At 64.5% G+C, this 113,979-nt stretch carries 102 protein-coding genes (2 of these 102 only partly in view); 54 read left to right on the top strand and 48 right to left on the bottom strand.

The window, feature by feature from the left end; translation table 11 throughout:
- Window positions 1-85, bottom strand: the beginning of a protein-coding gene (locus AU175_RS13320) for a TetR/AcrR family transcriptional regulator (RefSeq protein WP_066289665.1). 524 nt of this gene lie to the left of the window's left edge; 85 of the gene's 609 nt are visible here — the first part of the coding sequence; the start codon lies at window positions 83-85; its stop codon lies beyond the left edge, outside the window.
- Window positions 86-340: 255 nt separating this feature from the next.
- On the opposite strand from AU175_RS13320, the gene AU175_RS13315 reads away from it, so the two are divergent.
- The 3 genes from AU175_RS13315 to AU175_RS13305 are packed head-to-tail and all read left to right on the top strand — an operon-like array spanning window position 341 to window position 4,056.
- On the top strand, window positions 341-1,759 hold the full coding sequence (locus AU175_RS13315) for an APC family permease (protein ID WP_231938559.1): 1,419 nt from the start codon (window positions 341-343) through the stop codon (window positions 1,757-1,759).
- A 56-nt stretch (window positions 1,760-1,815) separates the two neighbouring features.
- Complete coding sequence (locus tag AU175_RS13310) at window positions 1,816-2,619, top strand: MoaF C-terminal domain-containing protein (RefSeq protein WP_066289656.1); 804 nt, start codon at window positions 1,816-1,818, stop codon at window positions 2,617-2,619.
- Window positions 2,620-2,646: 27 nt separating this feature from the next.
- Window positions 2,647-4,056: an aldehyde dehydrogenase family protein gene (locus tag AU175_RS13305; protein ID WP_066289653.1), complete on the top strand. Its 1,410-nt coding sequence runs from the start codon at window positions 2,647-2,649 to the stop codon at window positions 4,054-4,056.
- Window positions 4,057-4,427: 371 nt separating this feature from the next.
- Here AU175_RS13305 and dtd read toward each other — a convergent pair whose 3' ends face one another.
- The 4 genes from dtd to AU175_RS13285 form a co-directional block, all read right to left on the bottom strand.
- Window positions 4,428-4,880, bottom strand: coding sequence for a D-aminoacyl-tRNA deacylase (dtd, locus tag AU175_RS13300; RefSeq protein WP_066289649.1), 453 nt, complete (start codon window positions 4,878-4,880; stop codon window positions 4,428-4,430).
- Window positions 4,881-5,040: 160 nt separating this feature from the next.
- On the bottom strand, window positions 5,041-6,420 hold the full coding sequence (locus AU175_RS13295) for an MFS transporter (RefSeq protein ID WP_156642302.1): 1,380 nt from the start codon (window positions 6,418-6,420) through the stop codon (window positions 5,041-5,043).
- A 64-nt stretch (window positions 6,421-6,484) separates the two neighbouring features.
- Window positions 6,485-8,431, bottom strand: coding sequence for an FAD-binding monooxygenase (locus tag AU175_RS13290; protein WP_066289643.1), 1,947 nt, complete (start codon window positions 8,429-8,431; stop codon window positions 6,485-6,487).
- Window positions 8,432-8,517: 86 nt separating this feature from the next.
- Entirely contained in the window at window positions 8,518-9,045 is a 528-nt protein-coding gene (locus AU175_RS13285; protein WP_066289640.1) for a MarR family winged helix-turn-helix transcriptional regulator, read from the bottom strand.
- 434 nt (window positions 9,046-9,479) lie between these two features.
- Between AU175_RS13285 and AU175_RS13280 the strand changes: the two genes are divergently transcribed.
- Together AU175_RS13280 and AU175_RS13275 are read left to right on the top strand one after the other, a co-directional pair.
- Window positions 9,480-10,529, top strand: a complete 1,050-nt coding sequence (locus AU175_RS13280) for an MBL fold metallo-hydrolase (protein WP_231938558.1) — start codon at window positions 9,480-9,482, stop codon at window positions 10,527-10,529.
- 80 nt (window positions 10,530-10,609) lie between these two features.
- Window positions 10,610-11,887, top strand: coding sequence for an MFS transporter (locus tag AU175_RS13275; RefSeq protein ID WP_231938557.1), 1,278 nt, complete (start codon window positions 10,610-10,612; stop codon window positions 11,885-11,887).
- Between the two features lie 25 nt (window positions 11,888-11,912).
- On the opposite strand, the gene AU175_RS13270 is transcribed toward AU175_RS13275, so the two are convergent.
- A complete protein-coding gene (locus AU175_RS13270) occupies window positions 11,913-12,842 on the bottom strand; it encodes a LysR substrate-binding domain-containing protein (protein WP_066291093.1) in 930 nt (309 codons plus the stop codon).
- A gap of 568 nt (window positions 12,843-13,410) precedes the next feature.
- Between AU175_RS13270 and AU175_RS13265 the strand changes: the two genes are divergently transcribed.
- A complete protein-coding gene (locus tag AU175_RS13265) occupies window positions 13,411-14,178 on the top strand; it encodes a hypothetical protein (RefSeq protein WP_231938556.1) in 768 nt (255 codons plus the stop codon).
- Window positions 14,179-14,523: 345 nt separating this feature from the next.
- Here AU175_RS13265 and AU175_RS13260 read toward each other — a convergent pair whose 3' ends face one another.
- Window positions 14,524-15,849 (bottom strand): MFS transporter, encoded by a 1,326-nt coding sequence (locus AU175_RS13260; protein ID WP_066289633.1) that lies wholly within the window; start codon window positions 15,847-15,849, stop codon window positions 14,524-14,526.
- 135 nt (window positions 15,850-15,984) lie between these two features.
- Between AU175_RS13260 and AU175_RS21395 the strand changes: the two genes are divergently transcribed.
- A complete protein-coding gene (locus AU175_RS21395) occupies window positions 15,985-16,242 on the top strand; it encodes a DMT family transporter (RefSeq protein ID WP_231938555.1) in 258 nt (85 codons plus the stop codon).
- 97 nt (window positions 16,243-16,339) lie between these two features.
- The gene (katG, locus tag AU175_RS13255; protein ID WP_066289631.1) at window positions 16,340-18,634 is read left to right on the top strand and encodes a catalase/peroxidase HPI; all 2,295 of its coding nucleotides are present in this window, start codon (window positions 16,340-16,342) and stop codon (window positions 18,632-18,634) included.
- A gap of 215 nt (window positions 18,635-18,849) precedes the next feature.
- Here the strand turns inward: katG and AU175_RS22410 are convergent, their stop codons facing one another.
- Window positions 18,850-19,230, bottom strand: coding sequence for a hypothetical protein (locus tag AU175_RS22410; protein WP_231938554.1), 381 nt, complete (start codon window positions 19,228-19,230; stop codon window positions 18,850-18,852).
- A gap of 426 nt (window positions 19,231-19,656) precedes the next feature.
- Between AU175_RS22410 and AU175_RS13245 the strand changes: the two genes are divergently transcribed.
- From AU175_RS13245 to AU175_RS13225, 5 genes are read left to right on the top strand one after another with little or no spacing between them, the layout of a single operon-like run.
- Window positions 19,657-21,093 (top strand): GH32 C-terminal domain-containing protein, encoded by a 1,437-nt coding sequence (locus tag AU175_RS13245; RefSeq protein WP_066289629.1) that lies wholly within the window; start codon window positions 19,657-19,659, stop codon window positions 21,091-21,093.
- Window positions 21,094-21,139: 46 nt separating this feature from the next.
- The gene (locus tag AU175_RS13240; RefSeq protein WP_066289627.1) at window positions 21,140-22,477 is read left to right on the top strand and encodes an ABC transporter substrate-binding protein; all 1,338 of its coding nucleotides are present in this window, start codon (window positions 21,140-21,142) and stop codon (window positions 22,475-22,477) included.
- A gap of 42 nt (window positions 22,478-22,519) precedes the next feature.
- Window positions 22,520-23,401, top strand: a complete 882-nt coding sequence (locus AU175_RS13235; protein ID WP_066289625.1) for a carbohydrate ABC transporter permease — start codon at window positions 22,520-22,522, stop codon at window positions 23,399-23,401.
- Window positions 23,398-24,303: a carbohydrate ABC transporter permease gene (locus AU175_RS13230; protein ID WP_066289622.1), complete on the top strand. Its 906-nt coding sequence runs from the start codon at window positions 23,398-23,400 to the stop codon at window positions 24,301-24,303. The genes AU175_RS13235 and AU175_RS13230 overlap by 4 nt, the downstream gene beginning before the upstream one ends.
- 38 nt (window positions 24,304-24,341) lie before the next feature.
- On the top strand, window positions 24,342-25,421 hold the full coding sequence (locus AU175_RS13225) for a LacI family DNA-binding transcriptional regulator (protein ID WP_066289621.1): 1,080 nt from the start codon (window positions 24,342-24,344) through the stop codon (window positions 25,419-25,421).
- Between the two features lie 33 nt (window positions 25,422-25,454).
- Here AU175_RS13225 and AU175_RS13220 read toward each other — a convergent pair whose 3' ends face one another.
- The 4 genes from AU175_RS13220 to AU175_RS13205 form a co-directional block, all read right to left on the bottom strand.
- The gene (locus AU175_RS13220) at window positions 25,455-26,282 is read right to left on the bottom strand and encodes an IclR family transcriptional regulator (protein WP_231938553.1); all 828 of its coding nucleotides are present in this window, start codon (window positions 26,280-26,282) and stop codon (window positions 25,455-25,457) included.
- Window positions 26,283-26,365: 83 nt separating this feature from the next.
- The gene (locus AU175_RS13215; protein WP_066289614.1) at window positions 26,366-27,619 is read right to left on the bottom strand and encodes an aminopeptidase P family protein; all 1,254 of its coding nucleotides are present in this window, start codon (window positions 27,617-27,619) and stop codon (window positions 26,366-26,368) included.
- 60 nt (window positions 27,620-27,679) lie between these two features.
- The gene (locus AU175_RS13210; protein WP_066289612.1) at window positions 27,680-29,017 is read right to left on the bottom strand and encodes an MFS transporter; all 1,338 of its coding nucleotides are present in this window, start codon (window positions 29,015-29,017) and stop codon (window positions 27,680-27,682) included.
- 357 nt (window positions 29,018-29,374) lie between these two features.
- Window positions 29,375-30,910 (bottom strand): helix-turn-helix domain-containing protein, encoded by a 1,536-nt coding sequence (locus AU175_RS13205; protein ID WP_066289606.1) that lies wholly within the window; start codon window positions 30,908-30,910, stop codon window positions 29,375-29,377.
- Between the two features lie 109 nt (window positions 30,911-31,019).
- On the opposite strand from AU175_RS13205, the gene AU175_RS13200 reads away from it, so the two are divergent.
- The 3 genes from AU175_RS13200 (at window position 31,020) to AU175_RS13190 (ending at window position 34,616) form a co-directional block, all read left to right on the top strand.
- Entirely contained in the window at window positions 31,020-32,552 is a 1,533-nt protein-coding gene (locus AU175_RS13200) for a purine-cytosine permease family protein (protein ID WP_066289603.1), read from the top strand.
- Window positions 32,553-32,609: 57 nt separating this feature from the next.
- On the top strand, window positions 32,610-33,569 hold the full coding sequence (locus AU175_RS13195; protein ID WP_066289602.1) for a polysaccharide deacetylase family protein: 960 nt from the start codon (window positions 32,610-32,612) through the stop codon (window positions 33,567-33,569).
- Between the two features lie 162 nt (window positions 33,570-33,731).
- Entirely contained in the window at window positions 33,732-34,616 is an 885-nt protein-coding gene (locus AU175_RS13190; protein WP_082979142.1) for an NmrA/HSCARG family protein, read from the top strand.
- 39 nt (window positions 34,617-34,655) lie between these two features.
- Here AU175_RS13190 and AU175_RS13185 read toward each other — a convergent pair whose 3' ends face one another.
- Both AU175_RS13185 and AU175_RS13180 read right to left on the bottom strand, forming a co-directional pair.
- Complete coding sequence (locus tag AU175_RS13185; RefSeq protein ID WP_066291085.1) at window positions 34,656-35,060, bottom strand: class F sortase; 405 nt, start codon at window positions 35,058-35,060, stop codon at window positions 34,656-34,658.
- A gap of 371 nt (window positions 35,061-35,431) precedes the next feature.
- On the bottom strand, window positions 35,432-36,574 hold the full coding sequence (locus tag AU175_RS13180) for an ice-binding family protein (protein ID WP_066289597.1): 1,143 nt from the start codon (window positions 36,572-36,574) through the stop codon (window positions 35,432-35,434).
- Window positions 36,575-37,589: 1,015 nt separating this feature from the next.
- Here AU175_RS13180 and AU175_RS13175 point away from each other — a divergent pair.
- Window positions 37,590-38,744 carry a serine hydrolase domain-containing protein gene (locus AU175_RS13175; RefSeq protein WP_231938552.1) on the top strand — a complete coding sequence of 385 codons (1,155 nt, stop codon included), beginning with the start codon at window positions 37,590-37,592 and terminating at the stop codon, window positions 38,742-38,744.
- Between the two features lie 62 nt (window positions 38,745-38,806).
- Here the strand turns inward: AU175_RS13175 and AU175_RS13170 are convergent, their stop codons facing one another.
- The 4 genes from AU175_RS13170 to AU175_RS13155 all read right to left on the bottom strand — a co-directional run bounded on the left by AU175_RS13170 (window position 38,807) and on the right by AU175_RS13155 (window position 44,347).
- Window positions 38,807-40,555: a thiamine pyrophosphate-dependent enzyme gene (locus AU175_RS13170; RefSeq protein WP_066289592.1), complete on the bottom strand. Its 1,749-nt coding sequence runs from the start codon at window positions 40,553-40,555 to the stop codon at window positions 38,807-38,809.
- A 72-nt stretch (window positions 40,556-40,627) separates the two neighbouring features.
- A complete protein-coding gene (locus AU175_RS13165; protein WP_066289590.1) occupies window positions 40,628-41,560 on the bottom strand; it encodes a glutaminase in 933 nt (310 codons plus the stop codon).
- Complete coding sequence (locus AU175_RS13160) at window positions 41,557-43,155, bottom strand: PucR family transcriptional regulator (RefSeq protein ID WP_066289586.1); 1,599 nt, start codon at window positions 43,153-43,155, stop codon at window positions 41,557-41,559. Before AU175_RS13160 ends, AU175_RS13165 begins: the two co-directional genes overlap by 4 nt.
- Window positions 43,156-43,594: 439 nt before the next feature.
- A complete protein-coding gene (locus tag AU175_RS13155; protein ID WP_066289582.1) occupies window positions 43,595-44,347 on the bottom strand; it encodes a hypothetical protein in 753 nt (250 codons plus the stop codon).
- A gap of 625 nt (window positions 44,348-44,972) precedes the next feature.
- On the opposite strand from AU175_RS13155, the gene AU175_RS13150 reads away from it, so the two are divergent.
- On the top strand, window positions 44,973-46,190 hold the full coding sequence (locus AU175_RS13150) for an aminotransferase class I/II-fold pyridoxal phosphate-dependent enzyme (RefSeq protein ID WP_066291083.1): 1,218 nt from the start codon (window positions 44,973-44,975) through the stop codon (window positions 46,188-46,190).
- Between the two features lie 146 nt (window positions 46,191-46,336).
- Here the strand turns inward: AU175_RS13150 and AU175_RS13145 are convergent, their stop codons facing one another.
- The gene (locus AU175_RS13145) at window positions 46,337-46,516 is read right to left on the bottom strand and encodes a hypothetical protein (protein ID WP_066289576.1); all 180 of its coding nucleotides are present in this window, start codon (window positions 46,514-46,516) and stop codon (window positions 46,337-46,339) included.
- Between the two features lie 118 nt (window positions 46,517-46,634).
- On the opposite strand from AU175_RS13145, the gene AU175_RS13140 reads away from it, so the two are divergent.
- Complete coding sequence (locus AU175_RS13140) at window positions 46,635-47,561, top strand: aldo/keto reductase (RefSeq protein WP_066289575.1); 927 nt, start codon at window positions 46,635-46,637, stop codon at window positions 47,559-47,561.
- 30 nt (window positions 47,562-47,591) lie between these two features.
- Here the strand turns inward: AU175_RS13140 and AU175_RS13135 are convergent, their stop codons facing one another.
- Complete coding sequence (locus AU175_RS13135) at window positions 47,592-48,416, bottom strand: response regulator transcription factor (RefSeq protein ID WP_066289572.1); 825 nt, start codon at window positions 48,414-48,416, stop codon at window positions 47,592-47,594.
- Between the two features lie 439 nt (window positions 48,417-48,855).
- On the opposite strand from AU175_RS13135, the gene AU175_RS13130 reads away from it, so the two are divergent.
- Window positions 48,856-49,848: a hypothetical protein gene (locus AU175_RS13130; RefSeq protein WP_231938551.1), complete on the top strand. Its 993-nt coding sequence runs from the start codon at window positions 48,856-48,858 to the stop codon at window positions 49,846-49,848.
- Between the two features lie 61 nt (window positions 49,849-49,909).
- On the opposite strand, the gene AU175_RS13125 is transcribed toward AU175_RS13130, so the two are convergent.
- From AU175_RS13125 to AU175_RS13110, 4 genes are read right to left on the bottom strand one after another with little or no spacing between them, the layout of a single operon-like run.
- On the bottom strand, window positions 49,910-50,155 hold the full coding sequence (locus AU175_RS13125; protein ID WP_066289567.1) for a hypothetical protein: 246 nt from the start codon (window positions 50,153-50,155) through the stop codon (window positions 49,910-49,912).
- Entirely contained in the window at window positions 50,145-50,579 is a 435-nt protein-coding gene (locus AU175_RS13120; RefSeq protein ID WP_066289564.1) for an Asp23/Gls24 family envelope stress response protein, read from the bottom strand. The genes AU175_RS13125 and AU175_RS13120 overlap by 11 nt, the downstream gene beginning before the upstream one ends.
- Window positions 50,572-51,054, bottom strand: coding sequence for an Asp23/Gls24 family envelope stress response protein (locus AU175_RS13115; protein WP_066289560.1), 483 nt, complete (start codon window positions 51,052-51,054; stop codon window positions 50,572-50,574). The genes AU175_RS13120 and AU175_RS13115 overlap by 8 nt, the downstream gene beginning before the upstream one ends.
- Window positions 51,045-51,647, bottom strand: a complete 603-nt coding sequence (locus AU175_RS13110; protein ID WP_066289558.1) for an RNA polymerase sigma factor — start codon at window positions 51,645-51,647, stop codon at window positions 51,045-51,047. The genes AU175_RS13115 and AU175_RS13110 overlap by 10 nt, the downstream gene beginning before the upstream one ends.
- Window positions 51,648-51,847: 200 nt before the next feature.
- On the opposite strand from AU175_RS13110, the gene AU175_RS13105 reads away from it, so the two are divergent.
- The 4 genes from AU175_RS13105 (at window position 51,848) to AU175_RS13085 (ending at window position 54,218) form a co-directional block, all read left to right on the top strand.
- Window positions 51,848-52,357 carry an Asp23/Gls24 family envelope stress response protein gene (locus AU175_RS13105; RefSeq protein WP_442855317.1) on the top strand — a complete coding sequence of 170 codons (510 nt, stop codon included), beginning with the start codon at window positions 51,848-51,850 and terminating at the stop codon, window positions 52,355-52,357.
- Between the two features lie 235 nt (window positions 52,358-52,592).
- Window positions 52,593-52,988: an Asp23/Gls24 family envelope stress response protein gene (locus AU175_RS13095; RefSeq protein ID WP_066289554.1), complete on the top strand. Its 396-nt coding sequence runs from the start codon at window positions 52,593-52,595 to the stop codon at window positions 52,986-52,988.
- Window positions 52,985-53,566: a DUF6286 domain-containing protein gene (locus AU175_RS13090; protein WP_066289553.1), complete on the top strand. Its 582-nt coding sequence runs from the start codon at window positions 52,985-52,987 to the stop codon at window positions 53,564-53,566. Before AU175_RS13095 ends, AU175_RS13090 begins: the two co-directional genes overlap by 4 nt.
- Window positions 53,567-53,597: 31 nt before the next feature.
- Window positions 53,598-54,218 (top strand): hypothetical protein, encoded by a 621-nt coding sequence (locus tag AU175_RS13085; RefSeq protein ID WP_066289549.1) that lies wholly within the window; start codon window positions 53,598-53,600, stop codon window positions 54,216-54,218.
- A 102-nt stretch (window positions 54,219-54,320) separates the two neighbouring features.
- Here AU175_RS13085 and AU175_RS22025 read toward each other — a convergent pair whose 3' ends face one another.
- Together AU175_RS22025 and AU175_RS13080 are read right to left on the bottom strand one after the other, a co-directional pair.
- Window positions 54,321-54,485, bottom strand: a complete 165-nt coding sequence (locus AU175_RS22025; RefSeq protein WP_197497101.1) for a hypothetical protein — start codon at window positions 54,483-54,485, stop codon at window positions 54,321-54,323.
- A 5-nt stretch (window positions 54,486-54,490) separates the two neighbouring features.
- Window positions 54,491-55,540 carry a glycosyltransferase family 2 protein gene (locus tag AU175_RS13080; protein WP_082979141.1) on the bottom strand — a complete coding sequence of 350 codons (1,050 nt, stop codon included), beginning with the start codon at window positions 55,538-55,540 and terminating at the stop codon, window positions 54,491-54,493.
- Between the two features lie 564 nt (window positions 55,541-56,104).
- Between AU175_RS13080 and AU175_RS13075 the strand changes: the two genes are divergently transcribed.
- Window positions 56,105-56,578, top strand: a complete 474-nt coding sequence (locus AU175_RS13075; protein ID WP_066289541.1) for a sensor histidine kinase — start codon at window positions 56,105-56,107, stop codon at window positions 56,576-56,578.
- 138 nt (window positions 56,579-56,716) lie between these two features.
- Here AU175_RS13075 and AU175_RS13070 read toward each other — a convergent pair whose 3' ends face one another.
- Window positions 56,717-57,328, bottom strand: coding sequence for an NADPH-dependent FMN reductase (locus AU175_RS13070; RefSeq protein ID WP_066289538.1), 612 nt, complete (start codon window positions 57,326-57,328; stop codon window positions 56,717-56,719).
- Window positions 57,329-57,546: 218 nt separating this feature from the next.
- On the opposite strand from AU175_RS13070, the gene AU175_RS22020 reads away from it, so the two are divergent.
- From AU175_RS22020 to AU175_RS13055, 4 genes are all read left to right on the top strand, one after another.
- Window positions 57,547-57,690, top strand: a complete 144-nt coding sequence (locus tag AU175_RS22020; RefSeq protein WP_197497100.1) for a hypothetical protein — start codon at window positions 57,547-57,549, stop codon at window positions 57,688-57,690.
- A 264-nt stretch (window positions 57,691-57,954) separates the two neighbouring features.
- Window positions 57,955-60,588, top strand: coding sequence for an exo-rhamnogalacturonan lyase family protein (locus tag AU175_RS13065; protein ID WP_066291076.1), 2,634 nt, complete (start codon window positions 57,955-57,957; stop codon window positions 60,586-60,588).
- A gap of 206 nt (window positions 60,589-60,794) precedes the next feature.
- Window positions 60,795-61,709, top strand: a complete 915-nt coding sequence (locus AU175_RS13060; protein ID WP_066289534.1) for an SRPBCC family protein — start codon at window positions 60,795-60,797, stop codon at window positions 61,707-61,709.
- A 120-nt stretch (window positions 61,710-61,829) separates the two neighbouring features.
- A complete protein-coding gene (locus AU175_RS13055; RefSeq protein WP_066289532.1) occupies window positions 61,830-62,576 on the top strand; it encodes an SRPBCC family protein in 747 nt (248 codons plus the stop codon).
- A gap of 127 nt (window positions 62,577-62,703) precedes the next feature.
- Here the strand turns inward: AU175_RS13055 and AU175_RS13050 are convergent, their stop codons facing one another.
- Both AU175_RS13050 and AU175_RS13045 read right to left on the bottom strand, forming a co-directional pair.
- Complete coding sequence (locus AU175_RS13050; protein ID WP_066289529.1) at window positions 62,704-64,695, bottom strand: rhamnogalacturonan lyase; 1,992 nt, start codon at window positions 64,693-64,695, stop codon at window positions 62,704-62,706.
- Window positions 64,696-64,869: 174 nt separating this feature from the next.
- Entirely contained in the window at window positions 64,870-65,322 is a 453-nt protein-coding gene (locus tag AU175_RS13045; RefSeq protein WP_066289526.1) for a winged helix-turn-helix transcriptional regulator, read from the bottom strand.
- A 168-nt stretch (window positions 65,323-65,490) separates the two neighbouring features.
- Here AU175_RS13045 and AU175_RS13040 point away from each other — a divergent pair, with 168 nt between their 5' ends.
- The 3 genes from AU175_RS13040 to AU175_RS13030 all read left to right on the top strand — a co-directional run bounded on the left by AU175_RS13040 (window position 65,491) and on the right by AU175_RS13030 (window position 67,300).
- Window positions 65,491-66,168, top strand: a complete 678-nt coding sequence (locus AU175_RS13040) for an FMN-dependent NADH-azoreductase (RefSeq protein WP_066289522.1) — start codon at window positions 65,491-65,493, stop codon at window positions 66,166-66,168.
- A gap of 158 nt (window positions 66,169-66,326) precedes the next feature.
- Complete coding sequence (locus AU175_RS13035) at window positions 66,327-66,584, top strand: hypothetical protein (protein WP_066289520.1); 258 nt, start codon at window positions 66,327-66,329, stop codon at window positions 66,582-66,584.
- A 74-nt stretch (window positions 66,585-66,658) separates the two neighbouring features.
- Window positions 66,659-67,300, top strand: coding sequence for an NADPH-dependent F420 reductase (locus tag AU175_RS13030; protein ID WP_066289513.1), 642 nt, complete (start codon window positions 66,659-66,661; stop codon window positions 67,298-67,300).
- 83 nt (window positions 67,301-67,383) lie between these two features.
- Here the strand turns inward: AU175_RS13030 and AU175_RS13025 are convergent, their stop codons facing one another.
- The 3 genes from AU175_RS13025 to AU175_RS13015 all read right to left on the bottom strand — a co-directional run bounded on the left by AU175_RS13025 (window position 67,384) and on the right by AU175_RS13015 (window position 72,801).
- Window positions 67,384-68,346: a hypothetical protein gene (locus tag AU175_RS13025; RefSeq protein WP_066289511.1), complete on the bottom strand. Its 963-nt coding sequence runs from the start codon at window positions 68,344-68,346 to the stop codon at window positions 67,384-67,386.
- Window positions 68,347-68,521: 175 nt separating this feature from the next.
- Window positions 68,522-70,699 carry an alpha-xylosidase gene (yicI, locus tag AU175_RS13020; RefSeq protein ID WP_082979140.1) on the bottom strand — a complete coding sequence of 726 codons (2,178 nt, stop codon included), beginning with the start codon at window positions 70,697-70,699 and terminating at the stop codon, window positions 68,522-68,524.
- Window positions 70,696-72,801 (bottom strand): beta-galactosidase, encoded by a 2,106-nt coding sequence (locus tag AU175_RS13015; RefSeq protein ID WP_066289509.1) that lies wholly within the window; start codon window positions 72,799-72,801, stop codon window positions 70,696-70,698. Before AU175_RS13015 ends, yicI begins: the two co-directional genes overlap by 4 nt.
- 25 nt (window positions 72,802-72,826) lie before the next feature.
- Here AU175_RS13015 and AU175_RS13010 point away from each other — a divergent pair, with 25 nt between their 5' ends.
- A complete protein-coding gene (locus AU175_RS13010) occupies window positions 72,827-73,894 on the top strand; it encodes a LacI family DNA-binding transcriptional regulator (RefSeq protein WP_066291074.1) in 1,068 nt (355 codons plus the stop codon).
- An 11-nt stretch (window positions 73,895-73,905) separates the two neighbouring features.
- Here the strand turns inward: AU175_RS13010 and AU175_RS13005 are convergent, their stop codons facing one another.
- The 3 genes from AU175_RS13005 to AU175_RS12995 are packed head-to-tail and all read right to left on the bottom strand — an operon-like array spanning window position 73,906 to window position 77,617.
- Complete coding sequence (locus tag AU175_RS13005) at window positions 73,906-74,841, bottom strand: carbohydrate ABC transporter permease (protein ID WP_066289506.1); 936 nt, start codon at window positions 74,839-74,841, stop codon at window positions 73,906-73,908.
- On the bottom strand, window positions 74,838-75,899 hold the full coding sequence (locus AU175_RS13000) for an ABC transporter permease (protein ID WP_082979233.1): 1,062 nt from the start codon (window positions 75,897-75,899) through the stop codon (window positions 74,838-74,840). The genes AU175_RS13005 and AU175_RS13000 overlap by 4 nt, the downstream gene beginning before the upstream one ends.
- A gap of 14 nt (window positions 75,900-75,913) precedes the next feature.
- Window positions 75,914-77,617, bottom strand: coding sequence for an extracellular solute-binding protein (locus AU175_RS12995; RefSeq protein ID WP_082979139.1), 1,704 nt, complete (start codon window positions 77,615-77,617; stop codon window positions 75,914-75,916).
- 197 nt (window positions 77,618-77,814) lie between these two features.
- On the opposite strand from AU175_RS12995, the gene AU175_RS12990 reads away from it, so the two are divergent.
- Window positions 77,815-80,634 carry a glycoside hydrolase family 3 protein gene (locus tag AU175_RS12990; RefSeq protein WP_066289504.1) on the top strand — a complete coding sequence of 940 codons (2,820 nt, stop codon included), beginning with the start codon at window positions 77,815-77,817 and terminating at the stop codon, window positions 80,632-80,634.
- Between the two features lie 85 nt (window positions 80,635-80,719).
- Here the strand turns inward: AU175_RS12990 and AU175_RS12985 are convergent, their stop codons facing one another.
- The 3 genes from AU175_RS12985 to AU175_RS12975 form a co-directional block, all read right to left on the bottom strand.
- On the bottom strand, window positions 80,720-81,652 hold the full coding sequence (locus AU175_RS12985) for a threonine/serine dehydratase (protein ID WP_066289502.1): 933 nt from the start codon (window positions 81,650-81,652) through the stop codon (window positions 80,720-80,722).
- Between the two features lie 114 nt (window positions 81,653-81,766).
- Complete coding sequence (locus tag AU175_RS12980) at window positions 81,767-82,024, bottom strand: hypothetical protein (RefSeq protein ID WP_066289499.1); 258 nt, start codon at window positions 82,022-82,024, stop codon at window positions 81,767-81,769.
- Window positions 82,025-82,112: 88 nt separating this feature from the next.
- The gene (locus AU175_RS12975) at window positions 82,113-82,499 is read right to left on the bottom strand and encodes a hypothetical protein (protein WP_066289497.1); all 387 of its coding nucleotides are present in this window, start codon (window positions 82,497-82,499) and stop codon (window positions 82,113-82,115) included.
- A gap of 132 nt (window positions 82,500-82,631) precedes the next feature.
- Here AU175_RS12975 and AU175_RS12970 point away from each other — a divergent pair, with 132 nt between their 5' ends.
- Window positions 82,632-83,231, top strand: coding sequence for an AAA family ATPase (locus tag AU175_RS12970; protein ID WP_066289495.1), 600 nt, complete (start codon window positions 82,632-82,634; stop codon window positions 83,229-83,231).
- An 8-nt stretch (window positions 83,232-83,239) separates the two neighbouring features.
- Here the strand turns inward: AU175_RS12970 and AU175_RS12965 are convergent, their stop codons facing one another.
- From AU175_RS12965 to AU175_RS12955, 3 genes are all read right to left on the bottom strand, one after another.
- Window positions 83,240-83,638, bottom strand: a complete 399-nt coding sequence (locus AU175_RS12965; protein ID WP_066289493.1) for a cupin domain-containing protein — start codon at window positions 83,636-83,638, stop codon at window positions 83,240-83,242.
- Window positions 83,639-83,894: 256 nt separating this feature from the next.
- A complete protein-coding gene (locus AU175_RS12960; RefSeq protein WP_066289491.1) occupies window positions 83,895-84,272 on the bottom strand; it encodes an ArsR/SmtB family transcription factor in 378 nt (125 codons plus the stop codon).
- Window positions 84,229-85,515, bottom strand: a complete 1,287-nt coding sequence (locus tag AU175_RS12955; protein WP_066289489.1) for an MFS transporter — start codon at window positions 85,513-85,515, stop codon at window positions 84,229-84,231. The genes AU175_RS12960 and AU175_RS12955 overlap by 44 nt, the downstream gene beginning before the upstream one ends.
- 214 nt (window positions 85,516-85,729) lie before the next feature.
- Between AU175_RS12955 and AU175_RS12950 the strand changes: the two genes are divergently transcribed.
- The 7 genes from AU175_RS12950 to bcp all read left to right on the top strand — a co-directional run bounded on the left by AU175_RS12950 (window position 85,730) and on the right by bcp (window position 93,272).
- The gene (locus tag AU175_RS12950) at window positions 85,730-86,530 is read left to right on the top strand and encodes a hydroxypyruvate isomerase family protein (protein ID WP_066289488.1); all 801 of its coding nucleotides are present in this window, start codon (window positions 85,730-85,732) and stop codon (window positions 86,528-86,530) included.
- A 112-nt stretch (window positions 86,531-86,642) separates the two neighbouring features.
- Complete coding sequence (locus AU175_RS12945) at window positions 86,643-87,527, top strand: 2-hydroxy-3-oxopropionate reductase (protein ID WP_442855316.1); 885 nt, start codon at window positions 86,643-86,645, stop codon at window positions 87,525-87,527.
- 151 nt (window positions 87,528-87,678) lie between these two features.
- Window positions 87,679-89,457, top strand: a complete 1,779-nt coding sequence (gcl, locus tag AU175_RS12940; protein WP_066289480.1) for a glyoxylate carboligase — start codon at window positions 87,679-87,681, stop codon at window positions 89,455-89,457.
- Window position 89,458: 1 nt separating this feature from the next.
- Window positions 89,459-90,667: a glycerate kinase gene (locus AU175_RS12935; RefSeq protein WP_066289479.1), complete on the top strand. Its 1,209-nt coding sequence runs from the start codon at window positions 89,459-89,461 to the stop codon at window positions 90,665-90,667.
- Window positions 90,660-92,000, top strand: coding sequence for an allantoinase AllB (gene allB / locus AU175_RS12930; protein WP_066289477.1), 1,341 nt, complete (start codon window positions 90,660-90,662; stop codon window positions 91,998-92,000). Before AU175_RS12935 ends, allB begins: the two co-directional genes overlap by 8 nt.
- Before the next feature lie 9 nt (window positions 92,001-92,009).
- Complete coding sequence (locus AU175_RS12925) at window positions 92,010-92,711, top strand: winged helix-turn-helix domain-containing protein (RefSeq protein WP_066289474.1); 702 nt, start codon at window positions 92,010-92,012, stop codon at window positions 92,709-92,711.
- Window positions 92,712-92,792: 81 nt separating this feature from the next.
- Window positions 92,793-93,272, top strand: a complete 480-nt coding sequence (bcp, locus tag AU175_RS12920; RefSeq protein WP_066289472.1) for a thioredoxin-dependent thiol peroxidase — start codon at window positions 92,793-92,795, stop codon at window positions 93,270-93,272.
- Window positions 93,273-93,378: 106 nt separating this feature from the next.
- On the opposite strand, the gene AU175_RS12915 is transcribed toward bcp, so the two are convergent.
- The 7 genes from AU175_RS12915 to AU175_RS12885 all read right to left on the bottom strand — a co-directional run bounded on the left by AU175_RS12915 (window position 93,379) and on the right by AU175_RS12885 (window position 100,810).
- Window positions 93,379-94,875: an MFS transporter gene (locus AU175_RS12915; RefSeq protein WP_231938549.1), complete on the bottom strand. Its 1,497-nt coding sequence runs from the start codon at window positions 94,873-94,875 to the stop codon at window positions 93,379-93,381.
- Window positions 94,876-94,955: 80 nt separating this feature from the next.
- Entirely contained in the window at window positions 94,956-95,180 is a 225-nt protein-coding gene (locus tag AU175_RS12910) for a hypothetical protein (RefSeq protein ID WP_066289469.1), read from the bottom strand.
- A gap of 41 nt (window positions 95,181-95,221) precedes the next feature.
- Entirely contained in the window at window positions 95,222-96,208 is a 987-nt protein-coding gene (locus AU175_RS12905; protein ID WP_066289467.1) for a D-2-hydroxyacid dehydrogenase, read from the bottom strand.
- Entirely contained in the window at window positions 96,205-97,275 is a 1,071-nt protein-coding gene (locus AU175_RS12900; RefSeq protein ID WP_066289463.1) for a tartrate dehydrogenase, read from the bottom strand. The genes AU175_RS12905 and AU175_RS12900 overlap by 4 nt, the downstream gene beginning before the upstream one ends.
- Window positions 97,272-98,744, bottom strand: a complete 1,473-nt coding sequence (locus tag AU175_RS12895) for an aldehyde dehydrogenase family protein (protein ID WP_231938548.1) — start codon at window positions 98,742-98,744, stop codon at window positions 97,272-97,274. The genes AU175_RS12900 and AU175_RS12895 overlap by 4 nt, the downstream gene beginning before the upstream one ends.
- Window positions 98,745-98,833: 89 nt before the next feature.
- Complete coding sequence (locus AU175_RS12890) at window positions 98,834-100,111, bottom strand: NAD(P)/FAD-dependent oxidoreductase (protein WP_066289455.1); 1,278 nt, start codon at window positions 100,109-100,111, stop codon at window positions 98,834-98,836.
- Window positions 100,112-100,138: 27 nt separating this feature from the next.
- On the bottom strand, window positions 100,139-100,810 hold the full coding sequence (locus AU175_RS12885; RefSeq protein ID WP_066289454.1) for a haloacid dehalogenase type II: 672 nt from the start codon (window positions 100,808-100,810) through the stop codon (window positions 100,139-100,141).
- A gap of 358 nt (window positions 100,811-101,168) precedes the next feature.
- On the opposite strand from AU175_RS12885, the gene AU175_RS12880 reads away from it, so the two are divergent.
- From AU175_RS12880 to AU175_RS12820, 12 genes are all read left to right on the top strand, one after another.
- On the top strand, window positions 101,169-102,098 hold the full coding sequence (locus tag AU175_RS12880; protein WP_066289452.1) for an ABC transporter substrate-binding protein: 930 nt from the start codon (window positions 101,169-101,171) through the stop codon (window positions 102,096-102,098).
- Window positions 102,099-102,146: 48 nt separating this feature from the next.
- The gene (locus tag AU175_RS12875; RefSeq protein ID WP_066289450.1) at window positions 102,147-103,049 is read left to right on the top strand and encodes an amino acid ABC transporter permease; all 903 of its coding nucleotides are present in this window, start codon (window positions 102,147-102,149) and stop codon (window positions 103,047-103,049) included.
- On the top strand, window positions 103,046-103,813 hold the full coding sequence (locus AU175_RS12870; protein ID WP_066289448.1) for an amino acid ABC transporter ATP-binding protein: 768 nt from the start codon (window positions 103,046-103,048) through the stop codon (window positions 103,811-103,813). The genes AU175_RS12875 and AU175_RS12870 overlap by 4 nt, the downstream gene beginning before the upstream one ends.
- Before the next feature lie 3 nt (window positions 103,814-103,816).
- Window positions 103,817-104,950, top strand: coding sequence for an FAD-dependent oxidoreductase (locus AU175_RS12865; RefSeq protein ID WP_066289446.1), 1,134 nt, complete (start codon window positions 103,817-103,819; stop codon window positions 104,948-104,950).
- A 77-nt stretch (window positions 104,951-105,027) separates the two neighbouring features.
- Window positions 105,028-106,281 (top strand): aspartate aminotransferase family protein, encoded by a 1,254-nt coding sequence (locus tag AU175_RS12860; RefSeq protein ID WP_066289443.1) that lies wholly within the window; start codon window positions 105,028-105,030, stop codon window positions 106,279-106,281.
- A 28-nt stretch (window positions 106,282-106,309) separates the two neighbouring features.
- A complete protein-coding gene (locus AU175_RS12855; RefSeq protein WP_066289441.1) occupies window positions 106,310-107,764 on the top strand; it encodes an NAD-dependent succinate-semialdehyde dehydrogenase in 1,455 nt (484 codons plus the stop codon).
- Window positions 107,765-107,806: 42 nt separating this feature from the next.
- On the top strand, window positions 107,807-108,499 hold the full coding sequence (locus AU175_RS12850) for a GntR family transcriptional regulator (protein WP_066289439.1): 693 nt from the start codon (window positions 107,807-107,809) through the stop codon (window positions 108,497-108,499).
- 166 nt (window positions 108,500-108,665) lie between these two features.
- Window positions 108,666-109,583: an ABC transporter substrate-binding protein gene (locus AU175_RS12845; RefSeq protein ID WP_066289433.1), complete on the top strand. Its 918-nt coding sequence runs from the start codon at window positions 108,666-108,668 to the stop codon at window positions 109,581-109,583.
- 45 nt (window positions 109,584-109,628) lie between these two features.
- On the top strand, window positions 109,629-110,525 hold the full coding sequence (locus tag AU175_RS12840; RefSeq protein ID WP_066289430.1) for an amino acid ABC transporter permease: 897 nt from the start codon (window positions 109,629-109,631) through the stop codon (window positions 110,523-110,525).
- 101 nt (window positions 110,526-110,626) lie between these two features.
- Window positions 110,627-111,760 (top strand): FAD-dependent oxidoreductase, encoded by a 1,134-nt coding sequence (locus AU175_RS12835; RefSeq protein ID WP_066289428.1) that lies wholly within the window; start codon window positions 110,627-110,629, stop codon window positions 111,758-111,760.
- Between the two features lie 120 nt (window positions 111,761-111,880).
- Window positions 111,881-112,573 (top strand): GntR family transcriptional regulator, encoded by a 693-nt coding sequence (locus AU175_RS12830; protein ID WP_066289426.1) that lies wholly within the window; start codon window positions 111,881-111,883, stop codon window positions 112,571-112,573.
- A gap of 543 nt (window positions 112,574-113,116) precedes the next feature.
- A protein-coding gene (locus AU175_RS12820) for an amylo-alpha-1,6-glucosidase (RefSeq protein WP_066289416.1) crosses the window boundary here: on the top strand, window positions 113,117-113,979 show its 5' end (the start). 1,342 nt of this gene lie beyond the right edge of the window; the window shows 863 of its 2,205 coding nt (coding positions 1-863); its start codon is at window positions 113,117-113,119; its stop codon lies beyond the right edge, outside the window.

Raw genomic sequence — 113,979 nt, 5'->3', positions numbered from 1 at the left:
CCTTTTCTCCGACGACGTCGATCACCGCGGACAGCAAGGCATCGCGCCCGTCCCCATAGGGCAAGCGGCTTGACGGCTGGTTCATGCACCGAGTCTAGCCCTCCTGGGTGGCTCCGGAAAAAGCATTGACAGCCCGAACTAAACAAATGTATAGTTCTGGAATGTGGCTGATATCACGCAGTGTGTACAGCCAGCTCGAGCAGATTTCCTTTCCCATGGGGCCGCAGTGTCGCGTGCCAGCAGGGACCTTCCAACACTTCTGCGCAGGCCTTGCGCCGTGCACTTTTCCTGAAAGAGCCAACGGATGACCCAAGAACCAGTCGGAATCTCTACACGCCCAGTGCAAGAGGATCATGCGTATGCCTCCTCCTCCCCACGGCTGAGGCCGAACAAGCTCGGCGTCATCGCCATTGCCTTCTTTGCCATTGCCGCAGCAGCTCCCATGGCTGCGGTGGTGGGAGCCAGCCCGGTACTGTTTTCGGCCAGCGGCCCGGGAACGCCCGTTATCTACGTGATTGCTGCGCTGCTGGTTGCTCTCTTCTCCGTCGGATACCTGCGGATGAGCCAGCACATCACCAACGCGGGCGGCTTCGTCGCCTACATGGCCAAGGGACTGGGCAACAAGTGGGCCACCGGCGGGGCCGGGATCGCCATCCTGACATACCTGAGCCTTCAAGTTGGACTCTGGTCCCAGTTCGGTGTCTTTGCGCAGTTGCTGATCGAAGGCCTCACTGGTATCAGCCTGCCGGTCTACTTCTGGATCGCTGTATTGCTCGCTGTGGTGACGGGCCTGACGATGCGGGGCGTCGATGCGAGCCTGAAGGTGCTGGGAGTTCTCATCCTCGGCGAAGCCTTTGCAGTGGCGGCCCTCGTGGTGTCGCTCATTGCCCAGAAAGGGCTCGGGATCTTCACGTTTGAAGGCTTCACCCCATCCAGTGTCTTCGGTCCCGGACTGGGCATCTCCCTGCTGTTTGCCTTCGCCTGCTTCACCAGCTTCGAAGCAACCGTCGTCTTCGCGGAGGAGGCAAAGAACCCGCGGCGCACCATTCCCCGGGCTGCTTACTTTGTCATCGCCTTCATTGGCATCTTTTACACCATATCCACCTGGGCCATCAGCGGAGCCATCGGCATCGACAATATCCAAACCGTCGCCGCCGAAAACCCTGCAGGAATGGTGTTCGATCTCGCCGAATCCAGCGCAGGCTACTGGCTGAACCTGACCATGCAGATCCTCGTTGTCACGAGCTTCCTGGCGATGCTCCTGGGCCTGGCCAACATGTTCTCCCGATACCTGTTTTCCCTCGGCCGTGCCGGAGCCCTGCCGGCCAAGCTGTCCTCCGTCTCCAAGACCGGCGCCCCGCATTTCGCAGGGCTCATCAACGGCCTCGTTCTCCTGGCGATCATCAGCATCTTCCTGCTCGCAGGCGCCGACCCCATCACCACCGTCTTTGCCTGGTTCGTGGCCCTTGGCACGGCAGGCTTCATCACCATCCTGCTGGTGACATCAGCGGCAATCGTCGTCTTCTTCGCCAGAAACCACATCCGGGACAACCTCTGGGTCACCGTCATTGCACCGTCCCTGTCTTTCCTGGCCTTCATCGTCATCGGATACCTGACGCTGGACAACTACGACGCATTGCTCGGCGGAGCGGGCGGACTGGCCCGGTGGCTCCTGCTCGGCATTCCCCTCTTCTTCGTGGCCGGGATGGCCCGCGGCGCACGAAAGCCGTCCATCAATTTCGCGGCAGTCATCGGCTGACCCAAACCTCCACCTGACCAGTACAAACCAGCAGCAAAAGAACAAGGAACAAGAACATGACTTCAGCTGACATCCAGGACTACATCCCCGAAGATCAGTGGCCCCCCGTCTCCACCATGCTGGAAGGTTTCGGCGACCAGACCCTGCCCGCCTCCCCCGCCCTGGCCGGCACCTCATTGAGCCTCCTGGATGAGGACGGCTCCAAGGCCGAGTACATTTTTGACAACGAATCTTCGCTGACTTGGACACTTAGCCGTGATGGGGACAAGACGGGTGGAACAGCCGATTACAAGGCGATCGAAGCCCGGCCCGGCATCTTCATCATCGACTTCATCCGAGGCGAAGGTTCCGCCACAGAAAACGTCACCATCATCGCGGACCGCAACACGGGGGCCACAACAACCGGTGTTTCCCGGTTTGTCACCGTGGACGGCAGGACGCGGAGCACCACCGATTTCAGCCAGGCCAACACCGAGGGGTCTTCCGTGCGCCACCAGCGCTCCACGGCCCTGGTCGGCAAGCGGATCTACTACCGCTACAGCGACGTCGAAACGTACGAACACATCTACCTGAACCCGGGCACCTTCACGTGGAACTGCATCCGCGGCGGCGAAGCAGGGCTCGCCGACACCGACCGTTGCATGACCTGGGAAGTAGCAGAAGACCTGTTCATCTTCTTCTGGACCGAAAAGGTCATGTGCGTCGAAGCCGTGCTGCTGGTGGACCTGCGCGAGCAGCGCTCCATCGGCCGGATGTTCGGTTGGGACGATCCTGCAGCCGAACCTGTCGTCCTGCCCTTCAACTCCAGGCTCAGTGTCCTGAACACCACCGAATATCCGCAGGACTTTCACAAGCATTAGTCACCATTGCTCGAAGAGGAGTAACGAATGAAAACGTACGAACCATTGCTCGATGAGGTCACCGCATTCTCGGGTAAGACCCGCACCATCCTGGACCCCGCTACCGGTGAGATCGTGGGTGAGGCGCCCGTTCACGACCTTGAGTACCTCGAGCAGGCAGTCGCCGGCGCGCAGAATGCCCAGCCGGCATGGGCGGCCTTGGGCCACGACGCCCGGTCCGCCGCGCTCCTCAAGGCGGCCGACGCCGTCGAGCGTTCCGCTGAGGAACTCGCCCGGCTGCTCTCCCGCGAGCAGGGCAAGCCGCTGAACGGCCCGAACGCCCGCTTCGAGGTGGGTGCCTGCGCGGCATGGTTACGCGCCGCGGCTACCATTCGCCTGGAGCCTGAAATGGTTGTTGACGACGGCGAGACCCGGGCGGAGCTGCACTACAAGCCCATCGGCATCGTGGGCGCTATCGGTCCCTGGAACTGGCCCATGATGATCACCATCTGGCAGATCGCCCCCGCCCTGCGCATGGGCAACGCGGTCGTCGTCAAACCCTCCGGCAACACCCCGCTCTCCGTCCTGGCGCTGGTGAAAGTCATGAACGATGAACTTCCCGAAGGCATCCTGTCAGTCGTTTCCTGTGGCCGCGAGGTGGGCGCACGGCTGACCGACCACCCGGCGATCGGCAAGATCATGTTCACGGGCTCCACCGCCGCCGGCCGCGCCATCATCAAATCCTCCGCGGACACCGTCAAGCGGCTCACCCTGGAGCTCGGCGGGAACGACGCCGGCATCGTCCTGCCTGACGCCGACCCCAAGGCCATCGCCGAAGACCTCTTCTGGGGCGCCTTCATCAACACCGGCCAAACCTGCGCAGCGCTGAAGCGCCTCTACGTCCACGAGGACATCTACGACGCCGTCTGCGAAGAACTCACCGCAGTGGCCAAGGCCATGCCCATGGGCAACGGCCTGGATGAGAACAACGTCCTGGGCCCCCTGCAGAACAAGGCACAGTACGACGTCGTGGCCAACCTCGTGCAGGCAGCGAAGGACTCCGGCGCCCGCATCCTGCTGGGCGGAAACCCGGATACCAGCCAGCCCGGCTACTTCTACCCCACCACACTGGTAGCGGACATCGACAACGGCAACCCGCTTGTGGCCGAGGAACAGTTCGGCCCCGCCCTGCCCATCATCCGCTACAGCACCATCGATGAAGCGGTGGAAAAGGCGAACGCCTTGGACGTCGGCCTCGGTGCCTCCGTTTGGTCCTCCGACCTCGCCGCCGCCCGGGAAGTCGCGGGCCGCATCCAGGCGGGTACCGTCTGGATCAACAAGCACGGCGCCGTGGACCCCCGCATCCCCTTCGGCGGCGCGAAACAGTCCGGCTATGGCCTGGAGTTCGGCGTCGAAGGCCTCAAAGCCCTCGGCGTACCGCAGGTCATCAACGGCTAAGGAGTTTCACCTTCCGTGGCCACGAGGCCGCCGCTGCTGTTCCCATACCGGGACAGCAGCGGCAGTCGTGAGCGTCGGCGTCTTCAACTCCGGCATCCTCGCCAAGGCGGAGTCGCCTTCCAAAGCGAACTACAGCTTTTCACGCCGCCAGCGAAGGGGTCCTAAACGGGCATTTCAGCTGACGGGAGAGTCTGCGCCAGCTGGAAACCACAACGGCGTCCAGCAGCTGCCGGTGCGGCCGCAGGTATTCAACAACCAGTTTCCAGAGCAACTGCGGCTCGTGGTCCAGGGCAGACCTGCTCGTCGGTGGTTTCAGCGCAGCTTGCTAGGAGCTTCCCGACGTCACGGCGAATCGGTCCGGTCCACCGCTCTCAGCCGCGGCGGGGAGCTGAAAAATCGGCGGTGTCGAGGCTGATCGTGAACGGTCCGTCGTTGACCAGGGACAACTGCATCATGGCCCCGAACCGCCCGGTGGAAACCTCCGCCCCAAGGCCGCGCAGGGAAGCGATCAGGTGTTCAATCAAGGGCTCGCTGGTGTTCGCCGGCGCCGCGTCCGACCAGGAGGGGCGCCTTCCCCGCCGTGTGTCGGCGTACAGCGTGAACTGGCTGACCACCAGCAGGGGCCCGTTCTGGTCGGCACACGACTTCTCGCCGTCAAGGATCCGCAAGGTCCAGATCTTGGCGGCGAGGGCCGCCGCATCGTCCAAAGTGTCCGTGTGGGTGGCGCCGGCCAGGACAACGAGTCCCGGCCGGTCAATGAAACCCACCGTTGCGCCGTCGACGGTGACCTCGGCTCGGGTGACCCGCTGAAGGATGGCTCGCACGCATCAACCCTAACGGAGCCGGCAGCCGACGTTCATTCCGGGTCGTATGCCCCACAACCAGACGGGGCGTTCAATCCTATGACTCGTCGCGTCTCCGGTAGGGGACTTGGTACTTATAGGGGTCCGGGGCTTCGGCCCGGGCCCCCATAGGTATGTGTGATCAGCTGGTGCGCACCGGCTCATCTGAGGCGGGGGCGGTCCGCTTATCAAAAACGAACGATCCGATTTCCTGTTCGGCCTGGTTGCGGATGGAAAGGTCAATGCCGGAGCGGTCCCGCACCAGTGCAACGGCCACGAGGGAGATGAGCGTCATCCCCACGAGGTACAGGGAGACGGCGTCTGTTCCACCGGTGGCCTGGACGAGGGCTGTGGCGATGGTGGGGGCAAAGGCGCCGCCGAGGATCGCACCCAGGGCGTAGGAGATGGAGACGCCGGAGAAGCGTACCGAGGCGGGGAACATTTCCGAGTACAGGGCTGCCTGCGGGCCGTATGCCAGGCCCAGGCCTACGGCGAAGATGGTCATGGCCAGGTAGAGCATCGGCAGGGACCCGGTGTTGATCATCCAGAAGAGCGGGAAACACGCCAGGAGCTGGGCACCGAAGCCCAGGAAGTAGGTGTTCTTGCGGCCAATCCTGTCCGAGAGGTAGCCGGCGAGGTAGGTGAAGGCAAGCCAAATCCCGGCGCCGTAAGTGACGGCGAGGAGCACGTCGGTGCGTTCGTGACCGACGGCGGGGCCGGAGGCGTAGCTGGGGATGAAGCCGCCGGTTGCCATGTAGCCTGCGGCGTTGTTGCCTGCGAAGATCAGGGCAGCGACGATCACGAGCAGTCCGTGGCGGCGGAACAGTTCCACGATGGGTGTTTTGGGCTGCTTTTTGGCTGCGGCGATTTCCTGGAAGACCGGGGATTCATCCACCGCGCGGCGGACGAAGTAGCCGACGACGATGAGGACGATGCTCAGCAGGAATGGTACGCGCCATCCCCATTCGAGGAAGGCCGCCCCCGGGGAGATGACGCCGGTCATGAGCGCTGTGACGCCGGTGGCCAGCAGCAGTCCCAGCGGGACGCCGATTTGGGGGAAGGCTCCTGCCCGTCCGCGGCGGTCGCGGGGGGCGTGCTCGACTGCCATCAGGACTGCCCCGCCCCATTCACCGCCGGCGGAGATGCCCTGCAGGATCCTCAGCAGCAGCAGCATGATCGGGGCGATCACACCGGCGGTCGCATAGGTGGGCAGGAAGCCGATCAAGGTGGTTGCCGCGCCCATGAGCACCAGCGTCATGACGAGCATGGCGCGGCGGCCGATCTTGTCACCGTAGTGGCCGGCGAGGAAGGCACCGAGGGGCCGGAAAAGGAAGCTGATGCCGACGGACGCAAATGACAGCAGCAGGCCGATGGATTCGCCGGCCGGCTGGAAGAAGAGTTGGGCGAACACCAGGCCGGCGGCCGTGGCGTAGATGAAGAAGTCGTACCATTCAACGGTGGTGCCGATGACGGTAGCGAAGGCGACACGACGTTGGTTCGCCTTCGAACTGTGGGTGGACATGCTCATGATTCTCCAGTGGGTGTGAGCGGTTAAGGAGTGCTGCCGGTGGCGCTGACTGCGGTTGCTAGCTGTTAATCAAGGCTGCGGGCACGCTCGGCAGTGCCGCAGGGGAAACCTCCGCTGGCCGGCGGTTTTGCAGGAGCGGGGCAAAGAAGGCACCCAGCTCGGCGGTTGCTGTCAGGGGCAGGACGTTGGCCACGTACTGGTCGGGGCGGACCACCACGACGACGCCGCCGCGGTCCAGGCCGCGGAGTTCGAAGATGTCAGCCCTATGATCGGTGGCGTAGACCTTCTCATAGTCGGTGAGCTTGAACGGACCCACCTGCGGCTTGAAGGCGGCGGGGACTGCGTTGATGCCGATCTCCGTGTGGGGTTGCTGGTAGATCACCTTCACGTCAAACCAGGCGTCAGGATCAGCGTCCGACGGCGTCGCGGCCAGCGGTGATTCGGGCGAGGTCGCGAGCCACTCGGCGAATGTGTCCGTGGCAGACCCTGTGCCCGGAAGGGCGGGTTCGGCGAACACGTAGATCCGCCAGCGGCCGTCGGCCGTGGCGTGGTGGCCCAGGTGGATCGGGTTGGTGTCGCCGACGCGGACCACGGGTGCCGACTTAAAGCGCTTGCCAACGGGAAACCCCGTGGCCAGGTCCTGGTGGTTCGCTGGGGCCACCAGCATGGACGGCGCGTACTCGGTCATGAATCCGGCGGGGAACTCGGCGGTGCGCACATAGAAGTCCTCCAGCTCCGAGGGGTTTTCGAACTCCTCCGGCCTCTTCGCCATCAATGTAGACCACTGCTTGTCGAAGTCGATAAGGTTCTTCGCCACCACCTGGCGCTCCTCCGAGTAGGTGGAGAGCAGGCTCTCGGGGCTGCGGCCTTCGAGCACGTGCCCCAGTTTCCAGGCGAGGTTGAAGCCGTCCTGCATGGAGACGTTCATGCCCTGGCCTGCCTTGGCGCTGTGGGTGTGGCACGCATCCCCGGTGATAAACACCCGCGGAGTCCTGGCGCCGCGCTCCCCCGGCAGGACGTCGTCGAACCGGTCTGTAAGCCGATGCCCCACCTCATAAACGCTGTGCCACGCCACATCCCGGACATCCAGGGTGTAGGGGTGGAGGATCTCTTTCGCCTTGTGAATGATCTCCTCGATGGAAGTGCTGCGCACTGCGCCCTTGTTGCTGGGGTCCACCTCGCCCAGGTCCACGTACATCCGGAAAAGGTGGCCGCCTTCGCGCGGAATCAGCAGGATGCTGCCCCCCGTACCCGATTGGACCGCACATTTGATGCGGATATCGGGGAAGTCGGTGACTGCCAGAACGTCCATGACTCCCCAGGCGTGGTTTGCCTGGTCCCCGGCGAGGGTGCAGCCGATGGCCTCCCGCACCTTGCTGCGAGCACCATCCGCACCGACCACGTACTTCGCACGGACGATGCGCTCCTGCCCTTCATTGGGGCCTGATGTGTGGAGAAGGGTCACGGTGACGGGATACTCCCCTTCATCGGCCACGTAAAGGGAACGGAACTCGAAGCCATAGTCGGGCGCCATCCGGGTGGGCGAGTTAGCCATAAACTCGGCGAAGTAGTCCAGGACGCGGGCCTGGTTAACCACGAGGTGGGGGAACTCGCTGATTTGGGCGGGGTCATCCGGGGTGCGGGCAGTGCGGATGATGCGGGAGGGGTCAGCGGGGTCCGGTTTCCAGAACACCGTCTCGGTGATCCGGTACGCCTCGGCGATGATCCGCTCGGCGAATCCGAACGCTTGAAAGGTCTCCACTGTGCGTGTCTGGATTCCGTCGGCCTGGCCAATGGCGAGCCTGCCGGGGCGGCGCTCCACAATGCGCGTGGTGACATTTGGAAACTGTGATAACTGCGCGGCTGCGAGCATGCCGGCAGGTCCTGAGCCGACAATCAGCACATCGACCTCATCCGGAAGCTCAGCCGGCCTGTTGATGCCGACGCCTGCTGCAGGTTGGACCCGGGGGTCTCCGGATACGTAACCGTGATGGTGAAACTGCACGGATTCCTCACTTCGTTGTAAGCGGTAAAGGCTCGAGGTATAGGGGGAACATCAGGAACTGCAAGAGTTCAGCGCGCTCTGAAGTCCTAGGGACGAGGCGGGTGGTGTTGCAGAAGTTTCCGCAATAGTTCAGCCAAAATCGTTGCCTCAGTGGTTGTCAGGCCAGCCGCCCAATCGCTTTCACGCAAACTGTTCTTGCGCGCGAGCTCTGCTACGCGTGACTCCCCCAGGGGAGTTAGCCGAACAAGTAGTTTGCGCTTGTCCGTGCTGTCTGCCTCGCGGGCCACCAGGCCATACTTCTCCAAGGTGTTGAGCAGGCTCGACATGGATGCGGTTGAAACGCTGGAAAGCCTTGCCAGCTCATTGGGGTTCCCTGCTCCAACAGCTCGAATTGCGAAGAGGAGCCTGAAAGCAGAAAAACTCAGCCCTTCAGGGCGGTGGATGCTGACTTCGAGGTCGGCTGTGATCCGGTTGGCCAGACGTATCAGGTTGAAGCAAAGGGCCATGGCGGCTGCATCGAACTCGGGAAACATCTCTCCCATGGAGTGGTTCGCCAGCTTTTCGAATTCGGTGCCACGGAGTTTTTCATTCCCTTGGTTTGTCGGCTCGCTCATCGGTCGGATCCAAGCTCCTTTAGTCCTGCATGCCCATGCGCTACTGATGACCTGCATTCATAGCGCCAGCCGTAAGCACCTTCAGCTATAATTTACTAGATGTCTAGCTACTTTGCAACGACGGCTCTCATTTTCTGGGCAGTGAAGTTCCTTGGTGAGTTAGGAGTTCAGAGTGATGAGACAAAGTACTGACAGGTTCAGCCTCGGAAGATGCGCCTTTAGTAGTTAGAGTTCTAGTGATTGGGCAGTGGCGCCGCTTTGCACGGGGGCGGAACCTGCCGGCGGGACATCATAGGTAAAACCTTTCAAGCAGGCTGGTTTAAACAGTTTTACAGTTGTTGCGGCTAACGGCACAGTGGAAATGAGACCTCCGACACGGCAATGGAGGCAGACGAAAGGCCATCGTGACCATCACACCCTTGAAACCCTACGTAGTGACTCTCGGTACAGCCGGCGGGCCCCGCTGGTGGACCGGCTCCAACTCGGGGAAACGCGCAGGCATCGCAACCGCTGTCGTCGTTGGAGATGCTGTATATCTCGTGGATGCCGGCAGCGGGGTAGGCAACCAGCTGATGAAGGCCGGCTTCTCGGTGGGCAACCTCCGGGGAATCTTCCTAACCCATCTGCATTCTGACCATTGCATTGATCTGGCCAGTCTCGCAATTTTCGGGCTCTTCACCCTCCGCCCCGACCAGGAGCCAATCAGGATCATCGGACCCGGTGACCGTGGCGCACTGCCGCCCGCATCGCCTCGGGCCGTGACTCCGCCGAAACCGCTCTTTCCGGATCAGCCGACGCCCGGTACGAAGGCCCTGTTTGAACATCTCATGCGCGCCTACGGAACCGACTTGAACGACAGGGTCATAGACGCGCTGCGTCCCTCGCCCTTGGACCGTTTCACGGCCTCGGACATAGAACTTCCGCCCGGGACTGGTTATGACCCGAATTCAAACCCGACGCCCCCAGGCATGCTTCCCTTTGAGATCTATCGGGATGAACTGGTGACCGTCACAGCAACATTGGTGGAACATCCGCCGGTTGCCCCGGCCTTCGCCTTCCGCTTTGATACCGCAGAAGGATCCGTAACGATCTCGGGAGACACCGCACCCTGCGAGAATCTCGTCCGACTCGCTCGCGGGACCGATTTGTTGCTTCATGAGGCCATCGATTTCGAGTGGGTATCCCGAACCTATGGGAGCGTGGGAACAGAAGAAGCGCAAGCCTCGATGGACCATCACCGCCGGTCCCACACCTCGCCACTGGATGCGATCGGGTTGGCAGACAAAGCGGGTGCCGCCCGGTTGGCACTGCACCACCTGGTTCCCGGCACAACGCCCAAATCGGTCTGGCTCTCCCACGCCGAAAAATTCACTGGCGAATTCCTGGTCCCGGACGACCTGGACGTAATTTCTTTCTCCGCCATCACCGGCAACGCCGCCGATGATGCTCCCTACACTGAAGTAGAAATGGCATCCACCCCATGAAAACACCGGTAAATATGACCTCTTCGGCCCCGTTGAACGCTCCGGAAAGCCTACAGGAAACAGGCTTTAACACCCCCCAGATGCGGCGCATCCTGGCGTCATCCTTCATCGGCAGCGCCATCGAGTTCTACGACTTCATCCTCTACGCAACCGCTGCCTCGTTGGTGTTCAACAAGGTGTTCTTTACCAACCTCGATCCTGCCGTAGCCATCTTCGCCTCCTTCGCCACCCTGGCCGTAGGTTACCTGGCCCGTCCGCTCGGCGGCATCGTTTTCGGGCACTTTGGCGACAAACTGGGACGCAAGGGAGTTCTGATTACCTCCATGCTCATGATGGGCATCGCCACCACCCTGATCGGGCTTCTGCCTCCGACCGCCCAAGTGGGCATGCTGGCCCCCATTGCACTGATCGTGCTGCGCATAGTGCAAGGCCTTGCAGTCGGCGGCGAGTGGGGCGGCGCCATGCTCATGGCTCTGGAACATTCGCCCAAGGAGCGCCGCGGCTTCGCCGCGAGCTTCGCCAACATGGGCGGCCCTGCAGGTGCTGTCATGGCAACCCTCGCCGTTTCGGCCGTCTCGGTGCTGCCCAACGACCAGTTCCTTAGCTGGGGCTGGCGGATACCATTCCTCATCAGCATCGTCCTGATCGCCATCGGCCTGGTCATCCGGCTCAAGGTTTCAGAATCCCCGCTGTTCCTGGCGCTGGAGAACAAGGCCGAGGAAAAGAAGATCCCGCTTATGGAGGTCCTTACCAAGTATCCGATGAGCGTCATTAAGGGAACCCTTGTAGGGATGAGCTCCTACACCGTCCAGGGCCTGATGACCGTCTGGGCCATCTCCTTCGTGGTCGACAGCGCCGGCATGGACCGAACTGCGGTCCTGAACGTCAAAGCGGTTGGCGCAACCTTGACCGTCGTGGGCATCTGGTACGCCGCCCGCTACTCAGACAAACTGGGACGACGGCCCGTCATGTTCGCCGGTATCATCACCGGCGCCGTCATGGCGCTGCCCATTATGTGGATGCTGCAACTGGGCGAACTGTGGCTCTTCGCCATCGCATTGTTCGTGGCCAACGGCATCATCCAGGCCGCGATCTTCGGGCCCTTCGGAGCGTTCTCCGCAGAGCTGTTCCCCACCCGGATCCGCTACACAGGCGCCTCCTTGGTCTATCAACTCTCCTCAACCCTGGGCGCCGGGTTCACGCCAATGATCGTCAGCGGACTTGTGCTCGCAACAGGCGGAGCGCTCTGGCTGACCGGCGTCGTCTGGGCAGCAACCTTCGTGATCGCCGGGCTTTGCCTCCTGAGAGTCAAAGAAGGCAAAGACCAGGACCTTAGCGCCGAAAACATAAAACAATAACGTCGCCTAAGGGGCGGGAGCCGGTTCATGCCTTACGGCTGACCGGCTCCCGCTCCTTTCTGTCTCCGGCCTCTACGCAGAAATCGATAAACGCTCGCAACCGCAGACTGAGCCGATCGGACTGCGTGTACGCCACACAGATGTCGCTATGGCCCACCTTGCCCTCGATCTCCAGGATGGCCAGCGGCAAAGCGTCATAACTTAGGTTGACGGGAGGACGCTGAACCAGGGCAGTATAGCCAAGCCCCCTGGCCACCATGCCGCGCACCGCCTCAAGGCTGCTGGACTTCCACGCGATTTTCGGATCCAAGCCCGACATACGCAAATTAATCAGCTGGTTTTCTCGAACCGAGGGGATGTCCAGCGAAACAAAATCCTCGTCGGCCAGCTCCGTGAGGCGAACACTCGTCCGTTTTGCGGCCCAATGATCGCCGGCGACGAGTACATAGGGCCGGCCCGCCATTACGGTGGTGGATTCAACTCCGGGAATGAGGTGCCTTGTATGGGTCAAAACGGCGTCCAGGTAGCCGCTCAGCATTCGCTCTTGCAGCTGGGCGCCGTCCCCCTCAGTCAACGTCACGTCAAGCCCAGGGTTTGGCTTCACAAAGCCATACGCAATCTCAGGCAGCCAGAACGCGGACAGGCCGGTATAGCAGCCAATGGTCAAAGGCCCCACCAACCCCTGCTGCCGTTCCATAACACGTCCCTGAACTTCTTCGGCATGCCGCACCAAGGCTTGGGCATCGCGGAGGAAATAGGTACCGACGGCAGTCAATACGACGCCGCGTGCCCGATGACGAACAAGCAGTTGGGAACCGACAACACGTTCCAACTCCGTAATCGCCTGGGACATCGCGGCCTGGGAGATATGCGAGGCTGCGGCCGCCGCCGCGATTGACCCGTGATTAGCGACCGTAACGAAATACTGCAACTGCTTCAGGGTGTAATCCAGCATCATCTCAGCGTAGTGCCGCGATGCTGAGGTGGACTTGCGGAGCGTCGACGGCCGCCACCGGCGGCCAGTTCCCCGAACGCCCAGCCGGCGACGTCCCAGCAGCTTGGTTGGAGACTGCTTAATCTCACTTCATACTGGGTTTTCAGCTTTGGAGACTGCGGCACCGCGACGAAAACGACGGCGGGAAGTCCCGCCGTCGTTCTCTTCCCTTGGGGGGGGGAGACTGGCCCCCACTTGGCTTTAGCGGGCCGCGGTGGCCGGCTGTTCCTGGAAGGCGTGCACGACGTGTTCGATGCAGAGCTCAAGTGAGGCCAGAAGTGTGGAAGCTCTCAAGGCGGGCTTGGCCTTATAAATCGGCTGCGAGGCTTATCACGGTGACGGCGGCATTCCCGGCCTTCGCCGATGCGGGACCGTCCATCCCCTGCTATGACTGGATGAGTGCGACGCAATGAAAGGCACACATCATCGGGAACAGAACAGCCGTGACCGGCCCTCGAGTGTCCGGATCAGCGCCGGGCCGTACAGGCGCCCATAAGGTCCCCGTGCGGTCTGCACGTGTGCTCCCGTGGTGACCAACAAGGAGAGGCACGAGGGCCGGCGCAGCCCAAATCGGCTGCGGTTGGCCCTTTATCTGCTCGGAGTGCTCGGGCTGGCGCTGATGCTCCTCGGGCCCGGCCTGCTCAGTGGTTTGCGCATTGAAAACGGCTCGCTGCTGCTGCGCCCGGAATGTACTGTCGAAACCTCTGACGGGGAAGTCGGACTCGACCGTGATGAGGCGCGGCTGGCCACCACGGCCGTCGCCCTCCTCGCCCGCGGGTTGGAGGCGCCGGACACCTCCAACATCGACGAGGCGGTGTTGCAGCGGCTGGCCAACGGGCCTCCCCGGGACGCTGGTCCCAGCCTCAGCTGCCGGGGCTCGGCCGCCAGCGACTTGCAGGAACAACAGCTGACTGCCACCGGCCTGACACCGCGCGCCGAGCAGTTGCGCCAAGCCATGACTGAAGTGTTCGGCGACCAAAGCCTGGGCGGGTTCGCCCCGGGTGGCATTGACCAAGGACACGGAGCGGACTCGACGCACTACGACGGCCGGGCAATGGACATCTTCTTCCGCCCGGTGACCGAGGAGAACCGGCGTAAGGGGTGGATGCTGTCCCACTGGCTCATCGCCCATGCCGAGGACCTGCACATCCAGTACGTCATCTTCGACGACCGGTTCTGGAGCGTGTACAGCTCCCAAGGGCAGTGGCAGGACTACGATGCACCGGAGCCAGGCAACGAAATACTCCGACACCTCGATCACGTGCACGTGGACGTGCTGGGCGGAGGCACCGCCTAAAAGGCCTTCACTGCCGCTTCTCGCCTAAGTACTCAAGGGGCGGAGGCACGCGACCCGACGAAGATGGCCATTCTCAGCCCAAGCCCAAATCTGCCCGCTGGAGCCTTTATCGCGTGGGCCGTGCCTCTAAGACCACAGGGCGACGCACCGATGCGGATCAGGTGACCTGATCAGCATCCGTGCGTCGGCGTGCAGTGCAACTCTCGGTGGATTCGATGGGGCGCGTGCTGGTGGGCACGTTCGCCGGCCTTGGCTCGTGCGCCTCGGCTCCACGAGATGGGTCCGGCTTTGCGATGGCTTAGGGACGGTTAGTCTACTTCCCTTCCCTTGCTCTGGCTCTCCGCGTCAGCGCAAGGTCTTTTCCTTGGTCTCTGGTGCCCAGAGGATGGAGAGGATAAGTCCGAGCAGGGGGAAGGCCGATACCAGGAGCAGCGTGGCCGAGGTGCCCAGTTCTGCCAGGAGGAGCGGGAACAGGTAGGTGGCCCCGGCCGCGGAGATGCGGGAGAACGCTGCGGAGAAGCCAACGCCAGTTCCCCGGACACGGGTGTCGAAAATTTCGCTGGGGTAGACGTACTGGATGTTGTTCGCTGCCGGGGCCATGAACAGGTAGAACGCGAAGAGGCTGACGGTCAGCCAAAGTGGAGCGTTGCCGAACAGCCCGAGGGACAGCAGGGTCAGGAACATCAGGGCGAAGGTCCAGTTCACGAAGCCGCGCCGGGTGAGCTTGTGCAGCAGGTACAAACCGAAGACGGCACCGGCGAGTTGGACCACGTTGAGCCAGATTTCGACGGTTACGGCGTCGGTGACGCCCAGGCCGTTGAACACCGGGGTGAGGAAGGTGAAGATCGCAAAGAAGGGGCCGACCTGGCAGAACCAGAACAGTCCGGAGTACAGGTGGGGGCGCCAGGTCTGCCGGGTGAACAGGTCCGAGACCTTCGCATTCTTCTGCTCCAGCTTGACCTGGGAAACGACGTATCCCTCGCCGTAATGCTTAAGCACGACAGCTTCCGCCTCGTTGTCACGGCCGCGGGCCTTCAGCCACATCGGGGACTCGGGCAAGCGGGAGCGCAGCACGAACACGATGAAGGCGGGTACTGCGCTGGTCGCCAGCAGTAGGCGCCAGTTGTCCCCCGACCAGAGCAGCCCGACCATGAAGGCGGCCACGAAACCGACCATCCAAAAGACGGCAAAGTTGCCCAGCAGCACGCCGCGGCCCTTTTTACGGGAAAACTCAGCCAGCACCGCGGTGCCGACGGCATACTCCACGCCGATGGCGAGGCCGAGCGCTAGGCGCAGGGCGACCAGATCCCAGACTCCGACCGTGAACAGCTGGAGCAGGGACAGCACCACGAAGGCGATCAGGTTCCACGTGAACACCGGGCGGCGCCCGTACCGGTCGGCCAGCGAGCCAAAGATCAGCCCGCCGATGAAGACACCGATCAAGGCACTGGAGGCGATCAGCCCCTGGCTCAAGGCGGTGAGGGCAAGTTCGTTCTTCGCCAAGGCGATGCCGGAACCGATGATGCCGAGGACATAACCGTCGACTGCCGCGCCTCCCAACACGCAGGCCGTGGCCAGTGCGTGGATTGGCTTGAAGGGAGCATCATCGAGCGGGACCTGCGCGCGTGCCTTGGCCGGCGCGGCGGTCGAAAGGGGCTGTTGGTGGGACATAAAGCGTCTCCTGGAGCGTTCGGGTGCGACATTGCACGCTGAAATATCGGTAATGCAGCGACTAATATATCTACTTCGGTTGACGGCGGTCACAAGCGAACTTAACAGTGCCGACACATCGCCGTACTCTTCTGGGTGTTACCCGACCCGGGTGCCCTTGCTGCAGTCCTCCGTAAGGGCCTGGGCCTCGGGGTTGCTTATGGCATCTGGGCCGCGCTGGGCGTGACACTCACCGTGCTGCTGGCCGCCCTCATCTTTGGCGAAGCGCTGACCCCTGTCATGCTGATCGGGGTAGGCATGGTCATCGGCGGAGTCCTCTGCCTTAGCTGGCCGTTTCCCGCGGCGTATTTACCACTGACGCCGCCCGGCCGCTCCTCTGCGTGCCTATGTTAAATTGGCCCTCCCCTGCGGCATCCGCGCGTGGTCAAATAGGAAGGTTAGACCGGCTGCCCGAGTCCGACCGCGGCCTCGGCCATAGGGAAGGAAGCACATGACCGATCACCAGGACCAGCCCCAGGTCCCTGCCCCGGGAAGCGCCCAGGGCCAGGACCGCAAGGCCGACGGCGGGAGCCCGGTCGACCCCGACAGCGTGACCTCGCACGGCAGCGAGAGTGAGAACCCGGCGATCGACTCGCCGCAGCCCAAGGCGCACCGGCCGCGGACGGTCGCGGACTGGTGGCCGAACCAGCTGGACCTCAGCGTGCTCCACGCGCACCAGCCGGCGGGTAACCCGCTGGGCCCCTCGTTCAGCTACCGCGAGGAATTTCAGAAACTCGACGTTGAGGCGCTTAAGCAGGACATCGTCCAGGTCCTGACCACCTCCCAGGACTGGTGGCCCGCGGACTTCGGCCATTACGGCGGCCTGATGATCCGGCTGAGCTGGCACGCTGCAGGCACCTACCGCGTCCATGACGGCCGCGGCGGTGCAGGGGACGGCAGCCAGCGCTTCGCTCCGCTCAACAGCTGGCCGGACAACGCCAACCTGGACAAGGCCCGGCGGCTGCTGTGGCCGGTGAAGCAGAAGTATGGCCAGAAGCTCTCCTGGGCGGACCTGCTGGTCCTCGCCGGCAACGTCGCCCTTGAGTCGATGGGATTCAAGACCTTTGGCTTCGCGTTCGGCCGCGAGGACGTGTGGGAGCCCGAGGAAATCTTCTGGGGGCCCGAGGACGCGTGGCTTGGCGACGAACGCTACATCGGCGAAGGCCAGATGGCGGAGGACGTCGGCGCCACAGAGATGGGCCTGATCTACGTCAACCCCGAGGGGCCCATGGGCAATCCGGACCCGCTCAAGGCCGCGGCGTTCATCCGCGAGACCTTCAAGCGCATGGCCATGAACGACGAGGAGACCCTCGCGCTGATCGCCGGCGGGCACACCTTCGGCAAGACCCACGGTGCCGGTGACGCCGACGCCCACGTTGGCCCCGAACCGGAGGGTGCCGATCTCGAGGCGCAGGGCCTCGGCTGGCTCAGCACTTACGGGTCCGGGAAGGGGCCGGACACGATCACCTCCGGCCTGGAGGTCACCTGGACAGACCGGCCCACCCAGTGGAGCAACCGCTTCTTCGAGATCTTGTTCGAGCACGAGTGGGAGCTCGTCAAGAGCCCCGCCGGCGCGCATCAGTGGGTGGCCAAGGACGGCCCGAATATCATTCCGGACGCCCACGACCCGGAGAAAAAGCACCGGCCAACGATGCTCACCACGGATCTATCACTGCGCGTCGACCCCGCCTATGAGAAGATCTCGCGGCGGTTCTTGGAGAACCCGGACGAGTTCGCGCTCGCGTTCGCCAAGGCCTGGTACAAACTGCTGCACCGCGACATGGGCCCCGTCGGCCCGCATATGCTCGGACCGTGGGTCCCCGCACCGCAGCTCTGGCAGGACCCCGTCCCGGAAGTGGACCACGAGCTGGTCAACGAGCAGGACATCGCCGAACTCAAAGCCCGGCTCCTGGACTCGGGCCTGTCCGTCTCGCAGCTCGCCGGCACGGCATGGGCCGCGGCGTCCACCTTCCGCAAGACCGACAGGCGCGGCGGCGCCAACGGGGCGCGGATCAGGTTGGAGCCGCAGCGCGGCTGGGAGGCCAGCGAGCCCGGGCAGCTGGAATCTGTGCTGCAGGCAATCGAAGGGGTGCAGCAGCAGTTCAACTCCGACCAGATCGGGGGCAAGAAGGTCTCGCTCGCAGACCTGATCGTCCTCGGCGGCTGCGCGGCGGTGGAGAAAGCCGCGAAGGACGCCGGCTTCGCCGTCACGGTCCCGTTCCGGCCGGGCCGCACCGACGCTGCCCAGGACCAGACCGACGTCGACTCCTTCCAGTACCTGCAGCCGCGGGCGGACGGTTTCCGGAACTATGTGCGCCCCGGCGTGAAGCTCCAACCGGAGACCCTCCTGCTGGACAAGGCGTACATGCTGGACCTTTCCGCGCCGGAGATGACAGTGCTCGTCGGTGGCATGCGTGCCCTCGGCACCAACATCGGCGGGTCCACCCATGGTGTCCTCACCGACAGGCCCCAGGTGTTGACGAACGACTTCTTCGTCAACCTGCTCTCGCCCGGCACCCGGTGGAAGGCCTCGGAAGCGGAGGAGAACGTCTACGAGATCAGCGACTACAGCACCGGTGAGTTGAAATGGACCGCCACACCGGTGGACCTGGTCTTCGGATCCAACTCACAGCTCCGGGCGCTGGCCGAGGTTTACGCCAGCGACGACGCCGGGGAGAAGTTCGTCAACGACTTCGTGGCGGCCTGGGTGAAGGTCATGGAGCTGGACCGGTTCGACCTGCGCTGACCGATACGTCCGGGCCGGCTGCTGATGCGGCCGGCCCGTGGCGTGTCTGCCCGCCGCCTACTTCGTGTGACGCGCGACGCCGGCCAGGTGACGCAGGTGCGCCAGCATCGCTGCGAGGGCGGCAAGGATGAGGAAGATTCCGGCCAGGACGGCCCCAGCCGCCGTCGCCAAACTGCAGGGCGAGCCCGCCAATCACCACGGCGGGCACGCTTCGCCTACGTGCCCGCCTTCCGGGCGATGATCGTGTGGGTACAAGGCAGAAGGTCACGCTCGGATTCCGGCCACGCGAACCCGCCTGGCACCTCCACCATGCGTGGCGCGAACTTCCACGGGAGTGTGTTGTCCTCGCTGACGCGAAGAATCTGCAGCCCCACCCCGATCAGGGAGTTGATGATTTCGGATAAAGGATGCGCCCATTGATACGTCCTGGAGTGGGCAACCTTGCCATCTCCGGCGTAGGTGGACTCGTCGTCCCATAGCTGCGCGTCACCGTTGCCAAAGTACGGATACCGGAGCTGCAGCCCGTCGGCATGCTCATCAATGGCGTAGAGCGCGGGGTGCCCGTCGCGGATGTAGAACGTTCCTCCAGCCCGCAAGAGCCCTGCAACCTGGGCTGCCCAGCGAGAAGTCCACTCCGGTGATTCGGGCTCCCGCCCTGGCCAGGGAAAGCGTGTCGGTGCCTATGTGGCACTGGAGATGACACACATCCAGGCCGGAGACCGTGCCGCCCGGGAGAAAGGGCTCCAGTGCGGCCAGGTCCGTCCAGATGACGCCGGTCAGATGGTTGGGATCGTCCAAGGCGCTGGTCCCGTACGCCTCTTCGTGCAGGGGAACCCTGTCTTCCCGGTTGTCACGGTTGCTCGCCCGTGCAGAATCCCAGTCGACCGCGGTCCGGTTATCAGTCATTCGGCGAGTCTATGATCGTCCACCTGAAAAAGTTTGCTAAAACGCTTGATCGGAATCAGGGGCGGCAGTATCGTGAACCTTGGTAAAACGCTTAAGCAGATTGGACATCAGAGCCGATGAATCGCTCAGTTTTCTTCAAACCCGCCGACGGCTGGGTGGGAGACCTCATCCCCTATGAGAAGGACGGGGTGTTCTGGCTCTTCTACCTGCACGAGGACAGGGCAGACCCCAAGCCGGGAACTTCCTGGAGCCTGGTCACCACCAAAGACCTCACACAGTTTGAGGACCAGGGCGTTTCCCTCCAGCACGGTGGCGAGGATGACCTTGACTTCAACGCCTATACGGGCAGCATCGTCGTCGATGAAACCGGCGTCCACCATTTGTTCTACACGGGCCAAAACCCGCGGAACCTCGGACCGGACGGTGCGCCCCTTCAGCTGGTAATGCATGCCACGAGCACCGACGACATGCAGACCTGGGTGAAGCACCCGGAACTCACCTTCGGCGCGCCGGACGGCTACGAGTCCGGCGACTGGCGGGACCCCTTCGTCTTCCGGGACGAGACCGCCGGCCAGTGGCGGATGCTGCTGGCGGCACGTCACTCCACGGGACCTGAACGCCGCCGCGGTGTCATCGCCCAGTGCGTCTCCAGCGACCTCATGGCGTGGCAGCACACCGAACCGTTCTGGGACCCACGCCGCTACATCACCCATGAATGCCCGGACGTCTTCGCCTGGGGCGACTGGTGGTACATGGTCTACTCCGAGTTCTCCGAATCTTTCACGACCCGCTACCGCATGGCCAAGAGCCCCAACGGTCCGTGGGCCGTGCCGAACCTTGACAGTATCGACGGCCGCGCGTTTTACGCATCCAAGACCGCTGGGCGGGACGGGCGCCGTTTCTTCTTCGGCTGGATCGCCAGCAAGGAAGACAACACCGATGAAGGGCCCTGGCAGTGGGCCGGGACGATGTCAGTCCTGGAAGCCCGCCAGAACCCCGACGGAACCTTGGGATTCGGCTTGGCGGACGAACTTGTGGCGAGCTTCTGGGACGAGATTCCGGTGACCTTCGGCCAGGAGTTGCCGGCCGCGCTGGATATACCCGACGGGTACACAGCCCTCGTGTCCCGCGAAAGTCTGCCACCGCAGTTTTATGCCAGGGCAGTTTTGCACATCGCACCCGGAACAACGGAATGCGGCCTCCTGCTGCGCTCCAGCGCCGACGGAGACCGTTCCTACGTTCTCCGCCTCGAGCCCAAGCGCGGCCGTATGGTATTCGACCGTTGGCCGCGGGAAGTCACCGGCAACGCCCAATGGCATGTTTCAGGCGACGTTCCCTTCGACCTCGAGCTGGAGCGGCCCTGCGATCTGGGGCCCGGAGAACACACCCTCGAAGTTGTTGTGGACGGGGACCTGTTAGTCGCCGTGCTGGACCGGCAGGTTTCCCTCAGCACCAGGATCTACGACCATCCCGACGGCCGGATCGGTGTCTTCGCCGGAGAAGGATCCGTCAGCGTCACCGAACTTGAAATACGCAAGCGCACAGACAACTGAATAGCCTCCAGCCCATCCTCCGCTCCAATCAAAGGAGATTGCCGTTATGAATAGATCGTTACGAGCTGCCGCCGTGGCAGCCATCACCGCCCTGGCCCTCACAGCCTGCGGCGGAGGCGGAGGGGCCTCCGACCCCTCGAACGTCAGCCCAACCGGAGAAATCAAGCCCCGGGAAATTTCGTGGCTTCTGTCCCGCCCGGCCGACGGCGCCGTCATCAACATCATGAAGAAACTCGCGGACGACTACGCCAAGGACCACCCGGGATTCTCGCTCAACCTGATCACCACCCCGGACAGGCCGTCGTACATCCAGAAACTCGAGACCCTGGCCGCTGCCAACAAACTTCCGGAGCTGTTCGATACGGACGCCACACCCTTTGCCCAGCAGCTGGCCAAGCAAGGAAAGATGGTCGACGCCGAGAAGCTGCTGAAGTCCCTGGATGTCTACGACGACTACCGGCCCAGCGCACTGGATTACCAGCGCTTCGACGACGGATCCCTGCACATGATCCCCTTCCAGTTCGAGCTGGAGTTCATCTGGTACAACAAGGAACTGCTGCAGAAGGCCGGCGTCTCCGTCCCGAAGTCCCTCGATGACATCCCCGCCATGTGCACCGCCCTGCGCGGCGCCGGCATCACGCCGATCGCCATCGACGGCCAGGACCAATGGCCCCTGGAACGGTATGTCGCCTACCAGCCGTTCCGTGAAGCCGGACCGGAGTACATCCAGAAACTGAAGAAGGGCGAAGCGAAGTTCACTGACCCGGCAGGCCAGAAGGCCGTCGAATGGCTGGCTTCGCTTGGCAAGGCCAAGTGCTTCCAGGACGGCTTCTCCTCACAGGGCTACTCCGACGCTCAGAACCAGTTCACCTCAGGCCAGGCGGCGATGTACAACATCGGCACCTGGGAGCTGCCAAGCCTGGCAACTGACAAGCTCAATCCTGACGTGCGCGATGACATCGACTTCTTCACCCTGCCGACAACTGAAGGGTCCGTCACCGCGGCCAATGAGTTCGTTTCCCCATCCGGCATCGGGATGGCCGTCAACTCCAAAACGTATGACCCGCTGGTGAGCGACTTCCTGAAGTTCGCCCTGGAGAAGTACCCGTCCGAATACGCCGCCACCGGTGCGCTTTCTCCGACCACCAACGTGGAAACGGTCGTTCCGGCTAATGCCACGCCGTTGTACAAGAAGGCCCTGGAAATGGCCAACGACCTCGGGGACAAGCAGGCCATGCCGTGGGACACCCAGCTCGACCCCACCACCAACGGCCGGCTTCAGCAGGAGCTGGTGCTCCTCGTCCAGGGCAACATCACGCCCGAACAGTTCACCAGCACGATGGACAGCACCATCGCGCAGAACGCCCCGAAGTTCTTCAAGTAACCACAGCGGTGGGGGCTACGGCCCCCACCCGAAAGGCCGGCCATGCTTCCCAACAGGTCACGACTCTCCGTCCTGGTCTTCCTGCTCCCACCCCTGCTGCTTTACGGCGTCGCAGTGCTGTTCCCCATCATGCAGTCGCTGTTCCTGAGCTTCTTTTCCTGGAACGGCATCAGCGACATGGAGTTCGTGGGGCTCGCCAACTATGTCCGGATGCTCACCGCGGACGACATCTTCTGGCGCTCGTTCTTCAATGCCCTCGGCTACCTCGCGATCTGCCTGGTCCTGCAGCTCGGCGGCGCCCTGCTCGTCGCCAGCCTCCTCACCTCAATGCGACGAGGCCGCGAGCTCATCAAGACCCTTTACCTCCTGCCGGCCGTCATTTCCACGGTGGCCATCGCGTTCCTCTTCGTGCGGATCTACTCGATCGAACCGGTGGGCCTCCTCAATCAGCTTCTCCACTGGATCGGCCTCGGCGCCCTGGAACGCCCCTGGCTCTCGGACATCAACACGGTGCTCGCAGCCGTATCGGCCCCGGAGGGATGGCGGTTCACCGGTCTTTACATGCTCATCATCTATGCGGCACTGCTGTCCGTCCCGAAGGAACTTGAGGAAGCTGCCCGCCTTGACGGCGCCTCCCGCTGGCAGCTGTTCACCAAGATCCGCTTCCCCCACATCATGCCCGTCTGGATCACCACCACGATCATGGCTACAACCTACGGCCTGCGCGGATTCGACATCCCGTACCTCATGACGAACGGCGGCCCCGGACAGTCCTCCGAGCTACTGACCACGTACATGTACAAGACGGCTTTCACCAGTACCGACTTCGGATACGCCAGTACCATCGCCGTGTTCATCGTCGTCGAGTGCCTGGTCGCCGTCGGGCTCATCCTCTTCATGCTCAAACGAAAGGCGGACGCATGACCGCGCCAGCAGCTCCGGTTACCAGGCCCCTTGCCGCCCCATCAGACAGCCCGCCGCCAGTGCGCAGGCGGCGCAAGCCCAGCCTCCACCGCACACTGTCGAGAGTGCTCATTGCCCTCATCGTCATCATGCAGGTTTACCCGTTGGCCTGGCTGTTCATCACCAGCCTGCGCACCGAACACGACTTCGCGACGGGCGACCCGTTCGCACTCCCCAAAGCGATCACGTTCGACAACTACGCCCGGGCCTTCGAGACCGGCAACCTCGGGATGAACATCCTCAACAGCTTCATCGTCACGATGGGCGCCAACCTTCTGATTGTGGTCTTGGGAATGATGGCCGCCTACGCGCTTCAGGTTCTGGGCTTCCGCTTCAGCAGGTTCGTCCGCAGCCTGTTCCTGATCGGCATCATCGTGCCCGTCCAGATCGCTCTCGTTCCGCTCTTCATCGACTACGCCTCGATCAACTTGCTCGACACCTACCCGTCGATGATCATCCCCCTGGCCGGCTTCGCCCTTCCGATGTCGATCTACCTCTTTTGTTCCTTCTTTGAGTACATCCCGCGGGAAACGTATGAGGCGGCTTCCCTTGACGGAGCAGGGCCCTACCGAATCTTCGGGCTTATCACCCTCCCCCTCTCAGTGAACACCGTCGTCACAGTTGTGCTGGTCAACAGCATCTTCATCTGGAACGACTTCATCTTCGCCAACACCTTCGTCCTCTCCGAGGGGCTGAAGACCATCCCGTTGGGCCTGCAGAACTACATCGGGGCCATGGGCAAGACCGACTGGACGGCCACGTTCGCCGCCGTCTGTGTCACCATAACTCCCCTGCTGCTGGTCTTCCTCGTGCTCAACAAGGCAATGATCCAGGGCCTGGAGAGCGGGGCGAGCAAGGGATGACAGCGCCAGCAGGCCGATATACTCCTGAAGGAGGGCACATGGATTCGCAGGAGAACAATTCGGACACGCCAGCGGACGCTGCCGTCCCGTTGAGACAGACCCAGCGCGCCCAGCCCGTCACCCTGCGTCAGGTAGCCGAGGCTGCCGGCGTCTCCACAGCCACCGTCTCCCTGGTGGTGAACAAGAAAAAGGCCGCCCGGATTTCCGACGAGACCCGCAAACGGGTACGGGACGCGATCCGGGACCTGGGCTACCGGCCCAACGCCATGGCCCAAACCCTCGTCAGCGGGAGTTCCCGGTTCATCGGCCTCGTCGCCGACGCCATCGCCACCACCCCGTTCGCCGGCCAGATCATCCACGGCGCCCAGGACGAGGCCTGGAAGCACGGGTACGCCCTTCTCATCGCCAACACCGAAGGCAACCGCGAGCTTGAGACGGATGCGATCGCCATGATGCTCGAGTACAAGGTCCGCGGGATCCTCTACTCAACCTGGTTCCACCGGGCCACGGAAATACCCAACTCCCTCCGGGAGTCGGACTTCGTCCTCGTCAACTGTTTTTCGACGGAACCCGGCGCCCGGGCTGTCGTGCCGGATGAAACGCAAGGCGGCCGTTCAGCCACCGAGGTGCTGCTCAAGCACGGCCACCGCAGGATCGCCTTCATCAACGCCACTATCCCCGCCCCGGCGAAGGACGGACGGCTGCGGGGCTACCGGGAAGCCCTGGAAGCAGAAGGCATTCCCTTCGACGAGAGCCTGGTCCTTGAAGCCTATCCGGACCAGGAGGGCGGCTACGGGGCTACCGAGGAACTCCTCAAACGCAATGTCACGGCCGTGTACTGCTACAACGACCGAATGGCGATGGGACTCTACGACGGGCTGCGCGAACACGGCCTCTCCATCCCGGACGACATGGCCGTGGTGGGATTCGACAACCAGGAAGTCATCGCAGCCCACCTCCGGCCGCCGCTTTCCACCGTCTCCCTCCCCCACTACGAACTGGGCGCGGCCGGAGTGAGGACGCTGCTGGGCCTGGAAGAACCACAGGCCAGTGGCCCCGCCAAAATCAACTGTCCCACCGTCGAACGGGACTCCGTACGAGTACTGGCCCCGGCCTAGCCAGCCCCGCGGCTGGCGGCACGCCCCGGAGGGCTACTGCGGGCCGGCCTGACCTGAAGCCGCGGGTGCGCGTCCTCCGAGTCGGCTGGTGACCCGGTGTGCAGCTGCCGCGCACGCTTCTCCCAGACCTTGCAGTCTTTCCCGTGAGACGCGGAACCGGGGAGCCGGGATCAGGACCGCTGCCACAACGGCCCCGCGGTGGTCATACACGGGTGCAGCCACGCCCACTTCGTCGATGGATGATTCGCCGTAGTTGATGGCCCATCCGCGGCGGCCTACGTCGTCGAGTTTGATCTGGTAGCCGTCAAGGCCGGCATCATCCAGTCCCGGATACGTGATGGCCCCGCTGCGCAGCAAGGCGCTGACACGTTCGGCAGGTTCGGTGGAAAGGAAGACCTGCACGGAGGCGCTCATGGCGTCCTGGTACCGGGCTCCCAGCGGGGTGGTGTGCTTGATCTGGTGGTGGCTGGCGATTTGTTCGACGCACATCGACTCGGACCCGTTCCAGACCATGAGGGCGCTCGTTTCGCCGGTCTGTTCGGTGAGTTCGCGCAGGACAGGGTAGGCCACGCGGCGCTCTTCGAGTTCGGCCAGCAGCGGGCCGGCCACGGCAATAAGGCCCAGGCCAAGACGGAACCGGCGGGTCTCCGGATCGCGCTCCACGAGGTGTTCCTGTTCAAAAGTGGACAGGATCCTGGAAACGGTGCTTTTGTGCAGGCCCACGCGGTTGGCGATTTCGGTGACTCCGAGCAGCGGTTCATCGGCGGTGAAGGTACGCAGCACGGCGATGGCGTTGACGATGACGGACGCGCCCTTGGTGTCGCCGTTTCCGGTGGTGTCAGGGGATTCTTCGAGGCTCATGGTGGTTACCATCATTCCGTACGAGGACCGGAAAGGCGGCGCCACGTGCTACGTGGCGCCGCCTCTTTTGGCTGAGGGGATGGTCAGGCTCCGACGATGTTGTATTCGGGGCCGAACGGGAACTTGGTGATGTTCTCGGCTCCGCTTTCACCCACCACCAGGATGTCGTGCTCACGGTAGCCGCCGGCACCGGGCTGGCCATCGAGCACGGTGATCATCGGTTCCATGGAGACCACCATGCCCGGTTCCAGCACGGTGTCGATGTCCTCGCGCAGCTCGAGGCCGGCTTCGCGGCCGTAGTAGTGGCTGAGGACACCGAACGAGTGACCGTACCCGAAGGTCCGGTTGGCGAGCAGTCCATGGCTGACGTAGATCTCGTTAAGTTCGGCGGCGATGTCCTTGCAGACGGCACCGGGCTTGATGAGTTCCAGGCCGCGCCTGTGGACCTCCACGTTGATGTTCCACAGTTCCAGGGAGCGCGCATCGGGTTCGCCGTAGAACAGTGTGCGCTCCAGGGCCGTGTAGTAGCCGGACGTCATGGGGAAGCAGTTCAGCGACAGGATGTCGTGTTCCTGGATCTTGCGGGTGGTGGCCCAGTTGTGGGCGCCGTCGGTGTTGATGCCGGACTGGAACCACACCCAGGTGTCGCGGATTTCGGAATCCGGGAAGGTGCGGGCGATCTCGTGGACCATGGCCTCGGTGCCGATCAGAGCGACCTCATACTCGGTGATGCCGGCCGTGATGGCGTTGCGGATGGCTTCGCCGCCAAGGTCGCCGATCCGGGCACCGTGCTTGATGACCTCAATTTCCTCCGCTGACTTGATCATGCGCTGCCGCATGGCCGCCTGGGCCACGTCCACCAGCGTTGCGCCGGAGAAGGCGGCCTGAATCTTGTTGCGGTTATCCAGCGGCAGTGAGTCGTCTTCGACGCCGATGCGGCGCGGGTTGATGCCGCGGGTGCGCAGAACCTCCTGGATGGCGTGGATGTAGTTGTCGCGGCGCCAGTCCGTGTAGACCAGGTTGTCGCCGTAGCTGCGGCGCCAAGGCATCCCGGCGTCGATGTTGGCGGTGACGGTGACCGTGTTTTCCTTGGTGACCACCATGGCGTAGGACCGGCCGAAGTAGGTGAAGAGGAAGTCCGAGTAGTACTTGATGGAATGGTAGCTGGTGAGGACGACGGCGTCCAGTTCCTTCTCGGCCATGATGCGGCGGAGGCCCGCGAGCCGGCGTTCGAACTCGGCATCGGAGAAGGTCAGGGACACCTTCTTGCCGTTGTTGAGGACCTTCAGGCGCTCCAGTTCGGCGACGGTGGTTGCGTTCTCTGTGGTGATGGTCATGGTGGTGGTGCCTTTCTTTGGTGCGGTTACTTAGGTGGAAAAATTGCGGCGCTGGCCCGGCTATTCGTGGCGCAGCGGTTCTTTGCAGGTCTCGCGGGAAAGGGAGACTGCAATCAGGGATATGACGGCGGCGCCCACGAGGTACCAGGCCGGAGCCAGGTCATTGGCAGTGGCCGCGATCAGCAGCGTTGCCATGAAGGGCGCCGTACCGCCGAAGAGTGCGTTGGAGAGGTTGAAACTGACGGCGAAGCCGCTGTAGCGGACCCGGGTGGGGAACATTTCGGCCAGGAAGCTGGGGAGGGTGCCGTCGTTGAGGGTGAGCATTGCGCCCAGCAGGATCTGGATCAGGACGATGACCAGGAAGTTCCCCGTCCCCAGCAGGGCGAAGGCCGGCACAGTCAGCACAATAAAGGCGATGGATGCGCTGATCAGGACTTTCTTACGGCCGTACCGGTCTGAGAGCATCCCGGTCAGGAAGATGAAACCGATATAGGTGACCAGAGCGATGGTTGTGGCCAGGAACGATTCGGTTTCGCCGAGGCCCAGCTCTGAGGACAGATAGGTGGGCATGTAGCTGAGGATGACGTAGAACCCGACGGCGTTGAGCAGCACGGCTCCCACCGCCAGCAGCAGCTGCCGCCAGTGTTTCCGGAACAGGCTGGAGACCGGGGCTTTGGCGGCGTGGTCCTCGGCCTCCAGTTCCCGGAACACCGGGGTGTCCTCGAGCTTGGTCCGGATGTAACGTCCGATCAGACCCATCGGGGCGGCCAGCAGGAACGGCAGGCGCCAGCCCCAGCTCTGCATCGCCTCGGTACTGAGCAGGCTCGTCAGCAGGCCTGCGATCAGGGAACCGAGCAACAGGCCTGCGGCGGTGCTGGCAGGAACCACCGCGGCGTACAGTCCGCGTTTGTTTGCGGGGGCGTACTCAACCAGGAAGGCCGAGGCTCCGGCATATTCCCCCGAGGCGGAGAAGCCCTGCGCCACCCGGATGACCAGGAGCAGGATGGGAGCCCAGATGCCGATCGTGTCGTAGCCAGGAATGAGGGCTATGCAGAAAGTTGCTCCGGACATGATCAGGATGGAAAGCGAGAGGGCCGTCCGCCGGCCCACTCTGTCACCGATGTGGCCCCAGACGAACCCGCCCAGCGGGCGTACAAGGAATGAAATCGCGAAAAGTGCGAAGGTCAGCAGAAGTCCGGTTTGGGGATCCGACTCGGGGAAAAAGACCGTTGCGATAGTGACGGCAAGGTAGCCGTAGACCGCGTAGTCAAACCACTCGACGAAGTTGCCGATGAAGCTGGCCGCGACGACCCTGCGGCGGGTTTCTGTGCTGACTCCGTCGCCATCGACGGGCTGTGCTTGGTCACGCGGGGGCAGCGAGGATATTTCGTTACTCATGTGTCCACCAATAGATTCTGGGTTGCAATCAATGCAACGCTGTTGCACCAGAGTAGGCGTGATGTGCGACACGGTCAAGACCCCAAATGACTCCATTCTTGTCCTTCCACGTCTACAGGCAACTAAAGGGATGCAGCGGACAACCGCATGGAGCGTTGCGTTAAACACAACCCAGTTGCAGAAACATGCTCCTCAGGTGCGGGAGGAACCGCCATGCCGGGCACATTCAACGCACTCCCGGACGCTCTCTCACTTCCTGCGGCTTAAACAGGAACGCTCTCCCACTCCCCTTGGGAAAGTGATAGAGCGTTCCGGGATTTCCTGCAGGAAGTGAGAGAGCGTCGCAGGGGCGGGAGGCTACATGGCGGCGAGCCGGGTGGCCAGGTGCAGCGCCGCCAGCCGGCCGGTTCCGCGGGGATCGCCGCCGCAGAGTGAAAAGATCCGCTGCAGCCGCTGATGCATCGACTGGCGTTCCAGGTGCAGCTCGCGGGCGGCCTGCGCCGTGTTGCAGCCGGAATCCAGCCAGACCCGCAGCGTCTCAAGCAGCGAAGAACGGCGCTGTTCGTCGTGCTCGAGGATGGCACCGAGCTGCTGGCGGACGAAGTCCGTGCGCCGCGCCTCATCCAGGGAGTGGAAGGCAAGCCTTTCCACCGCGTACGCTTGGGCGTCCAGGACGGCGGCGGACTGGCCCGTCCCGGGTTTTCCGGGCCCGACGGCGGCGGCAAGTTCCAGCGTCAGCCTGGCTTCCGCCAGTGACCAGGGAGCGGCGGCAATCCCGGATGCCACCGGACCCACGGCGCTGACGCTTCCCTCCGGCAGGTCGAGTGACTCCAGTCCGGCCACAATATCCTTCCGGTCTTCCTGCGTGGTGCCGGGGCGCAGGACTGCGAGCGCCAGAAGCTCGGCATTGTCGGCGTAGCTTGCGCTGTGCCGGCCCACCCGGTCCAGCAGGTGTTCCACGGCCGTGCGCAGCTGCCGGGAACCCGGGGAACGGACCACAATGGCCACCAGCTGCGCCGAAATGGGGATCCCCGCGGCAGGGGCAAGCTGCTGCAGCCGCCAGTTCTGCGTGCCGGAATCGACGGCGCGGATCAAGGCCGCGCCTGCCATCTCCTTCAGGCCCGGCGGCATGCGCTGCAGCAGGGCCAGTGCCAGAATATCCACCGAGCGGTGCCCCGCAATCCTTGCCAGGTTCAGGTCGGCGCCCGCAAGCGCGTGCAGGGTAAGCCGGGCTGACGGGATGCCACGCACCGAGACATCGAGGTGGATGGTGCTTGCCCGGTCCTGCGCAACCTCGGTGCTGGCCGCGGGTTCCGGCACGTGGCCAGCCGGCAGGGCACTGGCCAGCGGAGCTCCCGCGTTGGACGTGAGGACGACTTCCGCGCCGGTAGCGTCCGCAAGGACAGCCAGAATCCGGTCGAGGCTGCCACCGTGGGCCAGCTCTACCGCCATCGCGTGGCTGGCCTGGTCAGCCTGCTGTAACTGGGCAGCGGATTCGCTCACCAGCAGCGAGTTGATGGCTTCCATCACGCCTACAAAAGGCACCACTTTGCGCAGCTCAATCAGAGGCAGGCCCGCCGCTTCCGCCGCCGAGATCATCGATGACGGCATGGAGGCAAGCTCGGTGCCCGTTTCGATGGCCAGCGCCGCCACTCCCCGTTCCGCAAGCTCCCAGATGTATTCTGCCCGGCGTTTGTCTGTTGCCAGGGCAAGGGCCTGGCCGCCGGTCAGCAATAGCTCACCGCCGCCGAGCAGCGGGGCGATGTCCAGGACCTCACTGGAATGGATCCAGCGCAATTGGGTGGTGGCCGCAACTGAAGCTGCCGCGCGGATCACGGGGTCGCCAGGAATGAACGAAGAATGCTTCAAGGCATCCTCAAGACGTATTGGCATGACACTCCGTCGCGTTAGGTGCCGAACTACACGACACATTGTATGTGGTAGATGTGGTCGGGGCCACATAATCTTGAAGCATCCCCCATCCCTCAACGAAGAGGCCCCCATGCAACAAGAGAACGCAGCCGCAGGAGCCGGGCAGGCATCTGCCCACGACGACGTCGAAGCTTGGCTCCAGCCCATCCCCGAATCCCAGCGCACGCGAAAAGTCTCAGGGCAGTTCTGGATCTGGGCCGGCGCCAACCTGGCACCCATCAACTGGGTCCTGGGCGCTCTCGGGATCCACTTGGGGCTGGGTTTCGCCGACACCGTCACCGTCCTGGTGCTGGGCAACCTGATTGGCATGCTGCTCTTCGGCTGCTTTGTCCTCCTCGGCCAAAAGACCGGCGCCACCGGGATGGTCCTGGCCCGTGCAGCGTTCGGCCGCCGCGGCAACTACCTCCCCGCTTCCATCCAGGCCCTCCTGGTGATCGGGTGGTGCGCCGTCAACACCTGGATCATCCTTGACCTGGTTATGGCCCTCTTCGGCACACTTGGCTGGGTGGACCCCACCGCCCAGAATTACGGCCCGAAAATCGCGGTCGCCACCGCCATCATGGCCGCCCAGGTGGCCATCGCCTGGTTCGGCTACAAAGCAATCGCCGCGTTCGAAAAATGGACCGTCCCGCCCACCATCATCATCCTGGTGGTCATGTCAGCCGTTGCGTGGTTCGGCATGAAGATCAACTGGACCTACGCCGGTCCGGCGGGCAACATCCTGGAAGGCTCGGAGCGGATCGCGGCCATGAGCGCCGTGATGACCGCGATCGGGATCGGCTGGGGCATAACCTGGTTTACCTACGCCGCCGACTACTCCCGGTTCGTGAGCACCGAAGTCCCCAAGCGCAAGGTGTACCTGGCCTCGGTCCTTGGCCAGTTCATCCCCGTCGTCTGGCTCGGGATCCTGGGCGCAAGCCTCGCCACGAACAGCGGCGAAATCGACCCCGGAAAGCTCATCGTCCAGAACTTCGGCGTCCTGGCACTTCCCGTCCTTTTGATGGTGCTGCACGGCCCCATCGCCACCAACATCCTCAACATCTACACCTTTTCCGTCGCCACGCAGTCGCTGGACATCACCATCAGCCGCCGCAAACTCAACCTGTTCGTCGGCTTTTTCTCCCTTGCCGCCGTCGTATTCTTCATCTTCCAGGAGGACTTCGCAACGGTCCTTGACGCCTGGCTCATCGGGCTTGTCGCGTGGGTCGCCGCCTGGGGCGGCGTCATGCTGGTCCACTACTTCTGGATCGAAAAGCGCTGGCCCGGCAACCCGGCACGCCTCTTCGACGCCGTAGGCACCAAGCGCCTCCCCGGCGTCAACTGGGCAGGTGTCACCTCCCTCCTGGTCGGCATCTTCGCCACCTGGCTGTTTATGTACGGACTTGTTCCCGCAATGCAGGGCCCCATCGCCGTAGCCCTGGGTGGCTGGGACCTGTCATGGCTCGCCGGCGGCGTAGCCAGCGCCTCGACGTACGCACTCCTCGGGCCCAGGGTTCACCGCAAGCACCTGGACAGCGCGCCGAAGGCCCCGGCCAGCCAGCCGGCAGAAGAGCCTGGCCTGGCCGGCGTCGGAGGACCGCAGGCTGCACCCGCCGAAATCTGAGCCCGGCACACCGCACGCCCTGACCTTCCCTGACTTCTGAACACTAGGAACCATGACATGAACCCCCTCGCTTTCCCAGACGAAGCGCACCCGATCAGCTGGCCCGACGGCAAGCAGGCTGCAGCTTCCTTCACTTTCGACGTCGACGCCGAGTCCTGCACCATCGCCCACGACCCGAAGAGCACCCGCAGGATGTCCCTGATGACCCACCAGTCCTACGGACCGAAGGTGGCAGTTCCCCGGCTGCTGCAGATCCTGAACCGGCAGGACATCCGGGCTACGTTCTTCGTCCCGGGCTTCACGGCGGAGTGCTACCCGGACACGGTCCGCCGCATCGTGGACGCCGGGCACGAGGTGGCCCACCACGGCTACCTGCACGAACCCATGCAGGGGATCGACGCCGCGACGGAGGCCCGCTACATCGACCGCGGCCTGGAGGCGCTCGCCAAAGCCGCCGGCGTGGAGCCCGTGGGATACCGGGCCCCGTGGTGGGAACTGAATTGGCATTCTCCTGCGCTCCTCGCGGACCGCGGCTTCCTCTACGATTCGAGCCTGCTCGACGGCGATGCCCCCTACCGCTTCCGCGTCGCCCCGGGCGACAGCAGGGACATCGTGGAGATCCCCGTTGATTGGACCCTGGACGACTGGGAACAGTACGCCTTCTACCCCGGCGTCACCGGCAGCGGCGTGATCGAAAGCCCGGCCAAGGTCCTTGAAATGTGGACCCTGGAGGCGGAGGCGCACCACGCCCAGGGGAGCTGCTTCGTCCTGACCAACCACCCGTTCATTTCGGGGCGGCCATCGAAGGCAGTGGCTCTGGAAACGCTCATTGACCGGGTGAAGTCAATGGACGGCATGTGGGTCACCACCATGGAGGAAATCGCCAAGCACACCCGCCGGGCAGTGACTGAGGTCCATGAGCACGCCCGGATCGAGGTCCCGTCCTTCCCGGATACGGGAGCCGTCTTTACCCCGCCAGCCGTTCACCAACGGAACCCTTCAGCCATCCGAAGCTGAGCTGGAATGTGGACAGGAAATCTCCGCCGGAAAGAATCCGGCGGAGGTTTCCTGTTTTAAGGCCGGCGCACATGTGCAGTCAGTGAGACATGGCCTGCGCCAACTGCAAAATCGCGACGGCGATCGGCGGCAGCCAGCGCGGCAGCAGTGCAATACTGAGCCATGAACTCTTCCTCGGGCGGGGGACCCCGCGGCGTAGTGTCAGTGGTAGGCGCAACCGGCAGGCAGGGGTCGGCCGTGGTACGCCACCTGCTTCAGGATGGCTGGCAGGTGCGTGCACTGACCAGGAATCCGTCCACCGACGCTTCGCTGGCACTCCGTGAGAGGGGCGCCGAGCTCCACCGCGTTGACACGGAGGATATTGCCTCCCTCCGGCCCGCGTTCCACGGAGCCTACGGGGTGTTCAACGTGCAGAATCCGATGACCAGCAGCTTTGAAGCCGAGGTGCGGCAGGGGTGCAACGTTGCCGAGGCCGCGGCAGAGGCCGGCGCGGAACATGTGGTCTATGGTGCGGCAGGCGTAGGCGATGATGAGACAGGCGTCGGCTCGTGGGACTCGAAACTGTTGGTCGCGCAGCGCTTCCGCGAGCTGGGCCTGCGTCTTACCGTGCTCCGGCCAATGGCTTTTATGGAGCTCATGACGGACAAGGGCTATTACCCGCAGTTTTCGACCTGGCATGTGATGCCGAAGCTGATGGGCCCGTCACGGCCTGTTGGCTGGCTGTGCGTGGACGATGTAGGGGCGATAGCGGCCCGCGTATTCGCCGATCCCGAAAGGTGGGGCGGTAAGGTTCTCGGCTTGGCGTCCGACGTTCAAACCATCGACCAGTGCCGTGCCATGTGGGGCGAACAGACCGGCCGCAAGCCCCGCGGCTTCCCCGTGCCGGTCCGGCTTTTTGAGCGCTTCGTTGGTACTGACCTCACCACGATGTGGCGTTGGCTGCGTACGAATCAGATCGACATGACCACGCAGGCAACACGGGAGATCCTTCCGGATGCCCTCACCGTCCGGCAGTGGATGGAGAAGACGCTCCACGGCGGCCGATGAATACTGGGCGGCGAAGCCCTGCGCGGCTCCGGCCAGTGGTTATGGTGCAGGAACCGGACTGGCCTGGATGATGATGTTTTTACCCCAAAGATCCTCCGTAAAGCACGTGATGAGGACGAGCCGGCCGGGCACCTTGTCCCAAATGGCACTGTCCTTCAGAGTGTCCTTGAATTCCGTGGTGATCTCATCGATTGTGTAGGCCAGCGGCCCTTCTGCCGTGGTTAATGTCAGCTCGTCGCCAGGTCTTGAGCTGGAACTGATGTTGTTGAAAGGGGACGACCCACCCTCCCAACTGTGCCCAACGATGTACGTGGTATTTGTGGACCCTGTGCCCGGGACGCCGTACGGAGTAAGCCAGTAGGCGTCCGCGGTGTGTGGAGGAACGATGGAACCGAGGCTCGTCTCCTGCTCCGTCGGAGACAACGGCAGGACGGCTTGATCCATCCCCACCACACCGTAAGTGATATGCAGTGGGGGTGAACCAATTCCGGAAGAGTCGGCCTCCTGCGGCGCGCCGCTCGGCGGGTTTGGGACGAGGGAGGACTCCGATGGAGCGGAAGTATGCGGACCAGTAGACAGCTCAGCGGGCGGCAGGGGTACTGAGGTTACTGGCTGCGAACCCCATCCCAGAAGCACGACGGCCAGCGTTAGCGCACCAACGAGCGTACGGACCACCGCCGCCCCGCCCAGGGCCCTCTCCCTGCGTCTTCCGGCACCAGCGCGCCGCCGGGCCGACGACGGACGCTCCACATCGCGTCCATTGCCCGGCGTGCGGCAGTGCCGGCCGTTTGGAACAGATCCGCGACGCAAAGCCTCTACTCCTGACTGCCCCGATGCCTGCCCGTTACCGGCCTGGCAGCAAACACTATTGCTGTGGCTACTCCAAGACCGGCAACGATGGCACCGAAGGCTGCTGGGCCGCTCGAGTGTCCGGACGCCGTGTCAACGTTCGTGCCCTGGTTTCTGCCGCCGCCCGTGTCGGCCAGCGGCACTGCCGACACAGAGGCGGTGGATTCGGTGACACCGGGCCCCGGCGTAGTGGTGGCAGTCCCAGTGGGTGAAGGGCTTTGCGTCGTTGTTGCAGTCGCTGTTGCAGTCGTCGTTGCACCGGCAGTCTGTGTTGCAGTCGCCGTCGGCGTCGCGGTCTCAGTCGCCGTCGCTGTTTCAGTGACGGCGGGCGCCGAGGTGGTTGGCGTCGTGGTACAGGCGGAGTGGGTGAACACGTTCGTATCCAGGGAGACCTGCCCGTTACGGGCCAGTGCCCGCCCCTCCACCCTTGCTCCGGTTTCGACAGTTATCGACGTGAGGGCAAGAATAGTCCCCTTGAACTGTGAGGCGGTACCCAAAGTGGCTGAGCTGCCCACCTGCCAGAACACATTGCAGGCCTGGGCGCTGTTGGTCAGGATGATGCTGCTGGCCGAAGCGGTGATGAGGGTCGAAGCAACCTGAAAGACAAATACGGAGTTGGGATTGCCTTGGCCGTCCAGGGTGAGCTGTCCGCTGAGGGCCAGCGAGGACGTGGACCTGTAGACACCTTCCGTCAGGGTCCGGCCCACCAAGTCTCCTGAAACACTGGTCGTTAACGGTTGACCTGCGGCGTTGTCGTAGGCGATGGTCACGTCTGACTGCGCTTGCAGGGCCACCGCATCTGCCCTGTGAGTGGCTCCGCCTGAGAGGCCCGGCGGGAACCCTGTAATCGCAGTGCCCGGGCTTACACCCACATCTCCTTGGAGGGTAGTGGGACAGGTGTTGGTGACCGTGGTGCCGGCGAGCACGGAGTAGGAGGTGGCAGTGCCCAAACCGACGGGGGTGGCCGCGAATGCCGGCGACTGCTGCCACAGCAAGGCCGCGGCCAGGAGGACAACGCCGGTTATTCCACCCGCTGCTGCTGCTTTACGACGGCGCGAGACCCCCCGAATGTGTTGATGTGACCCACGTTGCGCAGAGCTGTGTTGCATGGCAGTTCCTTCCCCCAACAGGGCAAACGCCCCGAGACACTGCCCGACAAATTTGTAAGGGAGCTTACTAGCGGACTGTACGCCCGAAACTGCGACGGACCTAGGAAGCGCACTGGCCTAAGTCAGCCTTTCGGATGGCCAGGCCACTGCCGAGGACCGCGTGGCTTCTTATCCGCGCAGGTCAGGGTCGAGTGGAAACGTTCCAGCCGATTTCGACCGCCTCCCTACTTGTCTGAAAATTAATCAATTCTCCGGATAAAAGTCGGGGAGTTCAGCAATAAGACGCGGTCCAGAGCGAGCAGCCGCTGTGGCGGAGGGTGGCCGAATGCGGAAGGCCCGACCGCCTGCGATGTCGCAACTGCCGCGAGTTCCACTCGCGCCCCCGCCTACGCCAGCACTGACAAAGCCAACCGCTTCCCGGACGAAGCCGCGAACCCTTGACTGCATAGCCAGCGGGGAGTAGATTGTTCAACAATAACAGATTGTTCAACAATCTAGGCCTTATGGGCAGCCTACCACTGGACGTTGGCATGGCTTCCGCTTAGGCCAGGCCGAGCGGAATCGTCAGGAGAGATGGCCGTGAAGAAGAAGACCTTGGTGGGCGAGAAGCAAGCGTTGGAGGCCAGGCAGGCTTCGGCACAACTACAACGAGGAATGCAATGGGAACTGCCCGTTGCCGGGCGGCGGTCCACGGGAAGATTCATCCCGTGGGCGGAGAGTGAACTCTTCCCAGGTGATTCCGGCGGCCCCACCCGCGTGCCAAGCTCAGTCCGGCGACATTGAAAGCCACCCCACACATCCGTCTGAAGCACTTGTCCTTTCCGGACCCGCGGACGGTCAGGTGACGAACGGGCCACGCTGACCCTCGACCGGGGCGGGGCGCCGCTCCTACACTTTAAGAGCTGGAACTACGGCGCCGGACAGCCCTTGACCGGGGGCGGCGCAGCTGCGGCCCGCCTTCGCATTCACCGGCAGCCGGCCATTCAAGAATCGCGGCATCATGCAACGTTCCCGGATGCTCCTTCTCAGCGCAGCAACTGCGTTACTGCTGTCCCTCAACGGATGCACTGACGCGGATCCCGGCCCGGCGCCCTATGGCACGGCGCCCCCGGCCACTAAATCGATCGACGACACCATGCGCGCCTTCGTAGAGCAGGAAGCTGTGGCTGTTGTGGCGGAAGTCAGGTGGCCCGGCGGAACCTGGTCCCGGGCCTACGGGGTCCGGAACCTGGAATCCCGGGAAGCCGCGGCACCGGGTGACAGTGTGTCCGTTGCCAGCATCACCAAGTCCATGACGGCCGTCTCGGTCATGAAGCTCGTGGAGGAAGGCCTGATCGGCCTGGATGATCCCGTCAACGGCATCCTGGAAAGCTTCAGCACCGTCCTCAAGCCGCCCGGCCCCATCACCGTCCGCCAACTCCTGGGGCACACCTCCGGGATGCCCACCTTCCAGGAGGCAACCGAGAAGAACGCCGACGACGTCCCCGGGATCATCCGCGAAGAAATCGGCACCCAGCGGGCCCTGGAGATCACGGGCCAGCTGCCCTGGGAGGCGAGAGACATGGGCTTCTTCAAGTACTCCGACTCGAACTACCTTGCCCTCGGCCAGCTGATCGAAAAGCTGCGGGGCCGGCCATACACGGAAGTGGTGCGTGCGGATGTTATCGATCCGCTGGGATTGGAGGCCACGTCCATCAACGAGGTGGTAACCGGCAAGCCGGACATGATCCACGGCTACATCACGTTCCGGGATGAACGGCTGGACATTACACAGTCGCCAGGGGAAATGGGTTCGCCGGCCTTCGGAGCCATCTCAACAGTGTCCGACGTCAACGATTTCTACGCGGCCCTCTTCCGTGGCGAGCTCGTGTCCGAAGAATCGCTGCAGGAGATGACCCGCGCCGACGACATGCCGCTTTTCGGACTGGGGCTCCGCAAGTGGACCCAGGACTGCGACGGAGAGTACCGCTACGGTGGCATGGGTGGCTTCTGGGCCTACCGCACGGCGGCGATAGCCAGCACGGACGGCCAGTACCAAGCCGCCATGACGCTGGTCCCGCCCCCGTTGCCGACGCCCCTCGAAGACCCCGAGACTGACGACAAGCTTAACCACTGGGACGACCAGATGGTGTCCGCCCTCCAGGAGACGCTTGACCGGCTCTGCCCCTAAGAAAGAACAGCGGACGACGGCGGGAGGTCCCGCCGTCGTCCGCTGTTCTGCCAGCCGCTGCCTCAGTAAGCCTTCACGCGCTGTTCCACGACCAGGTGGACGAGGGCGAAGACGCCGTCCTCGTCGATGGCCGCAAGCGCGGCATCCAGTGCAGCCGGAACGTCCTTGTCCTCGGTGACAGTGATCCCGAAACCGCCGAACGCCCGGGCCATCAGGCCGAAGTCCGGGTTCTTCAGCTGGGTCCCGGACACGCGTGCGGGATAGTGCCGTTCCTGGTGCGTGCGGATGGTCCCGTATTCCTGGTTGTCCATGACGATCACCAGCGGCGTGGCCCCGTACTGGGCAGCGGTGGCCAGCTCCTGGCCGTTCATGAGGAACTCGCCGTCCCCGGCGATGGTGACAACACGGCGCCGGGGGTCGGCCAGCGATGCCGCGATGGCTGAGGGAACGGAGTAGCCCATCGAGCCGTTGCGGGCGCTGATCATGGAGGCGTAGCGGCGGGTGGGAAAGTAGCGGTGGGCCCAGTTGGTGTGCTCGCCAGCGCCGAACGTCACCAGCGAGTCCTTCGGCAGTTTTGGGACGAGGTTCGCCATCAGCGTGTCCATCCTCGCCTGTCCCGCCGCCGGCGCCGCCGGGGGCAGCGCGGCAAACCGCTCCTGCTCGCCCCGCATCCGGCCCGTCCATGCCTTCCACTCTTCCTTCACCGGCAGCTCGATGCCCACCAGGCCGCGGACAAAGGCCTCCGGCTTGGCCAGAATCTGCCGGGAAACCGGCCCCGACCGGCCACGGAGCGAGGGGTCCACGGTGACCAGGAAGTTCTTTTTGTTCCAGTCCTGCCGGCAGACAAACCCGTCCGTAATCACGTCGCCCGGCACTGTCCCCACAAACACCAGCAGGTCGGTTTCCTCCAGCAGGTTATACGTGGGGCGAGGCCGGCCGTAGCCAATGGGGCCCACATAGGAAGGGGAATCGAAGGAGACCGTTCCCTGCGTCCGCCATTCAGCTGCTGCCGGGATATGGTGCCGTTCCAGCCATCCCGTCAGCTGGTCCGCTGCCTCCTGCGTCCAGTCGTTTCCGCCGGTGACAAAGAGCGGCTTCTTTGACTCTGCCAGCGCAGCCTCCAGGGCGGCGGCGTCGGAGCTGCTCATGCCGCCGGCCGCCACCGGGATGGCGGGGTGCAGCGCCGGGTCGATCTGCTGCCGGATGATGTCCTCCGGCAGGCCCACCACCACCGGGCCCGGCCGCCCGCTCATGGCCGCGAACATCGCCTCGGCCACGATCTCGGAGGCCCGCTCCGCGTGGTCAAGGACCATAACGCGCTTCGCGCCGGTATCGAACCAGGCCTTGATGTCGAACTCCTGGAACGCCTCGCGGTCCCGGTGCGCGAAGGGGATCAGGCCGACGAACAGCAGCATGGGAGTGGAATCCTGCCACGCGGTGTGCAGCCCCACATGCGCGTTGGCCGCGCCGGGTCCACGGGTCACCATCGCGATGCCCGGGCGCTGGTGCATCTTCCCGTCGGCCTCGGCCATGTACGCGGCACCGCCCTCGTGCCGGCAGACGATGGTTTCAATGTCCGAGTTGTGCAGCCCGTCCAGCACATCGAGGAAGCTCTCGCCGGGAACCACGTAGGTGCGCTCCACACCATGGGCCACCAGCGAATCAACAATCACGTGCCCGGCTGATTTCAGTGCGGGGCCGGGACCGGTCTGGTCCGGATGGCTGGCCTGCCGGGGACTTTCTCCGGACCTTACGACGGCGGTGGGTTGGGTGTGGGATGCGGTCACGTTTGCTGCGGTTTCCGTTGTCATGGGCTTTCTTTGGCTGTTGGACTGGTTGGCGTTCGGACTGGGGAAGAAGAGACGAAGGTGCGGCGTGAACGTTTAGAAAACTGACCAGCCGGTGCGGTCGGAGAGGTCGGCCAGGGCGGCGGTGCCGGCAAGGGAGTTCCCCTTGGCATCCAGCCGCGGGCTCCAGACACAGATGGCACAGACACCGGGAACGATGACCAGGATTCCGCCGCCCACACCGCTCTTTCCGGGAAGGCCCACGCGGTAGGCGAACTCGCCCGCGGCGTCGTACATGCCGCACGTCAGCATGATGGAGCCGATGCGTTTCGCTTCGCTCCGGGACACCACGGTTCCGTGGGTCCCCTGGCCGTCCCGGGCGAGGAAGAGTCCGGCTTTGGCGAGTTCCACGCAGGTCATCATGATCGAGCATTGGCGGACGTAGTTTTCCACCACTGATTCAGCGGTCCGCGTCAGGTTGCCGAAGCCCTTCAGGAAGTGCGCCAGCGCCAGGTTGCGGCTGCTGCAGGCGAGCTCGCCGGCCGCGGCGGCCTCATCGATGAAGGGCCCCGTGCTGCCCGCCTCGGCGGTGAGGAACCGCAGAAGCCGCGTGGCGGCGTCGGGCGTTTGTTCCATCAGGTGGTCGGTGACTACCAGGGCGCCGGCGTTGATGAACGGGTTCCGCGGAATGCCGTGTTCCACTTCCAGCTGGACCAGGGAGTTGAACGGGGTGCCGGAGGGTTCGCGCAGCACGCGGGACCAGAGCGTTCCTGAGCTGTCGCCCCGGAGCGCCATTGCCAGCGTGAACACCTTGGAGATGCTCTGGATGGAGAACGGAACGTCGGCATCGCCGGAACTGAACACGTCACCGGAAACGGTGGCAACGGCGATCCCGAACCTGTTGAAGGGGACCGCTGCCAGGAAGGGAATGTTGGCCGGGACAGAGCCGCTTTCCCGCTGTGGCCTGTGGCTGCGGACGATGTCGTCCAGTATCGCGTCCAGCGGCGGTGCCTTAAGTGCTGTGGTCATTTCCTGCCCAGTTGTTCTTTGCGAGTGCCGGCCCATTCCTGGATATGGAGCAGGGCCACCAGCGAGTCCCGGGGGTCGCCGAAGTCCAGGCCGGTGGCCCGGGAGGCCTTGCTGATCCGGTAATAGACGGTGTTCTTGTGCAGCTTCATCCTGCTGGCGCACTCGGCCACATCGAGTGCGGCTTCGAAGTACGCGTGCAGCGTTTCAGCGAGTTCGCCGTCCTGCCGCAGCAGCGCGGAAAGGCTGCGGTGGCGGAAGGTGGACGCCGTGAAATTCCGCACCGCCTCGCGGAAGAGGATCTCCCCTTCGAAGTCGTCCACGGTGGCCACGTTCCTGTCCGGAGACGTGGCTACGCAACCCAGCAGGGCCTCGGTGGTGCGGGTGGTTGAGTGCAGGGACAGCAGGTCCGGGACCACCGGACCGACGGCGGCGAACGGGCTGATGCCGAGGTGCTTGCCGGCATCGCGGACGATGGATTCGGCCAGGCTCCGCAGTCCGGGCTCCGCGGCGGTCGACTGCAGGCCAGGGACAATCACGGCGGTATCGCCCTTGAACTGGCCGACGACGGCGGATGCCTTGTAGGCGGCCGCGTGGATGGACGCAAGGTTGGCGAGTTCGCCGTGCTTCAGTGCGGCGTCGTCGGCCTGGGCTTCGGCATCGGACATGCCAATCAGGATCAGTGCGGCCGGGCGCTCAGCGGAAATCTTCTCGCTGTGGGCGCTGGCTGCGGCTTCCGCCGGGCCTGACAGGATCCGGGCAATGCGGTCCTCGCGCATGTGGACGGACTGCTGGTTGCGGTGGCGGATCAGCTCAGCGGAGGCCCTGGCAGCAGATCCGGTCAGCACATAGTCAACGTCGGCGCCGAACCCGTCCCCGGTTTCCTGCAGCCAGATGTAGCCCATGATCCGGTCCCCGGCGAACAGCGTGATGGCCACCCGTTCCCGCAGCCCGTCCTGGGGCCGGGCCGGTACCCGCACCGGCAGCCGGGTCCGGTGCAGCTCCCGGTAAGCGCCCAGGTCCTTGAGCAGCAGCTCGTATTTCCGCGGGCCGCGCCGGGCCAGGATGGAGGCCTTGCGCAGCTCATCGATGTCGTTCGACACGGTGGAGTACGCCAGCACCTTGTTGGCGGCGTCTTCGATGACGACGTGGCTGGAGGTGAGCCTGGCGGTGGTCTGGGCGATGGCAAACAGGTCCTCTTCCAGCAGCGTCAGCACTTCGTTCTGGTAGCTGCGCGGCTGGATGCGGTCCTTGGCGATGGACAGCAGCCGGTCCCAGTCAGCCCCTGGATCCACCAGGAGCAGCCCCGTGCCGGCATCGCGGAGCAGCTCTTCGGCTTCGGCGAGCTCCTCGCGCCTTCCCTTGACGGCCACCACCGGCGGCGGGTTCCTTAGGAGCCGCCGCAAAGCGGGCAAAGCCGAGCGGCCGCGGACGCCGATCAGCAGGACAAAGGCCGTGCCGCCGTCGGACGTTTCATCATCCGCATCCAGTATCAGGAACCGCTCTATCGCAGAGCCTGCCGGGGCAGGCCGGAGGATGAGGCTGGCGAAACCCAGGGGGAGGTCCGAGAGGATGTCGTCCACCGTAACCGCTGCCATGGGCTTCCTTCTCCGTCGATCTGGCCGGACTGCTCTGTCCGGTCACATCATGCTATCGAGGCAGGCTGGACAAAAATATGTGATGGAACCCAAATGCGGAGGCAGTCTTTCGGGTGGCAGACCAAGCTTGGCGGGTTCATTCGCCTGTACGGCCGGCACCAGCCCGGGCGGCGGCTACAGCGTAGGACTGAGGCGTCGCCGTCGGGCATTCCCTTGATCGGAAACCCCCGCGCGAGTTCAACTCCAGCGCGGGGGCTTCCAGGCTTCGGTTGGGGAACAATCCAAAGCCGAATTCAATGTACTGGTCCTCCAGGAACGCCTTGACCAATACTGACCCGTCCCGCGAAATCTTGACGGAACCTTGAGCCGCCGGCTGGCCCCGCCAGAGGCCGGCGGCCTGGTCGCGCCGTCGGCGCCCTGAGTCGCGCGGGCCGGGCTATCAGGCCGGCCGCAGTGACGTGATCATCCGCCGGATGTCCGCGTACTCGTCCGTTTCCATGTACTTCTTGGCTTGCTCCAGATACGGCAGCGACTCCGCACCGGGTGTCACGTTGTTCTCCGGATTGTAGAACGCGCCGAACATGGCAGCGGTGGGCGGCCAGTTAAAGAAGTGGAAGATGCACGACGCAGAGTCGCCGGTGGGTGCAGGGACCGAGGTGATGCCGTAGCTGGCCGCCGGCGTGTCCGCCGGACCAGGAGTTTCGTCATTCCCGCGCGTCTCGTAAACGAACCGCGGAGCTGCCTCACCCTGCATCAGGTCCGGCAACTCTTCAGAATCCAGCACGGAGTACGGGTACCGGTCCATGCACGTGGACCCGACAGCCATGTTGGTCCGAAGCGTCGCCAGCGGCCTGCCGGCCTCATTGGTCACCTCCGCGAACGCGCCGCCGCCCTCGGGCAGCTCGCCCGCCGGATCCCTGACGCTCCACGCGGCAGGGTGGTCGAACGTCAGCTGGCCGTCCGCCGTCGTGTAGCTTGTCCAGGCGTCCGACGCCGGTGCCGTGCCTGTGGGATTCGGCGAGCCTGTCGCCGTCGGCACCGCAGTTGTGGTCCCGGTGGGCGTCGGGGAAGTGACTGTTGGGCTGGGACTCGACGTCGTCGTCGGTCCCCCTTGCGGGCCGCAGCCCGTGAACAGCAAAGCCATCAAAATGGCTGTGGAAATGACCGCGCCTGACGCGGCGGGACTGCGCATCACACCCTCCTTGGGGTCTGGGAGTTGGGTCCTTAAATTGTGGAGCCGACGAGCGCGCCAGGATCCGGCGGCTGATTCATTGGCGCCGAACCGTTGCGGCGATAACGAAACACTCGCGTCCCGCCGGCCGGCGTCCCGCACATGAGGCGACCGTGAAGCCGCGTTGCGGGACATGGCGCCGGATTGCCCGGTGTGGCCTTTGACTGCGCCTTTCGTGGCGTCATAAGTAGCCCGGTTTCGTCCTGTTGAGCTTCCATTGCGGGGTGCTGGCCAACGCCCTGGAGGCCGTGTTTAGGTGGTTCCACGGCGCAGGCCGGGCCGCACCACACAACGAACGCATCACGACAGGTGCCCGGCAGGAACATCGCCGGCACCGCCGCCTGATCCTCCCGGCAAATCCGGGTCTTGTTCGCAAAACCGAACCTTGAACGTGCTGAATCGCGAACAAGCCCCGGATGGCGGCGGTGGTCCATCCGCCGTCGTCACGACCTTGCGGCAACGGCGAGCTGCTGTCACCGGCGCCTTTACTTCAACAGGCGCGGCGGTCCACAATGGGTCCCACCACAGCCTCCGCTGGCTCAGAAGCGCGCTGCCCATCCGACCTGCCATGCAGAGGGGCACTGAGATGAACGATCCATCGGGTACAGCCGGGGCCACGCAGGCGGTGTCGGACCGCGCAATGCGGCTGGCGTCCATCCCGTCCTTCCAGAGGATTGACGCCTTCCTCAACGAATCCGACTACGCCCGGCGCCACCTCATGCCGGGCGCCTGCGACTTCACGCTCGGCAACCCGCACCATATGCCGGCGGACCGCTACGTCAACGCACTGCGGGACGCCCTGACTCCGCAGAATGATCAGTGGTTCGCCTACCAGACCAACGGCGAGGCCGCCCGGGAGGCGGCTGCGGAATCCCTGCAACGGCTGCTGGCGGTGCCGTTCCGGCCGGAGGACATCTACCTCACCACCGGGGGGTTCGCCGCCATAGCGCTGGCCCTGAAAACCGTGGCTGATCCCGGCGACGAAGTCATCTTCAGCCTGCCGCCATGGTTCCTGTATGAGCCGCTGGTGCTCGAGGCCGGACTCGTGCCGGTGAAGGTGAATATCGACACGATGACCTTCGACCTGGATCTCGGCGCCATCGAGGCGGCCATTACGGAGCGCACCCGGGTGGTCATCGTCAATTCGCCCAATAATCCCACGGGACGGATTTACCCGCCTGAGCTGCTGCGCCGGCTGGCGGATTTGCTGGACGAAGCCTCGGCCAGGATCGGGCGCCGGATCTATCTCGTCTCGGATGAGCCCTACAACAGGATCGTGTTCGACGGCCTGCGATTCCACAGTCCGGTGGAGTTCTATCCGTACACGCTGCTGGCTTACTCATACGGCAAGACCCATCTCTCTCCTGGCGAGCGGGTGGGTTACCTGGCGCTGCCACCCACCATGCCCCGTGGGGAGGGAATGAGCCGCGCCATCACCGGCCTCCAGGTGGCCATGGGCTGGGTGTACCCGAACGGCCTGATGCAGCACGCACTTCCTGAGCTGGAGAAGTTCTCCATCGACATCGGCAAGCTGCAGCGCCGCCGGGACCGTCTGGCCGACGCGCTCGGCAGCATGGGCTACCGGGTCCGGCGGCCGGAGGGAACGTTCTACCTCTACATCCCGACGCCGGTTCCGGACGACGAGGCATTCACCGCATCGCTCGCCCGCCGGGATGTCTTCGTGCTGCCTGGCCAGCTGTTCGAGACCCCTGGTTTCTTCCGGGTGTCCCTCACGGCAAACGAGGACATGATCGAACGCAGCCTGCCCGCATTCGAAGAGGCCATGAAACAAAGCCGCCAATGATTCTATCCAGACAGCCTCCACCGACTGGAGCAGAACACTGATGTCCCGCGCCTGAGATCCGGGCCTCAGCAGTGATTTGCCTTCCACGCTGCCGGCCTTGGGCAGCGATATGTAGGCAGCCGTTGCGCCGCTGCCGCTGATACAGGCTACTCGGCTTCCGGGTCCTCTTCGGGCTCGAAGGTGTTGGGCTCGTTGGTGGCACCCAAGCCAACGCCTTCCTGCCCGGCGGGGACGTCGCCGTCGTCCTTTGTAGTCTCAGCCCCGCCGTCGCCTTTCGGTTCCTGCGGCTCGTCGTCGGGCATGGATTCGGGTGAATTGGTGGTCATGGCCCCTCCTTCGTCGGTGGGCAACCACGCTATCAGCGCGCCGGGCGGATGGCTCGTGGTTTGCGGAATATCCTGAGGGAAAGCTCTTTCCGGGATAGTCCACGTCAAAGGAACAACCATGGAATACCGCACTCTCGGCCGCACCGGCCTGTCCGTCTCCGCCGTCTGCGTTGGCACCAGCTCGCTCGGGAGCCACCCCGCACCGCACGGGACCGACACCGCCGTCGCCACCATCCGCCGGGTCCTCGAAGGCCCTTTCAACTTCATCGACACGTCCAATGAGTACGGGCAGACGAACAGCGAACGGCGCATCGGCCAGGCTCTTGCAGAAGCCGGCGGCCTGCCGGATGGCGTGGTGGTTGCCACCAAGGTGGACCCCATCCGCGGAGTCAGTGACTTCTCCGGCGACCGGGTCCGCCGTTCCGTGGAGGAAAGCCTCGAACGGCTCGGCCTGGACCGGCTCCAGCTCGTGTACCTCCACGATCCCGAGAAGATCACCTTTGAAGAGGGCACCGCGGCGGGCGGGCCGCTTGAAGCGCTGATCGAGCTCCGCGACCAGGGCGTCATCGGGCACCTCGGTGTTGCCGGCGGGCCCATCGACCTGGAACTGAGGTACCTCGCCACGGATGTGTTCGACGTCGTCATCAGCCACAACCGCTACACGCTCGTGGACCAGACCGCTGAGCCGCTCATCCAGGACGCCATGGACCGCGGAGTGGCCTACGTCAACGCTGCACCTTTCGGTGGCGGCATGCTGGTGAAGGGCCCGGACGCCGCCCCCCACTACTGCTACCGCCCGGCCAGCGAGGCCATTATCGGGCGGGTCAAGAAGATGGAGGCGGTCTGCGAGGATTTTGGCGTGCCGCTTGCCGCCGCCGCGCTGCAGTTCTCCACTAGGGATCCGCGGGTCAGCTCCACCATCGTTGGCATGTCCGAACCAGGCCGCGTGGAGGAAACCGTCCGGCTGGCCGAGTTGGACATCCCCGAGGACTTCTGGAGCGAGGTCCTGCCGCTCGCGGCGGCCGGCACCGGCGAGCTGGACTGAGGTTCAGCGGCGGCTACGGTTCAGCAGCCTCTACGGTGCCAGCCGGTACCCCACGCCGCGCACGGTCTCAATCCAGAGCGGTGAGCGGGAGTTGTCCCCCAGCCGCTTGCGCAGGTTTCCCAGGTGGACTTCGATGGCGCGCTCCTCGCCCGCAGTGACGAACGAGCCAGTGTTGTACGGCTCGTTCCGGAGCCGACGCACCAGGTCGGCTTTTGTCTGCACCACCCGGCCGTTCTCCATCAGCACCAGGAGCAGGTCAAACTGGGTGCGGGTCAGGTCCAGCGGCACACCGTGGATGGCGGCGGAACGGGATCCTTCGTGCAGCGTCAGGCCCTTGTGCTCAAAGTCGCACAGGACCACTGCCCCGGCGTGCGGGGATGGAGGTGCGACGGCGGCGGTAAGGGCAGCAGACAGTGCAGGATGCTGCCCGGCCCGGGGACGGGGGGCAAGCATTCTGTCCCCGGAAGCGGAAACGGAAGCAAGGGACCGAGGGCGCCTCAGCATGGCGGCGATCCGGGCACGGAGTTCCCGGGGACGGAACGGCTTGGTCAGATAGTCGTCTGCGCCGGCCTCGAAGCCCATCAGCGCATCGGCCTCTTCCACCCGGCCCGTGACGATGATGAGGTAGGCGTCGCTGAACGTCCGGATCCGCCGAGAGGCCTCGATGCCGTCAAAGTCCGGCAGGCCGACGTCCATGGTGACGACAACGGGGTTGTGTTCCCGCACGGCCTCCACGCCTTCGAACCCGGAGGAGGTTTCAAACACGGCAAAACCGGACTGCAGGAGCACCTCCTTCAGAGATGTCCTAATGTCGTCGTCGTCTTCAACAACAACAGCAACGCCCCGTTCCACCATATATGCCCCCAATAAGTGATCGCTGCCTGCTCACGCAAGCGCGCCATCCAGGATGTTTCATGTTCAATTCGTTGACACAAACCACATGGATGGGAAATTCAAGGGCTCGGGAGAAGAAGTTCTAAACGGTAAGCCTACACACCATTTTAATTCGATTCTTCCAATTGTTGGTTTATTGCGCTTTTCTTGAGGTTGGCTGAATATTGCGCATTTCTTGAGGTTTTTCCCCGCTCAAATTAATCACATTTGGGCTATTGCGTTCTGTGACTCCTGTGGCTGATGATCATCGTGTGCTCAACAGGAGTGCAAAGCTGCTCGCTGGGGAGCACGACGCAAGGGGCACTGCATGGCTTCTTTTTGGTTACCTGTCTCACACTCCGCCCGCCCGCTAAGGCCCTTGGCCATGCTGGCGGCGGCAGGCCTGGCTATGCTGGCGTGCATGCCGTCCGCCCAAGCCGCCGAAACCACGCCACAGGACCCAGGCCCGGCCGGAGACTTCACCTGGAAGGGCTTCAACTGGGAGAAGCGTTTCTGGGGCGGCGCCCCGCAGTACAACAGGCTGTTTGATGCCGCCAACGTCAGCAACCCCGACGCAAACGGCTACGTCACCCTTAAGCTGAGCAACCCGACGGGCGAGGCGCCGGTTGGCGCGGAATTCCAGTCCACCCGCCAGGGGTTCGGCTATGGAACCTACAGCACCACCGTGGAGAAGAATCTCAGCGTGCTGCAGAAGGAAGTGGTCTGGGGTTGCCTGTTCACCTACGATCCGCTGGCCGAGCCCGGCTACAACGAGATCGACCTTTGTGAGGCATCGGCCTGGGGCGGCGGCGGCGCCTACGGACAATCGTGGCCCGTCAGCCAGGGCCACGGGTACTGGTTTGATGCCAGCAAACCTCCGGGCGAAGGCAACAATACGGTGACCTTTGATGTCACTGCCAGCGCCATCACCACGCACCGGTTGGTTTGGGAACCGGGCAAGCTCACCTTCGAGACCTACGCGGGCGAAGGCTTCACCGGCACCCTCCTGAAGCGCACGGTCCTGCAGGGCACAACGGTTCCGGTGCCCGCAAAGGAGCAGGTCCACTTCAACCTCTGGGTCACCGGCGGCGGAGGCGGGGATCCCGCCCGTGTGAAGCCGGAATCGGTGGTGGTCCGGGACTTCTCCTTCGTCCCCGCGGCCACCGCAGTGCCGCCCGCACCGCCGTCGCCCATCAACCTGTCCGCCACCACCAGCAAAACCAAGGGCGTGAACGCCACCACGCTGAAGTGGACCGGCGCTACCGGCACCAACGTGACGCTCTGGATCAACGGGACCCAGAAGGCCGTGCCCAACACGGGCAGCTTCGTCAATAAGTTCAAGGGCGGCAACACCACCACCTACAAAGTGTGCGACACCGCCGGATGCTCCAGCATCCTGAGCGTGGTCACCTGACCTGTGCGTGACAATCCTGCCCGGTACCCGGCAGGACGGCTTGAACGGCACAGATGACCGGTCAGGGCTTGGGCGGAGGGCGGCCGCGTCGGCGGCTCGCTGCGAAGTAGGCCAGAGAGGCCATGGCGGCAAAGAAGAACACGGGCGCAAGAATGTAGTTGGCAATCAGCAGCATCCAGGCGCCGCACAGCAGCAGTGCCGGCGGGACGAGGATGGCCGCTGCCCAGAATTTCTTGCCTTGGTGGCGGCCGCTTCCGTCCGCGATTCCACGCGCCGGATCTTCCTGGTTGTTTGGTTCAGAGGTCATGTCGGTTCCATGCCGATGGGGTAGCGCTCAGAGGGTCGGGGGCGGTGGGCGCGTGCTCTATGGCCAGGACCGAGATGTCGATGCGCCCGGGGATGAGGCCGGTATGGCTGATGGTCCGGGCGATCTGCTCCCGCACGGCATGGGCAACCTCCAGCGCTGCGAAGGCGATATCTGTGGCGATGTCGAGCTGGACGTCGGCGATGCCGTTGTGGACGGTGACGAAGACGCCGTCGTGCCGGGCGGAAGTGGTGCGGGTGTCTGTCCTGCGGAGATTCTGGATTGTTCCTGTTCGCAGGTGGGTGAGAAGGCCTTTCAGGGTCGGTTCGAGTCGGAGGACACCTCGAGTGTCAAGGGCGGTGCGGGCAGCCAGGTCGGCAATGAGGCGGTGGCTGATCAGCCGGGCTTCGAGGGGATGGTCAGACATCGTAGAAATCCTCGACAGTGATGTTCACGGCTTTGGCGTTGAGCCCGACGTGGGCTGTGATCATGCTGATGATCCGCTGACGCAGCAGCTCTGCGGTTCGGGGGATGTTGGTGCCGGAGGCCACGGCGATTCGAAGGCTGACCGAGATGTCCGCGGTCCCTGCCGGACGGGGGCCGTCCGCGGTGCCCGGAGCAGGGTGGACGCGACAGCGACGGGCGCGTACTCCCGGAAGGGCATCGGCGCCGAACCAGATGAGTGTGGTGATGGCTTGTTCGCTGATCCTGATGCCGCCCTGGTCAGCCTGGTAGACGGGGAGCAGGCTTCCCCTTCGGACTTCGGCACGGGCCACTTTCATGACGGAGTCCTTGACGGCGTGATGTGGCTGCAGGGAGGCGTCTTCTGCATCGTTGTCCCGAAGCGTGCGGGTGGCCTCCGCGAGCTTTGCCAGGCGGGGGATGGTTTCGTCTAGTGCCATGGACTCATCTTTTCCGCGAGTTGTGCGCGTGCTCTGGCGAGGCGGCCTCTGACCGTCTGTTCACTGACCTTAAGTGTTGTGGCTATTTCAGCGTAGCTCCGTTCGTGGATTTCCCGCAGGAGCCAGCAGGCGCGCTGCTCGGGCGGGAGGGTCAGCAGCGCAGTGGCCAGGCCGTCCATTTCGAAGGACACTTCCGCTTCGCGGGCGGGATCACCTCCGGCTCCCGGTTCGGTGGAGGAATCGGCGGTTGTTTGCAGAGTTGCCGGTTCCTGGACGACCTCCGCATGACTGGACCGTCGACGCAGACTGTCCAGGCAGCGGTTGGTGGCCATCTGGTAAAGCCAGCCGCTGAAAGCGTGCACGTCTATCAGCAGCGGCAGCTTTCTCCAGCAGGCCACCAAGGTGTCCTGCACCACGTCTTCGGCGTCGCCCCGGTCCTGCAGCATCCGGAAAGCGAGACGGAAAAGTCTGCCCTGATACGCCTTGACCAGGTATTCGAAGGCGTCCAGGTTACCGTCCTGGGCCCGGGCGACGAGGGTCGCCTCGTCCAGATCATCGGGCCGTTTCAGGACTACGGGTTCACGCTCATTCATCCTCACCGCCGTACCCTGTGCCCCCGAACCGCGCCGCACGGGGTCCGAGGCTTATGACAATGCTTTCAGACGGCACCGGGAATGGGAATGCCCCGGTGCGCGGAAGCAGGGACAAAACAGTTTTTCCCCGTCCACGTGACGTTTGGCCGTGACGTGCGTCTTTAACCATGTAGGCAACACCGCATCAGTTGATTGAGGAGATGGTTCCTGTGACAGAAGCGCCGCAGTCCCCTGGACGGTCCGGTGACATGGTAGCTAGCGAGGAGGGCCAGAAACGGAACGCCCCCGTTGAGCAGCGCCGCACGACCGACCTGCTGCACACGGATCGGGGGAATACCACCATTGAGGAAACCGTGGTCCAGAAGCTGGCGGGCATGGCTACGCGTGAGGTTCCCGGCGTGTATGCGATGGGAAGCGCTGCCAGGCGCGCGTTCGGCGCGATGACCGAACGCATTCCCGGTTCCCAGACGAATGTCAGCGGTGGGGTGAGCGTGGAGAAAGGGGAACGCCAGGCCGCCATCGACCTGAGCATCGTCGTCGAGTACGGAATGTCCATTGTCGAGGTGAGCCAGGATATCCGCCGCAATGTCATCCAGTCGGTGGAGCGCGCGACCGGCCTGGAGGTGCTCGAAGTGAATGTCCACGTCACCGATGTTCATCTTCCCGATGAAGAACGGCCCGAAGAGACCGACAAGAAGCCTCTTGAGTAACCCAAGACACCCGCCCTGCCTCTTTTTCGGGCTGTTACCGATTTTGGAAGGAGTGCCTCATGTCCACTACACGGTGGTGTCTGACAGTCGGCCTGGTATTAGGAATCGTCTTGGCCTTCGGAGGCTTTACTGCCTTGCTGATAGTGGTCCTCTTTGGCCTGATTGGGCTCGTAGTGGGCCGCATTGCGGAAGGGAAACTGGATCTGCAGGCATTGTTCGGTAAAGCATCCAGCCGATGAATGCCACTGCAGAACACGCCGGCTCCCGGGACCTGGATTCACGGGGGCGCACCGTCATTGACCGGAAGGTGCTGGAGAAGATCGCCAGCCAGGTCGCCAGCGAAGAGTCATTCGCCGGCGGGTCCTCAGGAGGGTTTCTGGGCATCGGAGCACAATCGGACTTTTCCGCCCGGCCCAAAGTTGCGGTTGAGCTTTCTGGCAACATCGCCGCGCTCAGTGTGGAGATAGGGCTGCTCTACCCGGTACCGCTGCGCCAGGTAACCGACCAACTGCGCCGCCGGATCAGCGAACGCGTCACCGCCCTCACCGGGGTGGACGTCCGCCAGATCGACATCACAGTGTCCTGGCTGAAACCTGCCGGTGAATCCACCGGCCGCCGGAGGCTGCTATGAGCCGGAACGAGGGGAAGACCACACAGCTGCGGCACCGTCCCAGCAGGGTTGTTCCTGCTCTGATCCTGGGAACTCTGCTTCTGGCCGCCGGCGTGGGCCTGGCATGGGCGGCAGTGGCCCGGCTGGCAACGGGTTCGTGGCCGGCGTTTCTGGCCGGACCCCGGGACTGGCTGACGGGCTTGACCTGGAACGATCCGGGAGTCTGGGCCGTCGGTGCTGCGGCAGCGATCCTGGGACTGGTCCTGCTGGCGGCAGCACTGGTTCCGGGAAGCTATAACGCGTTGCGGCTGCAGGTGCCAGGGAACGAGGGGGAAGTCCCGGCGGCAGGAACCCAGGAGATTGTCATGACGCGGCGGGCCGTCGCGCGGTATGCGGCTGCGCATTGTGAATACGTCGACGGCGTCGGGTCAGCATCGGCTACGGCCTCGGCACGCGCGGTCCATCTGAACGTGACCACGGCTCTCCATGAAACACGGGAGCTGCGCGACCGTGTCATTGCCGAGATCAGGGCTCAATTGGCCGGTGCCGGGCTCAACCCGGTTCCAAAGATCACAGCGTCCGTCCGGTCCAAGGAATGACCGTGGCCACATTCCGGAAAGAAGGCACGCCATGCGACAACACGCCGGAGCGCTGAACCGCGTATGCCTGGTCATCCTTGGCATTCTCGCCCTGGCCGGCGGCGTCCTGATACTGCTGATCGCCAGCGGGATGCTGCACGCGATGAGCCCCGCAACGGTGGCCGCAGAGAGTCCCGTCGTGACAGGGGACCTGCACGCGGTCTTCGGCACTGCCTCTGCTGTAGCCATTGTCCTGGTGTCCGGGGTTGTCGTCGGCGCCCTGGGGTTGTCGTGGATCCTGGCACAAATTCCACGGAGGAATGCCGCCGACAGGTACCGGCTGCATCAGGACCCGGCCTCGGGAACCACGCTGTGTGACGCATCGGTGCTGGCCTCCGCGGTGGAAAACCAGATCAACACCCTGCCCGGGGTTGTGGGTTCCTCGGCGCTGCTACGCGGCACCGCGATGGAACCGGATCTCGCGATAAAGGTGACGGTCAACAACCGCGCCGACATCCAGGACGTTCTCCAGCGCATCAACACCAGGGTCATTCCAGACCTCTCCATGGCGTTGGAAACACCGCTGCGGCGGACTGGAATCCAGCTTGAGGTCAGTGGGCGCAACGCCATTTCCGGCACCACTGTGGAGACCACCGGCACCGTCGTCTACTAAGAACAAGCCACGGCGGCGAACATCGATAGACCCGTGCAGGGCATCCGGATCACCGGACGCCCTGCACTTTGGTTCTCTCGTTAACTCTGGCGACGGAACAGCCTAGGACCTGTCAGCCCGGACCGGAACGATCCGCTTGACCGCAAGGCCCAGCGCCAGGAGTGCGAACGCGGCAAGGGCCAGCCAGAACACGTCACCCGCGCCGGTCATGGCGAGGGTTCCGGAACCGATGCCGGCCGCGGCCGGAGCTGCTGGATTGTCATACATGGTGGTTACCAGGCTTTCTTTTTGTTGAGGGCTGAGTCCAGGTACGCCTTTGCGTGGACCACCTGCAGAAACAGGTCGATCACCAGCTCGTACATGGTTGCGGCGGCGAGCATGTACTTCCATCCCCGCAACCGCACCGTGACGACTCGTTCGATCACGAAGACACCGGTCACGGCCAGCCAGAAGGGCTGAATAGCCAGCCCGGCCCCCGTGCCCAGTGCAAACGCCACCGTGCCGAAGTATGCCAGCGTCACCATGACGCCCACCATGGCCAGGACCTGCCGGCCCCAATAGGGGCGCGTGACGCGGGTCCAGCCGTACTGCACGCAGTTCTCCACCGCTCCGCGCTTCCACCGGAGCCGCTGGGCCCACAGTTCGCGCCAAGTGGGCATCACCTCGGTCACCAGCGTGCAGTCCGCCGGCGACTTGATGCGGTAACGCAGCGTCAGGAGCGCAAACGACAACTCGTTGTCTTCGGTCAGGACGGACGTGTCATACACCCCGCCGCGGCCATTCCCGGGTGGCAGCGACCCGTCCAGCCTGGCCGCGATGACATCGCGGAGCGTCCGCGTCCGAAACAGGGCAGCGGTGCCGGTAACCACCATGCACTTGCCTTTGAGCCGCTTCACATCGCGTGCATACCGCGCATATTCGTTCCGCTGCAGGTGCCCCACAAACCCCCCACCGTGCCCGCCGCGGAAGACACCGCCGACGGCGCCGAGCCGGGAATCGCGGCGAAGGTGTGCCACGGCGCGCTCGATGAAGTCGTGGGACAGCTGGGAATCAGCATCCTGGATGAGGATCATATCCTCGGGCTCGGCGTCAGGCAGGAGTCCGCTGAGTGCGAAGTTCAGGGCGCCGGCCTTCTTATCGCGGTTGCCCTCGGTGCGGAGAACCTCTGCCCCCTCCGCGCGGGCAATCTCTTCTGTGGCATCGCTGCAATTGTCGGCCACCACGATCACCCTGTCCGGGCGGCGGCTCTGCGAGGTGAGGGATTTGAGGGTTTCCCCTATGCCCGCTTCCTCATTGTGTGCCGGAATAAGGACCGTAATCACAGGAACGCAGGCACAGGCGCAGGCCCAACAAATGCTCCGGAATCCGGAGTAAAAGTGTGAATAATTGCATGAAATTGTGAAGCTGCGCGCATTAAGTAAATTGTCCCCACAGGAAAGTCCGTCGAATTCTTATTTCCTCTGAGCCTTCCAGCAGGAACTCAATCCACCGGCAGAGAACCGGCAACGAAGCCACAAGCTTTCATAAAGATGTACTCAACTCAACGGAGCCGCAACCCAGGTTGCTGCTGACCGACTGCAGGGCGCACTGAGGTGCCGCACCGCCGTCGGACACCATGCCGTACAGGAACATTGCGCACCAAAGCCGCACAGAAAACTTCAAAAGATGCTTGACCAATCATGTTGTTTCAGTTACAGATATTGTCATTCTGTGTGGCCGAAATCCGCCGGTCGGCATGCCCACATCCAAACCAAAAGTCCCATTGGAATCGTGCCGAATCTTCCGCGAAATTTGAGCGGATCTTGAGCCATCCCTTCGGATCCCCTGCAGTTGGCGGTCCATGCTGGAAGCATCAGGCCACCATCTGCGGGGAAGCAGGAAGAGTCATGGGGAACGAATCAACTCTGGACGAGGTCACCGCCGTGGGCGGCGTGATCACGGACCAACATCCCATCGACTTCCACACCCTGGGGCTCGCCGGCTGCATCGACCGGCTCACCGTGCCCCTCCGTCAGCAAGGGACGGCAGTCCGCTGGGATACTCCGCACTGGGGCATCGAGATCCCGGCGGACTGCGCGTCCCTGCTTTACCAGTCGGCCCGCGAAGCGCTGAGCAACGCCTTCAAATACTCGGACGCCTCCGAGCTCACGATCCAGCTCGCCGCCGTGGACCACGGCATCCGCCTGGTGGTTTCCGACGACGGCACGGGCTTTGACAGCAGGCTCGCCATCAGCGGCCGGCACCACGGCTACGGCCTGCGGCTGATGTCAGTAGCCGTCCACGAGGCGGGCGGCTCCGTGGACATTTCCTCCAGACCCGGCCGCGGCACCTGCGTGACGGTCACCCTGCCGCTGGATTAGGACGGATGCCCGCCGCGCTTTGGGGGGCGGCGGGCCTCCGTACCGGCTTCGGCCCGGCGTCGAGAGAGGCATCGGCCCGGCGCTGAGACCGGCTTCGACTCAGAGTCAGACCAGGCGGAAGCGGGCTCACACGCGGCGTCAGCGCGACAACTTCTCGGCGTCAGGCTCGAGATCGCCAATGTGGCCGGGCGCGTTGGCCGCCGTGACCCGCTGGACGAACGCGCAGTACTCGTCCATGTAGTGGCGCAGGAACTTGGCCGTGGCTTCGTCCTTGACCTCGCCGTCCGCCCCGAACGCCGCAGGGTTGAACTTGACGTAGGCCTCCGGCGCGTTGAGCTGGGGAGCGTCCAGGAAGCTCAGAACACTGCGCATTGAGGACTGCATGACCGCTGTTCCAATGCTGCCGGGCGAGGCCCCGATGATGCCGGTGGGCTTGCGCGCGAACGAGTTGGTCCCCCATGGCCGGGACCCCCAGTCGATGGCGTTCTTCAGGGCACCGGGAATGGAACGGTTGTATTCGGGGGACACAAAGAGGATGCCGTCCGAGTCCTCAACCGCCTCCTTCAGCGCCCGTCCGGCCGGCGGGTAATCGGCGTCGTAATCGTAGCTGTAAAGCGGCAGGTCCTTGATGGGGATTTCGGCGAATTCCAGGTCCGCCGGCGCCAGGCTGATCAGGGCGTTGGCGAGCGTGCGGTTGATGGAGCCGCGGGCCAGACTGCCAACGAAGTAGCCGATTTTGTGGGTTGCCATAACAAACATCCTTCCTAACAGCCGGCGGTGCCCGGCTGGCCGACGGTGCCGTGATTGGTCAAGCAAGTTCTCAAAGCACAATGCGTCCCCCAGTCCAGCACAGAACAACCACCACGGCCAGGGCCTCCTGAAGGTTCTTGACAGCCCGTCCGGGCAGGCGCTGAATGATCAGTAAGAGCGGATCCACAGCAGGAAACGGCAGCACAGGAGCAGCAGTCATGGGCAACAATTCAGCAGGGTCGGAGCGCATCCACAGCGAAGCACCGGCCGAAGGGGACGAACTGGCGGACCCAACGGACCTCCGGATGCATTCCCAGGACCCCGCCGAGGGAGCGGACACCGAGCCGGAGCCCGGGGCGTAGCAACACCGCCAGGCTGCCCACTACGCCAGACAACCACTCCCCCAGGCAAACACTCCACCCTCGTCAGCCCCCGCACACCCCTTGGAGTTTTTGTCCACTTATGGCGAGTTAATCGAGTTTAAGTAGCCATAAGTGGACAAAAACTCCCGGGCAGGTCTTGCGGTGCCGCCTTCCACCGGGCTAGGTTGAATCGATACAAGAAACCGCTTTCCCATGCCGGTCGAGGCGTGCGTCAACCAGCGGTTCACGGCGGAATTGGACACGATGACTGTAAACACCACTGTCAGGTGGATCGATGGCGAAGCACCTTCGGAACTCAGCGGCGGAACCACCTGGGGCATGCCGTTTGCCCGCGGAACGGTGGCTGGCACCGACGCCGTGGCGGTCCGTGACTCCTCCGGCCAGCCGGTTGCCAGCCAGGCCTGGCCCCTGGCCACCTGGCCGGACGGCTCGCTGAAGTGGGCAGGCATTGCCCTGCCGGCGTCGGACTCCCCCTCCACGGAGTACCAGGTAACGCACGACGGCGGCGCCGCACCGGCGTCGGACACCTCGCCGCGGATCACCGTCACGGAGAGCACGAACAACATCACAGTGTCCACGGGCCCACTGGAAATGGTCATCAGCCGCAGCGACTCCACCCTGTTCAGCACACTCACCCGGGACGGCACCACGGTGGCCAGCGACGGCCGCCTGGTCAGCCTGCTCCAGGACTGCATCGCGGACGGCGCCGGCACCATCAGCCGAGAGGCATTCACCGGCGAGGTGGCCGCCGTCGTGCTTGAACAGACCGGCCCGGTCCGCGCCGTGGTGCGGCTCGAAGGCACGCACCGGCCGGACGCGCCCAACAGCGAAAAGCGGAACTGGCTGCCGTTTGTGGTCCGGTTCTACTTCTACGCCGGAGCGCGCAGCGTGCGGATGGTCCACTCGTTCATCTGGGACGGTGACGCCGAACAGGATTTCCTGGCGGGCCTGGGCGTCCGCTTCACGGTGCCGCTCGAAAGCGGGCTCCACGACCGGCACATCCGGATCGCCGGCGCGGACGGCGGCTTCCTCTCCGAAGCGGTCCGCGGGCTGACCGGGCTCCGCCGCGACCCGGGGGAAGAAGTCCGCCGTGCCCAGCTGGCGGGCGAAGCCACCCCTCCCCTGGCGGTGTGGAACCCCGAGGTTTCCGAGCGGCTGCACCTGATCCCTGCCTGGAACGACTACGTCCTCAGCCAGCTCAGTGCCGACGGATTCGAGCTCCGCAAGCGCACCGCCGCAGGACACGCGTGGGTGGGTATATCCGGCGGCACCCGGGCGGCCGGCTTCTGCTCACTGAGCGACACCCGCGGCGGCCTGGGCGTGGGCGTCCGCGACTTCTGGCAGTCGCACCCGGGGCAGCTGGACATCAGGGATGCCGCCGGCAATGCGGCTTCCCTGACTGCGTGGCTTTACTCTCCCGAGGCGCAGCCGATGGACCTGCGGTTCTACCACGACGGCATGGGCCAGGACACGTTCGAAGAACAGCTCGAAGGCCTGGAGATCACCTACGAGGACTACGAGCCCGGGTTCGGCAACCCCACGGGCATTGCCCGCACACATGAGTTAACTCTCTTTGCCTACTCCTCCACCCCGTCCACGGAGAGCCTCGCCGCCGATGCCCGGGCCGCGTCGGCGCCCGCACTGCTGCAGGCAACCCCGGACTACCTCCACTCGGCACGCGTATTCGGCGACTGGGCGCCGGCGGACCGCAGCACTCCCGCGCGGGCTGAGCTCGAGGACCGGCTGGACTTCCTCTTCGACTTCTACGCCGGGCAGGTGGAACAACGCCGCTGGTACGGATTCTGGAACTACGGCGACGTGATGCACACCTACGACCATGACCGGCACGTGTGGCGGTACGACGTCGGCGGGTACGCCTGGGACAACTCAGAGCTCTCGCCCGACCTCTGGCTCTGGTATTCGTACCTGCGTTCAGGCCGGGCAGATGTCTTCCGCTTCGCCGAGGCCATGACGCGGCACACCGGCGAGGTGGACGTCTACCACTCTGGCCCTTGGAAAGGCCTGGGCTCCCGCCACAACGTCCAGCACTGGGGCTGCAGTGCCAAGCAGCTGCGCATCAGCACGCCCGCCTACCGCCGGTTCTACTACTACCTCACGGCCGACGAACGGACCGGGGACCTGCTGACCGAGCTGGTGGACAGCGACCAGAACTTCCTGGGCCTGGATCCGGTCCGCAAAGTACGGCCCGACGCCGACACGTACCGGCCGGACCGGAACGCCCTGGGCGTGGGGCTGGGCACGGACTGGGGATCCCTGGCGGCCACCTGGCTGACCGACTGGGAACGCACCGGCAACCCGCGCTCCCGCGACCGGCTGCTGGGCACCATGGCGGACATCGGCGCGCTGAAATACGGCTTCCTCACAGGCGAGGCGCTCTACGACCTGGACAAGGGAAGGTTCGACGCCGGCCGCGAACGGATCCAGGTGTCCCACCTTTCGGCGGTGTTCGGGCTGGTGGAAATTTGCAGCGAACTGGTGGACCTGGTCCCGGACAAGGACTTTGAACTGGCGTGGCTGCAGTATTGCCGGCTGTTCCTGGCCACCAAGGAGGAGCAGATCGGCGCCGTGGGCCAGCCGCTGCCCGGAATCTACCTCACCCAGGCCCACAGCAGGCTCAGCGCCTACGCCGCCGCCCGGTTGGACGATCCCGATCTGGCAGCCCGGGCCTGGGAGAGTTTCGGCCAAGGCGGTGAGCATCTGAACCACGAATCCGCCTTCACCCTGCGGACCGTCGAGCCTCCGCATGTGCTGGTTCCGGTGGACGAAGCCCCCACCGTATCCACGAATGACGCGTCCCAGTTCGGCCTGGCGGTGATCCAGAACCTGGCGCTAATTGGCGACCACCTGCCGCGGTGAGCCGCCCGCCCACGCAACTGCCGCCGTCGTACTCTCCGCCCGCCTCCCATCCCAACTAGGTAGCAGCAGATGTCGTTATGGAGCCTCATAACGACATCTGCTGCTACCCAGTTGGGCTCTGGCCGGAAGCCGCTCCGGAAGGTATGGTAAGCATGCTGATGAATTTTGGATCTTCATCGGCTCCGGTTCCAATCGAAGGAGACGTTATGAGCACGAAGGTGGAAAAGCGCATTCTGGTGAACGTACCGGTGAGCACGGCCTACAACCAGTGGACCCAGTTCGAGGAGTTCCCCCACTTCATGGGCGGCGTCAAGAGCGTGACGCAGCTCAGCGATGACCGCCTGGAATGGGTGGCCGAGATTGCCGGGGTCCGCCGGCAGTGGACTGCGAAAATCCTGGAACAGATCCCCGACCGCAAGGTTGCCTGGGCCGCCACCGAAGGAGCCACCAACGCCGGTACCGTGGAATTCGAAGACGTGGGCGGCGGCCAAACATCGCTGCAGCTGACCCTTGAATACGATCCCGAGGGAATCGTGGAGAAGGTGGGCGACAAGCTCAACGTGGTGGACCGCCAGGCAGAAGCCGACCTCAAGAAGTTCAAGGAATTCATCGAGGACGAGGGCTACGCCAGCGGCGCCTGGCGCGGATCGGTCAATGAAGGTGCGGCCGTTGGCACGCCCGGTGTTGAGGACGCGGCGGCATCCCGCGGCGATTCCGGCAAAGCCGGCTTCTCCGGCAAGATGGCAGCGGCGGCCGGAGTCGCCGCGGCTGCGGGCGCTGCCGCGGCCATGAGCGCCGGCACCAACAAGGACGCCCACGAGGCCCGGGACGTCACCGCACCGGACGCCGGTGTCCCGGTCGAGCCCGTGACCGTCACACCCGTCCCAGCGGAACCGGCTTCAACGCGCACGACGGCGGCAGACGCCTCGGGCGGTTCGCTCGCCGATCTTGGCGACGACAGGATCGGGCACGCGTTTGACCAGACCAACGGCCTGGTTGACACCGAGGGCGAGTCCGACGAAACCGCCGAAGGCGAAAAGCGGAGCGCCGCCGAACGCCGTGACGACGATGACCGCCCGGGCGGACTCCCGCCGGTGGGAGGGAATCTGGGCCAGCACTGACGGCCGCCTCCGCGGGGCGGTCCGTGACTCTGGTTCCTTGCCAGCAACGGCGATATGTTAGCCGTACTGATGACCTCAAAGACTCTTCATCAGATTCGGTTTCCATTCGAAGGAGACGTTGTGAGCACGAAAGTAGAGAAAAGGATTGTTGTCGATGTGCCGGTGAGCACTGCCTATAACCAGTGGACCCAGTTCGAGGACTTTCCGCATTTCATGGGCGGAGTGGAAAGCGTTACCCAACTCAGCGATGACCGGCTGAAGTGGGTGGCGCACATCGCCGGGGTCCGCAGGACGTGGGAAGCCAGGATTGTCGAGCAGATCCCGGACAGCAGGGTGGCATGGGCGTCCACCGAAGGCGCCACAAACTCCGGCGCCGTGGACTTCCAGGATGCCGGCGGGAACAAAACCCAGCTGTCGCTCACCCTGGAATACCAGCCCGAGGGAGTGGTGGAGAAGGTGGGCGACCTGCTGCACGTGGTGGCACGGCAGGCTGAGCACGACCTGAAGAAGTTCAAGGAGTTCATCGAGCACGAGGGCCACGCCACCGGTGCCTGGCGGAAATCGGTCCCCGGAACGGCCGCCGGGTCCGCCGCGGGGACGGCTGCGGGAGCGACTGCTGCGGGGTCCGCCGCGGGGACGGCCGCGGACGACACCGCCGGCGGCCCTGCGGCAGGGGAAACCCGCGCGGCGGGGTCCGAATTCAACAGGTTCGCGCATCCGTTCGACCAGACCAACGGCCTGGTGGATTTCGAGGGTGAGTCTGACGAAACGGCCGAGGGCGAAAGCTACAGCTCCGCGGAACGCAAGGCGCGCCACCGGGACGAGGGCAACATACCGCCCATAAGCGGCACGCTGGGCCAGCACTGACCCCACGCCTGACGGCGGAAAGCACCACCGCCGTCGGACGCTGCCTGGACGGTCTTGCCCCGCAAAAACGGTCCTGCCCCGCACCGTTCGTGCGGGGCAGGACCGTTTTTGGTGATGGCCCTGGCTGTCAGCTGCCCGCACCCGCATAGGTGACGGCCGGCATCGCCGGGGTTTCCATGCCTTCGCCGATGAAGAAGCTCGGGTGCGGCGGCTGGTTGTAGGCCACGTTTTCGCGGGCCACACCGGTCCGGTACATCGGGTCATGCATCAGGGTGCGGAGCCGGACCGCGGTGGGAGCGGTGGTGGTGTAGATCCGCAGTTCGCTGCTGTCCGACGACGCGAAGACCAGCTCCTCGCGCCAGTCACCGAGGAGGTCGGCCTGGAGCGACGGGTTGCCCTTGGTGTGGTTGTTGGTCCGGGCGCCGGTGGCGGTCAGCAGCCGGTCGCTGGTTTCGGTTTCCCAGTTCCATTTGGAGATGGTGGGCACACCCATGCCGGCCGTCGCGTCGAAGTCGTGGTCAACGATCTCGCGCAGCAGGTCCCCGTCCCACCAGGCCAGGAAGTTCGCGGCCGGGATCTTTTCGGCGATCAGCTCGCCCTTGGCGGACATCAGCTGACCCCGCGGGGAGTTCCAGGAGGCGTCGCCGCCCACGGCCCAGCCCTCGGCACCGGCGTAGCGGGGATCGATGTCGCCGGCTGCTCCGCGTCCGGTGTCCCTGATGGCCGGGATGCTCCAGAGGACTTCACCGGTGGCGGCATCGCGGAAAGTGGCGCCGCGGTTGCCGCTCTGGCTCATGCTCTCGTGCACTGCGAAGGTTTCCAGCCCGGGCCGTGACGGGTCCAGGTCGCTGGTGTGGATGGCGTCGCCGTGGCCCAGCTTGGTGTTGTACAGCGGCGTGCCGTTGTCATCGATTGTCATGGAGCCGAAGACGAATTCATCCTTGCCGTCCTGGTCCACGTCGGCCACGGACAGGTTGTGGTTGCCCTGGCCCTTGTACTCGGCGCCGGCGACGTCGGAGTCGAACTTCCAGCGATGGACCAGTTTGCCGTCCACGAGGTCGTAGGTGACCAGGACCGTGCGTGTGTAGTAGCCGCGGCTGAACATCATGGAGGGCCGTTCGCCATCGAGGTAGGCAACCCCGGCCAGGAAACGGTCCACGCGGTTGCCGTAGCCGTCACCCCAGGCTGAGACGTTGCCGCGCGGCGGGTCGTAGGCGACCGTGTCCATGATGGTGCCGGTTTCGCCTTTGAAGACCGTGAGGAACTCGGGACCGGAGAGCACGTAGCCCGCGCTGTTGCGGTAGTCCGCGGCCGGGTCGCCGATGACGGTGCCGGCGGCATCCGTGGTGCCGTCCGCGGTCTTCATCGAGACTTCGGCCTTGCCGTCGCCGTCGAAGTCGTAGGCCAGCAGCTGGGTGTAGTGGGCGCCGGCACGGATGTTGTGGCCGAGGTCGATGCGCCAGAGCCTGGTGCCGTCCATCTTGTAGGCGTCCACATAAACGTTGCCGGTGAACCCGGACCTGGAGTTGTCCTGGGCGTTGGAAGGGTTCCACAGCTGGACGATTTCGTAGCTGCCGTCACCGTCCAGGTCCGCCACAGTCGCGTCATTGGCTGAGTAGGTGTACGGCTTTCCGTCCTTGCTGACGCCGTCGGCCGGCTTGTCCAGCTTGATGGCAAGGTAGTTCCGGGCCAGCGGCGCGAACTCCTTGCTGAGCCTGTCCCGGCCGTTGCCGTTGCCAACCGTCTGGATCACGTACTTGGAGGACGCCGTTCCCGCCGGATCCACGTACATGGTGCTGTCCCGGATGGGATCCACGGTGAGCTGGACGCCGTCGCGGATTACATGGAAGCCGATGCTGTCCCGGTCCAGGCCGAGCATCCGCCAGCTGAGCGTGACACCTTGGTCCGTGAGCACTGCCACGGGGGCGCGGTCCAGGTTTTCCACCTGGCGCTTGAGTCCGCTGGTGCCGGACTGGGTTGCCGCGTCCTGGCTGGGGTCTGCCTGCGCCAGCGGGACGCCGGTGAAGGCCAGGGCAGCGGCCGTCAGGGTCGCCGCAGCCGCCAAGGGCGCGGTTTTCCAGGCTTTATGGGGCAGGGAACATTTCGAGGGGTAGGTCAAAGAACATCTCCTTTGATGCTGGCGGCAGCTGAGTCTGCCGCACTGTCGGTTTTTGTAACGTTTCATTCCGACGCCGGTCGCGGCCCCGGGGGTTTCCCTGAGGTCTGGCGTGGGGCAAGAAAGCGCTTTCCGCCCCTAAGGTCTATCAGGGCATGACAAGATCAGTCAAGGCCATCACGAGACAAAGTGGGCGAAATTGTTCCGTTTAGTGTCAGCGGCTGCGGGGGCAGCCGGGGCGTTCCGGTCGTGGTCCAGGCGTGCGGCTGCTACGGCGGGCATCGAGGCTTCGGCCCAGTCCTTGAGCCCGTAGACCACGCCCAGAAGCGACCGGCCCAGCGGGCTCAGTTCGTAGTCGGTGCGCACCGGAACGGACGCTGTGACGTGGCGCAGCACCAGGCCGTCCCGCTCCAGCGAACGAAGCGTGGAGGTCAGCATCTTCTGGCTGGCACCCGGGACCCGGCGCCGCAGTTCGCTGTGCCGGCGGGGGCCTTCTGCGAGCTCAAGCAGAACGAGGGTGACCCATTTGCTGCTGATGGTCTCCAGGAGCTGGCGGGCCGGGCAATGCTCCAGCGCAGCGTTGTAGGCGGCCTGATGTTGCCGTTTCTTCTGTTCGGCCGTAAGGCTCATGCACGTCCCCGTCCTGTTTCGGCATGCAGCACCAGATTAGCCGCGCACGTCCCGACGGGGCGCATCCGGGTGCCGTAGGCACCTCAAAGTGCCTTCTTCCGCCAAGTCCCGTCCCCCGGGGAGGATCGATTCAGCACGCGCCATTGCAAAATTTTCGAAAGGACTCCCATGCCCTCCATCCTCCATGTCAACGCTTCCCCCCGCGGCTCCCACAGCAGTTCCCTGGAGCTTGCCCGCACCTTCCTCGACTCGATCCGGGACTCCTCCGGCGGCGACGTTGGGGTGGAGACCCTCAACCTGTTCGATTCCGGCGCCCTCCCTGAGTTCGGCAGCACGGCCGCCGCCGCCAAGATGGCCATTTTCACCGGGCAGGCGCAGACCATCGAGCAGACCCGCGCCTGGGATGCTGCCCGCGCGGTCTTTGACCAGTTCGCCGCAGCGGACGCGTACGTCTTCAACATCCCCATGTGGAACTCAGGCATCCCCTACGTGCTCAAGCAGTGGATCGACATCGTCACCCAGCCAGGCTGGAGCTTCGGCTTCGATCCGGAGAACGGCTACAGCGGGCTCCTGACAGGAAAGCAGGCCGTGGCCATCCACACCAGCGGCGTGTACGCCCCCGGAGTGGCAGCGTCCTTCGGCCGGGACTTCAGCACCACCTTCTTCGCCGACTGGCTGGGGTTTGTGGGCATTGCCGATGCCACCCACATCCGCTTTGCGCCCACCGTGCTGAGCACCAACCCGGAGCAGGCGCGCGTGCTCGCCCTGGCAGAGCTCGACGCCGCCGCGCCGGCATTCGCGGCCAGGCTGGCGGGCGCCGGGCTGCTTCAGCCCTCGGCCGGCTGACTGGGGGCCACATTCCTCCACAGTCCTGCCACAGTCCTGGCCGCCAAGACTGGACACGGCGGCTCGGACTGCCCTAGCGTCGGAGTATGGCCCGCTGCCCGGCGGGTCCCCGCGCTGAAGCAGCCGGGCGCCCGCGCGAACGCCGAAAGTGAGCAACAGTGTCTGCCACCCATTTTGACCGTTTCCTGGCGGAATCCGTGACGCCCAGGAGGGACTCGGAAACGGGACTGGGACGGGACGAGCTCTACGGCCTCTACACCAGCTGGTGCCTCATGAACCATATTGAGCCGGAGGAGCCGGCCTCCCTGTGGAAGGCGATGAAAGGGCACGGCATCGCTGTCGAGCACAACCACCTGAACATGACCGGACCCGCTGCTGCGGACTACATCGTCTCCAGCGCCCCGGACCTCGTCTGAGTTTTCAGCACAGGGCCGGATTATTCCCGCCCGCGCCCTGAAATATCTTCCGATGCACTGCTGTTGGCCCGGGCATGACAACAATCGGAATCATCGGTGCAGGACACATTGGAAGCCAGGTTGCGCGGAAGGCGGTGGAGTTGGGCTATGACGTGGTCATCAGCAACTCGCGCGGACCGGAAACCCTCACGGAGCTGGTAAAGGAACTGGGCCCGAAGGCCCGGGCAGCCTCCCCCGCCGAGGCAGCGGCGGCAGGCGATTTCGCCGTCGTCACCGTGCCTTTGAAGAACTATCGGGATATTCCCGTGGAGCCCCTGGCCGGCAAGATCGTCATCGACACAAACAACTACTACTGGGAGCGGGACGGGCGCATCCCTGCCCTGGACAACGGCGAGGCCACTACCTCCGGGCTTCTGCAGGAGCACCTGCCGGAGTCCAAGGTTGCCAAGGGGTTCAACCACATCATGGCCAAGGAGATCACCGCCGACGGCACGCCTGCCGGCACCCCCAACCGCCGCGCCCTCGCTACGGCCAGTGACTATCCCGAAGCCGCCGAACTGGTGACGCGGCTGTACGACGAGTTCGGCTTCGACTCCGTCAACATTGGCCTGCTGTCCGAGAGCTGGCGCGTGGAACGGGACCGGCCGGCCTACGTGATCCGGCAGACCGAGGCCGAGCTGAAGGAAAACCTGTCCGTGGCGCCGCGCACCATTTAGGCCGCACCCAAAATTTGACCGGCAGCAGACATCGCGAAAAGCCCTTTTGACGACGTCTGCTGCCAGTCAGTTGGGCTGGAGCACTAGTGGTGCCGGGCCGGGACCAGGACCACCTCAAACTCTGTAGCCGTCGGTTCGTCGAACTTGGCGTTCACCACTGCCAAGGTGTTGCCGAACAGGGCGGCAGTGGCCGGAACCTGGAAGTGGTCGCTGGTGATGACATCCTCTATGACACCTGACGAGAAATTGTTGGAGAGGTCAATGCGGCTGATCTTGTTCGAGAAGTTCTGCACAGCCCACAGCTGCTGCCCCTGGACCAGGATGCCGTCAACGTTTGGCACCCTCATGCCCCTGATCCGCGCACTTTCCCCGGATTCAGGATCGGCGTTGACTGTATAGATGGCTTTGTTCTGTGAATGGGCCACGAACAGCACCCTGCCGCCCTTGGCCGAAGCGATCCCATTGAGGCCGAACTGCGTCGCCGGGTCGTCCAGGACAAGGCGGGGGTCAGTCAGCCTCTTCGTCAGAACCGCCTCCGGGTCACCTAAACGGCCAAATGGTACGAAGTAGAGTTCCGGATGCTTGGAGTTCGTGAACCATGCTCCATGCGGCGTGAGTGTGACGTCATTGATGAATGAGCCGGGCAGCGCGGTGAGCGGGATTGGATCCCCGACGGGCTGTCGGGTAGCGGTGTTGTAGATATAGGCGTTGCCGGCAGCCCCGCCCGCAACGAACAGCAGGTTGTGGCGGACATCAAACTTCATGCCCACGGCCATCCGCGGATTCGGGTCAAAGTCAGAAACGTCAATAATTCGTTTAGCGGTTCCCCGCCGGATATCCCCCTGGTAGATGTCGCCCGCCATCAGGTCCCCCGCGTAGAAAGTGGTTCCCCTGCCGGCGGCTATTCCCTCGGCGGAGGTGGCGCCATCGAGGACGATGACTTTGTCGGCGAACTGCGATGTCGCGGTGGCCGGCAAGGAGGGGACCAACAGTGCCATGAGAGCGATGAACGCAATCGCGGCACGGCGTTGCAGTGTTCGGCGCATGATGCTTCCTCGGTTGGACTGGTCCGCGCGGGGCAACAGACGGCAGCAACAGGCGGGAGGCTCCGCACGATTGTCCTGCCAGTTTAAGCACCGCCGCGGACCCTGACCAGAGGCCGCGGATTAAGAGGGCGAAGTGCCCGGACCGCGCCGCAAAGGCAGCCCGGGCACGCCGCTGTCAGAGCGCGACGGCGACCGGCCGCCCGCCTTCCACCGTCACCTCAAACCGGGCAAAACCGCCGTCGGCCAAGGGAACCGCCACCGTCCGCTGGTGCCCCTCCTCAACGCCAAAGGCGTGGAAATCCATGTCCGTGGCCCAGTCGTACTCCGGCCTGTCCGTCACGGTTCCCAACGGCAGGACCGCTCCCTGCCGGACGTAAACCGCGGCCTCCACCACCGAGAACTCCTTGCGGTGCCACTGCGGACCGGCCAGCTGTTCGCCGCTTTCAAGGTGGGTCCAGGTTCCTGCGGGCAGGTAGAAATCCACCGAGCCGCCAGCGCCCATCACCGGGGCCACAAGCAGCTCCGATCCGAGCATGTACTGCCGGTCAAGGTAGGCGCACGCGGGGTCCTCCGGAAATTCCAGGAACATGGGCCGCATCAGGGGTGAACCGGTCTGGTGCGCGTCCTCGGCCGATGCCAGCAGATACGGCATAAGCCGCATTTTCAGCTCCGTGAAATGGCGGAGCACTTCGCTGGATTCGTCATCCACCAGCCACGGCACACGGTAGGAGTTGGAGCCGTGCAGCCGGGAATGGGAGGACAGCAGCCCAAAAGCGATCCAGCGCTTGAACAGCTCCGGATCCGGAGTCCCCTCGAACCCGCCGATGTCGTGGCTCCAGAACGCGAAGCCGGACGATGCCAGGGACAGGCCGCCGCGAAGGGATTCGGACATCGCGGAGAACGTTGATTCGCAGTCCCCGCCCCAGTGCACCGGAAGCTGCTGCCCGCCGGCGGTGGCCGAGCGGGCAAACAGCACGGCCTGGCCTTCGCCGAGCTCCTTGGAGAGCAAGTCGAACACTGTCTTGTTGTAGAGCTGCGCGTAGTAGTTGTGCATCTTCTGCGGATCGGATCCGTCGTGCCATGCCACGTCCGTGGGGATCCGCTCGCCGAAGTCGGTCTTGAAGGAATCCACGCCCTGGTTCAGCAGCGTGCGCAGCTTGTCCTGGTACCAGGTCACGGCGTCCGGGTTGGTGAAGTCAACCAGGCCCATGCCCGCCTGCCACATGTCCCACTGCCACACCGAGCCGTCCGCGCGTTTGACCAGGTACCCCCGCTCCTCGCCTTCGCGGAACAAATGCGAGCGCTGCGCGATGTACGGGTTGATCCAGACGCACACTTTCAGGCCGCGTTCGTGCAGGCGCCGCAGCATGCCCTCGGGGTCCGGGAAGGTGGCAGGGTCCCAGACGAAGTCGCTCCAGTGGAAAGCCCTCATCCAGTGGCAGTCGAAATGGAACACCGAGAGCGGGAGCCTGCGTTCGGCCATGCCGTCAATGAAGGACATCACCGTCTTCTCGTCGTAGTCCGTGGTGAAGGACGTGGACAGCCACAGCCCGTAGGACCAGGCCGGCACCCGGGCCGGCCGTCCGGTCAGTTCGGTATAGCGGCGCAGGATGTCCTTGGGGGTTGGCCCGTGGATCACAAAGTACTGCAGCCGCTGGCCTTCCACGCTGAACTGCGTGCGGGACACCACCTCCGAGCCGATCTCGTAGGACACCCGCTCCGGATGGTTGACGAACACGCCGTAGCCCGCGTTGGTGATGAAGAACGGCACGTTCTTGTAGGCGAGGTCGCTGGAGGTCCCGCCGTCCTCGTTCCAGATGTCGATGGACTGCCCGTTCTTCACCAGGGGTCCGAACCGTTCCCCCAGCCCGTACACGTTGGTCCCGACGCCGAGGGTCAGCTGTTCGTGGACAAAATGCCTGCCGTCCTGGTCGGTGATGACGCCGATGCTGCGGGGCTCCGAGCTGGTCAGCAGGCGGCCGTCCCCCACGAAGTCCACGTTCCAGTCGCCCGTTGTGCTGATGCGTGCGGTAAGGCCGCCGGAGGTGAACGTGGCCGTGCCGCCGTCGTTCGTTATGCTGACGTCCGCGTTGCCATCCTTCAGCCCGAAGTGCGGGCCCTTCTGCACGCCGCCCTGAAAGTGTTCGATGGTCACCCCGATGACATCCGGCAGCGGCGACTCGAAGCTGATGGTCAGCTGCGGGCAGTTCAGCGCGTCGCCGCGGGACCGGATCTTCTGCGTGGGTGCGTAGACGGTGAGCCTGTCAGCCGTGGCGTCCACATCGGACACGTCCCGCGGGTGCAGTGCGGAGAGGCCCTTTTTGTGGAGCCAGTAGCCGTCCGTGAATTTCATGCTGTTCCTCTGTTTCGGTCGTTCTGCAAGTTGGAATGTTCTGTGGGCGGCAGTTCCTTGGGCACCGGTTCCTTGGGCACCGGTTCCTTGAGCCCCGGTTCCTTGAGCACAAGGGCCCCGAAAGGCGGCAGGGTCAGTTGCGCGCCGTGGGTTGCACCGGTGAGCAGGTCCACCGAGGCCCAGCCCAGCAGGACCTCCTGCGGTGCGCAGGAGTGGTTGAGCAGGAACAGGTGCCCGCCGCGGCTGGCCGCCTCCACTGCGTCCGGCAATGGCGCGGCGAGGGGATACGGGATTCCCGCCGACTCTAAGGCGTCCGCCAGGACCTGCTCCAGGGCTTCCGGGGCAAGGTCGGCACCCACGTACCATGAGTGACCGGCGCCGGTTTGGTTGCGTACGACGGCGGGACGGCCTTCCAGCCTGCCCTCGCCAAAGTGCGCCACTGCCTCTGCGGTGCCGGTGTTGAGTGCCAGATCCTCAGCCCAGATACGCGCGTGCCCGGCGGGTGCCTCCCCCATTCGGACTTCCACCGGTGATCCGAGCGGGACCCATTCCTCGCCGTCTACCCCCAGCAGGTCCGCGAGCACCCCCGGAAAGCGCCGGCAAGCGAGATGGCCGTTACTGTCCGCCACCGCGCTGAAGGGGCCCACCACCAGGTGTCCGCCGCCCCGTACGTACGCGTCCAGCGCATCCGCGTGTTCCTGGGCGAGGAGGAACAGGCTCGGAGCCAGGACCAGCTCAAACCTGCCCAGGTCCGCGGAGGGATGGACCACCTCCACGGCCAGGCCGCTTCTGTGCAGCGGCGCATAGTACGCCTGGAGCTGGTCCAGGACCTGCAGCCGGTTGGTGGGGGTGTCAGGTGATTCGGCGGCCCACCAGCTGTTCCAGTCGAAGAGGACTGCGATCTTGGCGGTGCATGGCGTGCCGGCCAGGTGCCGCAGCGCCTGGAGGTCCCTGCCCAGGTCCGCCACTTCGCGGAACACGCGGGTGTGTTCCCCTGCGAGCGGCACCACGGCGGAATGGAAGCGTTCGGCGCCGAAGCGTGACTGCCGGAACTGGAAGAAGCAGACGCCATCGGCGCCCCGGGCAACGGCCGAGAGGGCATCAACCCGGAGTTCGCCGGGCTGCTTGGGCACGTTGTGTTCCCGCCAGTTCACCCCGGAGGTGGCGGATTCGATGAGGAGCCACGGCGAGCCGCCGGAGAGACCGCGGCACAGGTCGTGGGTCAGGGAGCCGGACCGGTGCGAGTCCGGGTCCGCAGGGTCGGTGTACCAGTCGTTAGCCACCACGTCCATCTCCCGGGCGAAGGCGAAGTAGTCTGCCCCGCGGAAGAAGCCCATCAGGTTGGTGGTGACCGGGGTGGCGGTGTCGTACCGGCGGATGATGTCCCGTTCGGCGCAGTAGAGGGAGAGCAGTTGGTCCGAGGTGAACCTCTGGAAGTCCAGGGTCTGGCTCGGGTTGATGAGATACGGTGCTTTCCGCGGCGGCAGCACTTCGTCCCAGCTGCCGTAGTTCTGGCTCCAGAAGGACGTGCCCCAGGCACTGTTGAGTCCTTCCAGCGTGGCGTAGCGCCGGGTGAGCCAAGCTCGGAAGGCGAGCGCGGTTTCGTCGTCGTAGCTGACCTGGCCCAGCTCGTTGCCCACATGCCACATGGCCACGGCGGGATGGCCCGCATAGCGCCTGGCCAGGGACTCGGTAATGGCGCCGGCGGCATTCCGGTATTTGGCGGACGACGGGTTGAACTGGTTGCGGGCCCCGTACCAGAGCGTGCGGCCCTCCGTATCAACCGGCAGGGTTTCGGGGTATTCGTGCCCCAGCCAGGCCGGCGGCGAAGCGGTGGGCGTGGCCAGGCAGACCCGGATTCCGCCCTGGTGCAGGAGATCCAGGATCCGGTCCAGCCAGTCAAAGTTCCTGGCACCTTCCCGCGGCTCCAGCAGGGCCCAGCTGAACACGCCCACGGTCACCAGGTTGATGCCGGCCTCCTGCATCAGCCGGATGTCCTCGGGCCAGGTGTCGGCCGGCCACTGCTCCGGGTTGTAGTCGGCGCCCAAGAGCAGGCCGGAACGATCCGTCAGGCTGGTCAGGCTGTGGCTGCTGGGATACATGGAAATCCTTGGTTAAATGGGAGGCATGGACAATCGAAGGCCTTCAACAGCGGCGACGATCAATGATGTGGCCCGCGAGGCCGGTGTCTCCACCAGCACCGTGTCCTACGTGATGAGCGGGAAACGGACCATATCGAAAGACACCCGGGAAGTTGTCGAAGCTGCCATGCGGAGGCTGAACTACAGCCCCCGCTCCAGCGCCCGGGCGCTGGCCTCGAGCCGGTCCAACGTGCTGGGGCTGGTGGTGCCCCTGCGCGCGGACGTGAATGTCGGCGTCGTGATGCAGTTTGTGACCGCCGTGGTCACCACCGCCCGGACGTTCAACCAGGATGTACTGCTGCTGACGCAGGACGACGCCGGAAGCATCGAACGGGTGACGTCCCAGTCCATGGTGGACGGGCTGCTCATGATGGACATCGAAGCCCGGGATCCCCGCATTCCGGTGCTGGCCAAGCTGCAGAAACCGGCGGTCCTGATCGGGATGCCGGATGATCCGCGCGGCCTGAGCTGCGTGGACTTCGACTTCGCCGCCGCGTCCCGCACGGCCGTCCGGCACCTCGCTGGACTGGGCCATCGCGGCATAGCGTTCATCGGTTCCCCGCCGGCGTCGCTGCGCCGGCACGCCACCTACGCTGACCGGGCCCTGCAGGGATTCCGGGATGCGTGCAACTCCCTGGACGTCGCCAACGTTTCCGTTGCCTGCGAGGCGAACTCGCCTGATCTGGCGAATGCCTTGGACAAGGTGTTCAGCGGAGCGGACGACATCACGGCACTGCTGGTCCACAACGAAGGCCTGCTGCCGATGCTGCGCGAGAACCTGGCTGCCCGCGGCCTGGCCATCCCCGATGACGTTTCCGTCGCCGTGATTGCCCCGGCGGACGTGGCCATGGCCGCAACACACCCGTGGACGGCCGTTTCCATTCCCGCCATGGACATTGGCCGGGCAGCCGTGGAGATGGTCATGGACCGGCTCAGCCTCGACAAGCCTGCCGAACTGCGGCTCATCGCCCCCACCCTGACGGACGGCGAAACCACCGCTCCAGCCCCGGCGGGTTCTGACCAGGCCCCGGCCCGGTCCGCGCCTGCCCGGTAACAACACGGCGCTCATCCCTTCACCGCGCCGATCATCACGCCCTTGGTGAAGTGCTTCTGCACAAACGGGTACACCAGCAGGATGGGGACCATGGCCAGGACGATGACGGCCATCTGCAGCGCGGGCGAGGCCGCGGCGCCGTCGCCGACGTCGATCTGCCCGGGCACGGAGACCCCCTGCAGCACGTAGGACCGCAGCACCACTTGGAGCGGATTCATGGCGCTGTCGTTGATGTAGAGGACGGCGTTGAAGAACGCGTTCCAGTAGCCCACGCCGTAGAACAGTGCGATGACCGCGGTCACGGCCTTGGACATGGGCAGGACGATCTCGGTGAGCGTGCGCCACTCGCTGGCCCCGTCGATCCTTGCGCTGTCCAGGATGCCCCGGTCAATCCCCATAAAGAACCCGCGCAGGATGATGATGTTGAAAACCGAGATGCAGCTGGGCAGAATCAGCGCCCAGTAGGTGTTGATCAGGCCCAGGCTGGAGACCAGCAGGTAGGCCGGGATGATGCCGGCACTGAAGAACATGGTGATCAGCAGGGTGAAGAGGATGGGGGTGTGGGCGAACGAGCCCGGCCGCGACAGGCCGTAGGCGCACAGCACGGACACCACCATGCTCAGCAGGGTGCCGGTGGCGGTCACGCCCACGGAGACCAGCACGGCCCGGGTGACCACCCCGCCGCTGAGGATCTGCTCGTAGGCGGCCAGCGTGATTTCGCCGGGGATGAGCACCAGCCCGCCGGCGCGGGTGATGGTGGCCTGCGAGGAGATGCTGGTCAGCACGATCGTGTACAGCGGCCCCAGGACAGCAAGGACGACGGCGGCGAGCACCACGACTTTGACCGTCTTCGCCATCCGCCCGGGTTCTTCGTCCCAGGCCGGCCGTTCGGGCCGGAGCCGCGATGATGCGAAGGCGGCCGGAGCCTTTGTTGTTGTTGTGCTCATTTGGAATACACACCGCTCTCGCCAAATATGTGGGCTACCTTGTTCGCGGCCAGGATCAACGCGAGGCTGACCAGGCCCTTGATGAGTCCGGCGGCCGCTCCGTAGCTCCAGTCGCCGTTCTGCACGCCCGTGTAGTAGACGAACGTGTCCAGGACTTCAGAGGCGTCCGCCCCTACGGCGTCGCGCTGCAGGATCAGCTGCTCGAAGCCGACTGTCAGCGAGTCGCCCAGCCGCAGGATCAGCAGCAGGACAATGACGCTGCGCAGCCCGGGGAGGGTGACGTGCCACATGCGCTTCCAGCGGCCGGCGCCGTCCACCGCCGCCGCTTCGTACTGGGCGGGGTCGATTGCGCTGAGCGCGGCGAGGAAAACGATGATGCCCCAGCCGGCGTCCTTCCAAATTGCCTGGGACGTGATGAGGAACAGGAACGTGTCCGGGTTGGTCATCACGTCCACGGCCTGCCAGCCGTTGGCGCGCAGCGACTGGTTCAGCAGCCCGGCGCCGCCGAAGATCTGCTGGAAGACCGAGACCACCAGGACCCACGAAAAGAAGTGCGGCAGGTAGACGATGGCCTGGATGGCTGATCGCAGCCGGGGGTTGACGAGGGAGTTCAGCAGCATGGCCAGGGCGATGGGTATGGGAAAGAAGAACACCAGCTGGAATGCGGTAATCACCAGCGTGTTCTTGACGGCGAGCCAGAACGCGGGATCGGCGATCACCCTGCTGAAGTTCTCCATGCCCACCCATGGGCTGTCCGGGATGCCGACGAACGGCGAGTAGTCCTGGAACGCCACCACGTTGCCGAGCATGGGCAGGTAGGCGAAGACACCCAGCAGGATCACGGCGGGCAGGGCCATGAACACCAGCGAACGGTCGCGGTTGAAGCGGACCCGCAGGTTGGCGCGGGGGCGGAGGTTGCTGCCTCCCGGCCCTCCGGCCGGCACCTGCGGGCGTTTCGACGTCGGACGTGTTGCCGGCGCGGCGCGCAGGGAGGATGTCCCGGCGCCGGGTTCTGTCGGAGCCGGGGCGGCGGCCCGGCTCTCTGTACCGGTGGTCATGTTCCCGGCCACCCCTACGCCAGGAATCCGGCGTAGAACTCGCGGAGTTCGTCGCCGCCCTTGCTCTTCCAGGTGGCGATGGCGCTGTCCAGGTCGGCGAGGCCTTTGCGGCCGCGGATGATGTCCTTGGCCAGGTCTTCGAAAGGCTTGCCGAGCGAACCGAACTTGGCCGGCTCCTGGATCTGCATGCCAAAAAAGACGTCTTCCTGGACATTCGGGGCCTGGCGGGCTTCCCATTCGGACTGGGATTGGACCAGGCCGGGGTACTGCACCATGGAGTTCACGATGGGGGCGCTGACCAGGAATGCATAGGTGCTGGTGACTTCCTGGCTTCCCTTGGCGGTGGCCTGCGGAATGCGCTGCGAGTCGCGGGTGAAGTGCACGCCTTCGACGCCGCTGGCGACCAGGACATTCTCCTCGGTGCCAAACGGCGCGGCGATGAAGTTGGCCAGCGCCAGCATTTCCTCAACTTTGGCGGGATCTGTCTTTTTGATGAAGCTGAAGATCGCCGCGGGTGAGGCACGGTAAAGGGTGGGCTTGCCGCCGTCGGGGGCGAAGTAGTCCATGGGCTGCATATTGAAGGCGGGGTTGGACGGCAGGACGCGCGCCAGAGCCTCATGCCAGCCTCCCATGCCGTCCGAGGACATCAGGGTGGCGCCGGATTCGAAACGCTGTTTGGCCTGCTGCGAGTTGCCTGCCACGGCGTCCGGGTGGACCGAGCCGTCCGCGAACAGTTTGGCGGTCCATTCCAGGGCGGCGCGGTATTCGTCGGTCTCGAACTTGTTCTGGAGCTTGCCGTCCACCTTCTTCCACTTGGGGACCACGCCGTGCATGATCTGGGCACCGTTCCAGACGTCCTCCGAACCCCAGCGGTTCTTGGACTCGTCCGTCAGTTCTTTCGCCAGGCTGCGGTATTCGTCGGCGGAGGTAGGCGGTTCGACGCCGAGTTCCTTAAAGAGATCCGCGCGGTAGAAGATGGCGTCGGAAATCAGGGCGCCGGGGTACGGCAGGCCGTAGAGGCCGCCTTCGAAGCAGGCCAGCTTCCACGCGGCAGTGGGGATGTTCGCCAGGTTGGGGTACTTCTTGATCTTGTCACCGGCCAGGTACTCCGAAAGGTCGGTGAAGATGCTGGTGGCCGCCTGTCCGAAGCGCGGAGGCATGTTCCAGGAGGGAATGACCATCCAGTCCGGGACGTCCTTGGGCGAAGCCAGGACGGTCTGGATCTTGTCCGCGTAGGTGTTGCCGTCGTTGACCTGGAAATTCAGGGTCGCGCCGAGCTTTTCGTTGACGGCCTTGTAGTAGCTGTTATCCGGCAAAGCTGGCGGGACCGCCCACCACGCCGGCGTCATGACGGTGTACGCTCCGCCGGCACCCGGGGCGGTGGGCACCGATTTCACGAGCGACTTCGGAATGGACGTGAAGCCGGGCGTGGAACCCTTGACGGACGGGATGTCCGGTTGGACCAGGTCCAGCGGAATGTAGGACGGCACCAGTTTGGCCACGGTTTCGGCGAGGCCCCCGGACGTCGTTGCCTGAGGAGCGGCAGCGCCCGTGCCGCAGGCCGTCAGGGCGGCTGGTGCAGCAGCCAGGAATACGGCGCCGCTGAGGACGCCGAGGAAGGAACGCCGGTTAACCGCCGTCGATCCGGCCTCGGTGAGCAATGTGGAACCGGATTTCCCGGGACGGCCGCGTGACGGGTCCGCATGGTGACCAAGCATAATCAGCACTCCTTTGTGGTGGATTTGGCATCAGCTAATTCGAAGAAATGTCGAAACGCTTCGATTAGGATCAGAGTAGAGCATCTCCATTTGAGCCGCAAGGCACAAACGTGTTGCGTGTCACAGGGCGCGATGCAACACTGAATGTCGACATATTTTGTAGAAGCGTTTCAACAATCACAGCCGATCGGACTCCCGTGCCCCCTCCCTCCGCAGCCCCCGTCACCTCAAAGGCGCAGCACCTCCTGGACTCCCTTTCCCGGGACCAGAAGGTGGCCATGCTTCACCAGCACGCGCCCGCCGTCGAATCCCTGGGCCTGGCCCGCTTCCACACCGGAGCTGAAGCCGCCCACGGTGTGGCGTGGCTGGGCCCGGCCACCGTATTTCCGCAGCCGGTGGGCATGGCCGCCAGCTGGGACGAGGACCTGATCCGCCGGGTGGGCACCGCCGTCGGCCGTGAAGTCCGCGGCAAGAAGGCCACAGACGCCAGCGTGGGCACCAACGTCTGGGCGCCGGTGGTGAACCCGCTGCGCCACCCCCTGTGGGGGCGGAACGAGGAGGGCTTTTCGGAAGATCCGCACCTTACCGCGGCTTTGGCCGGTGCGTACTGTGCGGGCCTGAAAGGCGACCATGACCGGTTCTGGTTAACGGTGCCCACGCTGAAGCACTTCCTGGCCTACAACAACGAGGCGGACCGGAACGTTTCCAGCAGCCAGCTGCGGGCACGGGTGCTGCACGAGTACGAACTTCCGGCCTACCGCGGCCCCATCGAGGACGGCGTGGCTGGCGCTGTGATGCTGTCCTACAACCTGGTGAACGGCCGCCCCGCCCACGTCTCGGACCTCGTGGCCGGCGAGCTGCGGCAGTGGCGGAACGGGGACGGCATCACGATCGTTACCGACGCCGGGGCACCGTCATCGCTGTACACCGCGGAGAAGTATTTCGACGACGGCCCGTCTGCCTACGCTGCCGCCCTCCGTGCCGGGGTGGACAGTTTCACCGAGGACAGCGATAACCCGGAGCCGTCCCTCAGGCATCTCCACGAAGCCCTGGACCGCGGGCTGATCACCGACTCCGACGTCGACCGTGCGGTCCTGCGGCTGCTTACCCTGCGGGAGAGGACGGGGGAATTCGAGCCCGGCGGCGGGCCCTACGGCTCCATCGGCCCTGAACTCGTGGGCGACCCGACCCATGTGGCACTGGCCCGGGAAGCTGCCCGGAAATCGGTGGTGCTGCTCCGCAACGGACCGGCGGCCGGCACACACGGCCCCCTCCTTCCGCTGGGTTCAGCGCCCGGGAAGGTGGCGGTGATCGGCGCCCTGGGCTCCACGGTCCTGAGCGACTGGTACAGCGGCACCCTGCAGGACGAGGTCAGCATTTTCGACGGCCTCACCGCACGGTACGGCAATGTGGAGGCGGAATCGGGATCGGACCTGGTGTCGCTCCGGTGCATTCGTACCGGCACCTACCTCAGCGCCGGGGAGGCCACAACCACGCTCACTGCCGGTGCCGCCATCCCCGGACCAGCGGAAACCTTCATCCTGAAGGACTGGGGCGGCGGCGAATGCACCCTCCAGTCTCCCGTCACCAACAAGTTCGTTACGGCCGACGGCTACTACCTGACGGCATCCGCTGACAGGGTGGGCGGCTGGGTGGTGCAGGAGACCTTCCGGCTGTACACCGGGGTGGACGGGACAGTGTCCATCCAGCACATCGGCACCGGGAAGTGGGTTCGGATCGAAGCGCACACCGGAACGGCAGCGTTGTCCAGCGGGACGGAGGAATCGGCGGACCGCTTTACCCTGCGGACCGTCCGCTCCGGCCAGCAGGCCGCCCGGGACACAGCCGCCGCGGCCGATGTCGCCGTCGTCGTAGTAGGGAATGATCCGCACGTGGGCGGCCGGGAAACCATCGACCGGTCCACCCTGGAGCTCCCCGAGCACGAGCAGGAGCTCATCCGCGTGGTCCGGGAAGCGAATCCTCGCACCGTCCTGGTCATCGTGTCCTCCTACCCGTATGCCTTGGGTCCGCTCGCGGACACTCCCGCGGTGGTGTGGACCTCTCACGCCGGCCAGGAGCTGGGTACTGCCCTGGCCGACGTCCTCAGCGGCGACTTTGAACCGACCGGGCGTCTGGCCCAGACCTGGTGGCAGCGCGAGGCAGACCTGCCGGACATCCTGGACTACGACCTCATCTCCTCGCAGGGCACGTATCTGTACAGCAAGGCCGAGCCACTGTACGCGCTGGGGCATGGACTCGGCTACAGCACCGTCAGCTACGAAGCCGCAGCGCTGGCTGATGGCGGACTTTCGGCTGGCGGGATCGAGGTAGTGGTACGCAACACCGGCACCCGGACCGCGCACGAACTGGTCCAGGTTTACGCCGCCTCCCCCGGACACCGGTTCGATTTCCCACGGCGGCTCCTGGTGGCCCACCGGCGGGGGGGACTGGCGCCCGGCGAGCGCAGGACCGTACGGATTCCGGTGCCTCTGGACCGGCTGGCCACGTTCAGCGTCACAGAAGGCCGCCTGCTGGTGGAGCCGGGAACCTACGAGCTGATGGTGGGGCCGTCGGCCAACAACCTGCCATTGGGCGTCGAGCTGGCGGTGAGCGGCGAAGGAAGCGGTGCGCGCCGACGCAGTGCCTGGCTCCGCGCCGAGCTGTTTGATGAATGCTCCAACCTGGCACTGGTGCCGGAGACGCCACTGGCGGGCACTGCCGTCGCACCCGCTTCACCGCAGGAAAGGGCGACGGCGACCTACCGAGGCTGGGAGGGCGGCCGGCCGGGGCGCGTGGCGCTCCGGCTCACGGCACGCGGCGCAGGCAGGGTTGCGGTGCAGTTGCCGGGGCGCGGCGGCACCTGGACAGAGACCACCGAAGCCACCGTCGATGCCGGCTTCGGCGGCGAGCTGCTGCTGGAGTTGGATGATTCCGGGTTGGACGCCGGCAGCGACTTTAAGTCTGTGCGGATCGTCCTGGCCGGTCCGGTGTCCGTGAGCGAACTGCAGGTGGACTAGCGCCCCGTCAGCGGTTGTCCGCCTTCAGCGTGGGCGTCTACACGGCGGCACGTCTACAGTGTGGCGGGTCTACAGGGTGGCGGTTCTACAGCGTGCCCGGATCGGTGTTGGCTCCGCAGAGGATCACCGCGACGCGCTCCCCTGCCGCCGGCACATAGGCACCGGCGTGCAGCGCAGCGAATGCTGCCGCGGCACCGTGTTCCACCACCAGGCGGTACTCGTCCCAGAGCCGTCCGCGCGCGGCGACGATGTCGGCGTCGGACACCAGCACGCTTTCGACGCCGGTCCTGGCCGACACGGCGAAGCCGATGTCCCCGATCCGGCGGGCTCCCAGCGAGTCGGCCGCGATTCCGGATACAGCCACGTCCACGGGCTGTCCGGCGGCGAGCGCGGCGTGAAGCGTGGGCGCGGTTTCGGGCTCTACGGCCACCACCTTGGCGTGGCCTTCGACGGCTGCGGCTATTCCGGCCATCAGCCCGCCGCCGCCAACCGCCACCAGCACGGTGTCCACGACGTCCAGCTGGTCCAGGAGTTCCGAACCCACCGTGCCTGCGCCGGCCGCGATCTCCGGCTGGTCGTAGGCGTGGCAATACACGGCGCCCGTTTGCGCGGCATGGGCAATGGCGGCCTCGTAGGCCACAGCATATTCGGCACCGCCCTGGACCACTGTGGCGCCGCTGGCTTGGAGCTTCCGGACCTTGACGGCTGGGGCGGAGTCGGGCACAAAGACGGTTGCCGGAACACCAAGCCGGGCGGCTGCATAGGCGTTGGCGAGCCCTGCGTTCCCACCCGACGCCACCACTACCCCGACCTCGGCGTGCAGCTCGCCGCGCTCCTTGCTGGCGAGGATCCGGTTCAGAGCACCCCGCGCCTTGAACGTTCCGGTGTGCTGCATAAACTCGCACTTGAACCAGACCGGCCCGGCGAAGGTGCCCCGGTCCGCTTCAAGGACGGGGGTCAGCCGGGTGAGGCCTTTGATGCGGGCAGCAGCCTGGTCCACGTCGGCACGGGTAATCATGAAGGACTCCTGGTGTGGCTGGTTTGGCACTCCAGCCTAGCGATGTTCCCCGCCTCATCGGTTGCTCCAATAGCGCCGTTTTGGGCTCCCAAAAGGGCGCTATTGGAGCAGTCGCTAGACTTCGTCGTCCCAGGTTCCCGGCTCGCGCACCGCATCTTCCGGTTTGTGTTCGGCGCCGGGGTCACCGCTGCCAACGTACGACGCCGGCACGGTCCCGGCTGCCTGCGTCTGCTGTTCTTCCCGGATGTTGCCGGCTTCCTGCCAATCGTCGGCCTGCTGTCCATCTCCAGCCTGCTGCCCAGCCGCTTCGTCCGGGTCGCCCGGGCCGCGGAGGTCAGCGGCGTTCAATGGTTCTTCCTTGGGAGAGGTCATGTGCCTGCCTTTCGTCTGACTGAACTGAGCTGGTCTGGTCCAGGCGCCAGGGGGGCGCTCTGGGCCAGACTCCAGCCTACGGTCATGCTCAGTGCAGGGACAGGACCAAATAGAGTGCCGTGAGGACGAGGACAGTGGGTGTCATGACCTTGCGCTCGGGTTTACTGCGGGATATCCCGTTGAGAACGATGCCGAGTGAAAAGTAGCCGGTCAGGACCCAGCAGGCGACAGCCGTGAAGCCTTCGCTGACCAGCGGCGCGGCCAGTTCAGCCTTGGCCAGCGCCACGTAGGCAATCAGGGCGTAAAGCGCAATGGATGTGCCGCTGCCGATCCGCAGCTTCGCGGGCAACACCTCGTGCTGGCCGCCCCAGGCAAACCTCCCGAGCGGCGCCCCGGCGATGAGGGCGGCCTGGAAGACGACCAGCGCGGCCAGAAGTGCGCACGCAGCTATGGCGGCAAGCTGAACAATGGGCATCGGGACGCACGCTCCTTTGTCACTGGCCTGCCGCTGCAGGCAACTCTCGGGCTTCAGCTTATTGTGAGATCGGCCGCATGGCGGGACGATCACGCTGTCCCTACCGTTAAACCATGGGCGAAAGGAGGCCACGTGCTCATTGTCTTAACCGGAATCGACGGCTCGGGAAAATCCACGGCCGCCAGGGCCCTGGTATCGGCAGCCCAGGCCGATGGCAGGAACACCCTGCTGCTCAACAACCACGCCGGGCGGCGGAGCATGTCCGTGTTGGCTCAGCAGCTGGGCATCCAGTGGCCGCGCCGCCTTGCCGACACCGTGGAAACCACCCTTCGCGTGCTCAACGTTCTCACATCCCATGTCAGGGCCGCCCGCTTTGATGGCCTGGTGGTTATGGACCGCCACCTTCACTGCCAACTGGCCCTGCGCGCCGCCCGGGGGCTGCCGCGCGGCCGGCTGCTCCCGTGGCTCCTGTCCGCCCTGCCCACACCCGACGCGGTGGTGCACCTGGACGTGGAGCCGGCGCTGGCGCACCAGCGCATCGTGGCACGCGGCACGGACGCCGAGACGCTGGCGGACCTGGTGGCCCTGCGCGACGCCTACCGCGCCTTGCCGGAATATCCGGGCTTCATAGAGCTCGACGCCGGCTGCCCGTCGGTTGACGTGGTGGCCGGACTTGCCCGGATCATTGACGCGGAAGCGGCCCTCAGCCGCAGCCGGAGTGCCCTACATTAGGCGCAGCCTCACATCAGCGCGTGCATCCCATGGCTCCGGGGCCGGCCAAACGAAGCGGCGCCCAGGAACTCGATGGCGACGAAAGGCTCATCCCCCACCACCCACTCGTCATGCCCGGGAGGGAGCGCATAGGTATCGTGCGCACGGATGGTGGAGTGCACGCCGTCGGCCGTTTCAATCTCCAGCACCCCGGAGATGCAGTAGCCAAGGTGGTTGTGCTCGCAGAACGCGGTTAATTCGGTGGGCTTGGCGGACTCGGACCAGCGCCAGCCTGGTGCGAGGATCAGCCGGGCCACGGAGTAATCGTCAACGGTGACAAGGTCGAACTCCGCCTTGTCCGGGCACCGCTTCCTGTCTGGAATATCGAAGGACTTAACTGCCAAAGCTCTGATGAAATGTGCGGTCATTTAGGACTCCGCCTGGAGATCAGTAGGGGGGGACGCCTGGCGGTGAACCAGACGATGGGTTCGGATACCGGTGAGGGTGAAGTTAAATCGAGACCAAGTAGTCGCATGCGCTCTTTTCGCCCCGGCGCACACTCGTCCAGCAGACGCCTGCTGGTGTATCTACAACCGTATCCCTACGGCCCCTGAAGTCAATGGGCTGAACGAGGACGGGGCCTGGGCGGGCCTGCACTTGACGCCGGAAAGACGGCGGCAGGGATCAGTCGTGGGTTGGTTCGCCGGTGATCCGGTGGTCGGCGTGGTTGATGGTTTCGCGGATAAGCCTGACAAGGTGGCCGTCGTGGAGGGAATAGATGACGTGGCGGCCATCTTTCCGGGTGTCCACCAGCCCGCTGAGGCGGAGCTTGGCGAGGTGCTGGCTGACCACGGTGCGGGGCACCCCTGCTGCCGAAGTGAGCTCGGTGACCGTTTTGGGTCCTTCGGCAAGCTGCCAGAGCAGGTTCAGCCGGGTCGGCTCGGCAAGCATCCGCAGCGTAGCCGCCGCCGTCTCCAACAGTTGCGGTCCAGGGGTGACTGGGTGGACCAGCGAAGGCTCATCGGGGGCGGGGGTGGCTGCGCTGTCCGGTTGGCTGCTCAACGCTCTGCTCCTTCTCCGCCGGTTCCCGGGCCGGTCCGCCGTTGTGGCGGGGCCATGACAGGAATGCACCCGCACTGCCTATCATCGCAATAATTGTCAGTGCAAGCGCAGCCCAGCCCAAACCGGCAACGGCACCCAGCACTCCGGCTAGTGGATAAGTGAGGATGTAGCAGGCATGGGAGAGGGAGAACTGTGCCGTGAACACATATGGCCTGGTCTCCTCTGTGGACGCATCCCGCAACAGCCGCGAGGACGGGGTGAGGATGGTGGAGTTCGCGGCGCCGAGCAGCAACCACAGGCCGAGCAGCAACCACCACCCTGCGCCCGGGAACCCCAGCGTCAGTGCGGCCGCCCCTGCGAGGACCAAGGGGATGACGGCGGCGCCGGTAAGCATCACCGCCCGGTCCCCGAAGCGGTCCAGGATCCGCGGCGCAGTCAGGGCCACGATCATGGAGCCGACACCGAAACTGGCCAGCGCCAGGGCCAGGTCAGTGTCTGGCCGGCGCAGGGCATCTCGGACATAGACCACCGTGTTGACCAGTACCAATGCAGTCGGTGCCGCGACCACCAGGTTCAACGACAGCAGGGACCGCAACCGGGGGTTTTGCCAGAAGGTCCGGGCCCCCAGCGTGGTGCGGCACCATAGTGATGCCTGCGGACCCGCCGGCGCCTGGCTCCGGGGCAAAACCGTAATCGCGACCATAAGGGCGGAGAACACGAACCCGGCAACGGTGCCGAGGAAGAGGTTGTTGTAACTGAGGACCGTCAGCAGCAGGGCTGCAACGGCCGGGCTGACCAGCGCCTCCATGTCGTAGGCCAGCCGTGAGAGTGACAGTGCCCGGGTGTAGTCCTTCTCCTTGGTAATGACGGCGGGGATCAACGACTGAAACGCCGGGGTAAACGTAGCGGACGCAGCCTGAAGCAGGAAGATCACCACGTAGATCTGCCAGACATCGGAGATGAACGGCAGGCACAGGGCCATCGCGGCACGGACCAGGTCTGCGCCGATCAGCACCCGCTTCTTAGGCCATCTCGCGACCAGCGCATTCATCACGGGGGCGAGCCCCACGTAGGCCAGCATCTTGATGGTCAGTGCGATGCCCAGAACGCCCCCGGCATAGGTGCCGGCCAGGTCATAGGCCAGGAGTCCGAGCGCCACCGTCAGCAGGCCCGTCCCGATGAGCGCCACGACCTGCGCTGCGAACAGCCGGCGGTACGTGGAGTCCAACAGAACTGACAGCATTACCCACCCCTTCCGTGCATAGGTGCATGTATATGCACCCATAGTATGGCACGCTCCCCCAGCGGAGCGCCCTCTCCAAACTCCCCTTGACTCACGCACCCCTTCTTCCCTACACTTTTCATAAAGCAGAATCTAAATTCCACAAAGCGGAAACTCGAATGAGTCGACGCAAAACAGGAAGATGGATCAAAGCCCCTCCTCGGAAGGACCTACGATGACGTACACAGTGAACTGCTCCATCCTCCTGACGGAGCTGCCTTTGCTCGAGCGCCCCGCGGCCGCGAAGGCAGCAGGTTTTGACGCCGTCGAGTTCTGGTGGCCTTTCGACACCTCCGTCCCCACCGACGCGCAGGTCACCGCGTTTGAGAACGCCATCACGGACGCCGGCGTCCAGCTCACGGGCCTGAACTTCAACGCCGGCAATATGCCCGGCGGCGACCGCGGCTTGGTCTCCTGGCCCGCCCGCTCCACCGAGTTCCGGGACAACATCGACGTTGTCGCCGGCATCGGCGGGCGCCTCGGCTGCAAGGCCTTCAACGCCCTCTATGGCAACCGGATCGACGGCGAATCAGCCGAGAAGCAGGACGCTGTCGGTGCCGAAAACCTCGCGACGGCGGCAGCCGGCGTCGCGCGCATCGGCGGCACTGTGCTCCTCGAACCCGTCAGCGGCGCACCCCGGTATCCGCTCCTCACCGCTGCAGACGCACTCAAGGTGATCGCCCGCGTCAAGGCGGAGTCCGGCGTCGCCAACGTCAAGCTCCTCGCGGACTTCTACCACCTGGCAGTCAACGGGGACGACGTCGAATCCGTCATCGAGAACCATGCCATGGACTTCGGCCACATCCAGATCGCCGACAACCCCGGCCGCGGGGCTCCCGGAACCGGTGAGCTTCCCCTCGGCGAGTGGATCGCCCGCAGCCGCGAACTCGGCTACACCGGCTACATCGGCCTCGAGTACAAGGAACCGCAGGAAACGGCCTTCAGCTGGGCCATCCGCCAGCGGGCGACCCAGTAGCCCCTTTCCCAACTAGGTAGCAGCAGATGTCGTTTACAGCCCTCAAAACGACATCTACTGCGACCTAGTTGGGTCCGGCGGACTCACTCACCACAAAGACTTCAGAAAGAGAATCATCATGAGCAACGTTGCAGTTATCGGACTCGGAATTATGGGCCTGCCCATGGCGATCAACCTGGTCAAGGCCGGCCATACCGTCACCGGCTTCAACCGCAGCCAGGACAAGATCGACAAGCTCGTCACCGAAGGCGGCAAGGGTGCCTCCAGCATCGCGGACGCCGTGAAGGATGCCGACGTCGTCATCACCATGGTGCCGGACTCCCCCGACGTCGAGGGTGTCGTCAGCGGCACCGACGGTGTCTTCGCGAACGCAAAGCAGGGCACGCTCTGGATTGACGCGTCCAGCATCCGCCCCGATGTCGCCAAGCGCCTCGCCGAGGAAGCCCGCGAAGCCGGCATCCGCCCGCTCGACGCACCGGTAAGCGGCGGTGAACAGGGAGCCATCGACGCCGCCCTGTCCATCATGGTCGGCGGCGACAAGGAAGACTTCGACGCAGCCGCGGACGTCCTGAACGCCGTCGGCAAAACCATCGTCCACGTCGGACCGTCCGGCTCCGGCCAGACCGTCAAGGCAGCCAATCAGCTCATCGTCGCCGTCAACATCGAGGTCCTGGGCGAGGCCATCGCCTTCCTCGAGGCCTACGGCGTGGACACCGACGCCGCCCTCAAGGTCCTCGGCGGCGGCCTGGCCGGCTCCAAGGTCCTGGACCAGAAGGGCCAGAAGATGCTGGACCGCAACTTCGAACCCGGCTTCCGCCTCGCCCTGCACCACAAGGACCTGGGCATCGTCACCTCCGCCGCCCGCGAAGCCAACGTCGCCGTCCCCCTCGGCGCCGTCGTCGCACAACTCGTCGCCGCCACCGTCAACCAGGGCGACGGCGCTCTGGACCACTCCGGACTCTTCAAACAGGTCCTGCAGCTCAGCGGCCGGAAGTAACCAACCCCTCCCCCAAGAGTTTTTGTCCAGATATGGCGCCCAAACAGCCCTTTATCTCTCCATATCTGGACAAAAACTCGCTTCAGTACACCCAAAATCAGCCCGGACAAGCTCAACCCCGGGTACACCACAGACTTCTTAGGAGCACACCATGAGCAAGATGCGTACCGTTGATGCAGCGGTTGCCATCCTGGAGAAGGAAGGCGCCATCGAGGCGTTCGGCCTGCCAGGCGCGGCAATCAACCCCTTTTATTCCGCCATGCGCGCCCACGGCGGCATCCGCCACACCCTGGCCCGCCACGTCGAAGGCGCCAGCCACATGGCCGACGGCTACTCCCGCGCCAAGGACGGCAACATCGGCATCTGCATCGGCACCTCCGGCCCCGCCGGCACCGACATGATCACCGGCCTCTACGCAGCCTGGGCAGACTCCATTCCCATGCTCTGCATCACCGGCCAGGCCCCCGTGGCCAAGCTGCACAAGGAAGACTTCCAGGCCGTGGACATCGAATCCATCGCCAAGCCCGTCACCAAGATGGCCATGACCGTCCTGGAGCCCGGCCAGGTTCCCGGCGCCTTCCAGAAGGCCTTCCAGCTGATGCGCTCCGGCCGCCCCGGCCCGGTCCTGCTGGACCTGCCCATCGATGTGCAGATGGCCGAGATCGAATTCGACATCGACACTTACGAGCCGCTGCCCATCGAGAAGCCCAAGGCCAGCCGCAGGCAGCTCGAAAAGGCCCTCAACATGCTGACCGCAGGCGAGCGCCCGCTGATCGTGGCCGGCGGCGGCATCATCAACGCCGGCGCCTCCGCCCAGCTGGTGGAACTCGCCGAGATACTCAATGTTCCGGTCATCCCCACGCTGATGGGCTGGGGCTCCATCGCCGACGACCACCCGCTGATGGCGGGCATGGTGGGCCTGCAGACTTCCCACCGCTACGGCAACGAGAACTACCTGCGCAGCGACTTCGTGATCGGCATCGGCAACCGCTGGGCCAACCGCCACACCGGCGGCCTGGACACCTACACAGCAGGCCGGAAGTTTGTGCACATCGACATCGAACCCACCCAGATCGGCCGGGTTTTCTCGCCGGACCTGGGCATCGCGTCCGACGCCGGTGCGGCGCTGGCCGGGCTGGTTGAACTGGCCCGCGAGCGCCAGGCGGCGAAGTCCCTGCCGGACTACAGCGCCTGGGTCGCCGAATGTGCCGAGCGCAAGGCTTCCCTGCACCGCAAGACCCACTTCGAGAACATCCCCATCAAGCCGCAGCGTGTGTACGAGGAGATGAACAAGTCCTTCGGCCGCGACACCATCTACGTGTCCACCATCGGCCTGTCCCAGATCGCCGGCGCCCAGATGCTGCACGTGTTCGGCCCGCGCAAGTGGATCAACGCCGGCCAGGCAGGACCCCTGGGATGGACCGCACCCGCGGCCCTCGGCGTCGTTCGCGGCAAGCCTGACGAGACCGTTGTTGCCCTCTCCGGTGACTACGACTTCCAGTTCATGATCGAGGAACTCGCCGTGGGCGCCCAGTTCAACCTGCCGTACATCCACGTGGTGGTGAACAACTCGTACCTGGGCCTGATCCGCCAGTCGCAGCGCGGCTTCAGCATGGAGCAGAACGTGTCCCTGGCGTTCGACAACATCAATAGCCCTGAAACCAACGGCTACGGCGTGGACCACCTCAAGGTTGCCGAAGGCCTGGGCTGCAAGGCCATCCGCGTGGAGGACCCAAGCGACCTCGCCGCGGCGTTCGACAAGGCCAAGGCCCTCATGGGCGAATTCCAGGTGCCCGTGGTGGTTGAAGTGATCCTCGAAAAGATCACCAACATCTCCATGGGTGTGGAAATCAACGCCATCAACGAGTTCGAGGAACTGGCCGAGACCGCCGCGGACGCCCCCACCGCCATCCTGGCCCTGCAGGCCTAACATGCGGATCGTGATCGCACCGGACAAGTTCAAGGGATCCCTCTCCGCCCCCGATGTCTGCAGGCACCTGGAAAGGGGACTGCAGCTCGCTGCCGGAACGGCACAAATCAGTAACCTGGACATCCTCCGGATCCCCGTAGCCGACGGCGGCGAAGGCACCCTGGATGCCGCCGTCGGCTCCGGCTTCACCCGGCAGAGCGCCACAGTCAGCGGGCCTACAGGCGAGCCGATCGAGGCGGACTTCGCCGTCCGCGGCCACGAGGCAGTCATCGAGATGGCGGCTGCCTCGGGCCTGGCCCTCCTCCCGCAGGTGCTCAGCGGCGGGCAGCCCGACAGCACCAGCGCCACCACCGCCACGAGCCTGGGCACCGGCCAGCTGATCCGCGCCGCCTTGGACGCAGGCTGCCGCCGCATCGTGCTGGGAGTTGGGGGCAGCGCGAATACCGACGGCGGTGCCGGGCTCCTGCAGGGCCTCGGCGCCAGGTTCCTGGATGCCACGGGCAACGAACTGCCGGCCGGAGGGGCCGCGCTGGCGAACCTGCACAGCATCGACTTCACCGGGTTTGAACCCCGCCTGGTGGACACACGCTTTGTGCTGGCGTCCGACGTCGACAATCCCCTGCTGGGCCGCCAGGGCGCCGCGGCGGTTTTCGGCCCGCAAAAGGGCGCCTCACCCCAGGATGTCGATCTGCTCGACACCGCCCTGGCCAGGTTTGTCGAAGTCCTGGCCAGGGAAATCGGATTCCGCGCCGAGCGCGCGGCGGAAGCACCGGGAGCCGGGGCAGCCGGCGGTGTGGGCTATGCCGCCATCGCCGTGCTGGCCGCCGCCCGCCGGCCAGGCATCGACGTCGTGCTCGAGTTCACCCGGCTGGCCGACCGCCTGGCCGGCGCAGACCTGGTAATCACCGGCGAAGGCAGCCTGGATGAACAAAGCCTGCTGGGCAAAACGCCCATGGGGGTGGCCCGGGCCGCAGCCGCCGCCGGGGTTCCGGCGGTGGCCGTCTGCGGGCGCACCACGCTGACTCCGGAACAGCAGCAGGAATCCGGCTTCCGGCAGGTCTACCCACTGACGGCACTGGAGCCCAAGGTAGATATATGTATAGCTGAAGCAGCGTCCCTGCTTGAACAATTGGGAAAGAACATCCTCCAGGAGCTGGCCATCCCGGCCCCGGAGAATGGAATCGGCACAAAGGAGCCCCTGAATGTCTGAACGCTTTGACCTGGTGATCCGGGGCGAGCGCATCCTCACCACCGCCGGCATCGCGCCCCGTGAAGTGGGCGTGCGCGGCGGCAAGATCGTTGCCATCGAACCGCTGGGCAATGGGCTCGCGGGCACCGAGATCATCGAACTCGCCGACGACGAAACCCTGCTCCCGGGACTGGTGGACACCCATGTCCACGTCAACGAACCCGGCCGCACGGAATGGGAGGGCTTCGCCTCCGCCACCCGGGCAGCCGCCGCCGGCGGCGTCACCACCATCATCGACATGCCGCTGAACTCCATCCCGCCAACCACCACCGTGGACGGGCTCAAGCTCAAGCGCGAGGTGGCCGAGGACCAGGCCTTTGTGGATGTCGGGTTCTGGGGCGGCGCCATCCCCGGCAACAAGGCGGACCTCCGTCCCCTCCACGACGAAGGCGTGTTCGGCTTCAAGTGCTTCCTGCTGCACTCGGGCGTGGACGAGTTCCCGCACCTGGACGCGGATGAAATGGAAGAGGACATGGCCGAGCTGAAGTCCTTCGACTCGCTCATGATCGTCCATGCGGAGGACTCCCACGCCATCGACCGCGCCCCGCACCCCGGCGGCGACCACTACTCCACCTTCCTGGCGTCCCGTCCGCGAGGCGCGGAAAACAAGGCCATCGCCGAAGTCATCGAGCGGGCCCGCTGGACCGGCGCCCGTGCGCACATCCTGCACCTCTCGTCGTCGGACGCGTTGCCCATGATTGCCAGCGCAAAGCGCGACGGCGTCAAACTCACCGTGGAGACCTGCCCGCATTACCTGGCGCTGATGGCCGAGGAAATCCCCGACGGCGCCACCGCCTACAAGTGCTGCCCGCCCATCCGCGAGGCCTCCAACCGCGAGCTGCTGTGGCAGGGCCTGCAGGACGGCACCATCGACTGCATCGTGTCGGACCACTCCCCCTCCACCCTTGACCTCAAGGACCTCGAAAACGGCGACTTTGCCGTGGCCTGGGGCGGTGTCTCCTCGCTGCAGCTGGGGCTTTCAGTGATCTGGACCGAAGCCCGGCACCGCGGCATCCCGCTGGAGCAGGTGGTGTCCTGGATGGCGGAGAAGCCGGCCGCACTCGCGCGCCTCTCCAACAAGGGCCAGCTCGCGCTGGGATACGATGCCGACTTCTCCGTCTTTGCCCCGGACGAGGCCTTCGTGGTGGACGTCTCCAAGCTCAACCACAAAAACCCCATCACCCCCTACGACGGCAAGGCACTGTCCGGCGTGGTCCGCAAGACGTTCCTCCGCGGCAGCGTGGTGGACGGCCGCACCCCCACCGGCAAGCTGATCCGCCGCGGCGGAGTCTAAGGCCGCGCCGTGGCAGTGGAAGCCCACCACCCCCGGGCGGTGGCCCGGCCCGTGCTAGCCGCCGGGCCTGCTGCCCGGGTTGATGCCACCGGGGCCGCTGCCCGCGGCTTGGCCGTGTGGGTGGTCCCGCAGGAAGGCACCAGCCCGGAAGTCGTGGCCCGAGCCGCCCGGCTGGTGCTGGAACGCGCCCTTCGATCTGCTCCGGAGGCGGAAGTCCACTGGCCCGCCGCCGGAGCGCCCACCACGGGTTTCTCCGCTGCCGCGGAAGGAGCCGCAGACGACTCCTCTCAGCCTCCTTCCGCGGCGGAGACCCTCCGTGCCGGCGCGCCCCCTGGGGCACCCGGCGAGGACGACGGCGGCACCCGGCTGCCGCCGTCGGCCGGCCCTGTCAGCCGCATGGCTGTGGACCTTGCCGCCGACCAGGTCCTGCTGGACGGCCGCCCCGTGCCGCTGACCGGCGTGGAATTCAAGGTGCTCCGGTACCTGGTGACCCACCTGTCCCGCACCGTGGGCCGGGAGGAGCTGCAGGAGTTCCTGGACTCGTTCGAGACGCCCGGCGCTTCGGCCCGGTCCATCGACGTGTACGTCGGCCGGATCCGTCGGAAACTCGGAAATGCGCGCCATGCCGTGGCCACCGTCAGGGGCGGCGGCTACCAATTTGTGCCCGGGCAATGCGCCACTGTCCGCGGTCCGGCGGAATACTGCATATGACGCCGGAGTTGTATCACTGAGCGGGAAGCCGCTTCACTTGATGTTTTGCCAGTAAATGACAAAGTCTTCCAAAGGAACGCCATGAGCCAGACCCTGACCACCAAGCTCCAGCCCGGAACCCAGGCCCCTGATTTCACCCTTCAGGACGCCCAGGGCCGCCAGACTGCCTTGGCCGATTACCGTGGCAAGAACGTCATCGTGTACTTCTACCCCAAGGCGGCCACGCCCGGCTGCACCACCGAGGCCTGCGATTTCCGCGACAGCCTCGCTTCCCTTCAGGGCAAGGGCTACGAGGTCATCGGCATCTCGCCCGACGCCCCGGAGGCCCTGGCCGGCTTCACAGGCGATTTCTCCCTGACCTTCCCGCTGCTGTCCGACCCGGACCACGACGTTGCCCTGGCCTACGGCGCCTGGGGCGAGAAGCTGGTCAACGGCGAGATCACTGAGGGCATCGTTCGCTCCACCGTGGTCCTGGACCCCGAGGGCAAGGTCACGCTCGCCCAGTACCAGGTGAAGGCCGACGGCCACGTGGCTGCGCTGAAGGAAGCCCTCGGAGTCTAGACGCTCTCGCACTTCCTGCGCCGTTTCACCGGACGCTCTCGCACTTCCTGCGCCGTTTCACCGGACGCTCTCGCACTTCTGAACTTCCGCGGGAGCGTCCGGCACGTTAAGAGTCGCTCTTTGCCGTCCCCGGCTCCGCTGCAGCGGCCTGCGCATATGACGCCGAGACCCGGCGGTAGACCGGGCTCAGGAAGGCCAGCAGCGCCGCCGCGATCATGATGATCCCAGCTATCAGGAACACGAGTGCGATGCCGCGGGAGATGCCCTCGCCCAGCAGCGGGGCCAGCTGGGCTGCGCCCTCTGCTGACCGCGCATACGGGATGATCCAGAACTGGGCGAGCGGCGCGATAAGGAACGCGGTGATCGGCGCTGCCGCGGACTCGAACGCCATGGCGAACCCGAACACCCGGCCCTGCCGATGCAGAGGCACCACCTGCTGGATGACCGTCTGCTCGGCCGCCTCCACGAAAGGCACCAAAATCAGGTACAGCCAGATGCCCACGACGTAGAGCCACGCCCACTCCCGCAGCGTGAACACCGCACCGAGGACCCCCATCAGGCATACCGCGATGAGCATGGTGCGTAACGGATTGGACCCGAGTCCGAACTTGCCGATCAGCGCACCGCCCAGGATGAACCCTGTGGAGCCGAGCGCGAAGAAGGCCCCCCACAGCTCCACAGGGAACATCTCCAGGCCGTAGGGGTCCATCAGCGCCATGTAGACGCCACCAATGAAGTTGTTGAACGTGGAGAACAGGATCAGCGCAAAAAGCCCGGAAATGGCCAGGACGGCAGCGAGGGAACCGCGGAGGTCGAATCCGCCATGCGCGTCCGTTGCTGCTGCGCGGACTTCCTCGGGCATGCGCAGCGTGAGCAGGTGCGCGAATGCCAGCGCGGTGAGGACAAGGGCGACGACGACCGTCCAGCCCATCCCCAGCAGCCCCACCGACAGCCCGGAGAGCAGGGAGGTGACGATGAACATCAGTCCCTGCACCATGCCCACCAGCCCGTTGGCGTTGGCCCGCCGCTCCGGCTCGATGAGGATGGTGACCGTGGTGGAGAGGGCAATGTTGCGCATGTTCTCCACCACCGCGCCGACCAGGATGATCAGGGTGAAGACCCAGAACCATGGCTGGGTCAGGTCCAGCAGCGAGGCGGTGGGCGTCAGCAGGAACATGACCCCGGACAGCACGAACATCACCAGGGTGAAGCCGGCGGCGAAACGCATCACGGCCAGCTTGCGGTAGCGGTCAACGAAGGTGCCGAAGCTGATGCTGGACAGGGCGATCAACAGCATGTAGGCGCCGCCGATGACCCCTGTGGCGATCACATTGCGCGTCTCCAGGTATACCCAGAACGTCAGCGCAAACCACAAATAGCTGGTGGTGATGTTGGCGAGGGCGGTGTTCACCAGGATCCCGGTGAACGTGCGGGACCGCTCCGCCGGACTGCGCAAGGAAGTGTCGACGGCGTCGGGATCAGCGAGGTGCGGGGACCCGCCGTCCTCTACTGGTGCGGTGGTGGCGGTGACGTCCTCGGGGAGGCCCCCGCCGCCGTCGGAAGCCGCCGCAGCCCTGGACCGGGCCGGTTCCTGCTCAGTCATGCGACCCAGTGTACTGACAACCAACAGGCCACAGACAGGGGTGCCGGCCCGAAGATTCCGCACGTGGACTACCGGCAGGCTTACCTCTCGACGTGAAACTGCCCGCTTTGCAAATCTGCCTCAGTGCTCAGCGTCCAGTGTGTGGGCCGGCCGTTGACCGCGGGCATCACGTCTCCTCGGGAGACGAATTTCGGCCTGGGGTCTTCATCCGCCAGCCACAGGCCGGTCTGCGGGCAGTGATGCCCCGTCAGGGACGCAGCGCCGGCGCCGTAGCCGGACAGTGCGACCAAGGATCTTTTCTTCATGTCGTTTCCTTTCTCTTCTTGCGTAGCTGGGGATGGCGAGTTCAAGAGGCGGAGACGAAGCCGAGCGACTTGTCGACGACGTTTTCCAGTGGTTCGCCGGTGCAGTACCGTTTCAGGTTGTCCACAAAGAGCTTGCCGAGGTCATCGAGGTAGTCTTCGGTGTCACCGCTCATGTGGGGGGTGATGATGACGTTTTCCATGTCCCAGAGGGCGTGTCCTTCGGGCAGCGGTTCAGGGTGGACAACGTCCAGGGCTGCACCGGCAATGGTGCCTGAGGTGAGCGCGTCAGTCAGCGCTGCGGTGTCCACCAGCTCACCGCGTCCGACGTTGATCAGCCGGGCGGAGGGCTTCATCGCGGTAAGGACTTCGGCGCCCACGAGTCCCCTGGTTTCGGCCGTAAGCGGCGCGGCCAGGACGAGGTAGTCGTAGTCATGGACGGTTCCGGCCAGGTTGCCGGAGGCATGGATCCGGCCAAAATCGGCATCCCCTGGCCGGGCTGTCCGGCCGGCACCGTCGACGTCCATGCCGACGGCGCGGAAGAGCCGGGCGATTTCACGGCCGATGGATCCGGTGCCCACCACCAGGGCGGTCTGGCCCTGGATCTTGCGGGTGGTCCGGTGCTGCCAGCGTTGCTCCTGCTGGAGCCTGAAGGAGCCCTGGGAGTCTTTGGCCATGTCCAGGACGAAGCCGAGCGCGAACTCGGCGATGGCGGTACTGAGGACGCCGCGGGAGTTCGTGTAGGTCACATCGCTCTGGACCAGCCCGTCAAACATCAGCTGGCTGACGCCTGCCGCGCTGACATGGATCCACTTCAGCGAGGAAGCGGCGTCCCAGTTGTCCTTGAGCGCCGGGGAGAAGGAGTGCCACTGGTAGAGCACGTCGGCGCCGTCCATCGCCTTGGCCAGGCCGTCTGCCTTGGTCAGCCTGACCTCGGCGAGCTCCTGGACCTCTGCCAGGCGTGGCGGCAGCGCCTCCCGGTAAAGGGCCGCGACGATGGGGCGCTTGCGTCCTGCAGCGGTGGCCGTCATGCCGGCACCGGGGCAAGGGTGTTGATGGCGGTCAGGACGGCGGCCGTGAATTCCGACGTCGATGAGGTTCCGCCGACGTCGCGGGTGCCGTGGCCGTCGCGCAACGCAGCCTCGAATGCGGCCTGGAGGTGGGCCGCTGCTTCGGGGTGGCCGAGGTGCTCCAGCATCATCGCGCCGGACCAGATCTGTCCGACCGGGTTGGCCAGGCCCTTCCCGGCGATGTCCGGAGCCGAACCGTGGACCGGCTCGAACAGGGACGGGAAGTCGCCTTCCGGGTTGAGGTTGGCGCTGGGGGCCAGGCCGATGGAGCCCGTGACGGCGCTGCCCAGGTCCGAGAGGATGTCCCCAAGGAGGTTGGAGGCGACGATGACATCCAGTGTCCAGGGCTTCAGGACCAGGTGCGCGGCAAGGGCATCGACGAGTTCGTGGGTCAGGGTGACGCCCGGGTACTCCCGCACCGTTTCCTCAACCACGTCGTCCCAGAACGGCATGGTGTGGATAATGCCATTGCTCTTGGTCGCGGACGTCAGCCGGCCCTGGCGGGAAGCAGCAAGTGCTGCGGCGAAGTGTGCAGCGCGTGAGACTCCCAGGCGGGTGAAGATGGTTTCCTGCACCGCGGTCTCGTGGGGCAGGCCACGGTACATCCGGCCGCCGACCTCGGAGTATTCACCTTCGTTGTTTTCCCGGACGATGAGCAGATCGATTGGGTGCTTGGCCGCAAGAGGTGAGGCGACGCCGTCGAGCGTTTTGACCGGGCGGAGGTTGATGTACTGCTGGAACTCACGCCGGATGGGGATCAGCAGCCCCCACAGCGATTCCGCGTCGGGAACCTCCGGTGAACCGACGGCGCCCAGGAAGATGGCGTCGTGCCTGGCCAGCTGCTCCAGCCCGTCCACGGGCATCATCCGCCCGTGCCGGCCGTAGTAGTCCGAGCCCCAGTCGAAGGAAGTGAACTCCAGGTTCAGGGAATGGAGTTGGGCAATCCGTTCCAGGCATTCAATGGCCGCCGGAACGACTTCCTTGCCGATCCCATCACCGGCGATGACTGCGATGCTGTGGGTGCTCATGGCGTCCGTTCTGTCAGCCAGCCCGGTTGTGGCCGGCGGGTCGGCTCTCCGAGGTTGATGATGGTGTTCTTGGGTTCGGTCATCTCCAGGACGGCATACTTGACACCTTCGCGGCCTACGCCGGACTTCTTGAATCCGCCGAAAGGCATGGAATCAATGCGGACGTCGCTGGTCTCATTGATGACCACGGCGCCTACATGCAACCGGTCGGCGATGGCCATGGCAAGGTTGATGGACTGTGTGAAGACACCGGCCTGGAGACCGTAATCGGAGCTGTTCGCCGCAAAAATGGCGTCCTGGACTTCGATGAACGGCATGATGCTGACTACCGGCCCGAAGACTTCCTCCCGGATCACCCGGCAGTGCGACGGCACATCGGTCAGGACCGTGGGTTCGTAGAAGGCGTTACGGCGTTTGCCGCCGGCGTGGATGGTGGCGCCGGCAGCTTTGGCCTCCTCCACCCATTCCTCGATCCGCTTGGCCTCTTCCTCGGAAATGAGGGGCCCGACATCGGTGTTGCGGTCCAGTTTCGACCCGGTCCTGAGCGCCCTGGTGCCGGCGGTGACGTGTTCAAGGACCTGGTCGAAGAGCGAGATGTGGACGTAGACCCGCTGCACGGACAGGCAGTTCTGGCCGGCAACGCCGAATGCCCCGGCCACGATCGCCTCGGCTGCCTGGACGGCGTCAGCGTCAGGGCAGACGATCGTGGCGTTGTTGCCGCCCAGTTCGGAGAGGATCTTCTTGGCGCCCGCGGCGGCGGCAATGCGGTCCGCGGTCTGCGGACCGCCGGTGAAGGAGATCAGGTCCACCTGCGGATCCGTCACCAGCGCTTCGGAAACGCCCGGACCGGCCACGATCGCGGCGAGACGTCCCGACGGGACGCCGGCTTCGAGCAGCAGCTGGACCAGTGCCAGCCCGGACAGCGGGGTCCGGCCGGAAGGCTTAAGCACGACGCCGTTGCCTCCGATGATGGCCGGGCCCAGCTTGTGTGCCACCAGGTTCAGGGGGTCGTTGAACGGTGTGATGGCCGCGACGATCCCCACCGGCTTACGGCTGTACCAGCCGATTTTGTTACCGCCGGCCATGCTGTCATCAAAGCCCAGAGTCTCCCCCGCCAGCTCGCTGGACGCGGCGGCAGAAAGCCTCAGGGTTTCCATGCAGCGCCGCACCTCACGCTCGGCTTCGGTGATCGTCTTGCTGCTTTCCGCGGCAATGATCTTCGAGAACCGCTCAGACTGTTCGCCCAGGAGGTGCACAGCGTTCTCCAGCGCTACGCGGCGTGAACGGAGCGGCCATACGTCAACCTGGAGGTGGCGGTGAATGTGGGCGATCGCGCGCCGCACGTCCTGTGGGGTTGAGGTGCAGACCCGGCCAAGCAGGATGCCATCTTCAGGATCCCGTATTTCCAAGGTCCTGTCAGCGGTTTGCCACTGGCCTTCAATGAAAGCACCGCCAGGAAGGTTGGCCACGTTTGCCCGGCCATACCCTGTTTCCTCAGCTGTTTGTGGGCGCGCTTGAGCCGCGGTCGTTGATGAAAGCATATGAACCCTTATCCTGCCTATTTGACCCGGTCGATGATTTTTGCCGCTGCGCCGATGAAGGGCAGGAACCAGGGCGGACCGAAGTGGCCCGGGACGGGCGGGTTCTTCAGGTCTTCCCAGACATTTGCTGACTTGTCGCCGGCCATGTAGTGGGCCATCCGCTTGCCCATGTGCGCTGCCATCTGGACGCCGTGTCCGCTGTAGCAGAGGGAGTAGAAGAGTCCGTCGTGCTGGCCCGCATGAACCATCTGGTCCATGGACAGGTCCACCAGGCCGCCCCAGATGTAGTCCACCTTGGCGTTGGACAGGTAGGGGAAGAGTTCCAGCATGGCCTTGCGGAGGATCTCGGCGCTCTTGACGTCCGAGTCCGGGCTGGACAGCGCGAAGCGGGCCCGGCCGCCGAAGAGCAGACGGTTGTCCGGGGTGATCCGGAAGTAGTAGGTCAGCATCTTGCTGTCGGACGCCTGGCGCCGGTTCGGCAGGATGCGGTTGACCACGTCTTCGGGCAGCGGGTCAGTCACGATGATGAAGCTGCCCACCGGAATGACCCTGCGCTGCATCCATGGCGTGATGTTGCCGGTGTAGCCGCTGGTGGCGACCAGGACCTGCTTGGCCCTGGTGATGCCCCGGGTGGTGTGCACGTCGTGCACGGCGCCGGAGACCTTCTTCAGCTCGGTCACGGCCGCGTTCTCGCAGATGTCCGCTCCGGCGGCAACAGCCACACCGGCCAGGCCATGGACAAACTTGCCCACGTGCAGACCAGCCCCGAGCGGGTCAACCATCGCGCCCTGGTAGAAGTCCGTGCCGATTTCGCTGTGGATCTCGGACTTGGGGATAACGGTGACATGGTGGTCGGCCAGGGTGGCCAGCTTCTCCTGCGACTTCAGGAAGCCCTCGTAGTGGGACTTGTGGAAGGCGAGCGAAAGCTTTCCAAAGCGGTTGTAGTCGCAGTCGATGCCATTGTCATGCACGAGCTTCTCGATGGTGTCGATGGCATCGTTGTATTCCTGGAACATCTCCACGGCGCGGGTCGCGCCGTAGCGCTTGACCGCGGTGCTGAAGCTGATGGCCAACCCGGTCGTCGCCATTCCCCCGTTGCGGCCGGACGCGCCCCACCCCACGGTGTGGCGTTCGAAGACAGCAACGCTCGCGCCCTGCTTGGCAAATTCCAGGGCCGCGGACAGCCCCGTAAATCCGGCGCCGATGATGGCGACGTCGACATTTTCCGGTACCGGCGTCTGCCGGTAGTCTCCGGATGCTTCGGCTGTGTCCAGCCAGTAAGGAATGAGTTTCACGGTTTGACCTTTCGCCTCGACGCCGGTTTAGAGACCGAGGTGTTTGTTGATCTCGTCCAGGGACTTCGCGGTGTTGAGGTCGTAGCCCGGGCCAATGGGGTCATAGCCACGGTCCAGCATCCAGAGGTTCCGGAAGCCCATGTCGTGCATCGGGTGCATGTCGTAGCGGGTGTGCGAGGAGATGTGCAGGAAGTCCTCCGGCTTGGCGTTCAGGGTATCGAGCATGTACTCGAAGGCCTGGTAGCGCGGCTTGTAGGCCTGGGCCTGCTCAGCGGTGAACACGGCGTGGAAGTCCGCGCCGAGCTTGGGGATGCTGATGTCCAGGAAGCTGTCGTCTGCGTTGGACAGAGCCACCAGCTTGTAGTTGTCGCCCATGAGCTTCAACGGAGCCGGTACGTCCTCGTGGGCAACCCAGCCGCGTACAGCCTCAGCGAACGCTGCGCCGGCACCCGGGGTGGGTCCAATGCCCCAGCGCTTGCACACGCGGTCAAAGGAATCCTGAAGAATATCCTCGTAGGGCTTGTAGTCGCCGCAGACCTCGTCGAACCGGTACCCGCGGAACTGCTTCTTGAAGGTCGGCCACTGCTCTTCAGAGATGCGGCCATCGAGCAGGCGGCGCGTGGTGGGATCAATGTCGAAGTTGATGAGCGTGCCGTAGATATCGAAGGAGATGTACTTCGGCCGGTTGGAGTCTGCCATGATTCGTCCGTTTCATTGGGTCTTTAACGGGAGGCCCGGATGTGTGGCCTGCCGCCTTCCTTTGGTCTGCGCCAGCGGGTTCCTTAGGGTTCGTCAGAGCTCCTATCCCCGCTCATCTCGACTCTAGATCCAATGATTGTAGATTGTCAACAGTTTCCTAATGAGATTCTTTCGCAACAAATTCCGGGCGAAAAAATACTCGATTTATTTATCGTCAATTGTTGACAATCGGCGATCTGAACGGTTGCATTGCTATAGATGCGGACGAGATCCCGATCACAACCCGCATGGAGCAACACCAAGCCTGCCCCCATCTCAGCAGAGCAACGTCAGCTGAAACCATTCGAAGGGAAGCACCATGAAGACCATCAACAAAGTTCAGACCGCAGCCGCAGGGCTCGCCGTCGTATTGGCCCTGAGTGCCTGTGGCGGCGCGGCCACCGGCACTACGGCTTCTGAAGAAGCGAAGTCAAACACCAACAACACCGCCGACATCTCGGAGGGCGTCCAGCCTGACGCGGCCGCCGTGGCGCTGTTGCCGCAGTCCTACAAGGACAAGGGCGAGTTGACGGTCGCCATGGACCTGCACTACCCGCCGACGACCTTCCTCGCGGAGGACAACACCACCCCGATCGGGCTGAACCCTGATGTCGCCCGGCTGGTGGCGAAGAAGCTTGACCTGAAGCTGAAGTTCGTGGACACGAAGTTCGACACGATCGTTCCGGGCCTGGACGGCGGCCGCTTCGACTTCACCGCCACCACCATGTCCAAGACCGAAGAGCGGCTCAAGGTTCTGGACATGATCGACTACTTCAAGGCCGGCACCTCCGTGGCCGTGGCCGCCGGGAACCCGCTGAACCTCTCCGTTGAGACCCTGTGCGGGAAGAACATCGCCGTCACCCAGGGCTCCACCGGCCAGCTCAAGCGCCTCCCGGCACTTAACGAGCAGACCTGCACCTCCAAGGGACAGCCGGAGATCAACGCCGTGACCCTGCCCAATGTCCAGGACGCCCTGACCCAGCTGCATTCCAAGCGGATCGACGGCATCCTCTACGACACGACCTCCCTCGGCTGGGCAGAGAAGCAGCAGCCGGGTTCCTTCACCATCATTGGCCGGGTTAATGTCGGCAACAGCGACGTGACCGCCGTCGGCCTGAAGAAGGGCTCGCCGCTGACCCCGGCCTTCCAGACAGCGCTCCAGTCCGTCCTTGAGACCCCGGAGTACAAGGAGTCCCTGGAGACCTGGGGCCTGGAGTCCGGAGCCATCACCGACGCCAAGCTGAACTAGCGGGGCGCCATTATGGTCACAGCTACTACCAAAGGAAGCAGAACAACGATGGGTAGCATTGATGCAGCCCTCAAGCCACGGCTTCGGCTGCGGACCCGCTCCGAGTACGCAGGATGGGTTTTCAGCATTCTCGTCGGGATCGGGATCCTTACCTCCGTCCTGACCAACCCCAACTTCAAGTGGGGCGTGGTTGCCCAGTACTTCACCCACGAATCGATCCTTCGTGGGCTGATGCTCACGATCTTCCTCACCGTTGCGAGCATGGCCCTGGGAACCCTCCTGGGGCTGGGCCTGGCGATCATGCGCTCGTCCAAGGTGAAGCCGGTCTCCATCGCCGCAAATATCTACATCACCCTGTTCCGGGGCACCCCGGTCCTGGTGCAGCTGATCTTCTGGTTCAACATCTCCGCCCTGTACCCGGACCTGTTCATCGGGATCCCGTTCACGGACATCGGCACCGCGATCGACATGAACGCCCTGATGGCACCCATCACCGCGGCCCTGGTCGGCCTGACCCTCAATGAGGCCGCTTACATGGCCGAGATCATCCGCGGCGGCTTCTCCTCGGTCGGCAAGGGCCAGATCGAGGCCGCCGACTCGCTGGGCATGAGCGCCGGCACGAGGATGCGCAAGGTCATCATCCCCCAGGCCATGCCCTCGATCATCCCGGCCACCGGCAACCAGGTCATCGGCATGTTCAAGGGAACGTCCCTGGTCAGTGTGCTCGGTGTTGCCGAACTGCTGCAAAGCGCACAGCTGATCTACGCCCGTACCTACGAGACCATCCCGCTGCTGCTCGTCGCCAGCCTCTGGTACCTGGTAATGACCCTGCTGCTGAGCTACCCGCAGTCCAAGCTCGAGCAAAAATACTCCCGCGCAACCTCCCGCCTTCCCCGGAAGGCGAAAAAGGTAGTTGCGCTGACAGAACCGGAAGAAGGTAACCTCCGATGAGCAACGACGGCACGATCCTGGCCCGGAAAATCCGAAAGTCCTTCGGACCCAAAACAGTCCTGAAAGACATCGACCTGGAGATCGCCAGCGGCGAAATCTGCTGCATCATCGGCCCCAGCGGCTCCGGCAAATCGACCGTCCTGCGCTGCATCAACGGCCTGGAAACCGTGGACACGGGGGTCCTGAAAGTCAACGGCGAAGACTTCGGCTACTACGAAACCGACACCGCCTACCACGCCCTGCCGCCGAAAAAACTCGCCGAGCAGCGCACCCGGGTCGGCATGGTCTTCCAGTCGTTCAACCTGTTCCCGAACATGACCGCGCACGAAAACATCATGTCCGGACCCGTCCTGGTCAAAGGCCAGGACAAGAAACAGGCAGCCAAACGCGCCCACGAACTGCTCGCCAGCGTCGGCCTGGCCGGCTTCGGGGACTACTACCCCGCCCAGCTCTCCGGCGGACAGCAGCAGCGCGTCGCGATCGCCCGGTCCCTGGCCATGGACCCCGAGATCATGCTCTTCGACGAGCCGACCTCGGCCCTGGACCCCGAAAAGGTCGGTGAAGTCCTCGCCGTCATGAAGGAACTCGCCAAAAAAGGCATGACCATGGTCGTCGTCACCCACGAAATGGGCTTCGCCCGCGAAGTGGCCGACTCCCTGATCTTCATGGACGACGGCTACGTCGTCGAACGCGGCGACGCCCGCGAAATCCTCACCAACCCCAAGGAACCCCGCACCCGGGCCTTCCTGGAACAGGTCCTCTAAACCATGGATGGAAAACTCGCCGTCATCGGCCTGGGCAGCATCGGATCCATGGCCCTCTGGCAGGCCTCCCGCCTGACGGATTCCGTCACCGGATTCGAAGCCCACGCACCCGCCCACGCCCGCAGCGCCGTCGGCGGTGACACCCGGCTCTTCCGCATGCTCTACCGCGGAACCCCCGACCTCTACCCCATCCTGGAACGCTCCCGCGATCTCTGGGCCGAACTCGAAGCCGAAACCGGGCAGAACATCCTCACCCGCACCGGCGGGCTGTCCATCGGCACCGCCGATGGGCCGTACATCTCCAAGCTCCTGGAAACCACCAGGATCAACGGCGCGGACCACCACATCCTCAGCCACGAAGAGATGGCCCAGCGCTACCCACAGCACAACCTCCGCCCCGACGACATCGCCGTCTACGACCCGCACGCCGGCGCCCTGCGCACCGACCGCGCCGTCACCGCCGCTGTGGCGGCCGCGGAAGCCAACGGCGCAACAGTCCACAGCAACACTCCGATCGACAGCATCACCGAAACCGCAGACGGCGTCCTCATCACCTCCGGCGGGAAGGCCTGGACCTTCGAAAACGTCATCCTCGCATCCGGCAGCTGGTCCCAACGCCTCATGCCCGACTACCTGCAGGCGGCAACGGAGATCAAACGATGCTTCCTGTCCTGGTTCGTCGCCCGGGATGCGGCGGAATTCTCACCCGAGAAGTTCCCCATTTTTATCCGAATCTCCGGGGACCGCTCCATGTATGGGGCACCCGCCGTCGACGGCGCCACCGTCAAGGCAACCCTGGACGGACGCGGCGCACCAACACCTCAGGCGGATTCGGTCCCCCGGGACCTCACATCCGCGGAAATCACGGAAACCATGGAAACGGTCACCGAGTTCTTCCCCGGGCTGTTCCCCACCATCGTCCGCTCGGATGCCTTCCCCGACCTCTTCACCTCGGATGGCAACCCCCTGCTCGGCCGGTTCAGCGAAGGCAGCAGGATCTACTGCGCCACCGGTTTCTCCGGAGGCGGCTTCAAAAACGCCACCGGCTACGGGGAAATCGCCGCACACGAAGCCCTCGGCAAACGGACCTTCGAGGGCCTGGAGTTCGCGCGGCCCCAACGCTTCGCATCGAGATAAAACAAGAACCCACTATCCTGATTGCCTCAACATGGCCTATTGTTGACAATCTACAGTCCCTAAGAAAGTATGAAGCCATGGCAACTCTCAGCCCCCTCCTCAAGCAGGCCACTCCAGTCGTCGTTGATCACGCCCTCGGCAGCTGGATCCACGCCACCGACGGTAAGAAGTACCTCGATTTCACCACTGGAATCGGTGTGACCAGCACAGGTCACTGCCACCCCGACGTCGTAGCGGCTGCTCGTGAGCAGGTGGGCAAGATTGTCCATGCCCAGTACACCACCGTGATGCACAAGCCCTTGCTTGCGCTGACGGAAAAGCTGGGGGAATTCCTGCCGTCGGGGCTGGACAGCGTTTTTTACGCCACGTCCGGCTCCGAGGCAGTGGAGGCTTCCATCCGCCTGGCCCGGATGGCCACGGGCCGGCCCAACATCATCTCCTTCCACGGCGGCTTCCACGGCCGAACCGTGGGTGCCGCGTCCCTGACCACGGCCGGTACGAAGTTCCGTTCAGGCTTCTCCCCCCTCATGGGCGGCGTGCACATCGCACCCTTCCCGCACTCCTACCGCTACGGCTGGGATGAGGAAACTGCAGTCAACTTCGCCCTGAAGGAACTGGACCACCTCCTCCTGAGCATCAGCAGCCCCGCAGACACCGCGGGGTTCATCATCGAACCCGTCCTGGGCGACGGCGGCTACATCCCCACTCCCCCGGCGTTCCTGCAGGGACTGCGGGAACGCGCTGACCGCCACGGCATCGTCCTCATCCTGGACGAAGTCCAGGCCGGCGTCGGCCGGACCGGCAAGTTCTGGGGCCACGACTGGGCAGGCATTACCCCGGACGTGGTGATCACTGCGAAGGGACTGGCCAGCGGTTTCCCCATCTCAGCCATCGCCGCCTCCACTGAGCTGATGGGCAAAGCCTGGGCAGGTTCGCAGGGCGGCACCTACGGCGGAAACGCCGTCGCAGCCGCAGCCGGCGTCGCAACCCTCGGCGTCATCGAACGCGAAAACCTGGTCGAGAACGCCCTGCTCCGCGGCGATGAACTGCGCGCAGGGCTTGACCGGCTCAAAACAGAATTCACCGGCATTGGCAACGTCCGCGGCCGCGGCCTGATGCAGGGCGTCGAATTCACCTCCCCGGACAACACCCCCGACGCCACCACGGCGCTGGCTGTCCAGCAAGCAGCCATCAAGGAAGAACTGCTCCTCCTCACCTGTGGCCCGCATGGCAACGTCGTCCGCATCATCCCGGCGCTCAACGTAACCAGCGACGAGATCCAGGCCGGCCTGACCAGGTTCACCCAGGCCCTGAAAACAGCCACCTCCTAATATCTCTCCTACCTTTTGAAAGCGTGACATGAGCTCTTCATTCGACCCCTCCGGTCTTCATACGGATTTGTTCATTGATGGCGTCTGGCAGAAGGCCGCCAGCGGCGCCACGTTCCCGGTGGAGAATCCGGCCACCCATGAGATCATCGCCCACGTCGCCGACGGCGGACCGGAAGATGCGGCCCTGGCCATCGAGGCTGCCGGCCGTGCCCAGGCGGCGTGGGGCAAGTCCACTGCCCGGGAACGGGCCGACATCCTGCGCCGCGCCTTTGAGCTGGTCATTGCCAACACCGACCGGCTGGCGGCCATCATGACCGCGGAGATGGGCAAACCCCTGGCCGAGGCAAAGGGCGAGGTGGCCTACGGCGCCGAAATGCTCCGCTGGTTCTCCGAGGAGGCCGTCCGCATCGGCGGAGACAGCACCACCTCGGTGGACGGCAACACCCGGATCATGATCACCAAGGAACCGGTCGGGCCCTGCGTGCTGGTCACGCCGTGGAACTTCCCGCTGGCCATGGGCGCGCGCAAGATCGCCCCCGCCGTCGCCGCCGGCTGCACCATGGTCTTCAAGCCCGCCGAGCTGACACCGCTGACGTCCCTGGCCCTGGTGCAGATCTTCCGGGAGGCAGGTCTTCCCGACGGCGTCCTGAACGTGGTGACCACCGCCAGCGCCGCCGGCGTGGTGGAGAACTGGACCAGCAGCGGCATTGCCCGCAAGATCAGCTTCACCGGCTCCACCGGTGTGGGCAAGATCCTGCTGCGCCAGGCCGCCGAGAACGTCATGCGCTCCTCGATGGAACTGGGCGGGAACGCCCCGTTCATCGTCCTGGCCGACGCGGACATCGAAAAAGCCGTCGACGGGGCCATGAAGGCCAAAATGCGGAACATGGGCGAAGCCTGCACCGCGGCCAACCGTTTCTTCGTGCACCGCTCAGTCGTGGGGGAATTCAGCGAAAAGTTCGCCAAGAAGATCTCCGAACTGCAGGTCGGCAACGGCGCCCTGCCCGCGACCGAGGTGGGGCCCCTGATCGAACAAAAGGGCCTGGACAAGGTCGAAAGCCTCGTCGCCGACGCGGTCGCCAAGGGCGCACGCGTCCTGACCGGCGGCTCCCGTCCGGAGGGTCCCGGCTACTTCTACACCCCCACCGTCCTGACCGACGTCTCCATCGACTCCGAACTGATGAACACCGAGATCTTCGGTCCGGTAGCAGCCATCACACCGTTTGACAGCGAAGACGAAGTCCTCCGCCTGGCCAACGACACCGAATGGGGCCTGGTCGGCTACGTCTTCACCGAAAACATGGACAAGGCCCTGCGCTTCTCCGCAGAACTGGAAGTAGGCATGGTCGGACTGAACACCGGCCTTGTTTCCAACCCTGCAGCACCCTTCGGCGGAGTCAAGCAATCCGGGCTGGGACGCGAAGGCGGCAAGATCGGCATCGAGGAATTCCTCGAGTACAAATACACCGCAATAGCAGTCTAGAAACATGTAGTAGGCGGAAGAGTGAGATGAGGGGGATATCAAATGGCGTCAACTGAAGGGCTCTTTGCGCTGGAGGGAAGACCCACAGCCCAGCTGATCGCTGACCAGCTGCGCGAACAAATCGTTCAGGGCATGTTCCGTCCGGGAGAGCAGATCAATGAATCTGTCCTGGCAAGCCAGCTCAACACGTCCAGGGGTCCGGTCCGTGAGGCGTTGCAGCGGCTGTGCCAGGAGGGGATCCTGGTCAGCCGGCGCAACAGGGGTGTCTTCGTCCTTGAGCTCGCCATGGAAGACATCAGGGAGATCTACGCCGTACGCGAGGCCGTGGAATCAACGGCCGCAGACGCGCTGCTGGATGCCAGCCCGGAACAGGTCAAGGACACCTGCCAGGCCTTGAAGGCCATCATCAGCGACATGGCGAAGCAGGTTGCCGTCTCGGACTGGCAGGCGATTGCCCGGCTCGATATGCAGTTCCACACCAGATTCGTGGCCGGGGCAGGCAACACGCGCCTGATCCGGATCTACCAAACCCTCGCGGCAGAGTCGAGGATGTGTATCCTCAACCTGGCAGTCGCCTACCCCCGCATAGACGTCCTGGTGCAGGAACACCAGAACCTTTTGGACCTGCTGGAGGCAGGCGACCGGGAAGAACTCCACAAAGCCATCACACGCCACATGGAAACGGCCGTTGAGGATCTCACCGGCACAACCAAAGACGTGGAAGTCACCGCCTGAAATTCTCCTCATCCGCCACCGAGAAGGCCAGATCCGTTTGGATCTGGCCTTCTCTTTGCCACCCCCAAAAGTTAATCCCTGTAAATTGTCGACGACCCACGCTGGGAGTGGTTGCATTGTAGGTAGAGACCTGTGACTTGGATTTTGGAAGGAGACTGCGACGAAGATGAGCATCAGGGTCCGGGCTGCCGGCGCAGGGTTGGCAGTTCTACTGGCGCTAACCGGCTGCGGGCCCAGCGCCGGCAATGATTCGGGGGGTGAAGGCTCCAAGACCTCGAACACGACGGACATCTCAGAAGGCGTCCAGCCTGACGCGGCCGCAGTTGCCTTGTTGCCGCAGTCCTACAAGGACAAGGGTGAGTTGACGGTCGCCATGGACCTGCACTACCCGCCGACGACCTTCCTCGCGGAGGACAACCAGACCCCGATCGGCCTGAATCCGGACATCGCCCGGCTGGTGGCGAAGAAGCTTGATCTGAAGCTGAAGTTCGTGGACACGAAGTTCGACACGATCGTTCCGGGCCTGGACGGCGGCCGGTTCGACTTCACCGCCACCACCATGTCCAAGACCGAAGATCGGCTCAAGGTCCTGGACATGATCGACTACTTCAGGGCCGGCAACTCCGTGGCCGTGGCCGCCGGGAACCCGCTGAACCTCACCGTTGAGACCCTGTGCGGGAAGAACATCGCCGTCACCCAGGGCTCAACCGGCCAGCTGTTGCGCCTGCCCGCCCTCAGCGAGATGACCTGCACCTCCAAGGGACAGCCGGCGATCAACGCCGTGACCCTGCCCAATGTCCAGGACGCCCTGACCCAGCTGCATTCCAAGCGGATCGACGGCATCCTCTACGACACGACCTCCCTCGGCTGGGCAGAGAAGCAGCAGCCGGGCTCCTTCACCATCATCGGCCGGGTCAACGTCGGCAACAGCGACCTGACCGCCGTCGGCCTGAAGAAGGGATCGCCGCTGACCCCGGCGCTCCAGGCAGCCATTCAGTCCGTCCTTGACAGCCCGGAATACAAAAAGTCCCTTGAGACGTGGGGACTGGAAGAAGGCGCCATCACCGAAGCCAAGCTCAACTAGAGGGACGCCGTGCAGAAATTCATTCGCCAAGGAAGCGACGCCGCAATGAATGCGATTGACCCGGCGCTCAAGCCAAGGCTCAGGCGACGAAGCACCTTTGAATTCGTCGCCTGGGTTGTGTGCAGCCTTTTGGCTTTGGGCATCCTGATTTCGGTTTCAACCAACCCCAACTTCAAGTGGGATGTGGTTGCAAGGTACTTCACCCACGAAACCATTCTGCGTGGTTTGATGCTCACAATTTTCCTGACTTTTGCCAGCATGGCCCTGGGAACCCTCCTGGGGCTGGTGCTGGCGGTCATGAGGGGCTCAAGCATCAAGCCGATCGCGGCCACCGCAGGCGTCTACATCACCATTTTCCGCGGCACACCCGTCCTGGTACAGCTGATCTTCTGGTTCAACATCGCCGCGCTTTACCCGAACCTGGCTATCGGCATCCCTTTCACGGACATCAGCACCGCGATCGACATGAACGCCCTGATGGCACCCATCACCGCGGCCTTGGTCGGCCTGACCCTCAATGAGGCCGCCTACATGGCCGAGATCATCCGCGGCGGCTTCTCCTCCGTCGGCAAGGGCCAGATCGAAGCCGCCGACTCCCTTGGCATGAGCGGCGCCACGAAAATGCGCAAAGTCATCATCCCCCAGGCCATGCCCTCGATCATCCCGGCCACCGGCAACCAGGTCATCGGCATGTTCAAGGAAACCTCCCTGGTCAGCGTTCTCGGTGTAGCCGAACTGCTCCAAAGCGCCCAACTCATCTACGCCCGCACCTACGAGACCATCCCGCTGCTGATCGTCGCCAGCCTCTGGTACCTGGTAATGACCCTGCTGCTGAGCTACCCGCAGTCCAAGCTCGAGCAAAAATACTCCCGCACAACCTCCCGCCTTCCCCGGAAAGCGAAACCCGTTGTGCTGACAGACCCGGAAGGTATTGCCCGATGAGCAACGTGGTGGTGACCCACGAAATGGGCTTCGCCCGTGAAGTCCTGTCCAACCCCAAGGAAGCCCGCACCCGGGGCTTGCTGGAACAGGTCCTCTAAACCATGGATGGAAAACTCGCCGTCATCGGCCTGGGCAGCATCGGATCCATGGCCCTCTGGCAGGCCTCCCGCCTGACGGATTCCGTCACCGGATTCGAAGCCCACGCACCCGCCCACGCCCGCAGCGCCGTCGGCGGTGACACCCGGCTCTTCCGCATGCTCTACCGCGGAGTGCCTGGTTACTACCCCATCCTGGAACGCTCACGGGACCTCTGGTCCGAACTCGAAGCCGAAACCGGCCAGAACATCCTCACCCGCTGCGGCGGACTGTCCATCGGCGCCGCCGATGGACCGTACATCCCCAAGCTCCTGGAAACCACCAGGATCAACGGCGCGGACCACGACATCCTCAGCCGCGAAGAGATGGCCGAACGCTACCCACAGCACAACCTGCGCCCGGACGACATCGCCGTCTACGACCCCCACGCTGGCGCCCTGCGCACCGACCGCGCCGTCACCGCCGCCGTCGCCGCCGCCCAGGCCAACGGCGCAACAATCCATAGCAACACCCCGATTGACAGCATCACCGAAACCCCCGACGGCGCCCTCATCACCTCCGGCGAGAAGTCCTGGACCTTCGAGAACGTCATCCTCGCATCCGGCGGCTGGTCCCAACGCCTCATGCCCGACTACCTGCAGGCGGCAACGGAGATCAAACGATGCTTCCTGACCTGGTTCGTCGCCCGGGATGCGGCGGAATTCTCACCCGAGAAGTTCCCCATTTTTATCCGAATCTCCGGGGACCGCTCCATGTATGGGGCACCCGCCGTCGACGGCGCCACCGTCAAAGCAACGCTTGACGGCCGCGGAGCACCAACACCGCAGGCGGATTCGGTCCCCCGGGACCTCACATCCGCGGAAATCACGGAAACCATGGAAACGGTCACCGAGTTCTTCCCCGGGCTGTTCCCCACCATCGTCCGCTCGGATGCCTTCCCCGACCTCTTCACCTCGGATGGCAACCCCCTGCTCGGCCGGTTCAGCGAAGGCAGCAGGATCTACTGCGCCACCGGCTTCTCCGGCCAAGGCTTCAAAAACGCCACCGGCTACGGCGAAATCGCCGCACACGAAGCCCGCGGCAAACGAACCATCGACGGCCTGGAGTTCGCGCGGCCCCAACGTTACAGGAGCATCTGACGCGACCATCCCCAGAAAGGTGACGACAAAGCCTCGTGCCCGTTGTGGCCTTCAAGGGTTAGCAAAATCCAATACTGTCTAAGAAATGCAATCGGCCCGGAGTGAAGTGAGGGAACAGCAATGGCGGCAACTGAAGGATTGTTCGTACTGGAGGGAAGACCCACGGCGCAGCTGATCGCTGACCAGCTGCGCGAACAAATTGTCCAAGGGGTCTTCCGTCCGGGAGAGCAGATCAATGAATCTGTTCTGGCAAGCCAGCTCAACACGTCCAGGGGCCCGGTCCGTGAGGCGTTGCAGCGGCTGTCCCAGGAGGGGATCCTCGTCAGCCACCGCAACCGCGGAGTGTTCGTCCTGGAACTTTCAGACGACGACGTCAGGGAGATCTATGCAGTCCGCAAAGCGGTGGAATCAACCGCAGCAGACGCGCTGCTGAATGCCAGCCCGGAACAGGTCAAGGACACCTGCCAGGCCTTGAAGGCCATCATCAGCGACATGGCGAAGCAGGTTGCCGTCTCGGACTGGCAGGCGATTGCCCGGCTTGATATGCAGTTCCATACCACTTTCGTGGGCGGGGCAGGCAACACGCGCCTGATCCGGATCTATAAAACGCTGGCTGCGGAATCGAGGATGTGTATCCTCAACCTGGCAGTCGCCTATCCACGAATCGATGCCCTGGTGGAGGAGCATCAGAATCTTTTGGATCTGCTGGAGGCTGGCGAAGGGGAAGAACTCCACAAAGCCATCGAACGCCACATGCAGAAGGCAGTCGAGGATCTCACCACCAAACGGGACGAGACGGAAATCACTGCGTAAGAGCACGCCCCGTACATTGGCATAGGGAAGGCCGGCTCCTTTGGAACCGGCCTTCCCTATTTTGCCTAGTAATTGTCAACAATCGACGATAGACTTGAGGCGGAACCTGATTGCGTACCGCAAAGGACCACAGCGCGCCCGGGGAGCGCTGGACTGCCCCCGCATCACCAAGATCGCACCCCAAACCATTGAAAGGCAGAGAAGCAATGCGCCAAAGCCGTCGTGCAGCTACTTGGACAGCTCTCCAGCGAGGAGACGCCGTTAACCTCAACCGGGACGGCGTGGAGTGCCACAGCGGCGTCGTGGACGACCGAACTGATGATGGTCGGACTATTTGGGTCGTAGACAACATCGGTCATCGTCGAATGTTCCATATCGAGGATGATTACGACCTGATGATCCGCGCAGCTGGGGCGGCCTAGCACTCAGCCCATGCTGGAATCCTCCTGCAGGCAAGAGTAGCGTCGTACGGACAAGGCGATGCCCGGCAGCAGGATAGCGTGATGGTCCAACGGCCGGCAGTGATTCTTCAAAGGGGCCGGGATGGCTGGTTGGAACGCTGACACTGCTGCCGGACCTGTGGGCGCAGGGACGATCACCCTTGTGGAAGGCACGTCCTTCTGCATCTCCCTGCCCAACGGAGACATCCATCCCGAGTTTCCTCACGGTGTCTTCTATCAGGACACCCGCATTCTGTCCCGCTGGAGCATCACCCTCGACGGCCAATCATTGGAACCTCTGGCTGCCGAGACGAAAGAGCCGTACAGGGCCCTGTTCGCCGGCCGGGCCACCCGCCGGGACGGGTACGCGGACAGTCCGGTCATAGTGGAGCGGCTCCGGGAAGTCGGGGCAGGCATCCAGGAACAGGTCACCATCCGCAATCACGGGATCGAGCCGGTTCAGTGTGTTCTTGCCGTACGGGCTGAAGCGGATTTCGCAGATCTTTTCGAGGTCAAGGAAGCCCGCATCCAGCGGCGGTGGGAAGAGACCCGCCAGGTAGAGGCTGATTCGCTGAGCATCAGGGCTACGTGGCAGGACATCCGAAAGGGTATCCATGTCCAGGCCCCGGGTGCCGACGTCACGAGCGACGCCCTGACGTACAGCCTGACAATCGCGCCCCACGGCCAGTGGAGTACCATTCTTACTGCCATTCCCAGCGGTGGCGACGCTGCAGGCCCGCCCCCGCCGTCATTTAGCCACTCCGACGGCGATGGGTTATCCCCCCGGGACCGCCGCCGGCAGGAATGGGTGGCCAAGATTCCAAAACTGCACATGGCCAACCGGTCCATAGAGCGGACCCTGCGCCGGAGTTATGACGACTTGGGCGCGCTGCGCATCGAGGACCCAAACCATCCCGAGCGGGTTGTGGTTGCCGCCGGCGCCCCCTGGTTCATGACCCTGTTCGG

Origin of the sequence: Arthrobacter sp. B6 (assembly GCF_001663775.1) — a bacterium.
GTDB lineage: Bacteria > Actinomycetota > Actinomycetes > Actinomycetales > Micrococcaceae > Arthrobacter.
This window is presented reverse-complemented; position numbering and strand designations above follow the sequence as displayed.

Excerpts from the sequence above, each read along its gene's own strand:
- AU175_RS13310 (WP_066289656.1), top strand. The coding sequence starts at position 1,816 with ATGACTTCAGCTGACATCCAGGACTACATCCCCGAAGATCAGTGGCCC.
- AU175_RS13305 (WP_066289653.1), top strand. The coding sequence starts at position 2,647 with ATGAAAACGTACGAACCATTGCTCGATGAGGTCACCGCATTCTCGGGT.
- AU175_RS13295 (WP_156642302.1), bottom strand. The coding sequence starts at position 6,420 with ATGTCCACCCACAGTTCGAAGGCGAACCAACGTCGTGTCGCCTTCGCT.
- AU175_RS13285 (WP_066289640.1), bottom strand. The coding sequence starts at position 9,045 with ATGAGCGAGCCGACAAACCAAGGGAATGAAAAACTCCGTGGCACCGAA.
- AU175_RS13275 (WP_231938557.1), top strand. The coding sequence starts at position 10,610 with ATGCGGCGCATCCTGGCGTCATCCTTCATCGGCAGCGCCATCGAGTTC.
- AU175_RS13270 (WP_066291093.1), bottom strand. The coding sequence starts at position 12,842 with ATGCTGGATTACACCCTGAAGCAGTTGCAGTATTTCGTTACGGTCGCT.
- AU175_RS13260 (WP_066289633.1), bottom strand. The coding sequence starts at position 15,849 with ATGTCCCACCAACAGCCCCTTTCGACCGCCGCGCCGGCCAAGGCACGC.
- katG (WP_066289631.1), top strand. The coding sequence starts at position 16,340 with ATGACCGATCACCAGGACCAGCCCCAGGTCCCTGCCCCGGGAAGCGCC.
- AU175_RS13245 (WP_066289629.1), top strand. The coding sequence starts at position 19,657 with ATGAATCGCTCAGTTTTCTTCAAACCCGCCGACGGCTGGGTGGGAGAC.
- AU175_RS13240 (WP_066289627.1), top strand. The coding sequence starts at position 21,140 with ATGAATAGATCGTTACGAGCTGCCGCCGTGGCAGCCATCACCGCCCTG.
- AU175_RS13235 (WP_066289625.1), top strand. The coding sequence starts at position 22,520 with ATGCTTCCCAACAGGTCACGACTCTCCGTCCTGGTCTTCCTGCTCCCA.
- AU175_RS13230 (WP_066289622.1), top strand. The coding sequence starts at position 23,398 with ATGACCGCGCCAGCAGCTCCGGTTACCAGGCCCCTTGCCGCCCCATCA.
- AU175_RS13225 (WP_066289621.1), top strand. The coding sequence starts at position 24,342 with ATGGATTCGCAGGAGAACAATTCGGACACGCCAGCGGACGCTGCCGTC.
- AU175_RS13220 (WP_231938553.1), bottom strand. The coding sequence starts at position 26,282 with ATGAGCCTCGAAGAATCCCCTGACACCACCGGAAACGGCGACACCAAG.
- AU175_RS13215 (WP_066289614.1), bottom strand. The coding sequence starts at position 27,619 with ATGACCATCACCACAGAGAACGCAACCACCGTCGCCGAACTGGAGCGC.
- AU175_RS13210 (WP_066289612.1), bottom strand. The coding sequence starts at position 29,017 with ATGAGTAACGAAATATCCTCGCTGCCCCCGCGTGACCAAGCACAGCCC.
- AU175_RS13205 (WP_066289606.1), bottom strand. The coding sequence starts at position 30,910 with ATGCCAATACGTCTTGAGGATGCCTTGAAGCATTCTTCGTTCATTCCT.
- AU175_RS13200 (WP_066289603.1), top strand. The coding sequence starts at position 31,020 with ATGCAACAAGAGAACGCAGCCGCAGGAGCCGGGCAGGCATCTGCCCAC.
- AU175_RS13195 (WP_066289602.1), top strand. The coding sequence starts at position 32,610 with ATGAACCCCCTCGCTTTCCCAGACGAAGCGCACCCGATCAGCTGGCCC.
- AU175_RS13190 (WP_082979142.1), top strand. The coding sequence starts at position 33,732 with ATGAACTCTTCCTCGGGCGGGGGACCCCGCGGCGTAGTGTCAGTGGTA.
- AU175_RS13185 (WP_066291085.1), bottom strand. The coding sequence starts at position 35,060 with ATGGATCAAGCCGTCCTGCCGTTGTCTCCGACGGAGCAGGAGACGAGC.
- AU175_RS13180 (WP_066289597.1), bottom strand. The coding sequence starts at position 36,574 with ATGCAACACAGCTCTGCGCAACGTGGGTCACATCAACACATTCGGGGG.
- AU175_RS13175 (WP_231938552.1), top strand. The coding sequence starts at position 37,590 with ATGCTCCTTCTCAGCGCAGCAACTGCGTTACTGCTGTCCCTCAACGGA.
- AU175_RS13170 (WP_066289592.1), bottom strand. The coding sequence starts at position 40,555 with ATGACAACGGAAACCGCAGCAAACGTGACCGCATCCCACACCCAACCC.
- AU175_RS13165 (WP_066289590.1), bottom strand. The coding sequence starts at position 41,560 with ATGACCACAGCACTTAAGGCACCGCCGCTGGACGCGATACTGGACGAC.
- AU175_RS13160 (WP_066289586.1), bottom strand. The coding sequence starts at position 43,155 with ATGGCAGCGGTTACGGTGGACGACATCCTCTCGGACCTCCCCCTGGGT.
- AU175_RS13155 (WP_066289582.1), bottom strand. The coding sequence starts at position 44,347 with ATGCGCAGTCCCGCCGCGTCAGGCGCGGTCATTTCCACAGCCATTTTG.
- AU175_RS13150 (WP_066291083.1), top strand. The coding sequence starts at position 44,973 with ATGAACGATCCATCGGGTACAGCCGGGGCCACGCAGGCGGTGTCGGAC.
- AU175_RS13145 (WP_066289576.1), bottom strand. The coding sequence starts at position 46,516 with ATGACCACCAATTCACCCGAATCCATGCCCGACGACGAGCCGCAGGAA.
- AU175_RS13140 (WP_066289575.1), top strand. The coding sequence starts at position 46,635 with ATGGAATACCGCACTCTCGGCCGCACCGGCCTGTCCGTCTCCGCCGTC.
- AU175_RS13135 (WP_066289572.1), bottom strand. The coding sequence starts at position 48,416 with ATGGTGGAACGGGGCGTTGCTGTTGTTGTTGAAGACGACGACGACATT.
- AU175_RS13130 (WP_231938551.1), top strand. The coding sequence starts at position 48,856 with ATGCCGTCCGCCCAAGCCGCCGAAACCACGCCACAGGACCCAGGCCCG.
- AU175_RS13125 (WP_066289567.1), bottom strand. The coding sequence starts at position 50,155 with ATGACCTCTGAACCAAACAACCAGGAAGATCCGGCGCGTGGAATCGCG.
- AU175_RS13120 (WP_066289564.1), bottom strand. The coding sequence starts at position 50,579 with ATGTCTGACCATCCCCTCGAAGCCCGGCTGATCAGCCACCGCCTCATT.
- AU175_RS13115 (WP_066289560.1), bottom strand. The coding sequence starts at position 51,054 with ATGGCACTAGACGAAACCATCCCCCGCCTGGCAAAGCTCGCGGAGGCC.
- AU175_RS13110 (WP_066289558.1), bottom strand. The coding sequence starts at position 51,647 with ATGAATGAGCGTGAACCCGTAGTCCTGAAACGGCCCGATGATCTGGAC.
- AU175_RS13105 (WP_442855317.1), top strand. The coding sequence starts at position 51,848 with ATGGTTCCTGTGACAGAAGCGCCGCAGTCCCCTGGACGGTCCGGTGAC.
- AU175_RS13095 (WP_066289554.1), top strand. The coding sequence starts at position 52,593 with ATGAATGCCACTGCAGAACACGCCGGCTCCCGGGACCTGGATTCACGG.
- AU175_RS13090 (WP_066289553.1), top strand. The coding sequence starts at position 52,985 with ATGAGCCGGAACGAGGGGAAGACCACACAGCTGCGGCACCGTCCCAGC.
- AU175_RS13085 (WP_066289549.1), top strand. The coding sequence starts at position 53,598 with ATGCGACAACACGCCGGAGCGCTGAACCGCGTATGCCTGGTCATCCTT.
- AU175_RS22025 (WP_197497101.1), bottom strand. The coding sequence starts at position 54,485 with ATGTATGACAATCCAGCAGCTCCGGCCGCGGCCGGCATCGGTTCCGGA.
- AU175_RS13075 (WP_066289541.1), top strand. The coding sequence starts at position 56,105 with ATGGGGAACGAATCAACTCTGGACGAGGTCACCGCCGTGGGCGGCGTG.
- AU175_RS13070 (WP_066289538.1), bottom strand. The coding sequence starts at position 57,328 with ATGGCAACCCACAAAATCGGCTACTTCGTTGGCAGTCTGGCCCGCGGC.
- AU175_RS22020 (WP_197497100.1), top strand. The coding sequence starts at position 57,547 with ATGGGCAACAATTCAGCAGGGTCGGAGCGCATCCACAGCGAAGCACCG.
- AU175_RS13065 (WP_066291076.1), top strand. The coding sequence starts at position 57,955 with ATGACTGTAAACACCACTGTCAGGTGGATCGATGGCGAAGCACCTTCG.
- AU175_RS13060 (WP_066289534.1), top strand. The coding sequence starts at position 60,795 with ATGAGCACGAAGGTGGAAAAGCGCATTCTGGTGAACGTACCGGTGAGC.
- AU175_RS13045 (WP_066289526.1), bottom strand. The coding sequence starts at position 65,322 with ATGAGCCTTACGGCCGAACAGAAGAAACGGCAACATCAGGCCGCCTAC.
- AU175_RS13040 (WP_066289522.1), top strand. The coding sequence starts at position 65,491 with ATGCCCTCCATCCTCCATGTCAACGCTTCCCCCCGCGGCTCCCACAGC.
- AU175_RS13030 (WP_066289513.1), top strand. The coding sequence starts at position 66,659 with ATGACAACAATCGGAATCATCGGTGCAGGACACATTGGAAGCCAGGTT.
- AU175_RS13025 (WP_066289511.1), bottom strand. The coding sequence starts at position 68,346 with ATGCGCCGAACACTGCAACGCCGTGCCGCGATTGCGTTCATCGCTCTC.
- yicI (WP_082979140.1), bottom strand. The coding sequence starts at position 70,699 with ATGAAATTCACGGACGGCTACTGGCTCCACAAAAAGGGCCTCTCCGCA.
- AU175_RS13015 (WP_066289509.1), bottom strand. The coding sequence starts at position 72,801 with ATGTATCCCAGCAGCCACAGCCTGACCAGCCTGACGGATCGTTCCGGC.
- AU175_RS13010 (WP_066291074.1), top strand. The coding sequence starts at position 72,827 with ATGGACAATCGAAGGCCTTCAACAGCGGCGACGATCAATGATGTGGCC.
- AU175_RS13005 (WP_066289506.1), bottom strand. The coding sequence starts at position 74,841 with ATGAGCACAACAACAACAAAGGCTCCGGCCGCCTTCGCATCATCGCGG.
- AU175_RS13000 (WP_082979233.1), bottom strand. The coding sequence starts at position 75,899 with ATGACCACCGGTACAGAGAGCCGGGCCGCCGCCCCGGCTCCGACAGAA.
- AU175_RS12995 (WP_082979139.1), bottom strand. The coding sequence starts at position 77,617 with ATGCTTGGTCACCATGCGGACCCGTCACGCGGCCGTCCCGGGAAATCC.
- AU175_RS12985 (WP_066289502.1), bottom strand. The coding sequence starts at position 81,652 with ATGATTACCCGTGCCGACGTGGACCAGGCTGCTGCCCGCATCAAAGGC.
- AU175_RS12980 (WP_066289499.1), bottom strand. The coding sequence starts at position 82,024 with ATGACCTCTCCCAAGGAAGAACCATTGAACGCCGCTGACCTCCGCGGC.
- AU175_RS12975 (WP_066289497.1), bottom strand. The coding sequence starts at position 82,499 with ATGCCCATTGTTCAGCTTGCCGCCATAGCTGCGTGCGCACTTCTGGCC.
- AU175_RS12965 (WP_066289493.1), bottom strand. The coding sequence starts at position 83,638 with ATGACCGCACATTTCATCAGAGCTTTGGCAGTTAAGTCCTTCGATATT.
- AU175_RS12955 (WP_066289489.1), bottom strand. The coding sequence starts at position 85,515 with ATGCTGTCAGTTCTGTTGGACTCCACGTACCGCCGGCTGTTCGCAGCG.
- AU175_RS12950 (WP_066289488.1), top strand. The coding sequence starts at position 85,730 with ATGACGTACACAGTGAACTGCTCCATCCTCCTGACGGAGCTGCCTTTG.
- gcl (WP_066289480.1), top strand. The coding sequence starts at position 87,679 with ATGAGCAAGATGCGTACCGTTGATGCAGCGGTTGCCATCCTGGAGAAG.
- AU175_RS12935 (WP_066289479.1), top strand. The coding sequence starts at position 89,459 with ATGCGGATCGTGATCGCACCGGACAAGTTCAAGGGATCCCTCTCCGCC.
- allB (WP_066289477.1), top strand. The coding sequence starts at position 90,660 with ATGTCTGAACGCTTTGACCTGGTGATCCGGGGCGAGCGCATCCTCACC.
- bcp (WP_066289472.1), top strand. The coding sequence starts at position 92,793 with ATGAGCCAGACCCTGACCACCAAGCTCCAGCCCGGAACCCAGGCCCCT.
- AU175_RS12915 (WP_231938549.1), bottom strand. The coding sequence starts at position 94,875 with ATGACTGAGCAGGAACCGGCCCGGTCCAGGGCTGCGGCGGCTTCCGAC.
- AU175_RS12910 (WP_066289469.1), bottom strand. The coding sequence starts at position 95,180 with ATGAAGAAAAGATCCTTGGTCGCACTGTCCGGCTACGGCGCCGGCGCT.
- AU175_RS12905 (WP_066289467.1), bottom strand. The coding sequence starts at position 96,208 with ATGACGGCCACCGCTGCAGGACGCAAGCGCCCCATCGTCGCGGCCCTT.
- AU175_RS12900 (WP_066289463.1), bottom strand. The coding sequence starts at position 97,275 with ATGAGCACCCACAGCATCGCAGTCATCGCCGGTGATGGGATCGGCAAG.
- AU175_RS12885 (WP_066289454.1), bottom strand. The coding sequence starts at position 100,810 with ATGGCAGACTCCAACCGGCCGAAGTACATCTCCTTCGATATCTACGGC.
- AU175_RS12880 (WP_066289452.1), top strand. The coding sequence starts at position 101,169 with ATGAAGACCATCAACAAAGTTCAGACCGCAGCCGCAGGGCTCGCCGTC.
- AU175_RS12875 (WP_066289450.1), top strand. The coding sequence starts at position 102,147 with ATGGGTAGCATTGATGCAGCCCTCAAGCCACGGCTTCGGCTGCGGACC.
- AU175_RS12870 (WP_066289448.1), top strand. The coding sequence starts at position 103,046 with ATGAGCAACGACGGCACGATCCTGGCCCGGAAAATCCGAAAGTCCTTC.
- AU175_RS12865 (WP_066289446.1), top strand. The coding sequence starts at position 103,817 with ATGGATGGAAAACTCGCCGTCATCGGCCTGGGCAGCATCGGATCCATG.
- AU175_RS12860 (WP_066289443.1), top strand. The coding sequence starts at position 105,028 with ATGGCAACTCTCAGCCCCCTCCTCAAGCAGGCCACTCCAGTCGTCGTT.
- AU175_RS12855 (WP_066289441.1), top strand. The coding sequence starts at position 106,310 with ATGAGCTCTTCATTCGACCCCTCCGGTCTTCATACGGATTTGTTCATT.
- AU175_RS12850 (WP_066289439.1), top strand. The coding sequence starts at position 107,807 with ATGGCGTCAACTGAAGGGCTCTTTGCGCTGGAGGGAAGACCCACAGCC.
- AU175_RS12845 (WP_066289433.1), top strand. The coding sequence starts at position 108,666 with ATGAGCATCAGGGTCCGGGCTGCCGGCGCAGGGTTGGCAGTTCTACTG.
- AU175_RS12840 (WP_066289430.1), top strand. The coding sequence starts at position 109,629 with ATGAATGCGATTGACCCGGCGCTCAAGCCAAGGCTCAGGCGACGAAGC.
- AU175_RS12835 (WP_066289428.1), top strand. The coding sequence starts at position 110,627 with ATGGATGGAAAACTCGCCGTCATCGGCCTGGGCAGCATCGGATCCATG.
- AU175_RS12830 (WP_066289426.1), top strand. The coding sequence starts at position 111,881 with ATGGCGGCAACTGAAGGATTGTTCGTACTGGAGGGAAGACCCACGGCG.